The organism is Billgrantia ethanolica, assembly GCF_021404305.1.
Classification (GTDB): Bacteria; Pseudomonadota; Gammaproteobacteria; order Pseudomonadales; family Halomonadaceae; genus Halomonas; species Halomonas ethanolica.
This window is the reverse complement of sequence record NZ_JABFTX010000002.1, coordinates 621266-733941: the sequence shown is the minus strand read 5'-3', so window position 1 is coordinate 733941 and position 112676 is coordinate 621266. Positions and strand designations below refer to the sequence as shown.

Sequence of the window (112676 nt, the reverse complement as noted above, 5' to 3'; positions counted from 1 at the left end):
CATGCTGGTGGATGGCGCCATCGTGGTCAGCGAGCTGGCCGACCGCCACCTGCGCGAGGGTCAGCCGCCGCGGCAGGCCTGGGTCAACGCCGCCTCACGCATGAGTTGGCCGGTAATCGCCGCCACCGCCACCACCCTGGCGGTGTTCTTCCCGCTGCTGTTCTGGCCCGGCGTGGTGGGCGAGTTCATGAAGTACCTGCCGGCCACGGTGATCCTCTGCCTGCTCGCCTCGCTGGCCATGGCGCTGATCTTCCTGCCCACCCTGGGCGGCGTGTTCAGCGTGCGCGCCAGCCGGACCGTGCACGGCGAGGAGATGATCACCGCCGGCGGGCGCCTGTATCGCACCACCCTGGCGCGACTGCTGGCCTGGCCGGGCATGACGCTGACGATCGCCCTGCTGCTGATGGCGCTGATCTTCGTCGGCTACGGCCGCTTCAACCACGGCGTCGAGTTCTTTCCCGCCGTCGAGCCGGAAAATGCCCAGGTGATGGTACGCGCCCGTGGCGACTTCTCCGCGCTGGAGAAGGACGCCATCGTGCGCCGAGTGGAAGCGCGCCTGGCCGGCATGAGCGAGGTGCAGGCGCTCTATGCCCGCTCCTACGCCATCCCCAACGAGCAGCTCGGTAGCGACGTGATCGGTACGGTGCAGTTCCAATTGATCGACTGGCAGGAACGCCGCCCGGCCCGGGTGATCATGAACGAGATGGCCGAACGCACCGCCGACCTGCCCGGCGTGGTACTGGAGTTCCGCGAGCAGGACATGGGCCCCGGTGCCGGCAAGCCGATCGTGCTGGAGGTGAGCGCCCAGCAGGAGGCCGACAGCGAGGCAGCGGTGGAAGCCATCCGGCGTGAAATGGAGCGTCTGGGCGGTTTCCGCGACATCGAGGACAACCGCAGCCTGCCCGGTATCGAGTGGCGGCTCAACGTGGATCGCGCCGCCGCCGCCAGGCTCGGCGCCGATGTGGCCGCGGTGGGCAGCGCCGTGCAGCTGGTCACCAACGGCCTGCAGGTGGCAAGCTACCGCCCCGCTCACGCCCCCGACGAAGTCGACATCAGCGTGCGCTTCCCCCATGACTGGCGCAGCATCGATCAGTTGGATCGTCTGACTCTCAACACCTCCCGCGGCCAGGTGCCGATCTCCCACTTCGCCAGCCTCGAGCCTGCACCACGGGTCGGCACCCTGCACCGCATCGACGGTCAGCGTGCCATCACCCTGGAGGCGGACGTGGCCGAAGGCTACCAGCCCGACGAGCGGCTGCGCGCCCTGCTGGCGGCGCTGGGCCCACCGCCGGAGGGCGTGCGCGTCAACGTGGCCGGCGAACAGGAGGACCAGGAGGAAGCCAGCCGCTTCCTGATCACCGCCTTCCTCGTTGCGATCGGGTTGATGCTGCTGATCCTCGTTACTCAGTTCAACAGCCTCTATCAGGCCCTGCTGGTGCTCTCGGCCATCGTCTTCTCCACCGCCGGCGTGCTGATGGGCCTGCTGATCAACGGCCAGCCGTTCGGCATCGTCATGGTGGGCATGGGCATCATTGCCCTGGCGGGTATCGTGGTGAACAACAACATCGTGCTGATCGACACCTACAACGAGTTGCGGCGCGCGGGGCTGGCGCCCTACGACGCCGCCCTGGAGGCCGGCGGCCTGCGCCTGCGCCCGGTGCTGCTCACCGCCATCACCACCGTGCTCGGGCTGATGCCGATGGTGCTGGAGATCAACGTCAACCTGTTCGCCCCGAGCCTGGGATTCGGTGCTCCCTCCACCCAATGGTGGACCCAGCTCTCCAGCGCTATCGCCGGCGGCCTGGTGTTCGCCACCGGACTGACGCTACTGCTGACGCCGTGCATGCTGGTACTGTGGCAGCGTCGCTCGAAGCAGGAAGCGGCAGAGCCCGCCAAGGCCTAAACCACATCGTGGCGCATAGAAAGCGCGCACACGAAAACGCCGCCCCGGGTCTGAACCGGGGCGGCGCCGAAATGGAGCGGTCCGCGGGCCTGCTAGAGAGCGGTTCGTAGAACCAGAACCATTCGGTAGCGCTATTCGGTTTCGGTTTCCGCACGCGGCGTATGCGCTGCGTGCAGCCTGGCGATCAACTGGTCTTCCAGGGCGAAGCGTTCGGTCAGCCCCTTGGCCAGACGATCGAGCCAAGCGGGCAGGCGCGGCAGGAAATGCTGACAGCGCACCGGGGTCGAGAAGTCGGCGTCGAAGGCCAGCACCAGCTCGGTGGAGAGCTCGAGGCGCTCCAAAAGCTTGGCGGCGATTTCCAGCGCTTCGTGATCTTCAAAGGCGTTGGCCTCCTCACGCAGCTGCGGATAGATCTCGAAGTGGCCGGCACTGATGTAATCCATCAGTAGTTCGCTGAAGCGATCGATCTGGGGCTTGCACACAGCCTCGAGCTCAGTATCGCAGGCCTCCTTGAGCTCGATGAAGCTGACCAGCAGCTCACGGCGCTCGTCGAGCCAGCGATCGATCAGCTGATGCACACCACCCCAGCGTTCCCTGGCAGTCTTGCACTGTTCCAGCATGGTGAGCCTCCTTCCCCTTCGAAGCCGGTTGCAGCCCGGACCCTGCCGAACCCGAAACCCCAGACTCGCCCTTGCCAGCCTGACTGTCAATCCTTGGCCGAGGGAAAAACGTTCTTCAACGATTTACTTCAAGCATGAAATTTTAAGCTTGAAGTATTTCTTCGGCGAGTCTAGCCTGACATCAACTACAACAACCAAACGGTTCCGCCTCATGAGAATCGCCTGCCTGGGCGGTGGCCCCGCCGGCCTCTACTTCGCCATCAGCATGAAGCTGCACGACCCGGCGCACGAGATCGTGGTGATAGAGCGCAACCGCCCCGACGACACCTTCGGCTGGGGCGTGGTGCTCTCCGACGAGACGCTGGACAATCTGGCCGCCAACGATGCCGTGAGCGCGGCACGCATTCGCGAGCACTTCGCCTACTGGGACGACATCGCCGTGATCCACGACGGCGTCAAGACCGTCTCCACCGGTCACGGCTTCTGCGGTATCGGCCGCCGCCAGCTGCTGTTGCTGCTGCAGGCGCGCGCCCGGGAGCTCGACATCGAGCTGCGCTTCGAGAGCGATATCCCCGAAGCCGCCATCGACGAGCTGCGCCGCGAGTTCGATCTGGTGCTGGCCGCCGACGGCCTCAATTCACGTACCCGGCAGCGCTATGCCGAGCATTTCCAGCCCGACATCGACGTGCGTGCCTGCAAGTTCGTCTGGCTCAGCACTCACCAGACCTTCAACGACGCCTTCACCTTCATCTTCGAGAAGACCGAGCACGGCTGGGTGTGGGCTCACGCCTACCAGTTCGACGCCGATACCGCGACCTTCATCGTCGAGTGCAGCGAAGCCACCTGGCGCGCCTTCGGCTTCGGCGAGATGAGCCAACAGGCGTCGATCGCGGTATGCGAGCGCATCTTCGCCAGGCACCTCGACGGCCACGCGCTGATGAGCAATGCCAACCACATTCGCGGCTCGGCGTGGATCAACTTCCCCCGGGTGCTGTGCGCGCGCTGGAGCTTCGACAACGTGGTGCTGATGGGCGACGCCGCCGCCACCGCGCACTTTTCCATCGGTTCGGGCACCAAGCTGGCGCTGGAGAGCGCCATCGCGCTGGCCGACTACCTGCACAGCGAGCCCGACATGGCCAGCGCCTTCGACCGCTACGAGGAGGAGCGCCGCCTGGAGGTACTGCGCCTGCAGTCGGCGGCGCGCAACTCCACCGAGTGGTTCGAGCAGGTGGAGCGCTACCTGGACCTCGACCCGGTGCAGTTCAACTACTCGCTGCTGACCCGCTCCCAGCGCATCAGCCACGAGAACCTGCGCCTGCGCGACCCGGCCTGGCTCGAGAGCGCTGAGCGCTGGTTCCAGGCCCAGGCCGGCAATGAGGGCAGCGCGCGGGCGCCGATGTTCGCCCCCTACCGGCTACGCGACATGCAGCTGATCAATCGGGTGGTGGTTTCGCCCATGGCCCAGTACAAGGCAGTGGACGGTTGCCCCAGCGACTGGCACTTCGTGCACTACGCCGAGCGCGCCAAGGGCGGCGCCGGGCTGGTCTACACCGAGATGACCTGTGTCTCGCCGGCGGGCCGTATCACCCCCGGCTGCCCCGGCTTCTACGCCCCCGAACACGAGGCGGCATGGCAGCGGTTGTGCGACTTCGTCCACGCCGAGACGCCGGCCAAGCTGTGCGCCCAGATCGGCCACTCCGGACCCAAGGGCTCGACCCAGCTCGGCTGGCAGGAGATGGACGCGCCGCTGCCCGAAGGCAACTGGCCGATCATGGCGGCTTCCGCCGTGCCCTGGTCGGCGCGCAATCAGGTGCCCAGGGCCATGGATCGCGCCGACATGGAGCGGGTGCGCGACGAGTTCGTCGCCGCCGCCCGGATGGCAGAGCGTGCCGGCTTCGACATGCTCGAGGTGCATGCCGCCCACGGTTACCTGCTCTCCTCCTTCATCACGCCGCTAACCAACCGCCGCGACGACGACTACGGCGGTTCGCTCGAGAACCGCATGCGCTATCCGCTGGAGGTGATCCGCGCCGTGCGCGCCGCCTGGCCGGCCCACAAGCCGCTCTCGGTGCGCATCTCGGCCAACGACTGGGTCGGCGACGAGGGCGTCACCCCCGATGAGGCAGTCGAGATCGCCCGCCTGCTCCAGGCCGTCGAGGTCGACATCGTCGACGTCTCCGCCGGGCAGACCTCGACCCAGGCCAAGCCGCAGTACGGGCGCATGTTCCAGACACCCTTCTCGGATCGCATCCGCAACGAGACCGGCATGGCGACCATGGCGGTGGGCAACATCTACCAGGCCGACCACGTCAACTCGATCCTGATGGCCGGTCGCGCCGACCTGGTGTGCCTGGCTCGCCCCCACCTGGCCGACCCCTACTGGACGCTGCACGCCGCCGCCGGCATCCAGGACGGCGAATGCGAGTGGCCGGCCCCCTATCGGGCCGGGCGCGATCAGCTACAGCGCCTGGCCGAGCGCGGCGAGGGGTGGGTGTGACCATGAACACGACCCTGCCTCCCCTCGCAGGCAAACGCGCGGTGATCACCGGCGGCGGCAGCGGCATCGGTGCCGACATGGCGCTGGCCTTCGCCGAGGCCGGCGCCGAGGTCACCATCACCGGACGGCGCATCGCTGCGCTCGACGCCTTGGCCGATCGCCATCCCAACATCGCTACCGCCGTCGCCGACGTAACCCGCGAGGCCGATATGGTCGCCCTGTTCGAGCGCCTGGGCGAGGTCGATATCGTGATCGCCAATGCCGGGGCCGCCGAGAGCGCGCCGCTGGCCAGAACCGGGCTCGACCTGTGGCAGCGCATGCTCGACGTCAACCTGACCGGCGTGTTCCTGACCCTGCGCGAGGGCCTCAAGCACGTGCGCGAGGGCGGCCGGCTGATCGCCGTGGCCTCCACCGCCGGGCTCAAGGGCTACCCCTACGTGGCACCCTACTGCGCCGCCAAGCATGGCGTGGTGGGCCTGGTACGCGCCCTGGCCCAGGAAGTGGCGGGACGCGACATCACCGTCAACGCACTGTGCCCCGGCTTTACCGAGACCCCGCTGCTGGATGAAAGCATCGCCACCATCGTGGCCAAGACCGGGCAGACGGTGGAGCAGGCCCGCGCCCACCTGCAGTCGACCAATCCCAGCGGCAGGCTGATCCAGCCCGCCGAGGTCACCGCCACCGCGCTGTGGCTGTGCGGTCCGCACAGTAGCGCCATCCACGGCCAGGCGATCTCCATTTCGGGAGGCGAGACATGAGCGCACCAACGGCAAAATCCGACGCCCTGAGCAAGGAGCGCCTGCGCCTGTGGCTGCGCATGCTCAGAGTGACCCGCCAGGTGGAAGCGGCGCTGCGCGAGAAGCTGCGCCTGGAGTTCGACTCCACCCTGCCGCGCTTTGACGTCATGGCCGCGCTCTATCGCGACCGCGAGGGGCTGAAGATGAACGAGCTCTCCAAGCGGCTGCGCGTCTCCAACGGCAACGTCACCGGCATCGTCGACCGCCTGGCCGAGGACGGCCTGGTGGAGCGCATCGCCATCGAAGGGGACCGCCGCGCCACCCGGGTACGCCTCACCTCCTCCGGCTGCGACGCCTTCACCGTCATGGCCGAGGCCCACGAGGGTTGGGTCAACGAACTACTGGATGGCGTCGATGCCGAGGATGCCCACCACATCGGCGAGCTGCTGCACCGCTTGCCGGCCGACACGGGAGCACGACCATGAAACTGGCCGACCTGACGCCCAGGCATTTCCTGTGGCGCATGGAGGGCGAAGTGGCGGTGATCCGCCTCGACCGCCCCGAACGCAAGAATCCGCTCACCTTCGACAGCTACGCCGAGCTGCGCGATACCTTTCGCCATCTGGTCTACGCCGAGGACGTGAAAGCCGTGGTGTTCGCCGCCAACGGCGGCAACTTCTGCTCCGGCGGCGACGTCCACGAGATCATCGCCCCGCTGGTGGGTCGCGACATGAAGGGCCTGCTCGAATTCACCCGCATGACCGGTGATCTGGTCAAGGCGATGATCAACTGCGGAAAACCGGTGATCAGCGCGGTGGACGGCGTCTGCGTCGGTGCCGGCGCGATCATCGCCATGGCCTCGGACATCCGCTTCGCCACGCCCCGGGCCAGCACCGCCTTTCTCTTCACCCGGGTGGGCCTGGCCGGCTGCGACATGGGCGCTTGCGCCATGTTGCCGCGCATCATCGGTCAGGGCCGCGCCGCCGACCTGCTCTACAGCGGACGCAGCATGAGCGCGGAAGAGGGCCATCAATGGGGCTTCTACAATCGCCTGGTCGAGCCCGATGCGCTGGAAGCAGAAGCTATCGCCTACGCCACCCGTCTGGCCCAGGGGCCCACCTTCGCCCACGGCATCACCAAGACCCAGCTCAACCAGGAGTGGTCGATGAGCCTGGAGCAGGCCATCGAGGCCGAGGCACAGGCCCAGGCGATCTGCATGCAGACCCGCGACTTCGAGCGCGCCTACCGCGCCTTCGCCGCCAAACAGAAGCCGGTCTTCGAGGGGGATTGATGAGCGATACGAGCTTTCTCGACTGGCCCTTCTTCGAGGCCCGCCATCGCGACCTGGCCAAGCGCCTGGAAGCATGGTGCCAGCGCGAGTTGCCCCGCGACCACGCCGACGTCGACGCCACCTGCATTCAACTGGTGCGCGACCTGGGCCGGGCGGGCTTCCTCGAGGGCACCGCGGGGGACGGCATCGACGTGCGTAGCCTGTGCCTGATCCGTGAGACCCTGGCCCGCCACGACGGCCTGGCCGACTTCGCCTTCGCCATGCAGGGCCTGGGCACCGGCGCGATCAGCCTGTTCGGCAGCGCCGAGCAGAAGCAGTGGCTGGACAGGACCCGCCGCGGCGAGGCGCTGGCCGCCTTCGCCCTGAGCGAGCCGCGCTCCGGCTCCGACGTGGCCCAGCTCGACACCCTGGCCGAACGCGACGGCGACGGTTACCGCATCAACGGCGAGAAGACCTGGATCTCCAACGGCGGCATCGCCGACGTGTATACCCTGTTCGCCCGCACCGGCGAGGGGCCGGGGGCCAAGGGACTCTCCTGCTTCCTGGTACCGGCCGATACGCCGGGGCTCGAGATCCGCGAACGGCTGGAGACGATCTCGCCGCATCCGCTGGCGCGGCTCGGCTTCAGCGACATGCGTCTGCCGGCCAGCGCCATGATCGGCCAGCCCGGCCAGGGCTTTCGCATCGCCATGTCGGTGCTCGACGTGTTCCGCTCCACGGTGGGCGCCGCCGCGCTGGGCTTCGCCCGCCGCGCGCTGGACGAATCGCTCGATCGTGCCAGGAACCGCGAGCTGTTCGGCGCCAGCCTGGCCGACCTGCAGATGGTGCAGGGCCACCTGGCCGAGATGGCGCTGGACGTGGACGCCGCCGCGCTGCTGGTCTATCGCGCCGCCTGGACCAAGGACATGGGCGCCGAGAGGGTCACCCGCGAAGCGGCCATGGCCAAGCTCTACGCCACCGACCGCGCCCAGCAGGTGATCGACAAGGCGGTGCAGCTGCATGGCGGCGACGGCGTGCGCAAGGGCCACATCGTCGAGAGCCTGTATCGCGAGATCCGCGCGCTGCGCATCTACGAGGGCGCCTCGGACGTGCAGAAAGTAGTTATCGCCCGCAGCGCACTGGCGGAGAACCGACCGGGCACGAACTGAGCAACAAGACCAATAACCAAAGCGACGAGACACCAGCCAGACCCGTATCCCCTGTCGACGCTTCCGCGCCGAACAACAACAACGACGTACGGAGAATGGTCATGAACACACCGTCGGCTCATGCCGATACCTTTGCCCGGGACAACCTGCCTCCCGTGCATGAATGGCCCGAGCTCAGGCTCGACGGCTTCGACTATCCCGAGCGGCTCAACGCCGCGGTGGAGCTCTGCGACCGCTGGCTCGAGCGCGGCCACGGCGAGCGCGTGGCGCTGATCGGCAACGGCCGACGACGCAGCTACCGCGAACTTGCCGAGTGGAGCAACCGCCTGGCCCATGCGCTGGTAGAAGAGCTCGGCGTGCGCCCCGGCAACCGGGTGCTGATCCGCTCGGCCAACAACCCGGCCATGGTCGCCTGCTGGCTGGCCGCGACCAAGGCCGGGGCGGTGGTGGTCAACAGCATGCCGATGCTGCGTGCGGGCGAACTGGCCCAGATCGTCGACAAGGCCGAGATCGCTCTGGCCCTGTGCGACACCCGTCTGCTCGAGGAACTCGAGGCCTGCGCCGCCGAGAGTGCCTTCCTCGAACGGGTCGTCGGCTTCGACGGCACCGCCAACCATGACGCCGAACTCGACCGCCTGGCGCTGGACAAGCCCACCGAGTTCGAGGCGGTCGCCACCGCCGCCGACGATGTCGCCCTGCTCGGCTTCACCTCCGGCACCACCGGCCAGCCCAAGGCCACCATGCATTTCCATCGCGACCTGCTGATCATCGCCGACGGCTACGCCCGCGAGGTGCTGCAAGTGAGTGCGGACGACGTCTTCGTCGGCTCGCCGCCGCTGGCCTTCACCTTCGGCCTCGGCGGGCTGGCCATCTTCCCGCTGCGCTTCGGCGCCAGCGCAGTACTGCTGGAGAAGGCCACGCCGCCCAACATGATGGAGATCATCCGCGAGCATCGTGCCACCGTCGTATTTACTGCCCCCACCGCCTATCGCACCATGCTCGCCTCGCTCGAAAGCGGCGAGGAACTCGACAGCCTGCGCCTGGCGGTCTCGGCCGGCGAAACGTTGCCGGCACCGATCTACCATGAATGGATCGAGAAGACCGGCAAGCCGATCCTCGACGGCATCGGGGCCACGGAGATGCTGCACATCTTCATCTCCAACCATCTGGACGACCATCGCCCGGCCTGCACCGGCAAGCCGGTAGCCGGCTACGAGGCCAAGGTCGTCGATGCCGAGATGAACGAGCTGCCCCGCGGGGAGGTGGGACGTCTGGCGGTGCGCGGCCCCACGGGCTGTCGCTATCTGGACGATGCACGTCAACGCAAGTACGTGATCAACGGTTGGAACATCACCGGTGATGCCTTCGTTCAGGACGAGGAGGGCTACTTCCACTTCGCCGCCCGCAACGACGACATGATCGTCTCGGCGGGTTACAACATTGCCGGTCCCGAGGTGGAAGCCGCCCTGCTGGCCCACGAGGCGGTGGCGGAGTGTGCCGTAATCGGCGCACCGAATGGAGAGCGTGGGCAGATCGTCGAGGCCTTCGTGGTACTGTCTCCCGGGGTCGAGCCGGATGCCGAGTGCGTCGAGCGCTTGCAGACGTTCGTCAAGCAGCGCATCGCCCCCTACAAGTATCCGCGTTCGGTGCGCTTCGTCGAGGCGCTGCCGAAGACGGCCACCGGCAAGGTGCAGCGCTTCCGGCTGCGTCAGGAGCACTATCCAGGCAATTGATGACCGAGCCAGGCAATTGATGACCGAGCCAGGCAATTGATGCCGGAGCCAGGCGAGTGATGACCGGGCGTTCGATGGCCGGACATCGGAAGGCCCGGCGGTGGATCAGACTGACGGCGAAATCGGCCCGACAGCCATGGCTGACAGGCCAACCTAACGAGGCGCTGGACACGTTGCGCCAAGGAAACAAAAACGAGAACGAAGAGGGTATCCCCATGAAGAGACTAGCTAGCCTTGGCCTCGGCCTGCTGATGACCGCCAGCATGACGGCGGTTCAGGCCGATGAGGTCAGAATCGGCATGATCACCACGCTCTCCGGCGGCGGTTCGCACCTGGGCGTGGACGTACGCGACGGTTTCATGCTGGCCATGGAGCGCTCGGGACGCAACGATGTGAGGGTGCTGATCCAGGACGATGCCAACCGTCCCGATCTGGCACGCAGCCTCTCCAACGAGTTCATGCAGCGCGACAACGTCGACATCCTCACCGGCATCATCTGGTCCAATCTGGCCATGGCGGTGGTGCCGGCGGCCGTCCGCCAGGGTACCTTCTACATTTCTCCCAACGCCGGGCCCTCCGACCTGGCCGGGCGCATGTGTCACGAGAACTACTTCAACGTCGCCTATCAGAACGACAACCTGCACGGGGCCATGGGCGCCTACATGCGCGAACAGGGCTTCGAGCGGCCCATCCTGCTGGCGCCCAACTACCCCGCCGGCACCGACGCCCTGGCCGGCTTCAAGCATCTCTACGAAGGCGAGGTCGTCGACGAGATCTACACCCAGATGGGGCAGACCGACTACGCCGCCGAGATCGCCCGTATCCGCGCCAGCGACGCCGACAGCCTGTTCTTCTTCCTGCCCGGCGGCATGGGCATCTCGTTCATGAAGCAGTGGGAGAACTCCGGCGTCGACCTGCCGGTGTTCGGTGCCGCCTTCTCCTTCGACGAGACCATCATCAAGGCGGTAGGCAGCGCCGCCATCGGCGCCATGAACACCTCGCTGTGGGCTTACGATCTCGACAACGAGGCCAACCACACCTTCGTCGAGGCGTTCCGCGAGGCCTACGGTCGCATGCCGACGCTGTATGCCGCCCAGGGCTACGACACCGCCAACCTGATCCTGAGTGCGCTGGAGAAGGCCCACCCGAGCGATCAGGACGCCTTCCGCGAAGCCCTGCGCGAAGCCGATTTCGACACGGTGCGCGGCAAGTTCCGGTTCGGCCCCAACCACCATCCGATCCAGGACATCCACGTGCGTGAAGTGGTCGAGGGTGACGACGGCCAGCCCACCAACCGTCTGGTCGGCATCGCCGTGGAGGACATCCAGGACATCTATCACGAGCAGTGCCAGATGTGACGCAACGCCAGTGCCGCCGGGCCAAGGGTTCGGCGGCGCCTTCCTTGCCTTTCACGGTTGACGCTTCATGACATTATTCATCGAACAGCTCATCAACGGCCTACAGCTCGGTACCATGCTGTTCCTGATGGCCAGCGGCCTGACTCTGGTGTTCGGGGTCATGGGCCTGATCAACCTGGCCCATGGCTCCTTCTACATGGTCGGCGCCTACGCCACGGCGCTGGTGACCGCCGCCACCGGCTCCTTCTTCGTCGGCCTGGTCGCGGGCATCGCCGTGGCCGCCGCGGTCGGCGCTCTAGTGGAGCTGATCGTGATCCGCCGGCTCTATCACCGTCCGCACCTGGACCAGGTGCTGGCCACCTTCGCCCTGATCCTGATCTTCTCCGAGGGCACGCGCTGGGTGTTCGGCTCCTCGCCGCTGTGGCTCAACCCGCCGGCCATGCTGTCGGGCTCGGTCACGCTGCCCGGCGGGCTGCGCTACCCCATCTACCGGCTGGTGATCATCGCCGTGGGGGTGGCCGTGGCGGTAGGCATGTATTTCCTGATCACCCGTACCCGACTCGGCATGCGCATCCGTGCTGGCGAGAGCGACCGGGAGATGATCGGTGCGCTGGGCGTCAACATCGCCCGTCTCTACACCCTGGTGTTCGCCATGGGCGCGGCGCTGGCCGGCCTTGCCGGCGCCATGGTCGGTGCGCTGCAGTCGGTGCAAGTGGGCATGGGCGAACCGGTGCTGATCCTGGCCTTCGTGGTGATCGTGATCGGCGGCATCGGCTCGATCAAGGGGGCGCTGTACGGCGCCATCCTGGTCGGCGTGGTGGATACCCTGGGGCGAGTGTTCCTGCCCGCCTTCTTCCGCCAGTTCATGAGCCCCTCGGAGGCCGCCGGCGTCGGTTCGGCCATCGCCGCCATGCTGATCTACATCATGATGGCCGCCATTCTCGCCTTCAAACCCAAGGGACTGTTTGCCGCCAATGAATAAGTCCAACACCTCGACGCTCGCACCCCAGCCGGGGCTGCCGACACCGGCGGCCAGCTGGTACGACCGCAAGGGACTGGTGCAGATCGGCCTGCTGGCCTTCCTGCTGCTGGCACCCCTGGCGCTCTATTTCCTGGGGCACATCTACTACGTCAATCTGGCCTCGCGCATCACCCTGATCGCCATGGCCGCAGTGGGCCTCAACCTGGCCATCGGCTACGGCGGCATGGTCAGCTTCGGCCACGCCGCCTACTTCGGTCTGGGCGGCTACGTGGCCGGCATCAGCGCCTATCACGCCTTCGATTTCACCCCGGTGATCGGCTGGCCAATCGCCATTCCCGGCAGCGACAGCATGCTGGTGATCTGGCTCGCAGCGATCCTGCTGTGCGGCCTGCTGGCGCTGGCCATCGGTGCCATCTCGCTGCGCACCACCGGGGTCTACTTCATCATGATCACCCTGGCCTTCGCCCAGATGATGTACTACTTCGCCAACTCCTGGCCCACCTACGGCGGTGAGGACGGCCTACCGATCTTCCTGCGCAACGGCCTGCCGTGGGTAGACACCAACGACGCCCTGACCTTCTTCCTGATCTGCTTCGGCGGGCTCGTGCTCTCGCTCGCCCTCACCTCGCGGATCATGAAGTCGCGCTTCGGCGCCGCGCTGACCATGGCGCGACTCAACGACACGCGCCTGGCCACCGCCGGCATCTCGCCCTATCCCATTCGCCTGGTCGCCTTCGTCATCTCGGCAATGATCACCGGACTGGCGGGAGCGCTGTATGCCGACCTCAACGGCTTCGTCAGCCCCACCATGCTCAGCTGGCACATGTCCGGCGAACTGATGGTGATCGTGATACTCGGCGGCGTGGGCCGACTCTACGGGCCGCTGGCCGGCGCGCTGCTGTTCGTGATGATGGAGACGCTGCTTGGCGGCATGACCGAGTACTGGCAGCTTTTCCTCGGCCTGGTGCTGCTGTTCGTGGTGCTGTTCGCCAAGCATGGCGTGATGGGCTGGCTGGCCGGGAGGGAGCGTCATGAGTGATACCGTGCTCGAGCTCATCGATCTCAACAAGCGCTTCGGTGCGCTGCAGGCGACCCGCGACGTCTCGCTGAACCTGTACCCCGGCGAGATCCATGCCCTGATCGGCCCCAACGGCGCCGGCAAGTCGACCCTGATCGGCCAGATCGCCGGCAGCCTGAAACCCGACTCCGGCCGTATCGTGCTGGCCGGCCAGGAGATCACCTCACTCAGCGTGGCCCAGCGGGCCCGGCTGGGGCTGGGGCGCAGTTTCCAGGTCTCGTCGCTGGCCGAGCCGCTATCGGTGAAACGCAACGTGATGATCGCCGTACAGGCGCTGCAGGGTCATAGCTTCCGCTTCTGGAAGCCGGTGCAGCGCGACGAAAGCCTGCTGGTCCCGGCGCTGGAGGCGCTGGAACGCATGGCACTCACCCACCGCGCCGACACCCAGGTGGCCGAACTCTCCCACGGCGAACGCCGTCAGGTGGAAGTGGCCTGCGCGCTGGCGCTCAAGCCCCGGGTACTGCTGCTCGACGAACCCATGGCCGGACTGGGTCCGGAGGGCACGGCGCATCTCACCGAGCTGCTCGAGGCGCTCAAGCACGAGGTACCAATCCTGCTGATCGAACACGATATGGACGCCGTGTTTCGCCTGGCCGACCGCATTTCGGTGCTGGTGGCCGGCGGCGTGATCGCCCAGGGCGACAGCGCCGCGATCCGTGCCAACCCGCAAGTCCGCGAAGCCTACCTGGGAGAGGCGACATGCTGAACGTCACCGCGATCGAGACCTTCTACGGCCCCTCCCAGGCGCTGTTCGGCGTCGACCTGAGCGTCCAGGCCGGCGAGATGGTGGCGCTGATGGGGCGCAACGGCATGGGCAAGACCACCACCATCCGCTCCATCTTCGGCCTCACCCCGGCGCGCAGCGGCAGCATCACATTCGAATCCCACGATCTGCGCCGCCTGCCGTCGTACCGCATCGCCCAGGCCGGCCTCGGCCTGGTGCCCGAGGGGCGGCGCTGCTTCCCCAACCTCTCGGTGCGCGAGAACCTGGTGGTCACGGCGCGCCCCGGCTACTGGAGCCAGGCACGGGTGGAGAAGCTCTTTCCGCGTCTGGCCGAGCGGCGTACCCAGATGGCGCGCACCCTCTCCGGCGGCGAGCAGCAGATGCTCGCCATCGGTCGCGCGCTGATGACCAACCCCAGGCTGCTGGTCCTCGACGAGGCTACCGAGGGGCTCGCCCCGGTGATCCGTCACGAGATCTGGGCCGCCATTCGCGAGCTCAAGACTCAGGGCCAGTCGACCCTGATCGTCGACAAGTCGCTGGCCGAGCTGCTGCCGGTGGCCGACCGCTGCACCATTCTGGAGAAAGGGCGCACGGTATGGACGGGGCAGCCAGCGGCACTCGACGACGGTCTGCGCGACCGCTACCTGGGCGTTTGAGAGGAAGCCGCCATGCCATTCGTCACCCAGCGCAAGGTGCGCTTCCAGCACTGCGACCCGGCGGGCATCGTGTTCTACCCGCGCTACTACGAGATGCTCAACTCGGTGGTGGAAGACTATTTCGCCGAACGGGTAGGCCACGACTTCAACCGGCTCCACGTGGAGAGCCGCACCGGCGTGCCCACGGCGCACATCGAGACCGACTTCCATGCCCCCAGCCGGCTGGGCGAGACGCTCACCTTCGAACTCACGCTGCGTGACGTCGGACGTACCAGCCTGACCCTGTGCACCCTGGCCCACTGCAACGGCGAACCGCGCCTGACCTGCCATTCCACCCTGGTGTTCGTCGGTCTGGACAGTGGCCGCCCCCTGCCCTGGCCCGACGATATGCGCCGGCACTTCGCCCAGGACTGCCAACAAGGATATCAAGATGAATGACGCCATCTCCCACCAGCTGCTTCACCCTTCTCACTGGAAGGCCGCCGTGGGCTATGCCAACGGCGTGCTCGCCAGCGGCCGCACGATCTTCGTCGGCGGCCAGATCGGCTGGAACGGCGATCAGGTCTTCGAAAGCGACGATTTCGTCGCCCAGGTACACCAGGCCCTGGCCAATATCGTCGAGGTGCTCCAGGTCGCCGGTGCCGGCCCCGAACACCTGGTGCGGCTGACCTGGTACGTCACCGACAAGCAGGAGTATCTGGCCCGGCTCAAGGAGGTGGGTGCCGCCTATCGCGAGGTGATAGGCAAGCACTTCCCGGCCATGACCATGGTCCAGGTAGCCGATCTGATCGAGGACCGGGCCAAGGTGGAGATCGAAGCGACCGCCGTCGTTCCCGAGGCTTGATCAGCCGCCGTGAAAGGCCGCGATACGCTGAACGAACCGTCCGCCCGATGCGTAGTGGTCGAGAATGGAGAAATGATCGTCGCCGGGTGACAGCTCGGCGCTCACCGCCATGCCCTGGGCCTCGAGATGCTCGGCATGGGCATGCATCTGACGGGCGAACTCCATGGACTCCTCGCCTCCCGCGACCAGATGCACCGGCGCGGCTACCCGACAGGGCAGAAACAGCGGGCTATAGGCCTGCACGTCGCGGCCGGTGAGCTGCAGCTTGGGCTGCAGCCACGACCAGGGGAAGGGCCGCAGGTCATAAAGTCCGCTGATGCACAGGGTACCTTCGAGCAGATCGTCGGGCAGGCCGTACTCACCCTGCCAGTCGGTGGCCAGCAGCATGGCGGTCAGGTGGCCCCCGGCGGAGTGGCCGGAGACGCTGAGCCGTGACGGATCGACACCCAGCGATGCGCCATGTCGATACGCCCAGGCCACCGCGGCGCGCGCTTGCCTCACCACTTCGCCGAACGCCACCGTCGGGCACAGCGCATAGTTGACCACCGCCACGTTGATGCCCGCCTCCACCAACCCCTCGGCCACGAAGCCGAACTCCCGATGGCCCAGCGAGCGCCAGTAGCCACCGTGCAGAAACAGGTGCAGCGGCGCGTTCTCGGTCCCGGCGTGGTAGACGTCCATGCGTTCGGCCAGGGTCGGCCCGAAGGCAACGTTCTCGGTGACGCGACAGCGCTCACGCAGCGCGTCGCTGCGTGCCTGCCAGTCGCCAAGCAGTGCGGCCGGGTCGCGGCCGCGCATGGGATCGTATTCCCGGTCGATGGCTTCCTGAGAGACGAAGTCACGATAGAGCATGTGTTTCCTTATTCTTGTTGTGTCATTTCACTTCGGTCACGCCGGGCGATGGCGACCGTTCAGGCTCGGGCGGCGCTGGCGAAAGGCGCCCAGCAGGATGCCCAGCGGCGCCACGGCCAGGATCACGAAGCCGATCAGCGTCCAGCCCGGCAGCGAGATGCCCAGTAGCAGGAAGTCGATCTCGGCGCACTCGCCGGAGCCGGAGAGCACCATGCTCACCACGTCACGCATGGGCAGGATGTCCATCATGTAGTCGAGACCGGGACCGCAGCTCGGCACCTGGTCCGGCGGCAGCGACTGCAACCACAGGTGGCGCCAGGCCACGCCGATACCGCCCAGCACCGCGGCCAGCGACAGACCGCCGTAGATCGCGGCCCCGACTCGTCCGCGGGGGTTGTGGATGGCGGCCACGAGGAATACCGCAGCCGCCGCCAGCACGGCGACCCGCTGGAAGATGCACAGCGGACAGGGCTCGAGGCCGCCGATGTGCTCCAGGCCCAGAGCGACGCCCATCATCAAGGTGCAGAAGGCCAGTCCGGCCAGGCTCCACTGGCGCACGGAGAGGCGCCGCAATGTTTCGGGCATCATCTGCCTCCCTGACTCGCCATGGCCACCCGCGGCTCACGGGCGTTGGCGAAGTAATCATCGAGAAATGCGTCGAAGTGCAGCGCATCGGCGTCTTCGATATCGCGCTGCTGCTGATGCGAAGTGCCGACCAGCTGTTCGAAGTTGGCCGCTCGTGCCGGACCGATGGGCTCCCGGCGAAACCGCTCGGCATGCTCACCGGCGAGGGCGAGGATGGCCTCGATGAACTCCTCCCCGGTCGACTCCAGCCGCGCCAGCAGCCGGCCGGAGGGCGTCAGCGATGGGTCCTCGAGCCAGGGGACCAGCGAGGCGACGGCGTCCGCGTGGGGCGTGCCTTCTTCCAGCGCATCGAGCAGCTCGGCGGACTGAGCGATCTCGGCGAAAATCTCTCCGCCCCAATCGGCCACGCTGCGCTGCCGCCCGTTCTGCATCAGCCTGAGCTCGGGGTCGCGGCCGCGCTCGACGACCAGACGCCGGTTGTCGTCAAGCCGGTCGCATTCGTCATCCGGAATCCAAGGGCTCTCGGCCAGCAGACACCACACCAGGAAGGCGTCGATGAAGCGCAGCCGCGCCTCGTCGATACCCAGCGGCAGGAAGGGGTCGAGATCGAGACAGCGTACTTCGATGTACTCCACGCCGCGCGCCTCCAGCGCCTGGCTCGGCGTCTCGTCGTGACGGGTGACGCGCTTGGGGCGGATGTCGCTGTAGTACTCGTTCTCGATCTGCAGGATGTTGGCGTTGAGCTGCTGCCAGTCGCTGCCGCGGCGCACGCCCAGCGCCTCGTAGGCGGGCCACGGCGTCTGGATGGCATGGCGCAGGGTACCGACATAGTTGGCCAGCGAGTTGAAGCAGATCTTCAGCTGCGCCTGCACCTTATTCTGGTAGCCGAGATCGGACATGCGCAGGCTGGTGGCATAGGGCGACACCAGGGTATCGCGCCCGTGCGCGTGCAGCTTGTCGGGAATGTTGCCCTCGGGCAGGAAACTGCGGTCGAGCGCCGGCGAGGCACCGAAAAGGTAGAGCAGCAGCCAGCTGTGACGGCGAAAATTGCGGATCAGGCCGAAATAGCGGCTGGAGCGGTAATCGTCGAGATCGACGTCTTGGGCCCCATCGCGCTCGCGCAGCAGCGTCCACAGCTCGTCGGGCAGCGAAACGTTGTAGTGGATACCAGCGATGGCCTGCATGATGCGACCGTAGCGTACGTCGAGCCCCTTGCGGTAGACGTGCTTCATGGTACCCACGTTGGAGCTGCCGTAGTCGGCGATGATCACGCTGTCGTTGCCATCGAGACGAGCCGGCATGCTGGCCGGCCAGATCAGCTCCTCACCCAGATGGCGGTAGCTGAAGCGGTGCAGGTCGGCGAGGAAGTCGACCGCATCGCCGGGGCGGCAGTACACCGGCGTGATGTACTCCAGCAGCGCCTCGGAATAATCCGTGGTGATGTGCGGATGCGTCAGCTTGGAGCCCAGCGCGTAGGGGTGCGGCGTGGCGGCGATACGCCCCGCGCCATCGACCCGCAACCCCTCCTTCTCCAGGCCGCGGCGCAGGCGCCCGAAGCGACCCTGAGCCGCCAGCTCGGTGAGGCGTGTAACGGTAGCAGTGTAATTTTCAGACAAGGCGTGGACCCCGTGTCTAGGAGGCCTTCAACGGGCCTCTCGGTCGAAGCATGCCGGCCGCCTACGACGGCCTAACACGCCAATGATGTCGAGAGTATGGCGACACAGGCGCCAGGATCAAGATTTGCCCTTTCTGGCCTTGAGCAGCGCCGCTCCCAGCGCCCCCATCTGGTTGGACTGAGACTGCTCGCGGGGCGCGTTGTTGCGCGGGGCCTTGCCCTGACCGCCACGCCGTTCGCCCTGGCTGGCGCGCGACGATCTGCCGCCCTCGGTCTCGCCCGGCTGATCGTCGAGCCGCATGGAGAGTCCGATGCGTGCGCGCTCGAGATCCACGCTCATCACCTTGACCTTGACGATGTCGCCGGCCTTGACCACCGAGCGCGGATCCTCGACGAACTTGTCCGACAGCGCCGAGATGTGCACCAGGCCATCCTGATGCACGCCGATGTCGACGAAGGCACCGAAGTGAGTGACGTTGGTCACGCTGCCCTCGAGGATCATGCCCGGCTCCAGGTCCTTGAGCGTCTCCACTCCCTCGCGGAACTCGGCGGCCTTGAACTCGGGGCGCGGGTCGCGGCCCGGCTTGTCGAGCTCCTTGAGAATGTCGCTGATGGTCGGCACACCGAAGCGTTCGTCGGCAAACTCGGCAGGCTTGACCGTCTTCAGCGTGGCGCTGTCGCCGATCAGGCTGGCCACCGGGCGACCGCTGCGGCTGGCGATACGCTCCACCACCGGGTACGCCTCGGGGTGCACGGCACTGGCATCGAGCGGGTTGTCGCCGTTCATGATGCGCAGGAAGCCGGCGCACTGCTCGAAGGTCTTGGGCCCCAGGCGGCTGACGTCGAGCAGCTGCTTGCGGCTGGCGAAGGCGCCCTCGGCATTGCGCCGGGCGACGATGGCCTCGGCCAGCGCCGGGTTGAGACCGGCCACCCTGGAGAGCAGCGCGCTGGAAGCGGTGTTGAGATCGACGCCGACGGCGTTCACGCAGTCCTCGATCACCGCTTCCAGGCTCTTCGACAGCTGCAGCTGCGAAACGTCGTGCTGATACTGACCCACGCCGATGGACTTCGGTTCGATCTTGACCAGCTCGGCTAGCGGATCCTGCAGGCGCCGGGCGATGGAGACCGCGCCGCGGATGGTGACGTCGAGTTCGGGCAGCTCGCGGGAGGCATACTCCGAAGCCGAGTAGACCGAAGCGCCGGCCTCGCTGACCATCACCTTGGAGAGTGACTTTTTTCCAGCGAACAGCTTGAGCAGATCGCCGGCCAGCTTGTCGGTCTCGCGGCTGGCCGTGCCGTTGCCCACGGCGATCAGCGCCACGTCGTGCTTGTCCACCAGCTTGGCCAGCAGTGCCAGGGACTCGTTCCAGGCGTTGCGAGGCGCATGGGGGAAGATCGTGGCGTGCTCGAGGAACTGGCCGGTGGCGTCCACCACCGCCACCTTGCAGCCGGTACGCAGGCCCGGGTCGATGGCCAGCGTCGCCTTCTGCCCCGCCGGAGCGGCCAGCAGCAGGTCCTTGAGGTTGGCGGCGAAGACCTCGATGGCATCGAGCTCGGCGCGTTCGCGCAACCGCCCCATCAGCTCGGTCTCGAGGTGGGTGTAGAGCTTGACCCGCCAGGTCCAGCGCACCACGTCGGCCAGCCACTTATCGGCGGCACGGCCCTCGTCACGGATGTCGAAATGCCTGGCGATGGCCACCTGGGCGGGATGGACCAGCGCCTCGTCCTCGCCGGGCAGGCGGATGGCCAGGGTCAGCACGCCCTCGTTGCGCCCGCGGAACATCGCCAACGCGCGATGCGACGGCGTCTTGGCCAGCGCCTCGTCGTGCTCGAAGTAGTCGGAGAACTTGGCGCCCTCGCGCTCCTTTCCGGCAATCACCCGGGCGCTGAGCTCGCCTTCGTTCCACAGCCGCTCGCGCAGCGCACCGACCAGCTCGGGATCCTCGGCAAAACGCTCCATGAGGATCTGGCGCGCGCCGTCCAGCGCCGCCTTGGCGTCCTCGATAGCCGGAATGTCGCCCTCGGCGGGGCGCAGATAGTTGGCGGCCTCGCTCTCGGGGTCGAGGGTAGGATCGGCCAGCAGCGCATCGGCCAGCGGCTCGAGGCCGGACTCACGGGCGATCTGGGCCTTGGTGCGGCGCTTCTTCTTGTACGGCAGGTAGAGATCTTCCAGACGCTGCTTGGTATCGGCGGCCTGGATCTGCCCCGCCAGCTCCGGTGTCAGCTTGCCCTGTTCGTCGATGGCGGCAAGCACGGCGACCCGGCGCTCCTCCAGCTCACGCAGGTAGCGCAGGCGTTCGTCGAGGTTGCGCAACTGGGTGTCGTCGAGGCCGCCGGTGACCTCCTTGCGGTAGCGGGCGATGAAGGGCACGGTAGCGCCGCTATCAAGCAGTTCCACGGTAGCGGAGACCTGCTGCGGGCGAACGGCGAGTTCCTCGGCGAGGCGCGAAATGATCCGGGTCGTGGCGTCCATGACTTCCTTGATATTGCGACAGCGAAAGATCGCGCCAAGGTACCACAAACGCCACGCCCTCGCCGCCAGGATCAGCGCCGCCAGCCGATGTCGTCCCAGAAGTGACGCCGGGCCTCGCGAGCCGCCTCGTGCCGGGTCAGGCCGATGTCACGCAATTGGTGGTCGCTGAGCTCGAGCAGTTGACTGCGCTGGTGGCGCAGCTGCACCAGGCGATCCATGCGCCGCGCCCAGCGCCAAACCTCGAGAATGGCACGTAAGCGGCTTCGTAAGCTGGGCTCACCGTGGGGCAAGACGTCTTCAGGGTTGATCCTTGCCTTCATATTCATGCGTTGCTTCCTCCTGCCGATGATGCGATGGAGAAAGTCTCGGCGAGGCGCTAAAATCAATCCAACGAATAGTTGTTATGCCCACCATCACATTGCTTGATGGAATAATCTGCCCAACCGCTGGGAAAAACGGCCATGCTCCACACCATCGACCATGAACTGCTGCGCACCTTCGTCGCCATCGTCGACCACGGCGGTTTCACCCGCGCGGCCCAGGCGGTCAACCGCACACAGTCCGCCGTCAGCATGCAGATCAAGCGGCTCGAGGAGGACGTCATCCAGCGGCCGCTGTTCGAGCGCCAGGGGCGCCAGATGCACCTGACCAGCGAAGGCACCACGCTACTCGGCTACGCCCGCCGCATCCTCGCGCTGCAGGGCGAGGCGCTCAACATGCTGCGTGAGCCGGACATGGTGGGACGGGTGCGTATCGGCGTGCCCGACGACTTCGTCATGCGCTTTCTGCCGGGCATTCTGAAATCGTTCTCGCAGACTTGGCCGCTGGTTGACGTCGAGGTGCAGTGCGCCCCCTCCTCGGAGCTGCTCGGGCGCCAGCAGGGCAGTCTGGATCTGAGCATCGTGACCCGCGAGGTGGGTCAGGAGATCGGCACCATCCTACGCCGTGAGGAGACGGTCTGGGTGGTGGCGGAGAGTCATCCGGTGCATCGCCAGTCGCCGCTGCCCCTGGCGCTGTTCGAGGAGCCCTGCTTCTGCCGAAGGCACGCCTGCAACGCCCTGACCCGCGCCGGACGTCAGTATCGCATCGCCTACTCCAGCCCCAGCCTGGCCACGCTGCAGGCGGTGGTGGGCGCCGGGCTTGCCGTCTCCGCCCTGATGAAGAGCCTGGTCACCCCCGGAATGCGCGTGCTCGACGAGGCAGACGGCCTGCCCCCGCTGCCGGACGGCTCCATCGTGCTGCTGCGCTCGCCCGAGGCCAGCTCACCGGCGGTGGATGGGCTGGCGCAGCACATCGTCGAGGGCTTCAGGTAGCCGCCGGCACGAAGGTCAGCGCCAGGCCGTTGTTGCACCAGCGCAGGCCGGTAGGCTCGGGGCCATCGCTGAAGACATGGCCCTGATGGCCACCGCAACGGGCGCAGTGGTATTCGCGCCGCGGCCAGATCAGGCTGAAATCGAGCTGGCTGAGCAGATGCCCCTCGATGTGATCGAAGAAGCTCGGCCAGCCGGTGCCCGAGTCGTACTTCATGGCGCTCTCGAACAGCGGCAGATCGCAGCCGGCACAGCGGTACTCCCCATCGCGCCACTCCTTGTCGAGCGGACTCGAAAACGGCGGCTCGGTGCCGTGATCGCGAAGGATCTCGAACTGCTCGGACGTGAGACGCTCGCGCCATTCGTCTCGTGACAGCTCGATTCGCTCGAGGCCCGGCGCCGGTTCGAGGCTGAGCCTCGGGAACCCCCAGCCGACTCCAGGCAGCAGCCAGGCGGCACTGCCGGCGCCCAGAACTCCAAGAAAGTGACGACGTTTCATCTGATTTGCCCCCCTGCGCCTGCCACAGCATGCCCATGAAACGAAACGGGGAAGAGGCACAAGCCTCTTCCCCGTTCAGACCGCTGCAGGAAGCGCGGGTTCAGGTCAGGCTGGGCCCGGCCTTGACGATGGCTTCGCTGACGCCGTCGAACTTCTTGAAATTGTCGACGAACTTGGCGGCCAGGTCGCGCAGCTTGCGGTCATAGGCGGCCTGGTCTTCCCAGGTATCGCGCGGGTCGAGCAGGCTCGAGTCGACGCCAGGCACCGCAACCGGAACCTCCAGATTGAGACCCTCGATGCGCTTGGTCTCGACTTCGCGCAGCACGCCGGACTGGATGGCGCTGATGATGGCGCGAGTGGTCGGGATGGAGAAGCGCGAACCGCCTTCACCGTACGAACCGCCGGTCCAGCCGGTATTGACCAGGTAGACCTGAGCGTCCTTGGCCTCGACGCGCTTGATCAGCAGGTCGGCGTAGACACGTGCCGGGCGCGGGAAGAACGGCGCCCCGAAGCAGGTGGAGAAGGTCGCCGAGAGGCCTTCGGAAGAGCCCATCTCGGTGGAACCCACCTTGGCGGTGTAGCCGGAGAGGAAGTGGTAGGCCGCCGCCTCTTTAGAGAGCACCGACACCGGCGGCAGCACGCCGGACATGTCGCAGGTCAGGAAGATGATGGCATTGGGCTCGCCGGCACGGTTCTCCGGCACGCGCTTGTCCACGTGCTCCAGCGGATAGGCGGCGCGGGAGTTCTGGGTCAGGCTGTCGTCGGTATAGTCGGGCTCGCGACGGTCGTCGAGCACGACGTTCTCGAGCACGGTGCCGAACTTGATGGCACTCCAGATCACCGGTTCGTTCTTCTCGGAGAGGTCGATGCACTTGGCATAGCAGCCGCCCTCGACGTTGAACACGGTGCCGGGGCCCCAGCCGTGCTCGTCGTCGCCGATCAGGTAACGCGCCGGGTCGGCGGAGAGCGTGGTCTTGCCGGTGCCGGAAAGGCCGAAGAACAGCGCCGTATTGCCGTCCTCGCCGACGTTGGCCGAGCAGTGCATGGGCAGCACGTCGGAGGCCGGCAGCAGGAAGTTCTGTACCGAGAACATGGCCTTCTTCATCTCGCCGGCGTAGCGCATGCCGGCGATCAGCACCTTCTTCTGGGCGAAGTTGATGATCACGGTGCCGTCGGAGTTGGTGCCGTCACGATTCGGGTCGCACTCGAAGTGGGGCGCATTGAGGATGGTCCACTCCTCTTTCGCCGCTGGATTGTAGCCCTCGGGGCGCACGAACATGGTGCGACCGAAGAGGTTGTGCCAGGCCGTCTCGGTGGTCACCCGCACCGGCAGGTAGTGGGTCGGGTCGCTGCCCACGTGGAGTTCGGAAACGAAGCGGTCGGCGCTGTTCAGGTAGTCCTCGACACGCGCCCAGAGAGCATCGAACTTGCCGGCATCGAAGGGACGGTTGACGCTGCCCCAGTCGATGTCGCCGCTGGTAGTGGGCTCGTCGACGATGAAGCGATCCTTGGGCGAACGACCGGTGCGCAGGCCGGTGTTCACCACCAAGGCGCCGTTTGCGGCCAGGTGGCCCTCTCCGCGTGCCACGGCACGCTCGATGAGCTCGGCGCTGCTGAGATTGACGTGTGCTTGAGGAGCGGCTTGGGATGTGGTCATGTCGTTTCCTGGGCCTTGCGGCCGGTTCTCTCTCGTGTGCCAGGCGTCGATACGCCGTTGCGTTGCGTTTCCGATCGTCCCTGTGCGGATGCATGCCGTCTTGTAATGAGGCGATCGGCCATTAAGCGGGCGCCATTATGGCAAAAAGGAAGCCATCGGGAAACGAGAACTTTGACCGAAGTTCTTGTAGTTTTACTACTACATCGAGACATATCGCCGCAGGTTGACAATGCTCGCACTTGTGCATTGCAGCATTGTCCGACGAACGAACGAGACGCCGTTCGACGTCTCGTTCGTGACTGCCTGGCGCCTGTTCAATGCAAGGTGGGGGGAGCGCCGCCCTGATCGCGCAGCAACGCTTCGACTTCGCTCTCGCCGAAGCGATAGTGGGTATGACAGAAGTGGCACTGGGTCTCGATCTCGCCCTGCTCGGCCAGCACGTTGCGCAACTCGTCGCCTCCCAGGGTCAGCAGCGCTTCCGCGATACGTTCCCGCGAGCAGGTGCAGCCGAAACGCAGCGCCTTGGGCTCGAACACCCTCACCGTCTCTTCGTGGTAGAGCCGGTGCAGTAGGTCGTGCTGTTCGAGGCCCAGTAGTTCGTCGGTCTTGAGGGTCTTGGCCAGTTGCACGGTGCGCTCCCAGGCGTCCTCATCCTGGTTCTGCGACTCGTCCGGCAGGCGCTGCAGCAGCAGCCCGGCGGCCCGCTGGCCGTCGGCGCGCAGCCACAGTTGGGTGGGCAGTTGCTCGGACTGCGAGAAATAGGCCTCGAGACAATCGGCCAGGCTGTCGTGGTCGAGCGCCACGATGCCCTGGTAGCGATTGCCCTCACGGGGGTCGAGGGTGATGACGATATGACCTTCACCCACCAGCTCGCGGAAGGCCGCATCCCCCTCCGGCAGGCTGGCGTCTTCGGCCAGCCGGGCAATGGCACGCAGCTCGCCGCCGGGGTTGGACTCCGCCATCAACAACGAAAGCGCCCCCTGCCCGCGCACCTCGATGCTGAGAATACCGTCGAGCTTGACGGTGTCGGTGAGCAGCGCCACTGCCGCCAGCAGCTCCCCCAGCAGGCGGTTGACGGCAGGCGGATAGCCGTGCCGCTCGAGCACTTCGCCGTAGGCCCGCTCCAGCGTGACGATCTCGCCACGGACGTTGGTGCGTTCGAAAAGAAAGCGCTGGATCTGGTCGGTCATCGTCGTTTCCGGAAAAGTCATTCGTCATGCTGGCGCTGGAAGCGCTGGATGTCCCGACGCTGTTTCTTGTCGGGTCGTTTGAGCGGATGCTGCATGGCCTGATTGGTCAGACGCCGACCTTCGGCTTCGCGCGCCCGGCGCTCGACGCTCTCGTCGGTCTCGCGGTAGAGCTCGCGGGCCTCGGGGGCGCCGCGGCGCTGGTCGGAGAGCGCCAGGACTTCCACCTCCCAGACGTCCCAGCCCTGGGGTACGCGAATCAGCGCCCCCACCTCCACGTTCTTGCTGGTCTTGGCGCGGCCGCCATTGTATTGCACCTTGCCACCCTCGATGGCCTTCTTGGCCAGGGCCCGGGTCTTGAAGAAGCGGGCGGCCCACAGCCACTTGTCGAGTCTTACGTTATCCACCGACGCCTCCTGTCTCGTCAGGCTTGCCCATGTCGCCACGTACCTTGCCGCCACGTACCTTGTCGCCACGTACCTTGTCGCTATGTACTTTGGAGGGTAGCGCTTCGGGCAGGATCGTGGCGAAGCGGTCCAGGGCGATGAACTCTTTGAGTTCCTTTTCCGGCTGCGTGCTGTCGGGCTGCTTGATACCCAGGAGATGGCGGATGCCGAACTCACGGGCGCTCTCGAGCACCTCGGGGTTGTCGTCGATGAACAGCGTGCGGGCCGGGTCGAAGGGCTCGACGTCCTGTAGCGCGAACCAGAACTCCTGGGCCTCCTTGGGCACGCCGAGATCCGCCGAAGAGACGATGGCGTCCAGGTACTCTTCGAGGCCGGTGAGAGGCAGCTTGAGCTCGAGGCTCTCGCGATCGGCATTGGTGGCCAGCACCACCCTGGGGTGCGCCTGCTTGAGCCACTTGAGGAAGTCCAGTGCGTCGCCGCGCAGGCCGATAAGGTGCTGTATCTCGCGCTTGAGCGCGACGATGTCCACGCCCAGCTCCCGGCTCCAGTAGGCCAGGCTGTACCAGTTCAGGGTGCCCTTCTCGCGAATGATCCGCGAGCGCAGCTGCTCCTGCGTGGCCTCATCGAGGCGATGCAGCTCGACGTAGCGACGGGGAAGATGCTCCAGCCAGAAGTGGCTGTCGAAGTGAAGGTCGAGCAGTGTGCCGTCCATGTCCAGCAGAACGGTATCGATTGCGCGCCAGTCGATCATGGCGACTCCCGGTAGCATCTGAGCGGTGGAAGGCGTGGTATTGTACCCAAAGGACAATGGCGGCGCATTCCCGTCAGGACGCCATGCCGACGGTCACCCGCACGAAACGGAGTCTTCATGTCAGACAAGCTGCCCCTGCACAAGCCCCAGGTACTCTCCCGCCAGTCGGTGGCACGCAGCCGCCTGTTCCACATCGAGTCGCTGGAGCTGCGTTTCGCCAACGGTGCCGAGCGCACCTTCGAGCGCCTGACCGGCAGCGATCAGGGCGCGGTGATGATCATCGCCATGCCCGACCCCGAGCACGTGCTGCTGATTCGCGAGTATGCCGCCGGCTTCGAGGACTACGTGCTGACGCTGCCCAAGGGACTGGTCGACCCGGGCGAGGACATCATTACTGCCGCCAATCGCGAACTGATGGAAGAGTGCGGCTTCGGTGCCCGACGCATCGAGCCGCTGGTGGAACTGTCGCTGGCCCCCAACTACATGCGTCACCGCATGCAGGTGTTGCTGGCGACCGAGCTCTACCCCAAACGCCTGCCGGGCGACGAGCCGGAGCCGCTGGTGGTCGAAACCCACGCACTGGAGGAGCTACCGGCCCTGCTGCTGCGCGACGACTTCCACGAAGCCAGGGCCATCGCCGCGCTGTACATCGCCCGGGACACTTTGCGCCAGCGCCGCTATGACGAGCCGCGCCTGGGCTGGTAGCGCCTGCTGGCGAATGGGCCGGTGGCGGCGCTGCTCAGCGGCGCACTCAGCCGTGGCGATGCAGGTGAGGTAGCGTGGCGCCGTTCTCCTTGAAGCGTATCCAGCGACTCTGACGGTAGCTGTCGAGCCCTGCCTCCAGCAGAGTCATGACCTCGATCCCCTCTTCCACGCTGACCGGCGGCCTCGCACCGCCGTCGAGCGCGTCGACGATGCCGGTGTAGTAAGCCAGATAATCCCCCGGGAGGCCGCTGTGCTCACGACGCACCATGCCCCCCTCGCCGCTTGCGTCGACCAGCGTGAGCTGGCCCGGGCGGGGGTCCACGCCCCACGCCGGCGTCGGTGTGCGCCCCTCGCGCAGCCAGTTCTCCTGCGGGTCGCGGCCATACTTGACGAAGCTGCCGCGGGTGCCATGCAGCGCCAGCTGAGGGGTCGGCTCCGCCACCAGCGAACTCGCGCGCAGGGTGACCCGTAGCCCGTCGTAATCGAGCAGGGCGTGAAAGTCGTCGTCCACCTCGGCGCCGTCTCGGGCTGCCATCAGATCGAGCAGTATCGCCCGCGGCATACCGAACAGCGTGCGAACCTGATCGAGCAGGTGCGAGCCGAGGTCGTACCAGATACCGCTGCCGGGTTTGTGCTGCTCGCGCCAGCGCTCGGCGACCTGCGGGCGAAAGCGATCGAAGCGCAGCTCCAGCGATACCGGCCGGCCGAGGTCCCCCTCCTTCACCAGCGCCTGCAGCGTACGGAAGTCACTGTCCCAGCGGCGATTGTGAAACACGCTGACCAGCCGCTCGATTTTATCGGCCTCGGCCTTGAGCAGTCGCGCCTCGGAGAGCGACACCGTGAACGGCTTGTCCATCACTACATGTTTGCCGGCTGCAAGCGCCGACTTGCCCAGGGCGAAGTGGGTCTCGTTGGGGCTGGCAATCACCACCAGGTCGATGTCCGGTCGGCTCAGCAACGCCGCCGCCTTGGGCAGCACTTCGACGTCAGGGAGTACGGCATGCACTCGCTCGGGCGCACTGCTGACCACGGCCATCAGCTCGAGGCCCGGCGTGGCCTGGATCAGCGGGGCATGAAAGAAGCGGCCGGCGGTGCCGAAGCCGATCAGGCCGACACCGAAGGTCTGCTTGCGCATCTCGTCGTTCCTTCTTGCTGAGGGAGAGCCCAAAGCCGACGAACCGGGCCTGGGCCCGGTTCGTCGCGTACGTCAGTCGAGCTTGCTGAGGTCGCGCACCGCACCCTTGTCGGCGGAAGTGGCCAGCAGCGCATAGGCCTTGAGCGCGGCCGAGACCTTACGCACGCGCTGAATGCTGGGCTTCCAGGCCTGACTACCGCGCGCCTCTTCCGCCTCGCGCCGCGCCGCCAGCTCGCTGTCGGAGAGCAGCACATCGATACGACGGTTGGGAATGTCGATGCGGATGATGTCGCCACTGCGGACCAGGCCGATGGCGCCGCCGGCGGCCGCCTCAGGCGAGACGTGACCGATGGAGAGCCCCGAGGTACCGCCGGAGAAGCGACCGTCGGTAAGCAGCGCACAGGCCTTGCCCAGCCCCTTCGACTTGAGATACGAGGTGGGATAGAGCATCTCCTGCATGCCCGGACCGCCCTTCGGCCCCTCGTAGCGAATGACGACGACCTCGCCTTCCTTCACCTTGCCGGCCAGGATGTGCTCCACGGCCTGGTCCTGGGACTCGACCACGTGGGCCGGCCCTTCGAACACCAGGATGGAGTCGTCGACGCCGGCGGTCTTCACCACGCAGCCGTCCACGGCGATGTTGCCAGAGAGCACCGCAAGACCGCCCTCCCGGGAGAAGGCATGCTCGAGGTCGCGAATACAGCCGTTGGCACGGTCACCGTCGAGGGTCGGCCAACGCGCGCTCTGGGAGAAGGCCACCTGGGTCGGCACGCCGCCGGGGCCGGCCTTGAAGAACTCCACCACCTCGGGTGACGGATTACGCATGATGTCCCACTCGTCCAGCGCCTGCTTGAGGCTGTCGCCGTAGACGGTGGGTACGCGGGTATCGAGCACCCCGGCACGATCCAACTCGCCGAGGATCGCCATGATGCCGCCGGCGCGGTGCACGTCCTCGATGTGATACTTCTGGGTGTTGGGCGCCACCTTGCACAGCTGCGGCACCTCACGCGACAGCCGGTCGATGTCGGCCATGCCGAAGTCGATCTCTGCTTCTTGGGCAGCAGCTAGCAGGTGCAGGATGGTGTTGGTGGAACCGCCCATGGCGATGTCCAGGGTCATGGCGTTCTTGAAAGCCGCCTTGGAACCGATGGCGCGGGGCAGCAGGTGCGCCTCGTCGCCCTCGTAGTAGCGCTTGGCCAGCTCGACGATGCGGTGACCGGCGGTCTCGAACAGACGGCGGCGGTCGGCATGGGTGGCCAACACCGTGCCGTTGCCCGGCAGCGCCAGGCCCAGCGCCTCGGTCAGACAGTTCATCGAGTTGGCGGTGAACATGCCGGAGCAGCTGCCGCAGGTGGGACAGGCGCTGCGCTCCACCTCGGCCAGGGTCTCGTCGTCCACCGAGTCGTCGGCGGCCATGACCATGGCGTCGACCAGGTCGAGGCCGTGGTCGAGCAGCTTGGTCTTGCCGGCCTCCATGGGGCCGCCGGAGACGAAGATCACCGGAATGTTGAGGCGCATGGCGGCCATCAGCATGCCAGGAGTGATCTTGTCGCAGTTGGAGATGCACACCAGGGCGTCGGCGCAGTGGGCGTTGACCATGTACTCGACGCTGTCGGCGATGATGTCACGGCTCGGCAGCGAATAGAGCATGCCATCGTGGCCCATGGCGATGCCGTCGTCCACGGCGATGGTGTTGAACTCCTTGGCCACTCCACCGGCCTTCTCGATCTCCCGCGCCACCAGCTGGCCCATGTCCTTGAGGTGCACGTGCCCGGGCACGAACTGGGTAAAGGAGTTGGCCACGGCGATGATCGGCTTGTGGAAGTCCTCGTCCTTCATGCCGGTGGCGCGCCACAGGGCGCGGGCACCGGCCATGTTGCGGCCGGCGGTGGTGGTACGGGAGCGATATTCGGGCATGGTGTCCTCTTCGTGCGCATTGCGCTATATGGTTCACGCCGTCTTTGCCACCCATGGGCGACGGTCTAGGTATCGAGCCTGCCCTGATTCTGTCATGCACGAGCCGAGGCGGCTAGACCACGAGGGGATGAGCGTCTGAAAGCGGCTCGGTGCCATACAGCACCCAGACGTCCAGCGCCGGGCCCAGCTCCTCGACCAGGCGCAGCTTGTCCGGGTGGGCTTCCAGGGTCTGGCGGGCGCAGATGCCCGCCTCGTAGCGTCCTTCGAGCAGCCCCTCGGCCACCGCCACGGTGGTGGGTGCGTCGATCTCTTCGGCGAAACCCGATAGGTCGGTGTAGTAACGGGTGGCCGGCTGACGCGCCACCTGACGCGGCGTGGCGATGTCGCGTTGCGCCAGCAGCACCAGCGGGTGGCTGCCGGCAACGAAGACATCCACCGGAAAGACACGGTGCATGTATCGCCCCACACAGTCGGCATGGCTGAAGTGGGCCGTGCACTGCAGTACCCGGTCCACCTCGCCCGCCACCAGCGCCGCGAAGGCCGTCGGGAAATCGTCGTAGAACTTCATCTCGGCCTCGGCCTCGGCCAGGCCGCGAGCCTCGAGGTAGCGGCCCAGCACCAGCACATGGTTGTTCCCCTCGGGCCCCAGCGTGGCAACGATCATCTTGTTTTCCTCCAGGAACCCATCTCAAAAGGCGAAGATCACCAATGCCCCGACAATGACCAGCAGCACCCGCAGCCAGGCCGCGCGCCGTGCGATCACGCCGTAGGAAATCGCCATCAGACCCAGGGCGATCTTCAGCGCATCGAAGATTGCCCACAGCGGGTCGAAGGCCAGGCGTATCACGTCGGGATTGGCAACCATGGCCAGCGGGATAATGTAGAGCCCGATGCCCAGCGCCATGGCCTTCAGCGCCACCTTGAGCCAGTTCTCCCCGACCATGCCGGCGGCGATGAACACCCCGCCGCAGACCGGCGGCGTGATGGTCGAGAGCAGTGCGAACCAGAACACAAACAGGTGGGCCAGCAGCGGCTCGAGGCCCAACGCCGTGAGTGCGGGCCCCGCCACCGAGACGCAGATCACATAGGCCGCCGTGGTCGGCACCTCCATGCCCAGCACCAGGCAGGCCAGTGCCGTGAGCAGCAGCGCCGGCCACAGCATCTCGTTGGACAGCGACAGGATGCCCGAGGTGATCTTGACCCCGAGACCGGTGAGCGACAGCACGCCGATCACCAGCGAAGCGCAGATGATGATGGCGCCGATCACCGCCACCTGACGTCCTGCAGTGACCATGGCCTCGGCCATTCGCGAGGCGAAGCCGCGCAGGGAGAAGGTGAGCGTCACGTCGAAGAACAGCAGTAGCATGCCGGCGAAGATGGCGATGCTAGCGGCGTACTGCGGTGTGTAGCCGCCGAGGAAGATGCGCTCGAGCAGCAGCACGAAGGGCACGGCGAAGAACAGCGAGGTGATTGCCACCTCCTTGCCGCTGGCACGGTCCTCCGCCGCCATGGGGCGCAGGTCGTGGCGGGTGGCGTAGGCGTTGATGCCCATCCATACGGTAGCAAAGTAGAGGATTGCCGGCAGCAGCGCCGCCGCCATGATCTGGGTATAGGGCGTGCCGGTGAGCTCCACCATGACGAAGGCGCCCGCCCCCATCAGCGGCGGCATGATCTGTCCACCCGAGGAGGCAACCGCCTCGACGCCGCCGGCCAGGGTGCGCGGATAGCCCAGGCGCACCATGGAGGGAATGGTGATGGCGCCGGTGGAAGCCACGTTGGCCGAGGCGGAGCCGGAGATGGAGCCCATCAGCGCCGAGGAGATCACCGAGACCTTGGCCGCGCCGCCGGTCAGGCGTCCGGCGAAGGCGCTGGCCATGTTCATGAAGCCGCGCCCTGCCTCGCCGGCGTTGAGCACCGCACCGAAGATGACGAAAATTGCCACCACGCCGACGCTGACCCCGGTGAGTGAGCCCCACAGGCCACTCTCGGCGATGGTCAGCGTGCCGACGAAGCTCTGCATCGGCAGCCCCGGATGGCCGAACTGGCCGGGGATGTGCTCACCGAACACCGCATAGGCCAGTGCCGCCACCGCCACCAGCGGTAGCGGCCAGCCGATCGCCCGACGCGCGGTCTCCAGGGTCAGCACGATCAGGAAGACCCCCAGCGCCATCTGAAAATTGTTGTCGATGAAGCCGTACTGATTGGCCAGCGCTTCCTCGTTGAAGGCGATGTAGCCGCAGGCGGCGATACCGAGTACGGTCAGTAGCCAGCCGCTCCAGCGCTCGAAGGGAGTGCGGGCGGCCAGGATCAGGATCCACGGCAGCGCCAGCGCCAGGTGGATGGGCCGGCTGACCAGGGCCGGCGTCAGGCCGTAGAAGATCAGCCCGAGATGAAAGCAGACCGTGACGGCACCGAGCACCACCCAGGCGGGGTGCAGGCGAGGTACGCCCTCGGCGGCGCTGCCCGGCGTTGAAGAAGAGAGTGTCGATAACATGAAAATGGGGATGCCTTGCGACCGCAACGGGAGCATCCTTGCCCCCGCCGCCAGCCTTGGTTAGCGCAGTTCGTCGGGAATCTCGATGCCGGCTTCGTCGTAGTAGCGCACGGCCCCGGGATGCAGGGTACCGGCAATGTTGCCGATCATGTCGTGGGTGATGCTGCCCCACCAGGCGGTCTCGTCCGCCATGGCGTCACGACGCTCCCAGAAGGTCTTGGTCAGCGTGTAGGCAGTGTCATCGTCCATGCCGGTAGTGGTGTAGGCGATTACCGGCAGCGAGGTAGTTTCCACATCCTGGTCGACGCCGGAGTAGGTGCCGGCCGGGATGGTCTGGCGCGCTGCGCCGGTCTGCTCGATCTGTTCGTCGGTGAGGCTGACCAGGCTGATCGGCATGCTGGCGGCGGTTTCGATCACATTGGGCGTGGGGAAGGAGCTGGCCGTGACGAAGGCATCGATCTGACCGTTCTTCAGTGCATCGGGGCCGCTGCCTATCTCGGCGTTGGCCACACGCACCTTGTCCAGCATGTCGAACAGTTCCAGATAGCGCTCCGCCTCGCGCGCGCCGAAGGTGCCGCGACCGATCAGGACATGCTTGCCTTCCAGGTCCTCGAGACCGATCACGCCTTCATTGCCTGCCGCCACGAAGTGCATGGTAATGGAGGGAATCGGGAACAGACCGCGAATCTCCTGGAAGCGCGGGCTCTGACGTTCGGCGAAGGGCCCCTCGCCGGCCATGGCCTGATCGACCAGACCGGGCGGCGTGGTGAACACGTAGTTGCCCTGGCGCGCCATCACTTCCATGACGTTCTGCACCGAGCCTTGGCTCTCCTCCAGAGTCAGTACGACTTCGCCCCCGGTACCGCGACGAATCGCTTCGGAGAGTTCGACCCCCATCTGATAGTAAGCGGTGCCCGCCGAGGCGGACTTGTAGGTGACCCGGGTTTCGGCCTGGGCGGAAAGCGCAGTGGTACCCAACAGTACGGCCGTGGCCGTGGCCAGCAGGGTGCGGGTGAAGGCGAGCTTGCGGTTTGACATCGGTCTCTCCCTTATGGCGTCCAGCATCGCGGCGCGATGGCTCGTGTGTATTGTTGTAGTGGTCGATTCGTTATAAAGAAATGTCGTGCAAACGTCTATAATGCCGATTTTTTCCAGCGAAGAATACCTAGGACATGTCATGCGAATCACGGCCGTACTGGGCGCCACCGGCGGCATCGGCAGCGCCGTCGTCACGAAGCTGATGGAAGCTGGCGATTTCGTCTTTATGCTCGACCATGAACGGGCAGAAGCCCGGGCCAGAGCTCTACGGGAAAGATGGCCGGAGCAATGCGCCTTCCTAGCCTGCGACCTGACCGAACCGGCCAGCATCGAGGCGGCCTTCTCCCGTATCGCGGCCCATGGCACGGGTCTCGATGCCTGTATCAATGCTGCCGGGGTAATTCGCCGCGGGCGCTTCATCGAAGTGTCGAGGGAAGAGCTCGGGGAGATGCTGCAGGTCAACGTCGGCGGCGCCTATCTGGCGCTGCAGGCCGCCGCCAGGCTGATGATGGAGGGTAACGGCGGACGCCTGGTCATCCTCGCCTCGGCCCATGGCTTGCGCACCACCACCGAGCGCTCGACCTACGCCATGTGCAAGGGCGCCATGCTGGCGCTCGCCCGGGCGCTGGCGGTGGAACTCGGCCCCCACGGCATCCTGGTCAACGCCGTGGCACCCGGCCCGGTGAGCGCCGGCATGCAGGACGCCGAGTCCGAGTCACGCCGGCGATGGCAGGCGGCCACCCCGCTCGGCCGAGTGGCCACCGCCGACGAGGTGGCCGCGGCCGTGGCCTTCCTGGCCTCGGCCGAGAACACCTTCGTCAACGGCGAAACCCTGGTAGTGGACGGCGGCGCCAACGCATCCATGTAAGGCTGCGCTGGCGCCCCACCGTCAGATACCGAAGGCGACCCTGGCCACGTCCTTGTAGCGCTTGGCGAAGTGCACCGTCATGCCCTCCTTGAGGAAGTCGGGCAGTTCATCGTAGTCGCGACGGTTGGCCTCCGGCAGGATCACCTCGAAGATCTTGCTGCGCCGCGCGGCGATGATCTTCTCGCGTATGCCACCTACCGGCAGCACCTGGCCAGTGAGCGTCAGCTCGCCGGTCATCGCCAGCGGCCGGCCGATGGCCTGATGCCGCGCCAGCGACAGCAGCGCCGTGGTCATGGTCACCCCCGCCGAAGGGCCGTCCTTGGGCGTGGCGCCTTCCGGCACGTGCAGGTGCACGAAGGCCGAATCGAAGAAGTCGGCATCGACGCAATACTCGGAGAGATGGCCCAGGGTGTAGCTGTAGGCGATGTTGGCCGACTCCTGCATCACCTCGCCGAGCTTGCCGGTGAGCTTGAAGCCGCGGGTCAGCGAGTGCACTTTGCCCGCCTCGATAGGTAGCGTGGCGCCGCCCATCGAGGTCCAGGCCAGCCCGGTGACCACCCCTTCGCCCTTGAGCATCTGCTCCTGACGGAACAGCGGAGCGCCGAGGAACTCCTCGAGGTTCTTGACCGAGATGCGTACCGAGGCCTGATCGCCTTCCAGCAGCTTGACCGCCGACTTGCGCACGATGCTGTGCAGCTGCTTCTCGAGCTGCCGCACGCCGGCCTCGCGGGCATAACCCTCGATCACCTGGCGCAGGGCGGCATCGGTGAGATTGATACGCTTGCGCGGGATCTTGTCGCGCTCGAGCAGTTTGGGCCATAGATGGTGCTTGGCGATGGCCACCTTCTCCTCGGCGATGTAGCCCGAGAGGCGGATCTGCTCCATGCGGTCGAGCAGCGGCCCCGGGATCGAATCGAGGGTGTTGGCGGTACACACGAACAGCACCTTGGATAGATCCAGGCGCACGTCGAGATAGTGATCGAGGAAGTCGACGTTCTGCTCGGGGTCGAGCACCTCGAGCAGGGCCGAAGCCGGGTCGCCTTGGAACGACTTGCCCAGCTTGTCGATCTCGTCGAGCATGATCACCGGGTTCTCGACCTCGACCTCCTTGAGCGCCTGCACCAGCTTACCGGGCATGGCGCCGATGTAGGTGCGCCGGTGGCCCTTGATCTCGGCCTCGTCGCGCATGCCGCCCACCGAGAAGCGATAGAACTCCCGGCCCAGTGCTTCGGCGATGGAGCGGCCGACGGAGGTCTTGCCTACCCCGGGCGGGCCGACCAGCAGCAGGATGGAGCCACCCACGTCACCCTTGAAGGTGCCCTCGGCGAGAAACTCGATGATGCGCTCCTTGACGTCCTTGAGGCCATCGTGGTCGCGGTCGAGCACCGCCCGGGCATGGGTCAGATCGAGTTGATCCTGGCTGCGCACGCCCCACGGCATCGAGGTGAGCCAATCGAGGTAGTTGCGCGTGGTGCCGTACTCCGGTGAGCCGGTCTCCAGCACCGAGAGCTTGTCGAGCTCCTCTTCGATCCGGGTCAGCACCTTGGGCGGCACTACCAGCCCTTCGAGTCGGTCGCGGAAGGTGTCGACGTCGTTCTCGCGGTCGTCCTTGGAGATGCCCAGCTCGCGCTGTATCACCTTGAGCTGCTCGCGCAGGAAGAACTCGCGCTGACGCTCCTGCATCTGGGCGTTGACCTGCTCGCTGATCTCGGTCTGCAGCTGAGCGACGTCGATCTCCTTGCGCAGCAAAGGCAGCACCTTCTCCATGCGCGCCTGCACCGGCAGCGTCTCCAGCACGGTCTGCAGCTCACGCCCCTTGGCCGAGGTAATGGCAGCGGCGAAATCGGTCAGCGGCCCCGGCTCGTGGGGGCTGAAGCGGTTGAGATAGTGCTTGAGCTCCTCGCCGTAGAGCGGGTTGATCGGCAGCAGCTCCTTGATGCCGTTGATGATCGCCATGGCATAGGCACGGGTCTCGTCCTCGTCGGCCTTGACCGGCTCGCGGGGGTAGCTGACCTCGACCAGATAGGGCGGCTTCTTCGACAGCCAGCGCTGGATACGGAAGCGGCGCAGGCCTTGGGCGATGAACTGCAGCTGCCCCTCCTCGCCGTGCATCTTGTGCACCTTGACGGCGGTGCCGATCTCGGGGAAATGATCGTGGCCGAGCTCGTCGACCGAAGTGTCGCCGACGAAGGCAACGCCCAGGGTGTGGTGAGGCGTGTTGCCCACCCGGCGCATGGTCTCCTCCCAGCGCTCGCGGTTGATCACCAGCGGCTGGACCTGGGCAGGAAAGAACGGGCGGTTGTGGATCGGCAGCAGATAGATGCGCTCGGGCAGGTAGTCGCTCGCCGGCACCACGGCGTGGTTGGCGACCTCATCCACCTCACCGTCCGAGCCCAGCGTCTCGTCGGATTCCCTTCGCGCCTGCCAACTGTGCTCGTCCTGATCGTGTTCGCTCATGAAGACCTCGTCCTGAAGCTGTTGAAGCCGGGTTGTTCACTGCCCTGTGGAATGCGGGCAGCAGCGTCGAACTTCAAGTCGGCTCATGCAACGAGGGAGCGTGAGTCAGCGCCAGAGCGGGGGCAACGGACGGCTGTTGACCCGCACCTGCCCGCGGCCGACGTCGACTTCCAGCGTTCGCGTATCCAGCGGCAAACCGAGCCACAGGGCCACCACGGTAGGCAGCTCGTACCAGGTGAAGTCGCCATCCAGGCGCCGTCTCCAGCGCGCCTTGACGGTGGGCTCGTCGAGACCCAGCAGGCTCAGCTCTTCGAGCCGGCGTCCGTCGAAGAACAGCGAGCCGTCGACCCGAGCCGACAGCCCCAGCATCGGACTGTCCAGCTCCAGGCGCTGCAGATCGAGACGCGGCGAGTCCTGCAGCACCGCCAGCAGATAGGGCTCGAGCTCGCTCAGCAGTGCCTTTTGCTTCATGCCGTGGTGCCCACTGGCTGCCAGCTGGCGCAAGCGCAGCATGCTGCTGCGTATCGCATCGGCGTTGAAGCGCGAGAGCTCAACGTCCACCTGGCCGGTCAACAGCACCTGCTCCGCGGCATGGATCTCGCCTAGGTCCAGCGCGAGTTGCATCCTCAGTTCCTGCTCGTCCAGCGAGGTGCGGTTCGATAGACGGATACCATTCGCATCGAGCCTGAGCTGGGGCTGATGCCAGGTGAGGGATTCGATCTGCAGGCGGTCCTCCTGAGTGAAGGAGTGCGCGTCTTCGGTATAGGCATACTGGCTGTTGAGAATGGCCGGCCCCACCTCCAGGCGAGCCGCGCCGTCACTCAATGACCAGGCGTCGAGATGGGCGCGCATCCGCCAGTTGCCCTGCTCGCCGCTGAAGCGCAGCCTGCCGCCGCCGAACACGAGCTCCCGCTCCTGCTGGGTAATGCGCAGCGGAGCCAGCTGCAGCCCGCCTTCCAGGGTGCCGGTCAGGGAGTGGTAGCTGGCCTCCCAGAGGGGTGGGGAGGTGGACAGGGAATCGCCGAAGAGGTGCACGGCATTGGGGCCATGACGCAGCATGGCCTCGCCGTCCAGGTGAGTGCTGAGCACCCCATGGCGGGCGCGATAGGTCAGCTCCAGCTGCCACAGATGACCGAACAGCGGCGCCAGGTAGATGCGCCCGGAAGAGGACCACCACCCCTGCTCCACCTCTACCCGTTCGATATCGATCTCCCCTCGCGCCTCGAGATCGGCGAGGGTACGCGCCATCTCACGCTCGAACAGCCAGCTCGAAACCGCCTGCGCGCTCAACCAGGCGAGCAGCAGCACGACCAGCAGCGGGACGATGAGACGTTCCTTGCGCATAGTTTCGCCTCCCTGTGGTGATACCTGCGCCAGACCGATTAACCGTGTACTGGATGTAAACTAGTGCAACCAAAGCCACAGGTGCATGGTACTCCAGGCGTAGATACCGGCAAGAACGTCATCGATCATGATGCCGAACCCGCCCGCCACGCGCCTGTCGGCCCAGCGGATCGGCCATGGTTTGAAGACGTCGAAGATACGAAACAGCACGAACCCCCATAGTGCCGCCTCCCAGGAGAACGGCACAGCAGCCATGGTGATCCAGTAGCCGACGAACTCGTCCCATACGATGCCGGAATGGTCGTGAACGCCGAGATCCCGCGAGGTCTTGTCGCACAGCCAGACGCCCACCACGAAGGCGACCGCCACCAGCGTCAGGTACCAGCCCAGCGGCAGTTCGGAGAGCAGCCAGTAGAAGGGAATCGCCGCCAGGGTACCGAAAGTGCCGGGTGCCCAGGGCACGCCGCCGCTGCCCAGGCCGAAGGCAAAGAAGTGAACGGGGCGCCGCCAGACGCTCGGTGGACAGCGGTTCATGGCTCGCCTCCAGGGAAGTGCTGCCAGCCGTGGGCACCGCCGATGTCGACGCCCTTCACGCCCGGCTCGGCGCTGACCGTGCCGATCGGGGTCAGTGCCAGGCCCTGCTCTGCCAGACGTCGGCGTGCCTCGTCGAGTCTCTCGCCGGGCAGGCTGACCAGCAGCTCGTAGTCGTCGCCGCCACACAGCGCGGCGCGATAGGCGGCCTCTTCACCCAGCGCCTCGCGCAATCCGTTCGCCAAGGGCAGCGCCTCGGGCTCGAGTCGCGCTCCGACGCCGGAAGCCGCCAGCACGTGCTCGAGGTCGGCCAGCAAGCCGTCGGAAACGTCGATGGCGGCATGCGCCAGGCCACGCAGCGCCATACCGGCCGCGAGCCGAGGTGTCGGCTTGAGATAGCGGGCCAGCAGCGGGTGGCCGAGGTCGCGTTCGCCGCGCTGCCACAGTGCCAGCCCCCCTGCCCCACCGCCGAGTGAGCCGGTCACGGCCAGAGTGTCGCCGGGGCGCGCACCTGCGCGGGTCAACGCCTCGCCGGCCGCCACTTCGCCCATCACCGTCACGCCAATGGACAGCTGACCCCGCGTCACGTCGCCGCCCACGAGGGCGGTCTTGCTGGCCTCGCATAGCGCATGAAAGCCTCGAGCGAACTGCGCCAGCCAGGCTTCGTCGTTGTGCTCGAGCGCCAGTGCCATGAGACACCAACGCGGCTCCGCCCCCATCGCCGCCAGATCGCTGAGACTGACTGCCAGCGCCCGATAGCCGATTGCATCGGCCGGGGCAGCGGCGGGAAAGTGCACGTTCGCCACCGATGTATCGACGCTGACCGCCAGCTGCCGCCCCGGACGCGGGGCGAGCAGCGCGCAGTCGTCACCCACACCCAGCGGCACGCCGGCATCGGGACCGGGTGCAGCGGGAGTGAAATGGCGGGCGATCAGTTCGAATTCACTGGCCACCGGGGCACCTTCAGCCGCGACGGGCCCTGACCTCGGCGCTACGCAACCGGGCGGCCAGCTTGTCGAGGATGCCATTGACGTACTTATGGCCATCGGTGGCGCCGAAGGACTTGGCCAGCTCGACGCCTTCGTTGATCGCCACGCGATAAGGCACGTCCATCCGACGGCTCAGCTCGTAGGCGCCCAGACGCAGAATGGCCAGCTCGATGGGATCGAGGTCCACCAGACGGCGGTCGAGCAGCGGTGTGATGGCGGCATCCAGGTCCTCGCGGAAGCGCACCACGTTGTGCAGCAGTTCATGGAACAGGGCCAGATCGGCGATCTGCATCACCTTGGCCCAGTTCTCGTGATCCTCGAGATCGTCGTCGGGCTGCTGACTGCGGAACTCGGCTTCGATGGCGGTGGTCGACTTGCCGGTCATGTGCCACTGATAGAGCCCCTGGACGGCCAACTCACGGGCCGCTCGCCGCGCTTGCTGGCCCGCGGATGGGGGGCGTTGCGGGCGCGATCCACTCATGAAGCGTCTCCGTTCTCGCCGCTGTCGCCGAAGCCGCGCAGCAGAGAGACCATTTCCATGGCCGCCATGGCCGCTTCGGCACCCTTGTTGCCGGCCTTGGTGCCGGAGCGTTCGATGGCCTGCTCGATGGAGTTGACCGTCAGCACGCCGTTGGCGATGGGGGTCTCGAACTCGAGCTGCAGATTGCCCAGCGCCGCATTGCAGCCACCCGCCACGTATTCGAAGTGGGGCGTGCCGCCACGAATCACCGCGCCCAGCGCGATCACCGCGTCGGGGCGCGCCACCTGCAGGGCACGCTTGACTGCCAGCGGCAGCTCCCAGGCGCCGGGCACATGGACGATATCGATGTTCTCGGCGTCCACACCATGGCGCACCAGGCTGTCCACGGCGCCCTCGACGAGGCTGTCGACCACATGATGGTTGAAGCGGCCCACCACGATCACGTAGCGACCATCGACGTCGACGAAGTTGCCTTCCAGTTGAGACAGGGTATGCATTGCTAGTTCCTGATGAAAATGGTCCTGCTGGATACGGTATCAATCCCGCTGAAGCCGAGCGAGCCGGTGAAAGCGAACACCCCACCGGCCCTTTGCTCTTTGGCCCGCCGTTCAGCCTTCGGCGTCGATTTCCCGCTCGCCCGGCGCGATCAGCTCGACCACTTCCAGGTCGAAGCCGGAGAGCGCCGAGAACTTCCACGGTGAGCTGAGCAGACGCATGCGCCCCACGCCTAGATGGCGCAGAATCTGCGAGCCGGTGCCAATGGTGAGGTAGTTACCGGCACCATCAGAGTCGCTGGTGCGCGGCAGGCGACGGCGCTCCAGGAAGACGTCGAACTGATCGCGGAAGTCCTGGTGCGGGCGACCATCGTCGAGCAGCACGAACACGCCATGCTCGACTCGGGCGATCTCTTCCAGCGCACTGTGGGTCGTCCAGTTGCGGTTCTCGCTCTTCTGCAGTCCCAGCAGGTCACGCATGGTATCGGCCAGGTGCACCCGCACCGTAGTCAGGGTATCCGGCGTCGGATGGCCCTTCACCAGCGCCACGTGGTGGGCGTTCTGGATGCGGTCGTGAAAGACGTGCAGCGTCAGCTTGCCCACCGCCGTGTCGACCAGCGTGGATTCCACCGGCTCCACGGTCTGTTCGTTGTGTATACGGTAGTGGATCAGATCGGCAATGGTGCCCATCTTGATGCCGTGTTCGGCGGCGAAGCGCTCGAGTTCCGGGCGCCGCGCCATGCTGCCGTCATCACTCATGATCTCGCAGATCACGCCGCTGGGGTCACAGCCGGCCAGGGCGGCGAGGTCGCAGGCCGCCTCGGTATGACCGGCACGGCGCAGCACGCCACCGGGCTCGGCCATCAGCGGGAAGATGTGGCCGGGCTGCACGATATCCTCGGCACGGGCATTGCGCGCGGCGGCCACTTGCACGGTGCGCGCGCGGTCGGCGGCGGAGATGCCGGTGGTGACGCCTTCCGCGGCCTCGATGGAGAGCGTGAACTTGGTGCCGAAACCGGAGCCGTTGTCGCTCACCATCAGCGGCAGCTTGAGCCGCTCGCAGCGCTCGCGGGTCATCGGCATGCAGATCAGGCCGCGCGCATGGCGCGCCATGAAGTTGATATGCTCGGCCTGGACCTTCTCCGCGGCCATGATGATATCGCCTTCATTCTCGCGATCCTCATCATCCATGAGGATCACCATCTTGCCCTGACGGATGTCCTCGATCAGGTCTTCGATGGGAGCCAGGCCCGTATGGGAAGATTGCACGCTGGAATCTCCGAATGTTCGAACGACTTCATGGGCGATAGTGCACTGCAGCAAGGCAATGTCGCCAAATCGCACCACGTTGAATGGGCGTCAGAGTACATTGGCGCGGCTCTGGGCGCCAGTAGTGAGCACATTGGCGCGGCTCTGGGCGCCAGTAGTGAGCACATTGGCGCACCCCCACATGTGGACAGCTCCGGGACGAGACCGTCGGGGAGGCGCTGTGAATCCTTCCCTGGACGCTATTTTTCCATCCCTGGAAAAAAACCTCCCCTGTGCCCTGCCCCAGAGCTCACAAGCAGGAAGTTGCTCCTCACTCCTGCCTGCGCTTCGGTCGCGCGGTGATTCGCCAGTCGCGGCCCACCGCACGCATGTCGAGAATCTCCAGCGGTCGCTGCTGGGCCATGCGCGTCAATCCCGGCAGGGCGAACAGCGGACGCGCCTCACCGCCGAGCAGGGTCGGCGCGACGAACAGCTGCATCTCATCGACCAGGCCGGCGTCCAGCATGGCGCCGGCGAGCGTGGCCCCGGTTTCCAGCAGCAGCTCGTTGACCAGCTCCTGCTCGGACAGGTAGCGCAACAATGCAGCCAGATCGACGCGACCGTCGTCACCGGTCGGCAGCACCAGCACTTCGGCACCGGCCGCCTCGAGCCGCGCGCGACGCTCGGGGTCATATCCCGATACGGTAGCCACCAGGGTGCGTCCCGACTCACGCAGGCAGGCGGCTGCCTGGGGCATCCGCAGTTGGGTATCAACCACCACCCGCAGCGGCTGACGTTCGGCAATGGCGTCCGCATCGTCGAGACCGAGCTGCGCCGCCCGCACCGTGAGCCGCGAATTGTCGAAGATGATCGAGTCGACGCCGGTCATGATCGCGCTGGCGCTGGCCCGCAGCCGCTGCACTTCCGCACGCGCGTGGGGGCCGGTGATCCACTGGGACTCCCCCGACTGCATGGCGGTACGGCCATCCAGGCTCATGGCCATTTTCAGACGCACGAAGGGGCGCCGACGAGTCATGCGCGAGATGAAGCCGGGATTGAGCGCTTGCGCTTCCGCTTCGAGCAGACCCACCGTCACCTCGATGCCCGCCTCGCGCAGCATGGCGATGCCCCGTCCCGCCACTTCCGGATTGGGGTCCTGCATGGCCACCACCACCCGCTTGACGCCGGCCTCGGTCAGCGCCACGGCGCAAGGACCGGTGCGGCCATGATGGGAGCAGGGCTCCAGGGTCACGTAGGCGGTGGCACCGCGAGCGGCCGACTGCGCCATGTTCAGCGCGTGCACCTCGGCATGGGGTTCTCCGGCACGCACGTGCCAACCCTCACCGACCATCTTTCTGTTCTTGACCAACACGCAGCCCACCCGCGGGTTGGGGTGGGTGGTATAGCGGCCGCGGCGGGCGAGTTGCAGCGCTCGTGCCATCCATGCGGCATCGGTCGGCTTGGCCATGCTCTCCTCGTTCAACTGGGCAGGTTGGCTATGCTCGGCGGCGGGCAGCTTGGAGATAAAGCCTATTCTTCGGCGGTACCCGGCGGAAACCCCGGCTCCTGGGCCAGCCGATCGATCTCGGCGCGGAACTCGTCGATATCCTGGAAGCGGCGATAGACCGAGGCGAAACGAATGTAGGCGACCTGATCGAGGCGCTTGAGCGCCTGCATCACGGCCTCGCCGATGTCGCGAGCCTGGATTTCACGCTCGCCGCTCGCTCTCAGCCGATGGCGAATGCGCTCGACGGCGGCCTCGATGGCCTCGGCGCTGACGGGACGCTTCTCCAGCGCCCGCAGCATGCCGGCGCGCAGCTTGTGCTCGTCGAAGGTCTCGCGGGAACCGTCGGATTTCACCACCCGGGGCATGACCAGCTCGGCGGTTTCATAGGTGGTGAAACGCTCACCACAGTCGGTGCACTGGCGGCGACGGCGCACCTGATCACCGTCCGCCACCAGGCGGGAGTCGGTCACGCGGGTATCATGGGCGCCACAGAAAGGGCAATGCATGGTATCGATCCGAACGTGAAGCGGGGCGACACGAGGTCGCGCGTGAGTCACAAATGTGAGCCAATTGACCCGATATTGTACCCACTCCCCCGCTGATCGCCCAGCACACAGGTCAAGCTGGCATGCCGGGCGCTCGCTTCGGCATCAGTGACGGTGCCCTTCGCCATGACCATGATCCTGGCCATGCCCGTGGTCGTGAGCATGTCCGTGGTCGTGAGCATCGGCGTGGCCGTGGTGCCCCTCGGCACTCACCTCGACGCGCTTGACGGGCGCCGTGACCTGCTGGGACTTGCCTGAATCGAAGCGCAGCTCGATCTCGACGGGCTGCCCCTCCTCCAGCGGAGCGGTCAGCCCGATCAGCATCATGTGCAGGCCGCCGGGCGCCAGCGCGACCGACTCACCGGCAGGCACAACGATTTCGGAAATCTTGCGCATCTGCATCACACCATCGACGTCTTCGTGGTTGTGCAGTTCTATGACCTCGGCTGCGGGCGAGTCTGCATCGACCAGGGTCACGTCCTGCTCCCCCGGATTGCGTAGCGTCATGAAGGCCGCCGAGGTCTGCGAGCCAGGCGGCACGGCGCGTACCTGAGCCTCTTCGACGAGCAACGGCTCGGCGAGCGCCGTCGATGCCACCAGCGAAAGCCCCGCAGTGAGCAGGAGTGAGCGGACCAGCACCATGATGAAACTCCTTGTTGTATGGTTGGCATGAGCCAGGGAAACAGGCGAAAAGCTTACTACGATGTCGTGCGTCATGAGACAGGATGCGTCAACCCGACACGTTCGGCCTGCATCGGCAAGCTGAACCTGCGCTCGCCGTGGGAGTCCATCGCTGGGATGACGCTCCCTGGAAGGCAATTTCAATCAAGGAAACCCCACATGGTTCTTCGCTTCACGCTGCTCATGGCCGCCCTGGCCCCTCTCGCTGCCGTTTCGGCGGCGCAGGCCGACGAATGGCCGGGCCCGGTTCAGGCCCTGGTCGAGGAAGGACTCGAGATTCACGGCGAATTCGAGGCGCCCGGCGGGCTGGTCGGTTACGCCGCTAGCCATCAGGGTCGCGAGATGACGGTCTACGTCACGGCCGACGGCCAACATGCCATCGTCGGCACCATGATCGATGCCGAGGGCAACGACCTCTCCGAGGTGCCGCTGGACGAGCTGGTGAGAGCCCCTCAGGAGGAGCAGGTCTGGCAGCAGCTGGAACAGAGCCACTGGATTCAGGACGGCCAGGCCGACGCTCCCCGCGTGCTCTACACCTTCACCGATCCCAACTGCCCCTATTGCCGCCAGTTCTGGGAGCAGGCACGCCCCTGGATCGAGGCCGGCGAGGTGCAACTGCGCCACATCATGGTAGGTATCCTGCAGCCGGACAGCCCAGCCAAGGCCTCCGCCCTGCTGGGTGCCGAGGATCCCGAAGCCGCCCTGCACGATCACAGCGGTGGCGACAGCGTGGCCCCCTCGGCCCAGCCCCGCCACATCGAGGATCAGGTTTACCGCAACAACCAGCTCTTCGACGAGCTCGGCCTCTACGCCACCCCGACCACGGTCTATCGTCATGACGGCCGGCTGCAGCGGGTGGACGGCATGCCGGACGCGACGAGGCTGCACGAGATGATGGGCGGCGAGGCCCCCTGAGTCGCTTCGACGAGCGTGTGGTCCCCTCGCCGACCAGGCGTGGGGCCGCACCGTCGGTCAACCCCGGGCGGGCATCGCCCGGGCCAGGAACCAGCCCGCCACCATGGCCACGAGCATGGCGAACAGCGGCGCACTGAGCCCGGCAATGGAGGCGATTGCCGGTCCGGGACAGTAGCCGGAGAGCCCCCAGCCGATGCCGAACAGGGCGGCGCCGCCGATCAGTCGTGCATCCAGATCCCGGCGGGTGGGCAACTGGAAAGTCTCGCCGAACATCGGCCGCTCCCGGCGGAATACCAGACGGTAGCCGATGAACGTCGTCACCACGGCGCCACCCAGCACGAACATCAGCGTGGGATCCCAGGCACCGAAGATGTCGAGGAAACCGAGCACGCGGGCGGGGTCGGTCATGCCGGCAAGTGCCAGGCCCAAGCCGAACAGCAGGCCGGCGATATAACCCATGACGGTTTTCATGCGCCACCTCCGAGCAGATGCCGTACGACATAGACGGTCATGATGGCGCAGAGCAGGAAGGTCAGGGTGGCCACCAGCGAGCGCGGCGACAGCCGTGCCAGGCCGCACACGCCGTGACCGCTGGTGCAGCCGCTACCCAGACCGGTGCCCACGCCCACCAGCAGCCCCGCCACCAGCATCAGCCCCACCCCGCCAGCGGGCGGGCCGACCACTTCTCCCGGCGCACCGGCCACATTGCCCAGCCCACCGCCCAACAGCATGAGCAGCAGCGGGCCACTGATCAGCCCCAGCACGAAGGCCACGCGCCAGGCGCTATCGCCCTTCGGCAGCGTCGTCACCAGGCTACCGACGATACCGCTGATGCCGGCGATGCGGCCCAGCGTCGCCATCAGCCATACGGCCGATAGGCCGATCAGCACACCCCCTGCCAGCCCCTGCAGGCCTGCCGTCCAATCCATCTCTTGCTCCTTCGTGTGTCAGTCGTTGATCAATGGCTTGAGTTGCCCTGCACCGACCGGCTCACCGGCCCCGCAGGAGCGCCCCTGTCCAGCAGTCTCACCGCGCAGAGAGCGCCAGGCGTCGTAGGTGCTCAGATACACCTGCCCAGTCAGTTCGCGACAGAAACGGGTATGCTGCAATCGATCCATTACCGGCCCTTTGACCTCCGCCAGATGCAGCTTGACCTGTGCATCGCGCAGGCGGGCATTGATCACCTCGAGACTTTCCAGTGCCGAGGCGTCGATGACGTTCACTGCCTGGCAGGCCAGCACGATATGGCGCAGACCAGGATGACGTGCTGCCAGCGCCATGACGGTATCCTCGAGGTAGCGCGAGTTGGCGAAATAGAGGCTCTCGTCGACCCGCAGGATGGCCAGTTCCGGATCGGTTTCGACCTGGTGTCGCTCCACGTTGCGGAAGTGCTCGGTACCCGGAACGCGGCCCACCACGGCACTGTGAGGGCGGCTCGTATAGTAGAGATGCAGTGCGAGCGACAGCCCGACGCCGGCCAGAATGCCCGTCTCCACTCCGACGGCGAGGGTCACGCCGATGGTGACGAACATGGCCATGGCATCGCAGCGGGAGTAAGCCCAGGTCCTGCGAATGGCAGCAACGTCGACCAGCGACAGCACCGCCACGATGATGGTGGCCGCCAGGGTGGCAATGGGCAGATAGGCGATCAGCGGAGTCAACAGCAGCGCCGCTCCGGCAATGCCCAACGCCGTGAAAGCGCCTGCCGCAGGCGTCTGGGCGCCGGCATCGAAGTTCACCACCGAACGGGCGAACCCTCCAGTGACAGGCATGCCACCGGTGAAGGAAGCGGCGATGTTCGACGTTCCCAGCCCGATCAGCTCCTGATCGGGGTCGATGCGCTGCCGTCGCCTTGCGGCAAGGGTCTGGCCCACCGACACCGACTCGACGAAGCCGATGATGCTGATCAACAGCGCCGCCACGAATAGCTGGCTCCACAACCCACTGTCGAAGCCGGGCAGGGTCAGCGGCGGCAGGCCCGCCGGCACTTCACCCACCACGGCGACGCCCTTGGCGTCCAGCCCGAGTCCCCAGGTCACCAGGGTCGTCGCTGCTACAGCCAGGATCGGTGCCGCCTTGGTCAGCATGTCAGCCGGCCGCGACGGCACGCCTGCACGCTCGAGGAGCGGCTTGAGCCAACGCCTGGCGGCATAGAGGAACGCCAGCACGGAGAGCCCAAGGGCCAGGGTGGCCAGATGCGCCCTGCCAAGACCGGCGGCCAGGCTGGCCAACTGGTCGATCAGGTTGTGTCCACTGGCTTCCACCCCCAGTACGTGCTTGAGCTGACTGGTGGCGATGATCAGCCCCGAGGCGGTGATAAAGCCCGAGATCACCGGGTGGCTCAGGAAATTGGCCAGAAAGCCCAGCCTGGCCACGCCCATCAGGGTCAGGATGAGCCCTGACATCAGTGCCAGGACCAGCGCCGCACCGAGATACTCCGGTGTTCCTTGGGGAGCCACCTGCCCCACCGCCGCTGCCGTCATCAGCGACACCACCGCCACCGGCCCCACCGCCAGGGTGCGGCTGGTGCCGAAGAGAGCGTAGATCACCAGCGGAGCGATGCTGGCATAGAGCCCCACCTCCGCCGGCAGTCCGGCCAACATGGCGTAAGCCAGCGACTGCGGTATCAGCATGATGGTCACGATGACCGCCGCCAACAGGTCGCTGGACAAGGTCGCACGACCGTAGCCGGGCAGCCATTGCAGGATAGGAATATAGCGCTTGGGATTCACGGAGCGCGCCTCAGAACTTGTTGATCGGCACCTTGAGGTAAACCTGGCCGTTCTCCTCGGGCGGCGGCATGTGGCCAGCGCGCATGTTGACCTGTACCGACGGCAGGATCAGACGCGGCATGTCGAGGGTCGAGTCGCGCTCGGTACGCATCTTGACGAACTCCTCCTCGCTGACGCCCTCGTGCACGTGGACGTTATGGGCGCGTTGCTCGGCCACGGTGGTCTCGTGCTGGTACTCCTCACGCTCCGGCGCCTTGTAGTCATGGCATAGGAAGAGCCGGGTTTCGCCCGGTAGCGCCAGCACCTTCTGGATCGATTGAAAGAGGGTGCGGGCATCGCCGCCTGGGAAGTCGCAACGGGCGGTGCCGTAGTCGGGCATGAACAGGGTGTCGCCAACGAAGGCGGCATCACCGACGACGTAGGTCAGGCAGGCCGGCGTATGGCCCGGCGTATGCAGCACACCACCTTCCAGGTTGCCAATGTTGAAGGTGTCGCCTTCTTCAAAGAGGCGGTCGAACTGACTGCCGTCGCGGGCGAACTCGGTACCCGCATTGAAGGCCTTGCCGAAGACCTCCTGCACCACGGTGATCCTGGCGCCGATACCGGTCTTGCCGCCCAGCTTTTCATGGAGATAGGGCGCCGCTGAGAGGTGGTCGGCGTGAACGTGGGTCTCGAGGATCCACTCTACGGTCAGCCCCTCACGCCGGATGAAGGCAATGATCTCGTCCGCCGAGCGGGTGTCGGTGCGCCCGGCGGCGTAGTCGAAGTCGAGCACCGAATCGAGGATCGCACAGGACCTGCTGTCAGGATCCTGCACCACGTAGCTGAAGGTGTTGGTGGGCTCGTCGAAGAAATGGGTCACGATGGGACGAGCCGTGGTGGGCTGGGACATGTCAAAACCTCCGTTCACTGTCGCTGCCTGCCAAGATGGAGACAGCATAGCCAAAAACAAGTTCTAAGAATAGATCTTTTTGGAATAAACGGACACCACCCTGATATGTGTGCACCCCGAGACGCGAGAGGCCCAACGCCATGGCGTTGGGCCTCGCTTCGCGCCTGCAGTGGCTGGGCGTTATTTATTCAGCTTGCAGGTATTGATGCCCAGCAGGCTGTAGGCCGGGCAGAAGTTGATCAACCCAGTAGCCAGCGGCAGCACCCCGATCCAGCCCCAGGCGCCGATGACGCCGGTGATGGCCAGACCGATCAATACCGCTCCGACCACGATCCGCAGAATTTTGTCGATACCGCCTACGTTACTCTTCATGGTTTCACCTTGAGGTTGGAGATCAGAAACTCGAGATAGAAAATAACATAACGATCTAAGCTAATAACAAAACCCAATAGCAAGAATAGCCCAGCACCCCGGTGCAAAGAAGAAACCCTATCGAACATTGACCTGCATCAAGTTGTCGCAGCCCCACAGCAGGAGCATGTACCTCCGGGCGCAAAAAGGGCCGCAAAAAGCGGCCCGCGGAGCGTTACAGTGGGTGGAGTGGAGAGGCAGGCTAGAGCTCGATGCGGTCGCCGTAGCCCGGCACCTCCACCTCGATGTCGCTTTCCGCCAGGACCCGCTTGAGTACCTGCTGGGTTTCCGGTTCGCCATGCACCAAGTAAAAGCGCGGCTTGTCGCGGAAAGCACCGGCCCAGCCGATCAATTGGCTCTGCCCGGCATGGGCGGAGAAACCGCCAATGGTGTGCACCTTCGCCTTCACCGCCAGCTCCTGGCCGAGCACGCGCACCTTCTCGGCGCCGTCGACGAGCTGACGGCCCAGCGTGCCGGCCGCCTGGAAACCGACGATCACCAGGCGGGTATTGGGTTTTTCGAGGTTGTAGCGGAAGTGGTGGACGATACGTCCACCGGTGCACATGCCCGCCCCGGCAATGATGATCGCCCCGCCGTGGATGCGATTGATCGCCATGGACTCTTCCACCGTGCGCGTCATGCGCAGTATCGGCAGGTAGCGGCCGGTATCGCCGCTGGCGGCAATGTTGAGAACTTTCAGGTCTTCGGCGTCCAGGCTCTTGCGAGCACGGTGATAAAGCTCGGTGACCTTGATCGCCATGGGACTGTCGAGAAAGACCATCTGCTGTGACAGCCTTCCTTCGTGATAGAGCACGCTCAGGTGATAAAGGATCTCCTGGGTGCGGCCTACAGCGAAGGCGGGAATCAGCACGTTGCCACCGCTGGCGTGCGCTTCCTCCAGCACCTGGGCAAACTCATCCAAGGTCTCGTCCAGCGGACGATGATCACGATCACCGTAGGTGCTCTCCATCAGCACCACGTCGGCTTCGAAGAGCTTTTCCGGCTCCTTCATCAGTACCGAGCTCGGGTTGCCCAGGTCGCCGGAAAAGACGATCCGCTTCGTCTGCCCGCCGGACGGTACCGCCAGTTCGACGATTGCCGAACCGAGGATATGGCCGGCATCGCGGAATACCAGTGTCACGTCCCCGGGAAGCTTGACGGGCTGGCCGTAGCCGTGGGCCTTGCACAGCTTCAATGTGCGCTCCACGTCTGCCATCTCGTACAGTGGCTCGACCAAAGGCTTGTCGTGACGCTTGCGCCACTTGTTCTCCCATTCTACGTCCTTGACCTGAATGAAGGCCGCGTCCTCGAGCATGATCTCGAGCAGATCCCGGGTACCGCGGGTGCAGTGAATCGGGCCGCTGTAGCCCTCCCGCACCAGTTTGGGCAATAGTCCTGCATGATCCAGGTGGCCATGGGAGATGACCACCGCATCGAGCTGCTTGGCCAAGGTGCCGAAAGGTCTGGCGTTGGCTTCATCGGCTCCCTTCCCCCCCTGGTGTAAGCCGCATTCCAGCAACACTCGGTAAGGGCGATCCACTCCCTCCACCTCGATGAGATAACGGGAGCCGGTGACTTCACCGACTGCCCCTTGAAACGTCAACGTCGACATAAGCACATGGTCCGCCAGGTTTCCTCGTTGCTTTCAGCATAATGGAAGGCGAGCCCGATGGCCGAACCGAAATACCGGCACCGGTCAGGTACCACGAACGGCATGCCACTTGACCTCAAGGCATTTCTGGCGCTGGAGCACAAATGGGTTTTCTAGGTATCGCCGCATCGAATCTTTGAGGTGGTCCTTTTCGCAACTAGCTCTCTAAGCTTCTGAAACGGGGCGCGCATATGGCTTCGGGGGGAAGCTGCCATGAACAGTTCGGTACAACCGGAAGAGCAAGCGCTATCCGGACAAGCAGCATTAGGCGATTCGGATGAGCCGAGAGTCGTTCAGTTCCAGCACGGCCTCGATGGCTATGCCGGCGTCGTTGACACCTATCTGCACGAGTCGTTTCCCGACACCGGTCGGGCAACGTCGAAGTCCCTGGTCGTCGATAGCGTGGACAAGAGAGGTGAAGTCCACGCACTGCTACGCTTCGAGCACCTATTCGGCAACGAACTCTGGCAGATCCCCCTCGGCGCTACCATTCTCTCGGCCACGCTGGAGCTCAACACGACCAGCAAGGGCGACGGCGCGATCCTGCATCGCATGGTGATGCCCTGGAACGACAGCGATACCTGGAACAGCCTGGGTAACGGCATCCAGGCCGACGGGCAGGAAGCCGCATTGCAGTACGATCTCATCACCGGCTTCGTGCCGGCCGGAATTACCCAACTGGACGTGACGGCAAGCCTGCAGGCATGGGCCAACGGCCAGCCCAACTACGGCTGGGCTTTTCTGCCGCTGGGTCCCGACGGCTGGAGTTTCACCTCGGCGGAAGGCGGCATACCGCCCAAGCTGATCGTCGAGTACCGTCTCGATGGCGGCGGGGAGCCGCCGGTGAACCGCCCGCCGGTGGCCAACGACGACAGCGCCACGACCATCGCGGGCGTGGCCGTGGAGATCGCCGTGCTGGCCAACGACAGCGACCCGGACGGCGACCCGCTGACGGTCGCCGGCTTCACTCAGCCGGCGAACGGCACCGTCACGCTCAACCCGAACGGGACGCTGACCTATTCACCGGTGCCCGGCTTCGTCGGTGACGATATCTTCACCTACAGCGCCTGGGATGGGGCCTTGGCCAGCGAGCCCGCCACGGTTCATGTCGCCGTCAGCGCAGCCGAGCCGCCACCGCCCGCCACAAGCAGCCTTCACTTCCAGCACGGCGTGGGCGGATACAACGGAGTGGTGGACACCTTTCTGCATCAGGCATCGCCCGACACCAGCCGAGCGACCTCCAAGTCGCTCACCGTCGACAGCGTGGACAAGCGCGGCGAAGTCCAGACGCTACTGCGCTTCGAACACATCTTCGGCAGCGAAGCCGGGCAGATTCCGCTCGGCGCCACCATCCTCTCGGCCACCCTGGAGCTCAACACCACCGGCAAGGGCGACGGCGCCCGCCTGCACCGCATGGTGATGCCCTGGAACGACAGCGATACCTGGAACAGTCTGAGCAACGGCATTCAGGCCGACGGGCAGGAGGCCGCTCTGCAGTATGACCTCGTCACCGGCTTCGTGCCGGTGGGCACCACCCAGTTGGACGTGACGGCGAGCCTGCAAGCCTGGGCCGACGGCCAGCCCAACTATGGCTGGGCCTTTCTGCCGCTGGGCCCCGACGGCTGGGATTTCGCCTCGGCAGAAGGCAGCGTACCGCCCAAGCTGATCGTCGAGTACCGTCTCGATGGCGGCGGGGAGCCGCCGGTGAACCGCCCGCCGGTGGCCAACGACGACAGCGCCACGACCACCGCGGGCGTGGCCGTGGAGATCGCCGTGCTGGCCAACGACAGCGATCCGGACGGCGACCCGCTGTCGGTGGCCAGCTTCACCCAGCCCACCCACGGCACCGTGACGCTCAATCCGACAGGCACCATGACCTACTCGCCGAACGCGGGCTTCATCGGTAGCGACAGCTTCACTTACAGTGCCTCAGACGGCAGCCTGCAGAGCGCAGCCGCTACGGTCATCGTCTCCGTCACCCACGATGTCCCCCCGCCCCTGCCGCTTGAGACCAGCTATATCGCTACGGCTTTCGGCACCAGCGACCGCCGCAACTTCGAGCATAACAACGCCAACAAGAGCTTCTTCCACGACGGTACATGGTGGGCCGTGCTTCCCGAGCAGAGCGGCTGGCACGTCTACCGTTTCGACGGCACCCTGCCCGAGCCCGGCACCCAGGGTGGCTGGAGCATTGCCAGTCCGACCCTGCTCACCAGCGGTCGTCGCGCCGATATCGCCTGGCACGACGACAGCGACACGCTCTACGTGCTCAACTTCGGCCCCAGCGAGACGAGGCCCAGGCTCTATCAGATGAGCTACGACGAGCAGCAGCAAACGTTCACCATCGCGCAGGATGTGCAACTGGCGGGACCCGGCGGCAAGCTGGCAGGAGCTGAGTGGGAGCGGAACACGGAAATGGCGCTCGGGCTGGATCAGAATGGCATACCGGTGGTGGCCATGATCGGCCCTTCGGCATCGGGTGGGCCGGCAGGCCTCAAACTCGCCTACCCCACGTCCTCCAGTCTTGCCAGCTGGGCCACGGTGACCATCGACAACGGTCCCAGCACCGCCGCCGGCAGCAACGGCGACAACAAGGTCGACTTCGTCGCCTTCACGCTCAACGGCATCGACCATGTGGGTCTCGTCTATGGCGACGATGCCACGGGTCTGTGGAAATTCGCCTATCAAGCCACGCCCGCCTCCCCCGCTGGCTACGCCACCGGCTGGGTGATCGAGACGATCACCGACGCCATCGTGCTGGACAACCACCTTGCCGTGCTGTGGGACGGCAGCAGCATCGTCATGACCGTCAAGGACGACAAGAACGCCATCTGGGCGATCAAGGGCTTGCCGGGCGAATGGGAAGCGCCGGTGCTGGTCCATGCCGCCTCCCACAACGGCAGCCGTCCGACGCTGGCCTACGATGAGGATAGCGAACGGATCTTCATCTTCTATCAGGAGAACACCAACCAGCCCTATGGCGACATTTACTTCAAGGCGTCCTCGGCCGCGGAACTGAGCTTCGATGCTTCGGGTCCGGGAACGAAGATCATGACCAGCAGCCGCGAGGGAGAGAACATGAGCGACCCCCAGACCCCGGTGCATGCCGTGGGCGCCTCTACCGACGGCATGTTCTTTCTCTTCGCGCGCAACCAGGAAGCCAAGGAGATCTGGTACAACGACTTTTTGCTCGACGACGATGCGTTCATTGCCTGACGACATCACGCCCGGCAGGGTCACTCCTCCCGCGCCGCTCTGGCGAACATGTCGGAGAGGGGCTTGAGCAGGTAGCTGGCCAAGGTGCGCTCGCCGGTGTGGATCATGACCTCTGCCGGCATTCCCGCCAGCAGCTGCATGTGGCCATCAAGGGCCTGCCGTTCGCCATCCGAGACCCGCAAGCGCACGCGATAGTACCTGGCTCCGGTCACTTCATCATGCTGGCTGTCCGCACTGACATAGACGATCTCGGCCGGACTGGTATGGGTGCGCCGTTGGTTGAAGGCGGAAAAACGTATCTCGGCCATCTGACCAGGATAGAGCCGGTCGATGTCTCGTCCCGCTACGCGCGCCTCGACGAGAAAACCGTCTCCCGCCGGTACCAGATCCAGCAGCGACTCCCCGGGGCGCACCACGTCACCAACCGAATGCACCCGACGTTCCACCACAGTGCCATCCACCGGCGCCTTGATCACGGTACGCAGCAGCTGATCCGAGAGTGTGATCATGCGCTCTTCCGCCTCTGCCCCCCGCGCCTGGGCGTCCCGCAGCTGCTCGGCGATCTCCTTATGGAACTCCTGGACGCGAATCTCACGCTGCAGGCGGTTCTCGCTCAGCAGTGAGCCGAGACGGCCGATCTCGGCACGTCGGGCGGCAACTTCGCCCTCGATCTGCAAGAGGTCGCGTTCGATTTCCCGCAGCCTGAGGTTATTGACCAGCCCCCTGTCGAATAGCCGCCGCAGATCCTGCTCCTCGGCGCGCAGCGACGCAAGATGACGCTCCCCCAGGCGCACCAGCTCCTCCAACCCCTCTACCTGGCGGCGCAGCTGTACCACCTGCTCATCCAGGGCCTGCAGCGAGCCGAGGTGAGACTGGCGTCTGGCGACGAACAGAGCCTGCTGCAAGGCCATGACCTCCTGGGCTCGTGGCAAGTCGCCTTGTGCCAGCTCCTCGGGCATGACCAGCACATCGCTGCCCTGCTGTTCGGCCAGTAGCCTTAGCTCCGTGGCCCGGTGGGCAAGGTAGTGGGAGCGCAGGATCTGCAGTTGGCTGCGGGCCTGGATGTCGTCAATCACGACCAGAGGCTGACCTGCCACGACCAGATCGCCATCCGCCACCAGAATCTCCCTGACGATTCCCCCCTCCAGATGCTGCACCGAACGGCGGAAGGACTCGACCGCCACGTGACCGGGAGCGACGACCGACACGGCGAGATCCGCGAAGGATGCCCAGCCAACGAAGCCGCCCAGGCCCAGCAGCAGTACCAATAGACCGAAGCCGTGGTAGCGACGCTCATCCAGGGGAACCTGGCTCGACGCCAGCTCCGATAGCGTCTCGCCGTCTCTGTGCCCAGGCGACTCCCTGGGATCATGCGCAATGTTCATTACCGCCTCCTACGGGCCTTCCCATCGCCCTTGCCGCGAGTGGACGCGCCTCCGCCGAGGCCGCGGGAACCGGCTTGATGGCCAGGCCCGCCATGACCTCCTCACGCAGACCGAAGCGCTGCACTTCACCGTCGCGCAGCAGCAGTAGCCGGTCCATGTCCTTCAGCACGCTGATGCGATGGCTGATGACACATAGCGTCACCCCCTCCCGTTTCAGCGTCTGCATGGCCTCGCTCAGGGCCTGCTCGCCGCGGTCATCGAGATTGGCGTTCGGCTCGTCCAGCATCACCACCACGGGATCGCCATACAGGGCTCGTGCCAGGGCAATGCGCTGACGCTGACCACCGGAAAGCCCGCTGCCGGAAGCGATGACGGTGTCGTAGCCTTCGGGCAAGGCGAGGATCATCTCGTGTACCCCCGCCTTGCGCGCCGCCGCCACGACCCGCTGCGAGTCGACCTTGCCGAAGCGTGCGATGTTCTCGGCGACGGTGCCGTCGCAGAGTTCGATGTCCTGGGGCAAATAGCCGATAAAAGGCCCTAGCAGGTCACGTTTCCAGGCGGCGATGTCGGCGCCGTCGAGACGCACCGTGCCGCTCGCCACCGGCCAGATACCCAGCATGACTCTGATCAGCGAAGACTTGCCGGCGGCACTGGGACCTATGATGCCAAGATGCTCACCGGCAGCCAGTTCGAAGCTCACGTTGTGCAACACCGGCTGTCGCCCGCCCGGCACACAGGCCGAAACGCTTTCGAGGCGAAGTTCTCCCCTGGGCCGAGGCAGAGCCATGCGCTCAGGCTCTTGCGGCACCCGCTGCAGCAGCTCTTCGAGGCGGCGATAGGCCCCACGGGCGGAGACGAAGCCCCGCCAGCTACCGATCATGCGGTCGATGGGTGCCAGCGCCCGCCCCATGACGATGGAGCCGGCGATCATCATGCCCGCCGTCAGCTCCGCCCTGAGCACCAGCCAGGCGCCGAGCCCCAGAATCAAGGATTGCGCCAGCAATCGCAGCACGCGTGCACTGCTGGCCAGCGCCTCACCCCGGTCACAGGCCAACGACTGCCCACCCAGATAGCCCTGGTGCCGCTGCAACCAGCGAGCCCGAATCCCCGCTTGCATGCCCATGGCATGAAACGCCTCGGCGTTGCGCAGATTGGCCTCCACCAGTTCGTTGGCCTTGATCTGCTCGGCGGCGGCATCGCTCAACAGCGGCTGGGTGATCTTCTCGCCGATCAGGGTAAGCACCACCAGCAGCATGCCGGCGGCGGTAGCGAACAGCCCGAGCCAGGGATGAAAGAGAAAGAGCACCGCCAGGTAGATCGGCACCCAAGGCGCATCGAAGAAGACCAACAGCCCGTTGCCGGAGAGGAACTGCCGTAGCGTGGAGAGATCGGTGAGCGGCTGGGCGGATTGCCGACTGCCCATGAGCAGACTACCGCCGAACATGGCTTGGAAAAGTCGGCCACTGAGGCCTAGATCGAAGCGGTTGCCCATGCGCACCAGGATGCGATGACGCACCAGTTCCAGCAGACTCATGACGAGGAACAGGAACACGACCACCATGGTAAGCATCAGCAGTGTCTCTCCGCTCATCGTGACGAGAACGCGATCGTAGACCTGCAGCATGTAGATGGCCGGCACCAGCATCAGCAGGTTGATGAACAAGCTGAACAACCCCACCGAAACGAAGGCAGCCCGGCAGGCATGCAGCGCATGCCCAAGGTCCGTAGCATCCTGTTTCCTGCCCATCGTGGATCACCTGCGGATCTGGCACTGGCGACGGACTCGCTTACGAAGAGATACATTCCGTTTAAAATACGGTAGCACGAAGTTTATCTTTTTAAGCCAATGACTTAGTAAATTGATCAAGCGCCACCAGCCCCTCTCATTCCTTCTCATCCCAACAACCAAGAACAAAACAACAAAAAACTATTGCAAAATTTTACTTTCAGGCAAGAATTCAGCTTAAGCCTGTCGTCTGTCGGTATTACTTCTCTTCAGAGACTGTGCTTAGCGCCATCAGTACCGCCAAACCTGTAGCGATGCAGGGACGGAAAGCCACGGGTCTCACCTGTTGAGACAGCCGGGCCGCCTGAACCGGGCGCCTTGAGTAGTACGTAACACAAGGCGGGGAAGCAGGCATAACGCCCGGCTGGGCATGCCTGTTCCAATTAGAACCATAATCAGGCATTGAGGGTTCGTACGATGACATCCTTCACCCAATACCTCGGTGGCACTCCGGATAGCCAGAATGTCTTTTCCAAGGAGTACACGGCGTGGCTCAGCAGCGTCGTCCTCGGTGATCCAGGCGTCTCAGCCTGGCTCGAGACCCAACTGGAGGGCGAGCAGCTCGATGCCTTTCTGCAGGGTAACTACAAGGTAGAGCTCAACCAGAACAGCACCGACGGCGCGCCCTACCTGACCTTCGATAATGGCGGCAGCTTCGACCTGGCAGCGCTATTCAGCGGCGAGAAGGATTCCTTCGAGTGGAGCAAGGGCAAGGCCACTCAGGAACGCTGGTTCTTCGATAGCTACTCCGTCCCCGGCGGCGAGGCCGAGAATCAAGCGCCAACCGATATTCGCATCTCGATCAGTCCAGAGTTGGCTAGCGCCGTCCAGGGGGCCACTTCCGGCCCTCAGGACGCCCCAGCCAATACCACTACCGGCTCTGGCACCATTATCGGCACCCTGACGGCGGCAGATCCGGATCAGGACGATACACACGTCTTCGAGATCGTCGCCGATCCCACAGACCGATTCGTGATCGTGGATGACAATATTCTCAAGCTTCAAGATGGCAAGGAAATCAAGGAAGGTGATGGCAGCTTCGATCTAACCCTAAAGGTCACTGATAGTGCAGGAAACGAATTCTACGAAACCTTCACTTTTCATACTGCCCCACCGGGAAACAGCGGTGATGAGGTAAGCGGCACCAACCTCGGCGGAAGCGGTACCGAGGAGGACCCAAGAACAGGCGACGATATCATCTTCGGTTTTCGAGGCGGTGATACGCTCAACTTGCTGGCGGAGGACGACCTCACCCTGTTTGGCACCAGCGGAGATGATGCACTCTTTGGTGGCCGAGGCAATGACACCCTATTCGGTGGCGAGGGAGACGATCAGCTCTTCGGGGGTGCAGGTAGCGATGTGCTGATCGGTGGCTCCGGCGCCGACATCCTCTCCGGGGGTGATGGAAGCGACACCTTCAAATGGCTCGCCGGCGACATGGCAGGCACTACCGACGAGCACTTCGACACCATCCTTGACTGGTCGAATGGCAGTAACGTATTACACATTGGTGAATTGCTCAGTGATTTCGGCTTCGATGCCGGAGTCGACGATATCGCCGACTGGGTTCAGGTTACCAATGACGGCACTGACACCACCGTTGCCGTTGCCACCAGCTCCACCAATGCAGCCGAAGGAAACTATGCCAACCTGGTCATGCTGGCAGGCATAGTCAGTGACTTCGACGGTATTTCAAGCAGCCTGATCGTGGAGTAACGGCGAGTCTGCTGAGGCACTCATACAATGCCCCGCGCCACAGGCGCGAGGCATTGCTGTCACTAGTGCTGGCACCAAGGAAGAAAAAAGCGCTCAGCGATAGACCGGGAAGCGCGCGCAGACGGCCTCGACCTTGCCTTTCACCTCGCCTTCGATGGCGGCGGTATCCTCACCCTTGGCCATGACGTCGAGGATGTCGCAGATCCAGCCGGCCAGCTCGCGGCATTCGTCTTCACCGAAGCCGCGGGTGGTCACGGCCGGGGTGCCGATGCGCAGACCGGAGGTGACGAACGGGCTCTGCGGATCGCCGGGCACGGCGTTCTTGTTGACGGTGATGTGGGCGCGGCCTAGGGCGGCATCCGCGTCCTTGCCGGTCAGGCCCTGCTTGATCAGCGAGAGCAGGAACAGGTGATCCTCGGTGCCGCCGGAAACGATGTCGTAGCCGCGCTCGATGAACACGCCGGCCATGGTCTGGGCGTTCTTGACCACCTGCTGCTGGTAGCTCTTGAAGCCAGGTTCCATGGCCTCCTTGAAGCACACCGCCTTGGCGGCGATGACGTGCTCCAGCGGGCCACCCTGACCGCCGGGGAACACGGCGGACTGCAGCTTCTTCTCGATCTCTTCGTTGCCTTCGGCAGAAAGAATCAGGCCGCCGCGTGGGCCACGCAGGGTCTTGTGGGTGGTGGTGGTCACCACATGGGCATGGGGCAGCGGGCTCGGATAGACCCCGGCCGCCACCAGGCCGGCGATGTGGGCCATGTCGACCAGCAGGTAGGCGCCCACTTCATCGGCGATCTCGCGGAACTTGGCCCAGTCGATGATCTGGGAGTAGGCGGAGAAGCCGGCAATGATCATCTTGGGCTGGTGCTCGCGGGCCAGACGCGCCACTTCCTCATAATCGATGCGGCCGCTGCCGTCGATGCCGTACTGCACGGCGTTGTAGTGCTTGCCGGAGAAGTTCGGCTTGGCACCGTGGGTCAGGTGACCGCCGGCATCGAGGCTCATGCCCAGCACGGTATCGCCCGGCTTGACCAGCGCCTGGAACACGGCGCTGTTGGCCTGGGAGCCGGAGTGGGGCTGAACGTTGGCGTAGCTGGCAGCGAACAGCTGCTTGGCGTAGTCGATGGCCAGTTGCTCGACGATGTCGACGTACTCGCAGCCGCCGTAGTAGCGCTTGCCGGGGTAGCCTTCCGCGTACTTGTTGGTCAGCTGGCTGCCCTGGGCTTCGAGAACGCGCGGGCTGGCGTAGTTCTCGGAGGCGATCAGCTCGATGTGCGCTTCCTGGCGGGCGACCTCCTTCTGCATCGCATCGAACAGGGCATCATCGAAACCGGCAATCGTCATGTCACGGCTGAACATCGGCGGCAAACCTCGCATACGGGGAGAATCGGGATGCGCCATGATACCCCAGCCCATGAAGGCTTTCACTTGAAAGGCCGTCATGGGCGGGTGCAGAAATACTCATGCTGCGTTTAGCGAGAAGAGCTGGATCAACGAGTTTCGACTTTAACGCTGAGCTTCCCCGGCACTCCCAGCGGGTCGCTCATATAGCTGGTCACGGTGCTTTGCGCCGGCAGCGTCACACGCACGTCGAGGTGCTGCGCACTGCCCTCCAACAGGTCGACCAACCCCACCAGGATGGCCTGGATCTCGGGGCCGAACATCATGCCGAAGCCCTGGGCCTGGGTGCGCACCTGCTCGACGTAGAGCGCCTCGGTCACGCCCTCCATGGCCGCCCCCAGCGTGGCCAGACGCGAGAACAACCCCTGGTTGGCCAGGCTCAGGTGAATGTCCCCGCCCAGCAGGGTGGCGTCTTCGAGCCACTGCATGCCGCCGAAGGCATCGCTGGGTGTCACGTCGTGCGGCAGCAGCAGCGGCAGATTGATGTCGAGCAGCAGGCTCAGGGCATCGTGTATGTCGATCTGGCTATCGCTGATCAGCACGCTGTGCTCCCCCTTTTCCTGCCAACTGCCAAGCAAGGCAGCATCGAGGCGCAGCTCGCCGCTGCCGCCGGTCAGCACGTTGCTGACCATGCGCAGCTGGGTGCGCTCCTCCTCGGGGGCGAGCTCGATCATGCGGGCCAGATCCATGTGCAAGCCCTCGAGACGCACTCCCCCCTTGCCGTCGTCGAAGTCGCCATCGAGATCGAGCAGGGCCAGACGAGCGACCAGCTCGGGAGACTCCACGGCCAGATCGCGCAGCACCAGCGAGGCCAACTTCTCCTCGCCCTCCTTATCGATGCCGGTCAACCCCTCCAGGCGCAGCGAACGCAGCGTGAACGACCCGGAGCCGAGTTCGTCCAGCTCAGCGAAAACACCGGCCATGCCGGAGATCTCCAGCATGCCGATCGCCTCATGGGAGAGCGACTCGCCGCGCAGCTTGTCGATGGTCATGCGGCCATGGCTGCTGCTGAGCGGTGTATCGAAGAAGATCTCCTCGGCAAGCTCCGAGGCCAGCTCGATCACGATGCCGTCGATGGCAAGGCTACCCAGGCGCACCTGCTCGGGCGCCAGTTCCTCATGCAGCGGAAACACCGCCTGCGACGGTTCGCCGAGCACGATGCGCTCGATGCTCATCAGGGTCAGCTCGGTAAGACTGTCCTCTATGCGCAGGCCTTCGAGCGTGACGTCGGTGGGGGCGTCGTAGTCGCCGCTGACGATATAACGATCGATCAGCAGCCGCTCGCCCTCCTCGGCCTCGAACACGATATCCTCGGCGGTGAGCCGTGAGCGCAGCATGGCGCTCGAGACATCGCCGATGGAAAGCGTTCCGCCTTCGCTGAACAGCGCACGCAGGTCGGCTTCGAGGCGCTCTGTGTCCGCCATTGCGACACCAGGAGCGCCGACGAGGGCAACGAGGGCAAGGGCCGGCTTCAGGCCGGTCGTTCGGGGTCGGTAAAGCTTCATCGATGCCACCTCCTGTGCACTGCATCGGTCGGATAGGAAGGTGGCAAGGCACACCGCACCACATTCGCGTTTACGTAGTGTAACCGCATTAATGCAGTGCAGCGCTCAAACATCGCCGCGGACGTTTCAACGTCGCGGCGGACGGATCAGGCCTCTCCCAGCAACCCCAGGCTCGCCGCCGGAGCCTGCTTGCGCAGGCCCCGCGACAGGGCATGACCGATGGCACCGATCAGCACCGCTCCACCCAAGGGCAGCACGACCCAAAGCCATGGGTGAAGGCGCGGTGCCAGATCGAACCAGGCGATATAGATGCCGGCGGTAGCCAGCTCGGCCAGCAGCGCGCCCATCAGCCCGCTGGCCAGGCCGAGAATGGCGAACTCGGCTCCCTGCACGCGGGAAATCAGGCTCTGGCCGGCGCCGAATACCCGCAGCAGTCCGCTTTCGTGAGCCCGCGCCGGACGACTGGCCGTCAAGGAGGCGTAGAGCACGCTCACCCCAGCCAACAGCACGAAGGCCAGCACCAGCTCCACCGCCCGGGTCACTTGGGCAACGACGTCACGCACCTGGGCCAGGATGGCGTCGATGTTGAGCAGCGATACCCCGGGGAAGCGCTGCACCAGCTGACGCAGCGTCTCGCCCTGCCCTGCCTCCAGATGGAAGGCGGTAATGAAGCTGTGGCCGAAACGCTCCAGTACCCCGGGCGGGAAGATGACGAAGAAGTTGGGCCGGAAGCTGTCCCAGTCGAGGTTGCGCAGGCTCGCCACCTCACCGACGATCTCCTCGCCGCCAATGGTGAAGGTCAGGCGATCGCCTAGCGACAGGCCCAGGCGCTCGGCCAGCCCATCCTCCAGCGAGATCGGCACCACGCTCTGCACCGGCTCGGCATCCAGCTCTCCCAGCCAGCCATTCGGCGAGGCCTCCGCCAGTGCATCGAACCACTGGCCGGCCACTACCCGGTTGCCCTCGGGCAGCTCGGCCTGCCAGGTGAGGTTGAGCTCACGGCGCAGCGAGCCGTCGCCGCGGGACTCCACCGGCACGGCGTCACGGGCCGACTCGCCGTTGATCTCGGTAAGCCGCCCACGCACCATCGGGTAGAGCGCGGTGCGGTCGTCGGCATTGGCCTCCAGGGCCTCGATGAACGCTTCGCGCTCGGCGGGCTGGATATTGATGGCGAAGTAGTTGGGTGCATCCTCGGGCAACTGGTCCTGCCAGGTGGTGAGCAGGTCGCCCCGCACCATGGCGATCATGGCCATGGCGAAGAAGGTCACCGAGAAGGCGAGCAGCTGCCCCAAGCTGGCGGAGCGCCGCCGCGCCAACTGGCGACCGCCCAGGCGCAGGGCCTGGCTCAGCTCCGCGCCCTTGCCGCCGCCCTGGGGCAGACGCGCAGCAACTCGCAGCACCAGGCCGAGCAACAGGCCACCCAGGCCCCACAGCACCACCAGCATGACCAGCCCACCGACCAGCAGCGAAGCCGCCAGGCCGAAGTCGCCGGAGTAGAGCCACAGCAGGCCGCCGAACACCAGGCTGGCCACCAGCACCACCAACCAGGCCGCGGCCGGCAGCGGGTCGAGCTCGCGGCGCAGCACCTTGAGCGCGCTGACCCGCTTCAAGCGCAACAGCGTGGGGCCGGCAAAACCGACCAGCACTGCCAACGCCGTCAGCACGCCGAGCCACAGCGGCAACCAGCCCGGCGGCGGCAAGGTCAGCGGCAGGAAGGCGGTGAGCAGGGCCAGCAGCGCGGCCTGCCCCGCCAGGCCCAGCAGCGCCCCGAGCAGCGACGCCGCCAGCGCCAGCCATAGAAGTTGCAGGGCGAAGAGCCAGGTGAGATCGCGCTGAGTAGCCCCGAAGCAGCGCAGCAGCGCCGCGGTATCCAGATGCCGCTCGACGTAGCGCCGCGTGGCCATGGCTACCGCCACCCCGGCCAACAGCACCGCGGCAAGACCTGCCAGGCTCAGGTAGCGCTCGGCACGCTCCAGGGCGTTGCCGAGCCCCGGTCGGTCGCGGCGCACGTCGCGCACCTCGACGCCGTCGCGGCGCAGGCGCTCGAGTAGCGGCGCCAGCTGATCCAACGCCTGGGGCGGGCCGGCGGCGAGCAGCTCGAACTCCACCCGTGCTCCCGGCTGCACCAGGTTGGTTGCCTCGAGGTCGTCGAGATGGATCATCAGGCGCGGGTTGAAGTTGCCAAAGCCGGCGGACTGGTCCGGCTCGCGCTCGACCAGGCCGGTCAGCGTCAGTTCGCCCTCGCCCACCTGAATGCGATCGCCCAGCTCCGCCTCCAGCAGCAGCGCCAGACGCGGCGCCACCCAGGCTTCCCCCGGAGCGGGGCCGTGACCGACCGTCTCGATGCCTTCGCCGCGGTCGACGTAGACCTCGCCGTAGTGGGGGTAGACGCTATCCACCGCCTTGAGACTGGCCGGCTGGAAGGCGTCGCCGAAGCTGACCATGGTCACCATGTCGACCTGGTCGCTCAGGGTCATGCCGGCCTCTTCCAGGGTCTGTCGCAGCTCTGGGCTGAAGGGGCGACCCTGCTCGAGCACCAGATCGCCGCCGAGCAGCTGACCGGCCTGACGGGTCAGGCCACGGTCGAGGCGGTCGAGAAAGAAGCCGATCATGGTCGAGGCGGCCACCGCCAGCGCCAGCGCGACGAACAGTGCACGCACGTCGCTGGCGCGCAGATCGCGCAGCAGCCCGCGGGCGGAGAGACGCAGCAGATTGGCCCCCTCGGCCTGGGTAGAGGCTCGGCTCATGCGCCCACCTCATCGTCGCGCACGAGTTCGACCAGCCGCCCCTCCTCCAGGCGCAGGCTGCGGTCGCAGCGCGCCGCCAGCGCATGGTCGTGGGTCACCAGCACCAGGGTGGTGCCGGCTTCGCGGTTGAGCTGGAACAGCAGTTCGATGATGCGCGCCCCGGTGGCTTGATCCAAGTTGCCCGTGGGTTCGTCGGCGAACACCAGCTCGGCGCCGGTGACGAAGGCCCGGGCCAGCGCGACCCGCTGCTGTTCGCCGCCGGAGAGCTGCTTGGGCAGATGTTCCATGCGCTCACCGAGGCCGACTCGAGTGAGCCAGTCGCGGGCCCGAGCCCCGGCATCGGGCAGCGGCGAGAGCTCCAGCGGCAGCAGCACGTTCTCCAGCGCCGTCAGGGTCGGCAGCAGTTGGAAGTTCTGGAACACGAAGCCGACCCGACCGGCACGCAACCGGGCGCGGCCATCTTCATCGAGATTGCCGAGCGTTTCGCCGAACAGTTCGAGCTCACCTCCGCTCGGCTCGTCCAACCCCGCCAGCAGGCCAAGCAGGGTCGACTTGCCTGCGCCACTCTGGCCGAGGATCGCCACGCTCTCGCCGGGGAACACTTCGAGCTCCAGACCACTCAGAATGGTGAGCCGCCGTTCGCCGCTCGTCACCTGCTTGCTCAGCTGACGAGCATGTAGAATCGGTTTGGCGTCACGCCCGGAAGCGGCGGCAAGCGAAACAGCATCTCGAGTCAAGGAGTCGGTCATGGTGAAAGTCTTTCCCTTTGGTCTGGTAGGCGTCTGGCTGGCGCGCTGGCGTTCCTGCAGCGCTGGCCTTGCCGCGAGCGCGCTGTTCGCTCTGGCACTGGTCACCGCTCCGGCTCTGGCAGCCGAGCGTCCGGTACTACTGGTGGTAGGCGACAGTCTGAGCACCGCTTACGGCTTCGAGCAGGAGGCCGGCTGGGTCACCCTGCTCGAGGAGCGGCTCGACGGCAGCGCCCGGGTCGTCAATGCCAGCATCAGCGGAGAGACCAGCGGCGGCGGTGCCAGCCGACTCCCCGAGCTACTCGGACAGCACGACCCGGACATCGTTCTGCTCGAGCTGGGCGGCAACGACGGCCTGCGCGGCCTGCCGCCGACCCAGTTGAAGGCCAATCTGGCCGGCATGATCGAGGCCAGCCAGGCCGTCGGCGCCGAAGTACTGCTGCTCGGCATCGACATTCCGCCCAACTACGGGCAGGCCTACCGCCGCGCCTTCACCGACGTCTTCAGCCGTCTGGCCGAGACCTACGATACCCCACTGGTGCCCTTCCTGCTGGAAGGCGTGGCACTGGAAGAGGGTCTGATGCAAAGCGACGGCATCCACCCCACCGCCGAAGCCCAACCCATCATACTCGACAACGTCTGGCCCGCCCTCGAACCGTTGCTGGAAAGCAACGGCGTGGAGCTGGCGGATATCTCTCATGACTGATCCGTCGCCGGGCTCTTCTGCCACTGCTGCAGCCCCAGGCCACCGAGGATCAGCACCAGCCCGACCAGGGTGGAGAGCAGGATCGGCTCGCCCACCACCAGGTAGAGCAGCAGCAGCGAGACCGGCGGCGACAGGAAGATCAGGTTGGAGACTCGCGCCGTACGCGATACCCGATGCATGGCCAGTTGCCATAGCACGAAGGCGATACCCATCTCGAACAGACCGACGTAGACCCCCGCCCCTAACGCCGCCCAGCCGTGCCAGGTGAAGCCGGGCCCCAGCAGCATCAGCAGCGTGAGCACCGGCAGGCCGACGCTGAAGTTCTGCCACTGGGCCACCAGCGGCGGACGGGCATCGCGCACGTTGAGCAGCCAGTAGAGCGCCCACAGCAGTGTCGAGCCCAGCGCCAGTCCTACGCCCAGCGGATCGGCGAAGGCCACGTCGAGCACCTGCCCTCGCGTGGCGATCACCCATACCCCCGCATAGGCGATCAGTCCTGCCGCCACGTCGGTGCGGGTCAGCCGCTGGCCGAGGATGGGCACGGCGAGAAAGGCCATGGCCAGCGCCCAGGTGTAGTTGAGGGCCATGGCCTCCTGGCCCGGCAGGCGGGCATAGGCGCCGAACAGCACCAGATAGTAGGCCACCGGGTTCATCAACCCGGCCCAGGCGGCGGTGCGCCAGCCGCCGCTCAAGGCCTGGCCGAGCAACCCCTGACGCATCACCAGCACGCCCATCAGCAGCCACGACACGGCAGATGCCAGCCACATCAGCTCCAGCGGCGACATGTAGCCCAGCGCCACCTTGAAGGCGGTGGCCACCGTGGACCACAGCGCCACGGCGCCCAGGCCGAACAGAATCGCCTGGCGGTCCCGATTCGGCATTGCCGCACTGGTCATGGTTTTCATCGATCGATGTGCCCCAGGTCCCGCCCGGGGTCGAGCCTGTCGCGCACCCGCTGCTTGAGCTGCTTGCTGTCGGGGAACCCGCCGTCGCGCTTGCGCTCCCACAGCGACTCGTCGTCGTAGAAGATCTCGAAATAGCCCCCATGGGAGGGCACCAGGGCGACCTCTTCCAGCTCCTCGCCGAAGGTGGAAAGCAGCTCCTGGGCCAGCCAGGCGCTGCGCAACAGCCACTGACACTGGGTGCAGTAATGGATGCGGATACGTGACATGCGGACCACTCTGTCGCAACAATGGAACGGGAATGATAGCAGCCGAGGAACCGGGATGAGCGAGCGCGAGATCAGCCAGTCGCGACTGTACGAGTGGCTGACAGGCGATGAAGACAGCCGCATGTGCAAGGATATCGCCGACGAGGCCTGCGACGAGCAGCCACGCAACTTTTTCCTGCACCTGTTCGCCTCGCTGGGCAACAAGCTGGCTGATGAACTCTCCAGCGCCCGCCTGGTGCTGCCCTGGCTGCTCGGCGTGATCGGCGCCCCGCTGTGGATGGTCGGGCTCTTGGTGCCGATCCGCGAAGCGGGCGCCCTGCTGCCGCAGCTGTTCGTCGCCGGCTTCATTCGTCTCAAGCCGCAGCGCAAGTGGGCCTGGGTCGTCGGCGGCTGCCTCCAGGCCTTGGCGGCGGCGGCACTGGCACTGCTCGCCCTGATCGGCCAGGGTGGGCTAGGCGGCGCCCTGGTGCTGATCACGCTGGTGGCACTTTCGCTGGCCCGCGGACTCTCATCCATCGCCACCAAGGACGTGCTGGGCAAGACCATCGCCAAGCAGCGCCGCGGCAACCTGCTGGGCTGGAGCGGCAGCGTGGCCGGGGCCGTTACCCTGGCGGCCGGCGGCGTGCTGATGCTGTTCGAAGATCGCCCCGGTGAACTGGCCCTGGCGGCGCTGCTCGGCGTCGCCGCACTGGGCTGGGCTGTCAATGCCCTGTGCGCGGCACGCATCGCCGAGGTGCCGGGTGCCGTGGAGGGCGGCGAAAATGCCTGGAACAGCATCAAGCTGGGGCTGCGCCTGCTGCGAGAGGACCGCAACTTCCTGCATTTCAATCTCTCACGTGCACTGCTGCTGGCCAGTGCCCTTGCACTGCCCTATGTGGCGCTGCTCGGCCAGCAGCAGAGCGGCGCCGAGCTTGGTGGACTGGGCCTGTTGATCGTGGTCTCGGGCCTCGCCGGCATGCTGGCAAGCCCGGTATGGGGCAAGCGCTCCGACGCCTCCAGCCGCACCGTGCTGCGCGACACCGGCCTGGGCGCTGCGGTCTGCTGTCTGCTCGGCGCCGGCATTGCCTGGCTGCCGGCTGATTGGACCACCCAGGTATGGCCCTATGCCCTGGTTTATGCTCTGCTGGTCGTCGTCCATGCCGGGGTACGCCTGGGCCGCAAGACCTACCTGGTCGACATGGCGGGTCAGGACAAGCGCGCACTCTATGTCGCGCTTTCCAACACCCTCACAGGCGTATTGATGCTGCTCGTAGGTGGCATGACGGGTGTGCTGGCCCAGTGGCTGGGTACCGACTGGCTGCTGATGGTACTGGCCGCGATGGCACTGGGAGCCGCCGCATCCGCCTCACGCCTGCCGGAGGTCGAGTAAGGGCCGGTCGGCGTTGTCAACCTGGCGCCGGCTGGCCATGATGTAGCATAGTGACATTTGGTAATAGTTACATTGGCAGTAGCCATATTCGGTAACCGCCAAGCCCGAGACAGGAACGCCTGGAATGAAACGAACCCCATTGATCAACCCCGAACTGCTCGAGCGCATCGTCGATGCCTCCGAAGACGGCATCGTGGTCGCCGAGCAGGAAGGTGACGAGAACATTCTCATCTACGTCAACAAGGGCTTCGAGCGGCTCACCGGCTACAGCGCGGACGAGATCCTCTATCAGGATTGCCGCTTCCTGCAGGGCGACGACCGCGACCAGCCGGCGTTGGACAACATCCGCAAGGCGCTGGCCGAGGGGCGGCCGTGCCGGGAGGTGCTGCGCAACTATCGCAAGGACGGCACCCTGTTCTGGAACGAGCTGTCGATCACCCCCGTCTACGATGCCGATGACAACCTCACCTACTACATCGGCGTGCAGAAGGACGTCACCGAACGCGTCGAGGCGCAGCGGGAGTTGGAGCGGCTCAAGGCCGAGCACGGCATTCCCTGACCGGTAGACGCGAAGAAAAAATCACGAATAAGCTTGCTCTCGGCTCCTTCCGGATATATATAGCCGTCAGGTGCCGCCCTTTGGCACCGATGGCGCTTCAGGTCCGTCGCTTCGGACGCGAAGCGGATGTGCGACACGTCGATCGCAACGCGGTCGACACCGGGCCATGGGAGGATTTCGCATGAGCCATGAACCCCTTGTCAACGACACTCACGACGACGACGACTTCCTCGAAGCGGTAAACGACGACGACTACGTGCGTCCTCGCGCCTCCAGCCGTGCCGACACCCTGCGTGCCCGACGCCGCGTCGAGGCCCTGCTGGAAGAGCGCCGCCTCAAGCGCGCCATCGAAGACGACTGGATGCTGCTCGACGAGGAAGAAGAAGAGTAGACACCCCATCGCGGCGACACTGGCCTTTGCCCTGCCCGACCACTATCATCGTGGCCACTGAACCCCTCAACTCCAGTGGAATTCCATGGCGCAATACGTCTTCACCATGAATCGGGTGGGCAAGGTCGTTCCGCCCAAGAAGCAGATCCTCAAGGACATCTCCCTATCCTTCTTTCCGGGCGCCAAGATCGGCGTACTGGGCCTGAACGGTGCCGGCAAATCGACCCTGCTGCGTATCATGGCCGGCGTCGACAAGGAGCATGAAGGCGAGGCGCGCCCCATGCCCGGCATCAACATCGGCTATCTGCCTCAGGAGCCCCAGCTCGACGACGAGAAGAGCGTGCGCGAGACCGTCGAAGAAGCCCTGGGCGAGATCAAGGAGGCGCAGACCAAGCTGGACGCCGTCTACGCCGCCTATGCCGAGCCGGACGCCGACTTCGATGCCCTGGCCGCCGAGCAGGCACGCCTGGAGAACATCATCGAGGCCGCCGATGCGCACAACCTCGAGCGCAAGCTGGAAGTCGCCGCCGAGGCGCTGCGCCTGCCGCCCTGGGATGCCCGTGTCGGTCACCTCTCCGGTGGTGAGCGCCGTCGCGTGGCCCTGTGCCGCCTGCTGCTCTCCAGCCCCGACATGCTGCTGCTCGACGAGCCCACCAACCACCTGGACGCAGAATCGGTGGCCTGGCTGGAGCGTTTCCTGCACGACTATCCCGGTACCGTGGTGGCCATCACCCACGACCGCTACTTCCTCGACAACGTGGCCGGCTGGATTCTCGAGCTCGACCGCGGCCACGGCATCCCCTTCGAGGGCAACTACTCTCAGTGGCTGGAATCGAAGGAGAAGCGACTGGAGCAGGAAGCCAAGCAGGAAGCCTCGCGCCAGAAGGCGATCAAGCACGAGCTGGAGTGGGTGCGCAGCAACGCCAAGGGGCGTCAGGCCAAGAGCAAGGCGCGCCTCAACCGCTTCGAGGAGATGCAGTCGGGCGACTTCCAGAAGCGCAACGAGACCAACGAGATCTACATTCCGCCCGGCCCGCGCCTGGGCGACAAGGTGATTGAGTTCCACGGCGTGTCCAAGCGCTTCGAGGACAAGCTGCTCTACGAGGAACTCTCCTTCACCGTGCCCAAGGGGGCCATCGTCGGCATCATCGGCGGCAACGGCGCCGGCAAGTCGACCCTGTTCAAGCTGATCACCGGCAAGGAGCAGCCCGACAGCGGCGAGGTGGTGATCGGCGACACCGTCGACATCGCCTACGTGGAACAGCTGCGCGACGCCCTCGAAGACAAGCAGACGGTGTGGGAGGCGGTCTCCGACGGCCAGGACATCCTCAACATCAATGGCTACGAGGTCTCCTCACGCGCCTATGTCGGCCGCTTCAACTTCAAGGGCAACGACCAGCAGAAGTTCCTCAAGGACCTCTCCGGCGGCGAACGCGGCCGTCTTCAGCTGGCCCAGACCCTGAAGCAGGGCGCCAACGTGCTGCTGCTCGACGAACCATCCAACGATCTCGACATCGAGACTCTGCGCGCGCTGGAAGAGGCTCTGCTCGCCTTCCCCGGCTGCGCTCTGGTGATCTCGCACGATCGCTGGTTCCTCGACCGCATCGCCACCCACATCCTGGCGTTCGAGGGCGATTCCCACGTGGAGTTCTTCGAGGGCAACTACACCGACTACGAAGCGGATCATCGCAAGCGGGTCGGTAACGACACCCCGCACCGGATGAAGTACAAGCGCATCGACGCCTGACCTCGCTGGATGCCGTAACGCGACGAGGCCCCGCTATGCGGGGCCTCGTCGTTTCGCTCTGTTCGCTGTGTGGGATGAAGAAACGCTATGGCCTCCTTCCGGTGATCAGTGAAACGATGAACAGCACGATGAACAGGAAGAACAGGATCTGAGCGATGGTCGTCGCCGCACCTGCGATGCCGGTGAAACCCAGCACCCCCGCAATGATAGCGATGATCAGAAACAGCATGGCATTGCCGAGCATATGGACCTCCTTGACTCGTTTAGCGCCAATTTCCTTCGGCGCAGTTTCCCTAAACAGGTGTCCTTAAGCCTTGCGTGAACTCACCGAAGCGTCAAGTTACCACCGGTGACGCCTTGTTATAGTTCTGCTACATCACCGTACGGAACTGCCGCTTGCCGGCTCGTACCTGCCCGGCTCAGTAGAGCTCCGGCTCGCCCTCGGGGCGCGTCTTGAAGCGACGATGGAGCCACATGTACTGCTCCGGGTGCTTGCCGATCGCCCGCTCGATGAAGGCGTTGACCTGCGTGGCATCACGCACTTCATCGCCACTGGGGAAATCCTCCAGCGCGGGGTGGCACTCGATGGTATAGGTGCGGTCGTCGGGGTTGCGATGAAACATCAGCGGCACCACCGGCGCCCCGGTCATCCGCGCGATCTTGGCGGTCAGGCGGATGGTCGCCGCCTGGATGCCGAACAGCGGAGCGAAGACACTGACATCGCGACCAAAATCCTGGTCTGGCGAATACCACACGATGTGCCCCGCCTTGATGCGCCGTACCACGCCGCGCAAGTCGTGGCGGTCGATGGCTTCACCGTAGATACGGCTGCGCGCCCGGGTCATGAAGCGGTCGAACAGCGGATTGTTGTGCGGCCGATAAACCACGTCGGAGGGGAAGTAGAGCGAGTGCAGCGCACCGCCCAGATCCAGCGTCGAGAAGTGGATGCCCACCACCAGCACGCCCTTGCCCTGGGCGTAGGCCGACTCCAGATGATGGCGGCCCTTGTAGGTGACGCGATGGCGCAGATGCCTGGGGTCGCGACACCAGCCCGTTGCGGTCTCGAGAATGCCGATGCCATTGGCCTCGAAGGTCTCGCGCACCAGCGCGGCGCGCTCAGCGTCGCCAAGCTCGGGGAAGCACAGCTTCAAATTGGTGTCGACGATATGGCGGCGGCGCGGTACCGCCGCCCAGGCCAGCAGACCGAGGGCCCTGCCGATGGCCAGCTTGAGCCGCCATGGCAGCCAGGCCCCCACCCGCATGGCACCGATGGCCAGCCACGCGGGCCAGAAGCGAGGATGGGCGTAGGAGTCGGGCCAGTTGCGTTTGGACATGCGGGATTCCGTTCAGATCGGGTTCGGGAGCAAGGGCACCGAAGCTCAGTCGAGCCGCGAATAGCGCCGGGGGACACGCGGCAGAATACCGGTCAACAGCGTATAGCTGATGGTATCGCAATAGCGGGCCACCTCATCGACGCTGAGCACCGCGCCATGACGGGAGCGCCCCCACAGTACCACCTCGGTGCCGATGTCGGCCTCGGGGATGTCGGTCACGTCCACCGTCAGCATGTCCATCGACACCTTGCCGGCAATCGTGGTGCGCTGTCCGGCCACCAACACCGGCGTACCGTCGACCGCATGTCGATCGTAACCGTCGCCATAGCCGCAGGCCACCACCGCGATGCGCGACGGTCGCGGCGCCCGCCAACGCCCGGCATAGCCCACCGGCTCCCCCACCGCCAGGTCGCGCACGGCGATGATCTCGGAGCGCAGCGTCATCACCGGCTGCAGCCGGCGGCTGGTCTCGCTGGGGCGTTCCAGCGGATCGCTGCCGTACAGCATGACCCCGGGGCGAACCCAACTGCCATGGGACTTCGGCCAGACTAGAGTGGCCGGGGAGTTGGCCAGACACAGCGGTGCCTTCAAGCGCTGGGCCAGGTCGCGCATGCGCTCCAGTTGGGTCTCGAAGTAGCCGGCATCGACGGCATCGGCGGTGGCGAAATGGCTCATCAGCTGCAGGCCGGTGGCACACTCGAGGGCTGCCGCCAGACGCTGCCACACCGACTCCACCTGCTCTGGAGCAAAGCCCAGCCGGTGCATGCCGGAGTCGACCTTGACCCAGACCGGGATCGGCCGGGCCGGACGATGCTCCAGCAAGGCCCGTAGCTGCCACTCACTGTGCACCGCCATCCACAGCCCGAGCGCCTCGACGCGAGCCAGCTCCGACGCCTCGAAAATGCCTTCCAGCAGCACGATGGGCGACGCGATGCCGCCCAGGCGCAGGGCCTCGGCCTCCTCCAGGCAGGCCACGGCGAAGGCGGGCGGACGCTTGCCTTCGGGCAGCGACTCGAGCGCGCGGGCACAGGCCACGGCGCCATGGCCGTAGGCATCGGCCTTGATCACCGCCAGAGCCCGGCTCTCCCCGGCCAGTTCACGCGCCAGGGCATAATTGTGACGCAAGGCGTCAAGATCGATGTCTGCGACCAGGGGCCTGGCCATGGCAACCTCCGCTGATAGGAAACAGCGCAGTATTATCTTTCATAACTCAAGCCGCTTCACGAAAGAAACCACCGATTACTCGGTGGCTCATGGTGATTATCTATGTTTTTTAGCGGCGATTTCGTCATTTATCACGATGGCGCTTGGGGCCGCTCACCGATGTTCATGACCGGATTGTCGTTGGCTTCATCTGGCAGCTCCAACGAGACGCGCTCCTCGTCGGACAACCAGGCGTTGACTGCCTGGATGGAGTCCGCTCCGAGAATGCCTGCCTGCAGCTGCAGCTGCAGCAGCCCCAGCACGTAGTCGTAGCGCGCCTCGGCATGCTCGGCGATGGCGTTGAACAGATTCTGTTCGGCGTTGAGCACGTCGACGATGTTGCGCGTGCCCACCTCATAGCCCGAACGCGTCGCTTCCAGAGCGCTCTGATTGGAGATGATTGCCTGCCGGCGCGCCTCGACGGTCTCGACGTCGTTGTTCACCCGCGTGAACAGGGAGCGGACCTGCTGGATGGTATCGCGTCGCTGCGCCTCGAAGTCGTACTGCGTGGCCTCGAGCAGAAAGCCACTCTGACGAATCTGTGCCTGGGTCGAGCCGCCGGTGTAGAGCGGCAGGCTGGCACGCAGCCCGACCTGGCTCTCCGACTGATGTGCCGCACCGCTGCGGTCGGTGTCCGCCCAACCGTAGTTGGCGAATGCCGACACCACCGGGCGCTGGCCGGCCCTGGAGACCTCGAGGGTACTTCTGGCCACCTCGATACCCGCTTCGGCCATCAGCACCATGGGGCTATTGGCCATGGCCAGCGCCACCCACTCCTCGCGGTCGGCCGGCTGCGGCGAGGCAATCGGCACCTCCTCGTCCAGGGCATCGATGCTGTCGTAGCGGTGGCCGGTCAGCCGCTCCAGCGCCTCGAAGCTGACCTGCATGGCCCCTTCGGCGGCGATGCGCTGAGCCCGCGCCAAGTCGAAGCGAGCCTGGGCCTCATGCACGTCGGTAATGGCGATCAGGCCGACTTCGAAGCGCTCTCGCGCCTGCTCGAGCTGCCGGCTGATGGCGGTTTCCTGAGCGCGGCGGGCGCTGAGAATATCGTGCGCTCGCAGTATCTCGAAGTAGGCGTTGCCTACGTTGTAGAGCAGCTGCTGCTGGGTCGCCTCCAGCCCCAGTGCGTCACGATCGATCTCTCTCTCGGCGCGCTGCAGCTGGGCACGACGTGACGGGTCGTAGAGCGCCTGCTCGGCATCAAGGCTGATGCCGACACTGTTCACCGTATCGTCCTGATCGAAGGCGGCAGCGGCAGCACCGGCCCCCACCTCCTCGGCGCCCTCCTGAACCCTGCCGGCCGCCCCTTGTGCGGGGCTCGAATAGGTACGAGTGTGGCTGACGCTGCCGCCGATGCCGATCTGCGGAAGCAAGGTGCCGCGCTGCACATCCCGCGCCGCCTCGGTGGCCTGAAAACCGGAGCGGGTCGACGCCAGCTCAGCGTCGTTGGCCAGCGCATCCTGGGCAATGGTCCACAGGTCGGCAGCATATACGTTTCCTGCCATGGCAAGACCCACGATTGCCGCAAGACCACGGCGCTGGAAGCGCTTGGTGAATGGTGAGCGATGCATTGATCGTTTCCTTGTTCATCCCTGCATGATGAGGATGCTAATGATAACGCATCAGCATGCAGAAAATATGCAGCCGACCCGAAGGTCGGCTGCCTCTGCTCGATCTGCCGTTACTCGTTGAAGATGTTGTCCATCGAGAGGCCCTGCTTCTCGAGTACGCGACGCAGCTTCTTGAGCGCTTCGACCTGGATCTGACGTACTCGCTCGCGGGTCAGGCCGATTTCGTCGCCAACCTCCTCCAGGGTCGCCGCCTCGTGGCCGCGCAGGCCGAAACGGCGGATGACCACTTCCATCTGCTTCTCGGTCAGCTCTGCCAGCCACTCATCGACATGCTGCTTGACGTCGATATCGACCAGCGAAGACTCGGGGCCCTGCTCGTTGTCGTCGGCCAGGGTCTCGATCAGCGGCTTGTCGCTCTCGCCGCCCATGGGGTAGTCGACCGAGGATACACGCTCGTTGAGCCCCATCATCTTCTTCACCGACTCGACCGGCTTGTCGAGATAGTCGGCGATCTCCTCCGGCGTGGCTTCGTGATCCAGCTTCTGGGTCAGCTCACGGGCCGCACGCAGGTAGATGTTGAGTTCCTTGACCACGTGGATCGGCAGACGAATGGTGCGGGTCTGGTTCATCAGCGCCCGCTCGATGGTCTGACGAATCCACCAGGTAGCGTAAGTGGAGAAGCGGAAGCCGCGCTCTGGATCGAACTTCTCCACCGCGCGAATCAGCCCGAGGTTGCCCTCCTCGATCAGGTCGAGCAGCGTCAGGCCGCGATTGAGATAGCGACGGGCGATCTTGACCACCAGCCGCAGGTTGGACTCGATCATTCTCGCCCGCCCCGCCGGGTCGCCCTTCTGGGCCAGGCGGCCGTAATAGACCTCCTCTTCCGGTGTCAGCAGGGGCGAGAAGCCGATCTCGTTGAGATAGATCTGGGTGGCATCGAGACTATGGTGGTAGTGCTTGTCTTCGCGACTCAGCGCCTTCTCGAAGGCGGTTTCGTCGTCGCTGTCGCTGGTCGAGCTGTCCGACTCCGTACTGAGCTCTTCATCAGACTCGGTGACGTCGTCGAGATCAACATCCTGAAGGTCCCGTTCAAGCATGCTCATCGGTTGCTACCCCGTGGTTTCGTCCTGAAATGTCGTTATCTCTTGCATGACTCCGCATGCAGAGCTCTATTGTTATTGACTCCTCACGGCACCAAGCGGGTGCCTTCGACCACCTTGCCACCCCGGCGACAGCCACGACTACTGGCCACTGACTCGACTATCGCTGCGGCAGGTACTTCAGAGGGTCCTGAGGCTGCCCATCCTTGCGCACCTCGAAATGCAGCCTGACGCTCTCGGCATCGCTGTCGCCCATGGTGGCGATCACCTGACCGGCTTCGACCACATCGTTCTCCGTCACGCGGAGGCTGTCGTTGTGGGCATAAGCGCTAAGGTACTGGTCGTTGTGCTTGAGCAGGATGAGGTTGCCGTAGCCCCGCACCCCGCTGCCGGCATAGACCACGATACCGGGACCGGCTGCCCTGACAGGTTGCCCCTTTTGCCCGGCAATATCAATGCCGGCCGTTATGCTTCCACCTTCACCGAAACGGCCGACCAGCTCACCGTCTGCGGGCCACTGCCAGGGCACCTCATCTACCGGTGTATAGGTACGACCAGCGCTAGCCGGCTGACGTTCCGGCTCACCCGCCACTTGCGTGCCGGCATCCGGCTCGGGCTGTGCCGCCGGCTGCGGTTCCGGCTGCTGTTGGGGTTCCGGCTGCTGCTGAGGTTCCTGCTGCTGTGTGGCAACGGCCGCTTCGGCATCCACGCGTGGCTCGGGTGGGCGCTCCGGCTCCGCTGAGGGAGCCGGTTCGGCAACCTGCTCCGCACTGGCCACCGCCGTCTCGCTGGGGGCGCTTGCCTCACCGTCCAGAGGCTCGACGGTGAGCCGCCGGTTACGCTCGATGCGCTCTTCGTCGGGTAGCAACCAATCGCTGTCGCCGTCCTGAGCTGCGGCGCCGCTGCCCAGAGCGGTAGCCGTCGCCACCTGGGGGTCGCCCAGCTCACGCGAGGGCTCCTGGCGCGTCGGCGCGCCTGCACCCTCGCCCAGGCGCAACTGCTGGCCGGGCTGGATGCGATATGGCGGTCCGATCTGGTTGAGTCGCGCCAGGTCGCGATAATCCATGTCATGCCGCCAGGCGATGCCGTACAGAGTATCGCCCTGCTCGACCGTGTAATGGCTGGCCGGAGCACGCTCGCGACTTACCGAGAGATCGCGAACCTGGGGAGCGCCATGATCCTGCTGAGCGGCACAGCCGGCCACGGCCAGGGCGATGGCCGAGACGAGAAAAACCTTACGCATTGGAGCCCTCCTTGTCAGGCGAATTGTGAGAGCCGTTTCCCGCCCGGCCGGGTGCGCTGCCACCCGTGCCGCGAGCCACCCCGAGGACCAGAGCTGCCCCGAGCAGCATGGCAATCACCACCGGCAGCATCAGGCCGGATTCTCCGGTCAAAATGGCGTAGTCGCCAGGGGTCAGGTAGCGGTAGTCGAGCGGAATCATCTGCCCCTCGGGACCGAGCTGGTAGCGAACCAGCTCGCGCCAGGGCCAGAGCACGGGCAGCGAGCCGACGATGAAACCGATCAACAGCTGCAGGGTGGCCGTATGATAGCGGCGAAGCAGCCAGGAGAGCAGCCGTGAAAAGCCAAATAGACCGATCAGGCAGCCTACCGCGAAAGTCGAGAGCAGTGCCAGATCGAAGCTGCGTATGCCCTGCATCACGGTGCCATAGAGCCCCATGGTCAACAGCAGGAAGCTGCCGGAGACGCCGGGCAGCAGCAGTGCGCTGATGGCGATGGCCCCGCCCACGATCAATACCAGCGACGGAACGCCCAGTTGGGTGACCAGCGGCATCAGCGACGGCAGCCCGTGGGCCAGCAGCAGACCGACGATCAACGGCACAAGATGCCACAGCTTCCAATCGGAAGGATGCCGGCTGACCACGATGGCAGACGCCGCCACCAGGCCGAAGAAGAAGCCGTTGAGCAGTAACGGATGATCGTCCATGAGCCACACCACCAGATGCGCCACGCTGACCAGACTGACGCCGATGCCCAGCAGCAGCGGCAAGGCGAAGGCCAGGTTGAGATGATGGTAGAGCCCGGCCAGCCCGCCGCGACGCCAGGCCGGATAGGCGCTGGGGCCGAACTGCTTGATGGTGTGGATGAGCTCCTCGTAGATGCCGGTGACGAAGGCGATGGTGCCGCCGGAAACCCCGGGCACGGCATCGGCCGCTCCCATGCCGGCCCCCTTGAGGAAGACACTGAGTTGTCGCTTCAACGAATCACTCCTTGCAGCAGCGGCACGAAGCGTACGCGCTCGAGCCGCTGTACTTCTGTTTGATGGCCCACGCGGCGCACCCGAGTCAGCCACTGGTCGCCGCCCGGATCGGCCAATGGCAGTATCATCACGCCGCCTTCGGCGAGCTGGTCGATCAGCACCTGAGGCAGCTCATGGGCGCAGGCGGTGAGCAATACCACGTCGAACGGCGCCGCCTCCTGCCAGCCGTGGCCGCCATCCGCCAGGCGCAGGCGAGCGTTGTGCGCCCGCAGCAGGCGCAGCCGCTTCGCTGCCCGGTGATGCAAGGCATTGATTCGCTCCACCGACCAGAGTTCCGGAACCAGGCGCGAGAGAATCAACGTTTGATAGCCGGAACCGGTGCCGATCTCCAGTACGCGCTGGGGCGCCTCCTGCATCACCAGCTCGGTCATGCGCGCGACCATCCACGGCTGCGACAGGGTCTGGCCGTGGCCGATGGGCAGCGAGGTGTCCTCGTAGGCACGATGGGCCAGCGCCTCGTCGAGGAAGAAATGACGCGGCTCTTCGGCCATCACCCGCAGCACCCGCTCATCGACGATGCCCTGTGCGGCCAGGCGTGCCGCCATGCGGTCTCGGGTACGCTGCGACGTCATGCCGACGCCGCGAAGCAGTTCCGGCAATCGTTCAGGTGAATGCATCCAACCAGCCTTGCACATCGTCGAGCGCTGCATGCCGGGTGAGGTCGGTCTGCAGCGGCGTTATCGATACGTATCCCGCCTCGATGGCGGCAAAATCGGTGTCATCGCCATCATCGGCGCTCAGCCCCACGGCCGCAATCCAGTAGCGTAAACGGCCGCGGGGGTCACGCACCTCCATCGGCCGCTCAGCCGGCCCACGATAGCCCATGCGGGTCACGCGGAAGCCCTGGATCTCTTCCCAGGGCAGGTCCGGCACGTTGACGTTGAGCAGGCTGCGGGGCGGCAGCGAGAGCCGATCGGCGGCACCGATCAGGCTCGCCGCGACCCGGCCGGCGGTGTCGAAGTGGCGCGAGCCCACCAGCGACATGGCAATGGCCGGCATGCCGAGGTTGCGCCCCTCCATGGCTGCGGCCACGGTGCCCGAATAAAGTACGTCGTCGCCCAGGTTGCCGCCGTGGTTGATGCCGGATATCACCAGATCGGGGCGCTCGTCCCATATGCCGTTCACGCCCAGGTAGACGCAGTCGGCGGGCGTGCCGTCGACACAATGAAAGCCGTTGTCCAGCGCGGTCAAGGCCAGGGGGCGATTGAGGGTCAACGAGTTGCTGGCGCCGCTGCGGTCGCGATCGGGCGCTACCACTCGCAGCCGGGCATGGGGCTCCAGGGCGTCGTAGAGGGCACGCAGGCCCGGCGCATGCACACCATCGTCGTTGGAAAGCAGCAGTCTGCGCATTCGATAAGGCCTCCAGATTCAGCCGGGCTCGTGCCCAGGCGTCGTGCGTTCGGCGAAAGAGGTCAAGGTGGGATGGTCGAGCAGCTCGCGCAGCACCGCCGTGGCAAAGCCACCGCGCGGTAGATGAAAGTCGAGCCGCGCCTCGTCCGCCGCCACCTCGAGTCGGGGCTGGTCCAAGCGCATGCGCAGGGCGCGGCGCGCCATGCGTACGCCGGCACGCTCCAGCCCCTGGCACAGCGCACCATGGCGCTCGCTCAGGGTCTGTTCGTAGCGCAACGTCTCGCCCCCGGAAAGGGAGCTGCCCACTCCCCACAGCACCCCGCTGGGGTGCAGGTCGAGCCGCTCGGCGCGCTCTGCCAGCTCGGCATCGAGGGTTTCCACCACGAACTGACTGGCGCTGCCGTCGAGTATCGCCACGTCGCCCGTCAGCAGCCGCTGCCAGCTGCCATCGGCCAAGCGCATGGCGAGCTGCTCGTTGAACAGGTAGCTGCGCGCAGCGGAGAGCAGCATGCCCTCCTTGTCGTCGCGCTTGCGCCAGCCGCGGTCCAGTACCGCACGGGCACGCGCCAGGTTGCGCCCTTCGGGTCCGAAGCGCTGCGGGCCGAACAGGTTGGGTACGCCATGACGGCAGAGCCAGGCCCAGCGCGCCTCGAGCTGCGCATTCACCGCCACCCCGGTGATGCGCAGGGTAAAGCGATTGGCCCGGTGCACCCCGCGCTTGAGCTTGCGCGGATGGCGCGCCTGCTCGAGCACGCGCACTCCGCAGGCTGCCAGCCGCTCGATCAGGTCGTCCGGCGCCGGCTGCCCCGGCAGTTGCACGGAGAGCCACTGCCGGGTCACGGCGATTCTGTCCTTCATGCCGGAGTAGCCCACCGCCCGCGGCGACACCTGACACTCACGCGCTACGTGCCGCACCGCATCCAGCGTGGTGAGACCGCGCTTCTCGATCCACAGCCAGAGATGCTCGCCGTGGCCCTCGGGCGCAAAGCCGAGCACCTCCTCGACCACGAAGTCCTCCGGCGCGGCACGGTAGTCGCCAGCCAGCGGCGGGCCGAATTCGGCGTCGGTGGCGCGGGGCCAGTCGCCCGGCCGTCGTGTCTCAGACACTCGTCGCTCCCTCGCGGGTAAGCAGCACCACGGCCTCGGCGGCAATGCCTTCACCGCGGCCGGTGAAACCCAAGCGCTCGCTGGTGGTGGCCTTGACGTTCACCGCATCCAGGGCAAGCTCGAGATCCTCGGCGACATGTGCACACATGGCGGCGATATGAGGCGCCAGCTTGGGTGCCTGGGCGATCACCGTGGCATCCACGTTGCCGACCCGGTAGCCGGCCTCGCGAACCAGAGCATGCACGTGGCGCAGCAGGGCACGGCTGTCGGCGCCGGCCCAAGCCGCATCGGTATCGGGAAAATGACGGCCGATGTCGCCCAGCGCACAGGCTCCCAGCAGCGCATCGCTGATGGCGTGCAGCAGGACATCGCCATCGGAATGAGCGACGAAGCCGTGATCGAAAGGAATGGCGACGCCACCGATCATGAGGTGGTCGCCTTCACCGAAGCGGTGGACGTCGAAGCCGTGGCCGATCCGTAGCATTCAGTCAGTCTCCTTTGAAGCAAGGTGGGCATGTTCAGCGAGCCCCTGCCCGGCGTGCGACGCAGCCCCTTCCCGCTGGGCGGCCAGCACATGGGCGGCCAGGGCCAGATCCTCCGGATGGGTAATCTTGAGGTTGTCGCGCCGGCCGGGCACCAGCCGCGGCGAGAGCCCCAGCGCCTCCACCGCCGAGGCCTCGTCGGTGACCCCGACGCCGCCTGCCGCGGCCTGTTCCAGCGCTTGGCGCAGCAGGCCATAGCGGAAACCCTGAGGCGTCTGGGCCTGCCACAGGCCGTCTCTGGGTTCGGTACTGGCAATGCGCCCCTGGCCATCGTCGCGCTTGATGGTGTCGGCTACCGGCGTGGCGAGCAGCGCCCCCACCGGGTCTTCACGCAGCGCGCTCAGCAATGTCGTGAGATCCGCCACGGTGACGCAAGGGCGCGCCACGTCGTGCACCAGCACCAGATCGTCGTCGCCGGCCTCGCCGGCCAGCGCTGCCAGGGCCTGGCGCACCGAATCGGCCCGCTCGTGCCCACCGGGGCTGCGCCGCCACCGGGCAAAGGGCACCCAGGCCGGATCGAAGCGGTCGTCGTCGGGGTCGAGGCACAGGCAGAGCTGTGCCTGAGGAAAGGCCTGGTGCAGTCGCGACAGCGTATGCGCCAGCACCGGACGCCCTTCCAGGGTCAGATACTGCTTGGGTCGATCGGCGCCCATGCGCCGCCCGCGGCCCGCGGCGGGAACCACCAGCCACAGCCGCGCGGATGCATCGGCCTCACTCATCGGTCGCTCCCGCTCGTGGGCTGCCCGCCGTCGGTTCCGGGTTGCCGACAGGGCCGACGCTGGCCTCGATCACCACGCCGGGCACCCAGTAAAACTGCTCGTCGGTGCGCACCATGCCGATGTCGCTGCGGGCACGCTCCTCGATGGCATCGAGGCCGGTCTGAAGATCGATGACCTCGGCAGCGAGGCGCTGGTTGCGGTCGCGCAGCGGCTTGTTGTCGGCATCGAACATGGCCACACGCTCGCGAATCTCGCGCAATTCATGAATACCGCCGTCCCCGAGCCACAGGCGATACTGCAGCAACGCCAGCAACAGCAGCAAGGCGATGGCGAGCCACTTGAGCATCGGTAGTTGACCTCATGGTTCTGAATGGCCGGCATTATGCCACCAACGCCCGCCCGGCTCACGCCCTGAAAAGCTCACCCCTTGAAGGGCAGTGCCTCAATGGCGGCACGACAGTAGGCCTCGACGTGGCGACGCTCCTCGTCGCAGAAGCGCGCCACGGCGGCACGCAGCCCGGGGTCGGCGAGATGATGCAGCGAACGCAGCCGCCTGGGAGCGAACCCCCTCATCAACTTGTGCTCGCCCTGGGTACCGGGGTCGAAGCAGGTCAGCCCGGTGGCCAGGCAGTGTTCGATACCCTGGTAATAGCACGCCTCGAAGTGCAGGCAGTCGGCCAGCACCTCGCTGCCCCAATAGCGGCCGTAGAGCGTGCGACTGCCCTGCAGGCAGAGCGCAGCGGCCACCGGCTGCTCGTCGAGGCGCACCTGAATGAGCAACAGCGCCTCGGGCATGGTACGCCGCAGCCGGCGGAAGAAATCGAGATTGAGATAGCCGTGACGACCGCGCTCGAGATAGGTGATTTCGTAACAGCGGAAGAAGTGCTCGAGCTCCCGCTCGCCGATCGCCTCGCCGCTGAGTCGATGCAGGCTGAGCCCCTGCTCGCTGACGCGACGTCGTTCGCGACGAATCGTCTTGCGTCGCTTCGCCGTCAGGGCCGCCAGGTAGCCTTCGAAGTCGCCGTAGCCCTGGTCGCGCCACTGGAACTGCACGCCGTGGCGCACCAGCAGCTCGGGCCTGGCCTCGAGCCAGGCATCGATCTCCTCGTCGGCGGCAAACAGCAGATGCCAGCTCGACAGCCCGCCCTCCTCCCAGACCCCGGCCAACAGGTCCCGCGCCTCGAGCGGGTCGACATCGTCCGCCAAGGCCAGCCGTGGCCCCGGCACGGGAGAAAAGGGAATCGCCGTGAGCCCCTTGGGATAGTAGCGCCCGCCGGCACGCTCCCAGGCATCGGCCCAGTTCCAGTCGAACACGTACTCGCCGTAGGAGTGGAACTTGCGATAGTGGGGCATCACACCGACCAGCGACTCGCCGCGCCACAGCGTAAGGTGGTCCGGCACCCAGCCGGTGGAGCGGCTGGCCGCGCCGCTCGCCTCCAGCGCGTGCAGGAATTCATGGCGCAGAAAGGGGTGATCGTCGCCGATCAGTGCATTCCACTGCGTCGCTGCCACCGCCTCGATGGCGGGCAGTTGCTTGAGAATCAGCTCGGACATGAGGTTCCTGGCAGGGGAAGTGGCCGATGCGCCGGCTGACAACGGACCGACGCCCGCCTACATTGTGCGCAGACCCTTCGCCCTTTTCCATCGCCGTAATAAAACTACATACTTTTGACCAAGCACCTTCAAATTTGCCAAGCGATGGGTGACAATTGTGTAAACTTACATTCCTCTAACGACGCGAGGTGCTTCCATGGCTCGCCCCACCGCACTGAATTCCACCGTCGAGCTGGTGACCGAACGCATTCGCCAGCGTTCACGCGGGCGCCGCAAGCTCTATGAAGCCCACATGGCCGCTCAGCATCAGCAGGGCGTGCATCGCGGCGAACTCTCCTGCGGCAACCTGGCTCACGGCTTCGCCGGCTGTGACCATGCCGGTGACAAGGATCGGCTCAAGCTGACCAACAGCGCCAACCTGGCCATCGTTTCGTCATATAACGACATGCTCTCGGCCCACCGGCCCTTCGAGAGCTACCCCGAGATCATCAAACAGGCCGCCCGCGGCATGGGCAGCACCGCCCAGTTCGCCGGCGGCGTACCGGCGATGTGCGACGGCGTCACCCAGGGCATGCCGGGCATGGAGCTGTCACTGTTCTCTCGCGACGTAATCGCCATGGCCACCGCCGTAGCGCTGTCCCACAACATGTTCGATGCCGCCCTCTACCTGGGCATCTGCGACAAGATCGTGCCGGGGCTGTTCATCGGCGCGGCGCGCTTCGGCCACCTGCCGGCGGTATTCGTGCCCGGCGGGCCCATGCCCAGCGGCCTGCCCAACGACGAGAAAGCCCGTATCCGCCAGCTCTATGCCGAAGGCAAGGTGGGCCGCGAAGAGCTGCTCGAGGCGGAGTCGCGCTCCTACCACAGCCCCGGCACCTGCACCTTCTACGGCACCGCCAACTCCAATCAGCTGATGATGGAGATGATGGGCCTGCACCTGCCGGGCGCCTCCTTCGTCAACCCCGGCACGCCGCTGCGCGAGGCGCTGACCCGCTACGCCACCGAGCAGGCCATCCGCAACACGGAGCAGAGCGGCAACTACCGGCCCTTCTACCGCCAGATCGACGAGCGCGCCATCGTCAACGCCATGGTCGGTCTGCTGGCCTCGGGCGGCTCCACCAACCATACCCTGCACCTGGTGGCGATGGCCGCCGCCGCCGGCATCACCATCGACTGGAACGACTTCAACGACCTCTCGGCGGCGGTACCGAGCCTGACCCGGATCTACCCCAACGGCAGCGCCGACGTGAACCACTTCCAGGCCGCCGGGGGCATGAGCCTGCTGATCCGCGAGCTGCTCGACGCCGGCCTGATCCACGGCGACATTCCCACCGTATTCGGCACCGACCTGAGCGCCTACACCCAGGAGCCATTCCTCGAGCAGGGCAAGCTCATCTGGCGCGAGGGGCCGACGGAAAGTCTCGACAGCGACGTGCTGCGCCCGGTGTCCAACCCCTTCGCCCACACCGGCGGACTGGTGGTGATGGAAGGCAACCTCGGCCGCGGCGTGATCAAGATCTCGGCGGTCAAGCAGGCCAACCGGGTGGTGGAGGCGCCGGTACGCATCTTCGACGACCAGAACCAGGTCAAGGCCGCCTTCGAGTCGGGTGAGCTCGACCGCGACGTGGTGGTGGTGGTGCGCTTCCAGGGGCCCAAGGCCAACGGCATGCCCGAACTGCACAAGCTCACCCCCTTCCTCGGCGTGCTGCAGGACCGCGGCTACAAGGTGGCGCTGGTCACCGACGGGCGCATGTCCGGCGCCTCGGGCAAGGTGCCCGCCGCCATCCACGTCACGCCGGAAGCGGTGGACCGCGGCCCGCTGGCGCGCCTGCGCGACGGCGACGTCGTGCGGGTCGACGCCGAACGCGGCGAGCTGACCGCGCTGGTCGACGCCGCCGAGTTCGCCAGCCGCGGCATCGTCGAGCCCAACCTGGAGCGTTATCACTTCGGCATGGGCCGCGAGCTGTTCGGCGGCTTCCGCCACCTGGCCGCCGGCGCCGAGCAGGGCGCCGGGGTATTCGGCGGCTTCGAGGAGGAAGTGCTCTCCCGCGAACTCGAGAAGATCTCCCAGGAGGACCAATGACGCGACCGGCTCTGATCGGCGACATCGGCGGCACCAATGCCCGCTTCGCCCTGGTCACGCCGGGCGAGCACGCCCCCCGCGAGAGCATCGCCCTGCCCTGCGCCGACTATCCAGGCCTGGTGGAGGCGGTGCGCGACTACCTGAGCCGGGTCGGCCTGGCCGCCGACGACGCCCCGCGGGAAGCCTGCCTGGCCTTCGCCTGCCCCATCGACGGCGATCGGGTGGTCATGACCAATAATCACTGGTCGTTTTCCCGCCGCGAGGCGCTGACCGCTCTCGGTCTGGAACGGCTCAAGGTGATCAACGACTTCACCGCGCAGGCCCTGGGCGTACCGCACCTGGCGCCCGAGGAACTGGTCGAGGTGCAACCGGGCGTGGCGCGCAAGCACGCCACCTGTCTCGTCATCGGCCCCGGCACCGGGCTCGGCGTGGCCGGCATCTTCCCCGGCCGCCATGCCTGGATTCCGCTGCCCACCGAGGGCGGACACGTCACCTATGCGCCTACCGACGAGCGCGAGCAGAACCTGCTGCGGCATTTCCGCAACCGCTATGGCCGGGTCTCCGTGGAACGCATCCTGTGCGGCCAGGGGCTGCTCGATCTCTATCTGGCCCACTGCTCGCTGAAAGGCGCCAATCCCAGCTGCCAGACCCCGCCCGAGGTGACGGCCGCCGCCACGGGCGGTGACGCCATCGCCCGTGATACCCTGCTGCGGTTTCTCAAGATCCTCGGCGACGTCTGCGGCGATGCCGCCCTGACCATGGGCGCCCGCGGCGGGGTCTATCTGTGCGGCGGCATTCTGCCACGGCTGCTGGACTGGCTGCCTCAGAGCCGCTTCGTCGAAGCCTTTACCGCCAAGGGCCGCATGAGCGACTACAACCGCGCCATCCCGGTGCGAGTAGTCACCGCGCCCTGGCCGGGGCTGCTGGGCGCCGCCGAGGCCCTGCACAACGAAGAAGTGGAATGACGTGAAGGAGCGCGAATGATCCCGCAAAGCCTGCGAACCCTGCTCGATGAGACCGACGGCCGGCGTGAGTGCGAGTGGGCCGACCGCCGCGTGTGGCTGGCTCGTGAAGCCTGGGGCGAACTGGCGGTGTGTTTGCAGGGTGCCCAGGTGCTTCACTATTTACCGACGTCCGAAGCCACGCCAACTGAAGGCTCGCTACCTTTCGCGCCCACCCCCGCGCGAGCTGAAGGCTCCCCACCCGCGTCCGAAGCCGCGCGCACTGATCTTCCCGCGTCCGAAGCCACACGTAATGCGCCCGAAGCCACGCGCGACAACAGTGGCGGCGCTTCCAGCACGGACGGAGAAGAGGCGCTGGTGCCCGGCGGCTGGCTGTGGGTCACGCCCACGCCCCAGGCGCTGCCCGGTGCCATTCGCGGCGGCATTCCGCTGTGCTGGCCGTGGTTCGCCGACGAGCGCGGCGCGGATGAATCGCCGGATCGCTCGGGCCCCATGCACGGCCCGGCGCGCAAGGCCCAGTGGCGTCTCGACGCAGTGGACGAACACGAGGGCGGCGTCGAGCTGCACCTCTCCCCCACCGAGCGCCTGCACAGCCAGTTGGTGCCACGCGCGGTGATCCAGGCCAACGCCCGGCGCCTGCACGTGGAGCTGATCACCGAGCACGTCGGCGAAACTCCGGTCAAGCTCAGCGGCGCCCTGCACAGCTACTTAGCCGTGGCTGACAGCTTCACCTGTCGCGTCACAGGGTTGGCCGGCGCCCGCTACCTGGACAAGCTGGCCGGCTTCGCCGAGCGCGAACAGCAGGGCGAGCTCGCCGTACGCGGCGGGCTCGACCGCATCTACCACAGCAACGCCGAGGTGGTGCTCGACGACGGTAACCGGCGCCTGCGCGTCGCCCGGCAGGGCAGCGACTCGGCGGTGGTGTGGCACCCCGGCGAGGCACCGCCCGACGATACCTCACCCGCCGCCGCGCGACGCTTCCTCTGCGTGGAGTCGGCCAATACCCGCCTCGACCCGGTGTGGCTGGTGCCCGGCGCTCAGCACCTGCTCGGCACCACCCTATCCTGCGAGGCAGACTCGTGAAGCACGCCGCCGGCGCGCTGGAGACCCCTTTCCTGCTGGGCATGATGCGCCTGCACGAGGTGGCCGATCTGCACCCGCCGGCGCGCCTGGCCGACTGGATCGAAGCCCGCCTCGACGAGGGGCTCGAATGGTTCGACCATGCCGATATCTACGGCGATACCCAGGGCGAGGCCCTGTTCGGTGCCGCCCTGCGCGCGCGTCCCGGGCTCGCGGCACGCGTCAGAGTCGTGACCAAGGCCAGCATCGTCACGCCGGAGCGCGACACCTCGCCGTTTCGCGTCAAGCACTACGACAGCTCGCCGGAATACCTGAGAGGCGCCATCGACGACTCGCTGGCTCGTCTCGGCGTCGAGCGACTCGACCATTTTCTGCTCCATCGCCCCAGCCCGCTGATGGACGCCGAGGCCACCGGCCGCGCGCTGGACGACGCCATCGATACCGGCAAGATCGGCGCCGTCGGCGTCTCGAACTTCCTGCCTGATCAATGGCGCCGCCTGCAGGCGGCGATGCACCACGAGCTGGCCACACATCAGCTGCAGCTCTCGCTGGACCACACCCAGCCACTCTTCGATGGTACCTACGATGCGCTGGTCGGCGACGGCCAGATACCACTGGTGTGGTCGCCCCTGGGCGGCGGCCGGGTCTTCAAAGGGCCGGCCGAGCGGCTGCTGATCCGGCTCGCCGAGGAGCGCGGCATCACGCCGGCCGGGCTGGCATTGGCCTGGCTGCGCGCCTTGCCGGGCCGCCCGCGACCGGTGATCGGCAGCCTGCGCGAAGAGCGCATCGCCGCCCTGCATGCCGATGCCCAAACGCAGATGGATCGTCCCACCTGGTATGCCCTGCTGGAGTCCGCCCGGGGTCACGAGGTGGCCTGAGATTCGCCACTCACAAGGACAACACGAGGAATTCAGATGCTAACCGTCATCGCCTTCGGCGAAGCCCTGGTCGACATGCTCTCCAGCCGCCTCGGCGATCTCGCCGGCGACACCCCGGAAACCTTCACGCCCTATGCTGGCGGCGCCCCGGCCAACGTGGCGGTGGCCTGCGCGCGCCTGGGCGTACCCAGCCGTTTCCTCGGCATGCTGGGAGAGGACCACTTCGGCGACTTCCTGGCCGCGGAGCTGGCCGCCCACGGCGTCGACACCAGCGGCGTGGAGCGCACCCGCGAGGCGCGCACGGCGCTGGCCTTCGTCTCCCGTGACGCCCATGGCGAGCGTACCTTCGACTTCTATCGCCCGCCGGCCGCGGATCTGCTCTATCGTCTGGAGCACCTGCCGCCCGGCGTGTTCGCCGAACCGGCCATCGTGCACTTCTGCAGCAACAGCCTGACCGAGCCGGAAATCGCCGACACCACCCTGGCCATGGCCGACATGGCCAGCCGCGCCGGCTGTCTGGTCAGCGTCGACGCCAACCTGCGCCACAACCTCTGGGCCGGCGGCAGCGCCGACATCGCCCTGGTCACTCAACTGATCGATCGCGCCGGCTTGGTCAAGCTCTCGACGGACGAGCTCGACTACCTGCGCGCCGATCATCCCACCGAGGCCTGGCTGGCCGAGCGGCTCGCCGCCGGCGTCCGGCTGCTGGTGATCACCGACGGCCCCGGCGAAGTACGCGCCATCGGCGTAGGCAGGGAGCTGCGCCATGCGCCGCCCAGGGTCGAGGCCGTGGACACCACCGCCGGCGGCGATGCCTTCATCGGCGGTCTGCTGGCCGAGCTGGCCGACTATCTGGGCGCCACGGCCGTCGACGGCGACTGGCACAAGGACGACGACCTCCTGCGTCGCGCCCTGCGCACCGCCGCCAACTGCGGTGCTCATGCGGTGACCCGCCCCGGCGCCTATGCCGCCCTGCCCAGCCGGGGCGACCTGGCTCGGCTGCGCAGCGAGAGCTAAGGAAGCGCTGAACAAATCGACGAGCGAGATGAAGCGGCTAGGTTCGTTCCCGACGAACCAACGCACTTCCCACATCCCTGTGGGTCGCAAGGCGCACGGAGCACAGTACCGAGCGAAGCGACAAACAGCCGTAGGCTGGCCCCGAAGGGGCGAGAAGCCGCAGGCTGCGAGTCAACCGGAGCATATGGGGTATATGTGAGGATCCGCCGGTCCGACGCTTCGGCACCGCGCAACGCAGCGATTCACTCGCGCAGGCATTTGTGCAGTGTTTCCCTAAGCGATACCTGCCACTCAGCCATTCCGCCCCGGCCCTGTCATAGCGGCACTCGCGCCGGCAGCCGCCAGCGCAGCGTTCGCGCCACCACCTGCTGCCCCGGGCGATAATCGCCCCGGGCGGCAGCCAGGGCAGCGGCCAGGGCAGCGTCGGCAATCCGCTCGTGATCCTGCACCGCCGAATTGACCGGCAGCGGCAGGAAGTCGAGCAGGCGGTTGTCGCCGAAAGTGGCCAGGCGCAGCGTCTGCGGCAGCCCACCCTGCTCCAGCAGCACGTCGAAGACCCCATCGAGCAGCGTGTAGGAAGCCGTGACCAGGGCATCGGGCAAGCCGTGCTCGGCGAGCAGCTCGCGCATCAGGCGTGCGCCCTCGTCTCGCTCGTAGCGCTCGGCCCCGTACATTAAGACCGCTACGTCGCTGCCGGCCAGCGCCTGCCGGAACCCGCTGCGCCGCTCGTGACTGATGGAGAGTCCCGGCACGGCATCCAGCCACGCCACGCTTTTCACGCCTTCACCCAGCACCGAGCGCGTCAGCCGCTCAGCAGCTTCTCTGTCGTTGCTCACCACGCAGGCGAAATGCCGGGGATCGAAGCCGCGATCCACCGCGATCACCGGCAGGCCATCGGCCATCAGCTCGACATAGAAGGGGTCGTCAAGGGGCAGACAGCTGGCGGTGATCAGCACCTCGCAGCGCTGGGCGCGCAGGGCCAGGGCTAGCTCACGCTCGCTCTCCGGCCGGTCGTCGGAACCGACGATCAGCAGCTGGTAGCCCTGCTCCCGCGCGCCGCGCTCGAGCCGCTTTGCCAGCCGCGCATAGCTGGCGTTCTCCAGATCCGGCACGATCAAGCCGAGAATGCGACTCGAGCCCCGCCGCAGCGCGGCGGCCTGAGCATCCACTCGATAGCGGTGCTGGCGTACCACCGCCATGACCTTGTCGACGGTTTCCTGACTGATGCGCCGCTCGGCGGCCTGACCATTGATCACGTAACTGGCCGTGGTGCGCGAGACACCAGCCAGGCGTGCGATTTCAGCAAGTGTCATCGCTTCTCCCCGTTAGCGGCCTGCCATTCTACGCCAGTGGCTGAGCCCCACCCCCTGCCAAAGTCTAACATCCTGAGCTTGCGAAAGAGGATGAATCGATCCAGCATGAAGAATAGACTTGGTGACACGATTCAGCAAAACGTAAGACCAACCGTGATTTGATCCTCGCTGTCGATTGGGTCACCGCCAACAGGAGATTGCCCATGCTCACGCTTCGCCCCGAGGACATCCTCCTCGACTGTCAGGCGCCTGACTGGCGCGACGCGCTGGAGCAGGCCGCCGAATCGCTGCACCGGGCGGGGCTGACCGCACCCGCTTACCGCGACGGTCTGTTCCAGCGCGAGACCCAGTCCTCCACCTATCTCGGCAACGCCATCGCCATACCCCACGGTACGCCGGAGAGCCGTGAGCACGTGCTCGCCACCGGCGTACGCGTACTGCAGTTTCCCGCCGGGGTCGAGTGGCACGACGGTCAGCGCGTCCACGTGCTGGTCGCCATTGCCGCCCAGAGCGACGAACATCTGGATATCCTGCGCCAGCTCACCCACGTACTCGACGACGACCGCGTCGGCGAGCGGCTGGCCGGTGCCGGTTCGGCGGCGGCCGTGGCCGCCCTGCTGTCGAAGGCGCAGGTGGAAGCGCGTCTCGACGCCGATACCCTGTGCCTCGGCTTTCCTGCCCGCGACACGCGCGAACTGGCCCTGGCCGGCGCCGCCCGGCTGCGTCAGCTCGGCTGCGTGGGCAGCGGTTTCGTCGCCGAAGTCGCCGAATGCGAGCTGGCGCCGCTGGGCCAGGGGCTGTGGCTCAGCCTCGGCGAACGCAGCGTCACGGTGCCGGCGCTGGCCCTGGCCACGCCGGATGAGCGCCTGGAGAGCGGCGGCGAAGCGGTGAAGGGGGTGTTCTGCCTGGCCGCCCAGGGGGACGCCCACCGCGGCCTGCTGGAGAGCGTTCTCACCCTGCTCGACAGCGGTGCCGCCGCCGAGCTGCCCAGTGCCGATGCCGCCACCGTACTGGCCCGCCTGGCCGGCGAATCCGCCGCGGCCCATACCCGGCTGGCACGGGTACTCAACGCCCACGGACTGCATGCCCGCCCGGCCAAGCAGCTGGTGCAGGCGGCCCGGGAACAGGGCCTGCCGATCCAGGTGCGACTGGCCGAGGGCGGTGGCGCCGCGGTGTCCGCTTCCAGCCTGACCAAGGTGATCAACCTCGGGGCCCGCCGCGGCCAGCAACTGCTCTTCTCCGCCGAAGGCGAGGGAGCCCAGCAGGCGCTCGACGCCGTGTCTCGCGCCGTGGCGGACGGCCTGGGCGAGCACGTGCTGCCCTTCGACGAGAGCCGTGAGCGCAGCATGCCGCAGGCGGATGCCGCCCCCGTCGAGCCGCTGCCCGACGACACGCCTCACGCGGGAGTGGCAGCCTCCCCGGGGCTGGCCATTGCACCGGTCTTCGTGCTGCAGACCCCGCGCTTCGACTATCCCGAGCGCGCCGCCGACCCCGCCGAGCAGCAGCGGCGCCTGCGTCAGGCCCTCGCCGAGGGCGCGGCCCAGCTCGAGGCGCTGGTACGGCAGGCCCGCGGCGGCGAAGTGGCACAGATCCTGTCCATGCACGAAGAGATGCTCACCGACCCCGAGCTGTTCGAGGCCGCCCGTGAAGGCATTCAGGAGGGCCGCTCGGCCGAGGCTGCCTGGTGGGAAGCCATCGAGACTGCCGCCCATGCCCAGGAGATGCTCGCCGATCGCCTGCTGGCCGAGCGCGCCGCCGACCTGCGCGACGTCGGTCGCCGCGTACTCGGCGTGCTGTGCGAGGTGCAGCTGCCCGAACCGCCGGATACGCCCTACATCCTGGTGACCGACGACATCGGTCCCTCCGACGTGGCGCGGCTCGACACCCAGCGGGTGCGCGGCCTGCTCACCGCCCGCGGCGGCGCCACTGCGCACAGCGCGATTCTCGCCCGCGCCCTGGGCATTCCCGCCGTGGTGGGCGCCGGCGAACGGGTGCTGACGCTGGCAGGCGGCCAGGAGCTGATTCTCGATGGCGAACGCGGCCGGGTGATTCCGGCGCCCTCCGCCGAACGCCGCGCCAGTGCCGAGCAGCGCCTGGCCGAACGCGAGCGGCGCGAGGCCGAGGCGTGGCAGGCGCGCTTCGACCCGGCCCAAACCCGTGACGGCCATCGCGTGGAGGTGGCCGCCAACCTGGGCAACACCGCCCACGCCGCCGACGCCGTGGAGCGTGGCGCCGAGGGCATCGGCCTGCTGCGCACCGAGTTCCTGTTCATGGCCCACGCCCGGGAGCCGGATCTCGCCACGCAGATCGAGGAGTACCGCGAGGCCCTGGACGCCCTGGAGGGCCGCCCGCTGGTGGCCCGTACCCTCGACGTGGGCGGCGACAAGCCGCTGCCCTACTGGCCGGTGCCCAAGGAGGACAACCCCTTCCTCGGCCTGCGCGGCATCCGCCTCAGCCTGACCCGGCCCGAGGTGCTCGAAACCCAGTTGCGGGCATTGCTGATGGCAGCAGCCCCCGCCACCAGCGAGGCGGCTGACAAGCCGCGGCCGCTGCGTATCATGCTGCCGATGGTCAAGGACGTGGGCGAATTCCGCGCCGCACGCGCCATCTTCGCGCGCCTGCTCGACGAGATTCCCGCCGCCGAGCGCGCCACCGACATGCAGCTCGGCGTCATGATCGAGGTGCCGTCGGCCGCCCTGCTGGCACCCGCCCTGGCCGCCGAGGTCGACTTCTTCTCGGTGGGCACCAACGACCTGACCCAGTACACCCTGGCCATCGACCGCGACCACCCCGAGCTATCGGCCCACGCCGACGGCCTGCACCCGGCGGTGCTGCGCCTGATCGAGATGACCGTGGCGGCGGCCCACGCTCACGGCAAGTGGGTCGGGGTATGCGGCGAGCTGGCCAGCGACACCCTGGCGGTGCCGGTCCTGGTCGGGCTCGGCGTCGATGAGCTCTCGGTGAGCGCGCGTCAGGTACCGCTGGTCAAGGCCAGGCTGCGCGAGTTCGATCTGGCCGAGGCCCGCGCCCAGGCACAACTGGCCTTGGCCCAGGCCACCAGCGAGGCGGTACGCGACGCCCTGGAGGTACGCTAATGGCCCGCCTGCTCACCCTCACCCTGAATCCGGCGCTGGATCTCTCCGTGAGCCTGGAGCGGCTGGAGCCGGGCACGGTCAATCGCACCCATGAGACCCACCTGACGGCGGCCGGCAAGGGCGTCAACGTGGCGCGGGTACTGGCCGAGCTCGGTCACGACGTGACGGTGTCGGGTTTTCTCGGCGCCGACAACGATGGCCCCTTCCTGCGCGCCTTCGAAGCCATGCAAGTGGAGGACGCCTTCCTGCGCGTGCCCGGCGAGACCCGCATCAATGCCAAACTCGCCGAGGCCGACGGCCGCATCACCGACATCAACGGCCCCGGCGCGGCCATCGACGAAGCGGCCTGGCAGCGCCTGCTAGACGGCCTCGACACGCGCATCGGCGATCCACGGCGGCGCCCCGACGCCGTGGTGGTCGCCGGCAGCCTGCCGCCCGGTGTGACACCGGCCAGTCTGGCCGAACTGGTCACCCGGCTGCGCGAGGCGGGCCTGCCGGTGTGGGTCGATACCAGCGGCACCGCGCTGGATCAAGCCATCGCGGCTCGCCCCACCGCGGTCAAGCCCAACGAACTCGAGCTGGCCTCCTGGGCCGGCAACGCCCTCGACACACCGGAAGCACGCCTGGCCGCGGCGCTGCGGCTGTACGCCGCCGGTATCGAAGAGGCCGTGGTCTCCGCCGGGGCTGCCGGGGTGCTGTGGGTAAGCCATCGCGGCGCCTGGCAGGCCATGCCGCCCCAGGTCAGCGTCGCCAGCACCGTAGGCGCCGGCGACACCCTGCTGGCCGCCCTGCTGCATGGGGTGGTGTGCGGCCATCCGCCCGATCAGGCCCTGCGCCTGGCCACCGCACTCTCCGCTGAATCGGTTCGTCACCTGGGCGTGGGCAACCTCCACGCCGACGATTTCCCGCAACTCCAACAACAGACCCGCGTGCGTCGCCTCAACGACGTAGACGCAGGGGGAGCCCTCGCATGAACGTGATCATCGTCACCGCCTGCCCCAGCGGCATGGCCACCACCTTCCTCGCTGCCCGTCGCCTGGAGCAGGCCGCCCGGCGCCTGGGCTGGCAAGCCAGCGTCGAGATGCACAGCCAGCTCGAGGCCGTCGAGCCCGTCTCGGCCAACGCCATTGCCGCAGCCGAACTGGTCGTGGTCGCCGCCGACCAGATTCCTGCCGCCGAGCGCTTTGCCGGCAAGCGGCTGTTCCGCGCCGCCATCGGCGAAGCCCTGCCCGACCCCGAGGCGTTCCTGCAGCGTGCCCGGCGCGAGGCCGAGAGCTTCACTCCGCCCGCCCAGAGCGCAGCGGCCACCCAGCATAAAGCGCCCGGTGGCAGCAAGATCGTCGCCGTGACCGCCTGTCCCACCGGCGTGGCCCACACCTTCATGGCCGCCGAAGCGCTGAGCGAAGCGGGCAAGAGCCTGGGCCACGCGATTCGCGTCGAGACCCAGGGCTCGGTGGGGGCGCAGAACAAGCTCACCGACGAGGAGATCGCCGCGGCGGACGTGGTGATTCTCGCCTGCGACATCGAGGTCGACCCGACCCGCTTCGCCGGCAAGCGCATCTACCGCACCTCCACCGGCAACGCGCTGAAGAAGCCGCGCCCCACCATCGAGGCGGCCCTCGATCAGGCCGAGGTGGAAGATAGCGGCACCGCTCGCCGCAGCGATGCGAGCCGCAGCATCAAGGAGAAAGGGGTCTACAAGCACCTGCTCACCGGGGTCTCCTTCATGCTGCCCATGGTGGTGGCCGGCGGCCTGCTGATCGCACTCTCCTTCGTCTTCGGCATCGAGGCCTTCCAGGAAGAGGGCACGCTGGCCGCGGCGCTGATGCAGATCGGCGGCGGTACCGCTTTCGCTCTGATGATCCCGGTGCTGGCCGGCTACATCGCCTACTCCATCGCCGACCGGCCGGGCATCGCCCCGGGCATGATCGGCGGCATGCTGGCAGCCAATATCGAGGCCGGTTTCATCGGCGGCATCATCGCCGGTTTCCTGGCCGGCTACGTGGCGCTGGCGGTGGCCCGTCACGTCAAGCTGCCCGCCAGCGTCGAGTCGCTCAAGCCGATCCTGATCATCCCGCTGGTGTCGAGCCTGGTCACCGGCCTGACCATGATCTACATCATCGGCGAACCGGTGGCGGCAATCCTCGCCGGCCTCACCGGTTTCCTCGCCGGCATGGACGCCACCAACGCGGTACTGCTGGGGATCCTGCTCGGCGCCATGATGTGCTTCGACCTGGGCGGGCCGGTCAACAAGGCCGCCTACACCTTCGGCGTCGGCCTGCTGGCCTCGCAGACCTACGCGCCGATGGCGGCGATCATGGCCGCCGGCATGGTGCCGGCCATCGGCATGGGCATCGCCAGCTTCGTCGCCCGCCACAAGTTCTCCGAACCGGAGCGCGAGGCAGGCAAGGCATCGTTCGTGCTGGGACTGTGCTTCATCAGCGAAGGCGCCATTCCCTTCGCCGCCAAGGATCCGCTGCGGGTGATCCCTGCCTGCATCGCCGGCGGCGCGTTGACCGGTGCCCTCTCGATGCTGGTCGGCGCCCAGTTGATGGCACCCCACGGCGGCATCTTCGTGCTGCTGATTCCCAACGCCATCACCCCGGTGCTGCTCTACCTCGGCGCCATCGTCATCGGCTCGCTGGTCACCGGCCTGGGTTACGCCGCGCTCAAGCGCGGCGCCGCCCCGGTAGCCGTCGCCGCCAACGCCTGACACAGCACGCCAACCAAGGAGCCGGTGGCCTGCCCATGGCGGCATGCACCGGCTCTTGCCGATTGGCCCACCGCTCTGGCACGAGCCAAGTCGACCACCTCGCGAGTCTTCACTTCATCGAAGGAATAAAAAAGCCCGGCCAAATGGCCGGGCAAATGACAGCACCTGGCTGCCGAGAGAGCACAACAAAAGGGTTGGTGAGCCGCTCAGTGATGGAAACGCTGGGCGGCTTCCTTGGCGAGCTGGCGAATGCCATTCCAGTCCTCGGCATCGACCAGGGACTTCGGCGTCAGCCACGAGCCGCCTACGCACATCACGTTCTTCAACGCCAGATAGTCTTCGGCATTTTCCAGGGTGATGCCGCCAGTGGGGCAGAAACGCGCCTCGGGGATCGGGCCGGCGAAGGCCTTCAGTGCCTTGACGCCACCGCTGGCCTCGGCGGGGAAGAACTTGAAGCGGCGATAGCCGTACTGCCAGCCGGTCATCAGCTCGGACACCGTGGCCACGCCGGGCAGCATCGGCACCGGGCTGGTGACGCCGTAGCGGTAGAGCGCTTCGGTAGTGCCGGGGGTGACGACGAAGTCGGCGCCCACCTGCTCGCTCTGGCGATACTGAGCCGGCGTGAGCACCGTTCCCACGCCGATGCTGGCCTGTGGCAGCGCCTCCTTGAGGCGCTTCACCGCTTCCAGGGCGCAGTCGGTGCGCAGGGTCACTTCCAGCACCGTGAGTCCGCCTTCGACCAGGGCGCGGCCGAGCGGCACGGCGTCCTCGATGCGCTCGATGGCCAGCACCGGAATGACCTCGGCCTTGAGGCAGATGCTGTCGAGCTCGGTAGTTCGCGTGGACGGCAGCTGTTTGTCGATGGTCATGAGCAAGACTCCAAGTTCAGGGGGCCCAGTAGACGGCCAGCGGGCAAGAAAGGAAGGCACGGATCGGCAGTTCGCGCGAGTCGTCGCCGGACATGGCCCGGGCCAGTACGCTGCGCTTGTCGTCACCGGTGATGTGCAATACGTGGCGTCGCGCCTGATGCAGGCGGTCGGCGCTCAGAGTGATACGCGGCTGGGGCTGGCTGGGTGTACGCGTGGCCAGCACCGGTGCATCGGTGGTCAGCCCCAGCTCCAGTTCGCGGCTGTCGGGGAACAGCGAGGCGGTATGACCGTCGCCGCCCATGCCCAGCACCACCAGACTGGCGGGCCAGGTCAGCGCCTCGATGCGCTGGGTGACGGCCTCGACGCCCTGCTCAGGCGTCTCGTCGTCGGTGGTCAGCACAACGAAGCTGGCCGCGGCGGCCTTGCCCTGCAGCAAGTGGCGACGCACCAGACGCGCATTGCTCGCCTCGTCGCTCTCGTTCACCCAACGCTCGTCGGCCAGGGTCACCTCGACTCGCTCCCAGGGCAGCTCCTGTTTGGCCAGGGCCTGGAAGAACGGCACCGGCGTCGAACCGCCGGAGAGCACCAGCAGCGCACGCTCCTGCTGCGCCAGGTCCCGGCGCAGCGCCTCGGCGGCGGCTTCAGCGAGCTGCTCGGCAAGCTGCTCGCGGGGTGTGGCGTTCATCATCTCAGTAGTCCTCGTACCAGCTGCGCCCGTCCTGGGTGATCATGGCGATGGAGGCAACCGGCCCCCAGGAGCCGGCCGGATAGCGCCGCGGCGGCTCGCCCATCTCCTCCCAGGCGGCAATCAGACTGTCGCACCAGTGCCAGGCGTGCTCCACCTCGTCACGGCGCACGAACAGGTATTGGCGCCCCTTCATCACCTCGAGCAGCAGACGCTCGTAGGCATCGGGAATACGCTCCTGAGGGAAGGCGCTGCCGAAATCCAGGTGCAGCGGGCCACGACGCAGGCGCATGCCGCGGTCGAGGCCACTGTCCTTGGTCAGCACCTCCAGAGCGATGCCTTCATCCGGCTGCAGGCGAATGACCAGCTTGTTGGCGGCCAGATTGCGCTGATCGGGGTCGAAGATGTAGTGCGCCTGCTGGCGGAAGTGGATCACGATCTGCGACAGCTTCTCGGGCATGCGCTTGCCGGTGCGCAGGTAGAACGGCACCCCGGCCCAGCGCCAGTTGGAGACGCCGGTCTTCATGGCAACGAAAGTCTCGGTGCCGCTCTCGCGGTTGGCGCCCTCTTCCTCGAGATAGCCGGGCACGCCCTTGCCGTTGATGGTACCGGCGATGTACTGGCCGCGGACCACATCGCGATTGAGTCTGGCCTCGCTGAAGGGCTGCAGCGCCTTGAGCACCTTGACCTTCTCGTCACGGATGGCGTCGGCATCCAGGTTGGCCGGCGGGTCCATGGCGATCAGACAGACCAGCTGCAGCAGGTGATTCTGCACCATATCGCGCAGCTGGCCGGCACGGTCGAAGTAGCCCCAGCGCCCTTCGATGCCGACCTGCTCGGACACGGTGATCTCCACGTGGGAGATATGGTTCTGATTCCACTGGGTGCCGAACAAGGGGTTGGCAAAGCGCAGCGCGATCAGGTTCTGGACGGTCTCCTTGCCGAGATAGTGATCGATGCGGTAGACCCGGGACTCCGGGAACACCTCACCGATGGCATCGTTGATCTCGCAGGAGGATTCAAAGTCGTAGCCGATCGGTTTCTCGACTACCACCCGGGAGAGTTCGTCGAGACATTCACCGGCCTGCAGGTTGCGGCAGATATCGCCATACAGGCTGGCCGGCACGGCCAGATAGACGACCAGCGGGCAGACCACGGTGTCGTGACGCACGGCCTTGCGCCACTCAGCGATGGCGCCATAGCCCTCGGCGGTGCCGAAATCGAGCTGCAGGAAGTCGAGACGCGCGGTGAAACGCTTGACGGTCGCACGGTCCAGCTCGGCGGGCTTGACGTAGGTCTGCAGGGTTTCGGCCACACGCTTGCGGAAGGCGTCGGTCTGCATCTCCTGGCGCGCCAGCCCGAGGATGCGCGTGTCGTCGTGCAGCAGCCCCTCGCGGTCGAGATGGTACAGCGCGGGGTAGAGCTTGCGCAGCGACAGGTCGCCCAGGGCGCCGAACAGCGCCAGATCGATGACCGGCCGATCCTCGTCCTCAGACCGCCTGGTTGCCTTCATGTTTGCCCCCAATCTGGTTAACTTACATAAAAAATACGTCAGCACTGCCGCTAGCGCAACGAAATCTTTGTAATATTACACTAATTTCCTGGCATCAAGCAGGCCCCATTCGCGGCCGGGACGACACCGCGATAGGATAGCCCATCATTTTGTTGTTAAATCACTACATCATCTGTTTCGGAGAGTCGCAACCGCCATGGCCCATGATCTGCTGCAACGCATTCGACAACGCCTCGATGAGCTCAACCGCTCAGAGCGCAAGGTAGCAGACGTCATCCTGGCCGACCCGTCCCGAGCCACCGGCTTGAGTATTGCCAGCCTGGCCCAGGCGGCCTCGGTCAGCGAGCCCACCGTCAACCGGTTCTGCCGCAGCTTCGATGCCAAGGGCTACCCCGATTTCAAGATCAAGCTGGCCCAGAGTCTGGCCGGCGGCACGCCCTATGTCAGCCAGTCGGTGGAGCCCGGCGACGCGGCGGCGGATTACACGGGCAAGATCTTCGGTGCCACCATTGCCGCTCTAGATGAAGCCAGCCGCACGCTGGACCCGGCCCGCATCGAGCGGGTGGTGGACTACCTGATCCAAGCCAAGCAGATCCACTTCTTCGGCCTGGGCGCCTCCGGCGCGGTGGCCCAGGATGCCCAGCACAAGTTCTTCCGCTTCAACCTGCCGGTCACGGCCTACGTCGACGTACTGATGCAGCGCATGGTGGCATCGGCCTGCCATACCGGCGACGTGGTGGTGGTCATCTCCTGGACCGGGCGCACCCGCGAGCTGGTCGACATCGCCCGCCTGGCGCGGGAGAGCGGCGCCGTGGTACTGGGCATCACCGCCCCCGCCTCGCCGCTGGCCATGGAGTGCACCGAAACCCTGGAGGTCGCCACCCCCGAAGACACCGACGTCTACATGCCAATGACCTCGCGCATGATCCAGCTCACCCTGATCGACGTGCTGGCCACCGGGGTGACTCTGCGTCGCGGCGAGGACTTCCTGCCACACCTGAAGAAGATCAAGGACAGCCTGCAGGAGACCCGCTACCCGGCCACGCGCCAGGATTGAGGAAGGGTTGTCAGGTGGGGTCGGGAGTACAACAATAGCGGCTCCCATTCGCTCGCCTCGAGGCCCCGATGCAACGGATCGCACGTTCAGCCATCTCCCTCTCCGCCCTCGCCTTCGCCCTGTTCGCGCAGGGCGCCGCCGCCGAGACCTTCCGCTTCACCGCCATTCCCGACGAGGATCAGGCGCGCCTGGTCGAGCGCTTCGGCAAGGTGGCCGACTACCTCGAGGAGCGCCTCGGGGTCGAGGTGGAGTACGTGCCGGTGAAGTCCTACAGCGCTGCGGTCACCGCCTTTCGCAACGATCAGGTCCAGCTGGCCTGGTTCGGCGGACTCTCCGGCGTGCAGGCGCGGCGCCTGGTACCGGGCTCCCAGGCACTGGCTCAGGGCAGCGAGGACGATGCCTTCATGAGCTACTTCATCGCTCACGCATCCACCGGTCTCGAGCGTGCCGACGAGCTGCCCGACGAGCTGGAAGGCATGAGTCTGACCTTCGGCTCGCGCACTTCGACCTCCGGGCGCCTGATGCCGGAACACTTCTTCCGTGAGCGCTTCGACGACGTCGACCCGGAGCGCTTCTTCTCTCGCGTCGGCTATTCTGGCGATCATTCGCGCACCATTGCCCTGGTCGAGGCCGGCACCTACGACATCGGTGCGGTCAACTACACGGTGTGGGAAGCCGCCGTCGAGGATGGCCGGGTCGATACCGATCGGGTCCGGGTGATCTGGGCCACGCCGCCCTACCCGGACTACAACTGGACCCTGCGCGGCGACGCCGACGAGCGCTTCGGCGAAGGCTTCACAGAGAAGGTGCGGGCCGCCTTCCTCGAGATGGACGACCCGGAGCTGCTCGCCTCCTTCCCCCGTGAGGCGTTCATTCCCGCCGACAACGACCTCTACGCCCCCATCGAGGAGGTGGCCGAAGCGCTCGGCCTGCTGCGCTGATGGAGAGCGAGCAACGGCACCTGCTGGTTCGCTTCGAGGGCGAGGATCTCGGTCACGGCGCGCATGTCGTGCTGCCGCGCCTGAGCCTTGCCCTGCACCAGGGCGAGCGGGTCGCCCTGCTCGGCCAGAGCGGCGCCGGCAAGTCGACGCTGCTCGCCGAGCTGCGCCGCCGGCTGGGCGAAGAAGCGGCCTGGTGCCCCCAGCACCACGGCCTGGTGCCGCAGCTCGCCGTCTATCACAACGTCTTCATGGGACGCCTGCCGGAGCATTCGGCGCTGGCCAATCTGTGGAACCTGGTGCGCCCGTTGCGCGGGCCATGGCGGGAAGTGGCCGTGCTGTGCGACGAACTGGGACTGACCGGCCTGATGCGCCGCCCGGTGGGCGAGCTTTCCGGCGGCCAGCGCCAGCGGGTGGCCATCGCCCGCGCCCTGTATCAGGCCCGCCCGCTGTTCCTGGGTGACGAGCCGGTGGCCAGCGTCGACCCGCACCAGGCGCTGCGGCTGCTGGACCTGATCGACTCCCGCCACACCACCTCGGTAGTGGCGCTGCACCAGCGCGAGCTGGCGCTCTCCCACTTCGACCGGGTGTGGGGGCTGCGCGACGGCCGCCTGGCGATCGATGCCCGCGCCGACGAGCTCAGCCTGACCGAGCTCGATGCGCTCTATCCCGATGCCGCGGAACCGGCCGGCAGCCCACCGCCCGGCAACGACGACGTGCCGCTGCCCAGCCCCGAGGCGCTGCCCTGCGCCCGAGGGCGGCCATGAGCGACGCCCTGGTCGACAGCCGTCCGCCCTCGGCACGCAGCTGGTGGCGTGGCGGCTCCCCCGGCCTGCGCCTGGCCCGCCATAGCCTGGGCCTGGTGGCGCTTGCCGTGCTGCTGGTGCCCTTCGCCGACCTGGCCATCCACACCCGCGACCCCTGGGGCGAACTCGGGCGCATGGTCGCCGGGCTGGCCTGGCCCGCCTGGGGCGCGCTGGAATCGCCCTTCACGGCCCTGGGCCTGACCGTGGCGGTGGCCTTGTGGGGCACCCTGGCCGGCGTGGTGCTGGGCTTTCCCCTGGCGCTGCTGTTCGCCCACTCGCGCCTGGTGCGCGCCGGCTGCGCCTTCGTGCGCTCCATTCACGAACTGTTCTGGGCGCTGCTGTTCCTGCAGGTGTTCGGCCTCTCGGCGCTCACCGCCCTGGCGGCGCTGGCGATTCCCTATGCCGGTATCTTCGCCAAGGTCTACGCCGAGATCCTCGAGCAGACACCGCGCGCCCCGCGCGACGCCCTGCCACCCGGCAGCGGACGGCTGGCACGCTTCGTCTATGCCGAGCTGCCGCTGGCCTGGGCCCAGCTCGCCGCCTATACCCGCTACCGCTTCGAGTGCGGCCTGCGCGCCAGCGTGCTGCTCGGCTTCGTCGGCCTGCCGACCCTGGGCTTCCATCTCGAGACGGCGTTTCGCGAGGGACGCTACCATGAGGCGGGTGCACTGCTGTGGCTGTTCTATCTGCTGATCGCCAGCCTGCCGTGGTGGGGCCACAAGCGGTTGATCCCGCTGCTGCTGGTGGGCGGCGTCTGGCTGCTGGGGCCGTGGCCCAACGTGGACGGCGCGCTGCTGTGGCGCTTCGTCTCCGAGGATATCTGGCCGGCGGCGCTGCTGGCCGGCGACTGGGCGGGAGTACTCGAGTGGCTGGTGCGGATACCGGCGCTGGGACCGGCCATCGGCAACACCCTGCTGCTGGGTCTGCTCGGCAGCGTGGGGGCGCTACTGGTAGCGCTCGTGCTATGGCCGCTGGCCAGCCGCCATTTCGGCAACCGTGCCACCCGCCTGGCCGGGCACGGCGTGCTGATCTTCCTGCGCTCGACGCCGGAGCTGATGCTGGCGTTCGTCTTCCTGCTGCTGCTCGGCCCCTCGCTGCTGCCCGCCTGGCTGGCCCTGGCGCTGCACAACGGCGCCCTGATCGCCTTTCTGGTGGCACGCCACGCCGATGCCATCACCCCCGGCATGCCGGGGCTTACCGCCAGCGGACGCCTGGCCTACGAGCTGCTGCCGCGGGTCTATCCGGGGCTGCTGGCGCTGCTCTACTACCGCGCCGAGGTGATCCTGCGCGAAACGGCGATCCTCGGCATGCTGGGGGTGGCCACGCTGGGCTTCTATATCGAAGAGGGCTTCGACTACCTGATGTTCGACGTGGCCTTCTTCCTGCTGCTGATCACCGCCGCGCTCAACATCGCCGTGGACGCCCTCTCGCGACGGCTGCGGCCGCGAGAGGCGCCATTGGACGATCCCTGCATTCGTTAGGAAACCACCGAAGTTCTGCTGCGCTCGCCAAGAACCTCGACGGCTACCTCAGTAGGAATAGTCGCCGCCGACGACTGCCGCCGTGACGGTGATCTCCACCTTGAGCTCGTCGGCAGGCATCGGCGCACAGACGCAGGTACGTGCCGGGGCATGGCCGGTGGGTACCCAAGCGTCCCACACCGCGTTCATGGCGGCGAAGTCATGACCGTCCTTGAGGTAGATGGTGGCCGTCAGCAGGTGCTCGCGGTCGGAACCGATCTCGGCCAGCAGCGCATCCACCCGCGCCAGCATGCTTTCGGTCTGCTCGGTGATGTCGCCGTGGCTCGCCTCGGGGCCGGCCACCTGGCCGCACAGGTAGGCGATACCGCCGTGGATCACGGCGCGGCTCATGCGGGCCTTGGTGTCGTGACGGACGATGGTCATGTCTTTCTCCTCGGAAGTAAAAAGCCCGTCGATTCTACCGCATCCCCAGCGCTCAGCGTCGATGCCTTCGCCGGTATCCGCAGGGATACCTCCTGTGCGGTATATCCAGGTAACGTTATGCATGGCAGTATACGACGGATCGTTATATCCGCCGGGATATGACGATGACTCGCCCTCGCCGGACGAACACAGAAGAACCCAACGGGGAAACCATCGATGAGCCGTGTTTTTCGTCTGCTGGCCGGCGTGGCCGCCCTCGGCCTGAGCCTCACCATCGCCACGGCCATGGCCGACCCGCAGCCGACCCGGATCGCCGCCGCTTCGGACCTGCGCTTCGCCATGGACGAGATCCTGGAGAACTTCGCCAGCGACCATCCGGAACACCCCATCGAGGTGCTCTACGGCTCCTCGGGGCGTTTTCGCAGCCAGATCGAGCACGGCGCCCCCTTCGATCTGTTCTTCTCGGCGGACATCGCCTACCCTCGGGCACTGGAACAGGCCGGCCATGCCGCCGGCGAGGTGATCCCCTACGCCGAAGGGCGCATCGTGATCTGGAGCGACGGACTCGACGCCTCGGCGCTGACACTGAGTGACCTCGCCGACGAGCGCTTCCGCCGCATCGCCATCGCCAACCCCCGCCACGCACCCTATGGCGACCGGGCCCGGGAGGCCCTGCGCGCCAGCGGCCTGTGGGAGACGCTGGAGCGACGCCTGGTGTTCGGCGAGAACATCGCCCACACCCTGCAGCTGGTGCAGAGCGGTGCCGCCGAGGTGGGCATCATCGCCCTGTCGCTGGTCCGCCACCCGTCGATACTCGACCAGGGCGGCTACCACTTGATCGACGACGCGCTCCACGCGCCGCTCACCCAGGGCTTCATCATTACCCGCCGCGCCGCCGACAACCCTACCGCGCGGCTGTTCGCCGACTACATGAGCGCAGCGGAAACCCGCAGCATCATGCGCGCCTATGGCTTCCAGCTACCCGATGAGTAAGGCGAGATGACCTGGCTCGGGATCGGCGAGGCCGACTGGATCGCCCTGCAGCTCACCTTCCGTCTGGCGCTGATCAGCACCGCCCTGCTGCTGGTGCTGTGCCTGCCGCTGGCCTGGTGGCTGGCCCATACCCAGCGCCGTATCAAGGTGGTGATCGAGGCGCTGGTCGCGCTGCCGCTGGTGCTGCCGCCCACGGTGATCGGCTTCTACCTGTTGATCCTGCTCGGCCCCCGCGGCGCCGTGGGCGGCACCCTGGAGCGCCTGGGCGCGAGCCACCTGGCCTTCACCTTCACCGGGCTGGTGATCGGCTCGATGATCTATTCGCTGCCCTTCGTGGTGCAGCCGCTGCAGAACGCCTTCCAGGCCATGGGGCGCCGCCCGCTGGAAGTGGCCGCCACCCTGCGCGCGGGCCCTTGGGACCGCCTGGTGTCGGTGGTGCTGCCGCTGTCGCGCCAGGGGCTGCTCACCGCGGCGGTGCTCTCCTTCGCCCACACCCTGGGCGAGTTCGGCGTGCTGCTGATGATCGGCGGCGGCATCCCCGGCCAGACCCAGGTCGCCTCCATCGCCATCTACAGCCACGTCGAGGGCATGGACTACGCCTCCGCCCACCGCCTGTCGCTGTTCCTGATCGTGACGGCCTTCGTGATGCTGGTGTGCATCTATGCGCTCAACAAGCGCTTCAAGATCGTGGGAGTGGCGCCATGAGCCTGGCGTGCGAGTTTCGGCTGGCGCGCGGCGACTTCGCGCTGGACGCCCGGATGACCCTGCCCGAGCGCGGCGTCACCGCGCTGTTCGGCCGCTCCGGCTCGGGCAAGACCACGCTGCTGCGCTGCCTGGCCGGCCTCGAGAGAGCCGAGGGATGGCTGACGGTGAACGGCTGCCGCTGGCAGGACGACGAACGCTTCCTGCCGGTGCATCGCCGCCCGCTGGGCTACGTGTTTCAGGAAGCGAGCCTGTTTCCCCACCTGCGGGTACGCGACAACCTGCGCTACGGCTACCGGCGGGTGCCGGTGGCGCGGCGCCGGGTGGACTTCGACGAGACGGTGCGACTGCTCGGCGTCGAGGCGCTGCTCGAGCGCTACCCACAAGCGCTCTCCGGCGGCCAGCGCCAGCGGGTGGCCATCGCCCGGGCGCTGCTGGCCAGCCCCCGGCTGCTGCTGATGGACGAACCCATGGCATCGCTGGACGCCACCAGCAAGGCGGAGATCCTGCCCTACCTGGAGCGGCTGCACGACCATCTGGAGATTCCGGTGGTCTATGTCAGTCATGCCCTGGACGAAGTGGCCCGACTGGCAGATCACATGGTGCTGCTGGAAGCGGGCCGGGTGCTGGCCACCGGACCCTTGCACGAGTTGCTGACCCGCAGCGACCTGCCGCTGGCCCATGCCGACAATGCCGCCGCGGTGCTGGAGGCGCAGGTGCTGGATTACGACGCCGGGCGGCAGCTGGTCACGCTCGGCTGCGGCGACGTGCGACTGCGGGTCTCGCGGGAGCAGGCACCGTCGAGCCAACGCCTCAGACTCAGCATCAGGGCCAGTGACGTGGCGATCAGCCTGAGCCAAGCGCGGGATTCCAGCGTGCTCAACTGCCTGCCGGTGCGGATTGCCGAGATCGACGACGACCCCCATCCCGGCCATCGGCTGGTGCGTCTGGCCCTCGGCGATCAGGCCCTGCTCGCGCGCATTCCCCGCGAGGCCGTGGAGCGCCTGGCTCTCGTCCCCGGCATGGCCGTGCATGCCCAGGTGCGGGCACGGGCGCTGACATGAGACTTGAGATCGGCAAGGCGATCAGTTGGATGGCGGCGAATCGGCAAACAGCGCAGTGAAGGCTTCCATCTCCTCGGCCACCGCCTCGCTGGCGATGCGCTGCATGCGCCGGTAGCGCTCCAGCACCTCCTCGCCGAAGGGCGTGACTTGCGCACCGCCGCCTCGTTTGCCGCCGGTGGCGGTGGTCACCAGCGGCTCCCTGAAGCACTGGTTCATGGTGTCCACCAGCATCCAGGCGCGCCGATAGCTCATGCCCATGTCGCGTGCGGCGGCACTGATCGACCCGGTGGCGGCAATCGCCTCGAGCAGTTGCGCCTTGCCCGGCCCGATGGCGATGGCAGGGCCCAGCTGAATGCGCAGGCGGGGAATGGTCGGATCATGGGCGGCCACGCTGTGCCTCCTTGGACAAGTCAGCAGGATGCTACCACTCCTCATCTAGTCTGACATGTCGCCAAGGGAAGCCCTCTCAGCGAAGCAGCAGTACCGGCACCCTGGCCCGCCGCAACATGGCGGTGGTGGTGCTGCCCACCAGCAGGTGGCGAATGCGCGAGTGGCCGTAGGCGCCCATCACCAGCAGATCGATGGCGTTCTGCTCCTGGTAGACGCGCAGGGTCTCCTCCACCTCGCCGGCACGGATCGCCCCTTCGGCCTCGTGGCCGGCCTCGCGCAGCGTGGCCAACGCCCACTCCAACTGCGAGCGGTTGTCGCCGGTCTCGGCCCCGACGATCACCACGTGCACCGGAATGCCGTTGAACAGCGGGCTCTTGGCCAGCATCTCGACGCCCTTGCGGGTGGTCTTGCTGCCGTCGAAGGCGAGCATCACCCGCCGGGGCTGGGTGAAGCTCTCCGGCACCATCAGGATCGGCCGGTGCAGCGTACGCACCACCCGCTCCAGGTTGGAGCCCAGATGCTCGCTGGCCTGATGGGCGGTCTCGCCGCGCTTGCCCAGCACCAGCAGGCGGATCTCGCCCTGCAGCTCGTCGAGGGTTTCCACCAAGGTGCCGTTGCGCTGGCGGGTGGCGGGCTCGGCCACGCCATCCTCGATGGCACGCTCCTTGGCCGCCTTGAGCATCAGTCGGCCCTGCTCCTGTGCCACCTTGGCGCGCTGCTCGTCGAGCTGAGCGAGTTCCTCGAGCAGATGCTCGCGGGAACCCAATCCAATATGGCCGGAGAGGTCCGCTTCGGCGGTCTGAGGATGGTTGTCCACCACGTGCAGGAAGGTCAGCGGCGCGCCGAGCGCCTGGCTGGCCCAGGCGGCGTAGTCGCAAACCCCGGTGGAGAACTGCGAGCCGTCGATAGCGGCCATTACCTGTTCGGTCATGTCTTGCTCCTCGTTTCCTTAGTGTCCGCCCATCAACTTTTCCACGGCCGCCGGGTCATCGTGGATGGCATGGCGGTCGACGATGGTGGCACTGGCCTCGTTGAGCCCGATCAGCTCCACCTCAGTGCCCTCACGACGAAACTTGATCACCACCCTGTCCAATGCCTGCACCGCCGTGATGTCCCAGAAGTGAGCGCGAGAGAGGTCGATGGTGACCTTCTCCACTGTCTCCTTGAAGTCGAAGGCACTGCCGAAGCGCTCGGAGGAGGCGAAGAACACCTGGCCCACTACATGATAGATTCGACGGCTGCCGGCGTCGGCCTCTTCGGAGCCGATGTAGAGAATGTTGCCCACCTTGTTGGCAAAGAACATCGCCGCCAGCAGCACGCCGACGAACACGCCGATGGCCAGATTGTGGGTTCCCACGGTAACCGCCACGGTGGTCAGCATGACGACGTTGGTGCTCAGCGGATGCTTTTTCAGATCGCGAATCGAGGCCCAACTGAAGGTACCGATGGAGACCATGATCATCACCGCCACCAGCGCGGCCATGGGGATCAACGACACCCAGTCGGAAAGGAACACCACCAGGATCAGCAGGAGCACACCGGCCACCAGGGTGGAGAGCCGCCCGCGTCCGCCCGACTTCACGTTGATCACCGACTGGCCGATCATCGCGCAGCCGGCCATGCCGCCCAGCAGGCCGGAGCCGATATTGGCGATACCCTGTCCCTTGCACTCACGGTTCTTGTCGCTCGGGGTGTCGGTCAGATCGTCGACGATGGTGGCGGTCATCATCGACTCCAGCAGACCCACCACGGCGAGCATCACCGAGTAAGGCAGAATGATCCACAGCGTGTCGAGAGTCAGCGGCACGTCGGGCCACAGGAACACCGGCAGGGTATCGGGAAGCTCGCCCATGTCGCCAACGGTACGAATCTCCATGCCGGAGAGCAGGTAAACGGCGGTCAGCACCACGATGCACACCAGCGGCGAAGGAATCGACTTGCCCACCCTGGGCAGGTAGGGAAAGAGGTAGATGATCGCCAGGCCGGCCATGGTCATGGCGTAGACGTGCCAGGTCACCCCGGTCAGCTCAGGCAGCTGCGCCATGAAGATCAGGATGGCCAGGGCGTTGACGAAGCCGGTAACCACCGAGCGCGAGACGAAGCGCATCAACTCGGCCAGTTTCAGGTAGCCGGCCACGATCTGCAGCACCCCGGTGAGCAGGGTCGCGGCCAGCAGGTATTCGAGACCGTGTTCGCGCACCAGCGTGACCATCAGCAGCGCCATGGCGCCGGTGGCCGCGGAGATCATTCCCGGCCGGCCGCCGGTGAAGGCGATGATCACGGCGATACAGAAGGAGGCATAGAGGCCGACCTTGGGGTCGACACCGGCGATGATGGAGAAGGCGATGGCCTCGGGAATCAGGGCCAATGCGACCACGATGCCGGCGAGGGTATCGCCCTTGATGTTGGAGAACCATTCTTGCTTGGTGGATCGGAACATGCTTCGGTCCAGTCTGTGAGTCGTCATGCCAACCGGCACATATCGGATGGCGTCAGGTGCGATGACACATGTTTCCCACGGCGCGTCGGGTAGCGACCTGAAGGAGCACTGCGAATCGATGAGGTATGGGCAAGCGGCCCGGGACATCGGCAGATGTCGAGCGATGGCGTGCCGATGGCGGCATCACCGAGAGAAGGGAAGCGCTAGGGCGGCGTGACCAGCCCTGTCGAAGGTTTCAGCACGTTGCGTTGCGTCCGTGGTCGGTTGAGCGGGCAAAGACGACATGCCCCGAAACGAGCGGCGCATTCTATCAGTTCCGCTGCAATGCCGCACCCTGAGCCCTTAGTCGCCGCTCGATGCGGCGCTCGTAGAGCCCTTTGGCCACTAGCGTGCCCAGCACCAGGCCGCCGCCCAGCAGGGCAATGGGCGCCGGTCGTTCGGCCAGCAGCCACCATACCCATAGCGTGCCCACCACCACTTCCATCAGCATCAGCAGCCCCACCTCGGCGGCGGGCAGGTAGAGCGGCCCCCGCTGAATCAGGGTGAAGCCCAGCGGCAGCAGCACCAGGCACAGCAGTATCAGCAACAGCAGGCTATCGGCCGGCGGCAACGCGATGCCGCCGCCGGCCAGCCCGAGCAGCCCCGCGGTGGCGGCCACGATCAGCCCCGACAGTGTGAGCATCGGGCTCATGTCGACCCCGGGGCGGGTACGGCACAGGGTGAAGTTGGCCGCCAGCGCCGTGGCCGCCAGCAGGGCGAAGGCGTTGCCGATCCACGACCCCGCCCCGGCATCGTCGAGCACGATCAGCGAGGTGCCGAACAGACAGATCCAGATGGCGAGCCAGGTGCGCCGGGGCAGCCGCTCGCCGAGGAACAAGCGTGACAGCAGTGCCGCAATCAGCGGCGCCCCGGCCAGGATCATCAGCACATTGCCGCCCTTGGTGTACTGATTGCCGAGCACGAAGCCGTAGGTGGAAAGGCTGAACAGCACGGCCACGCCGATGCCGGTCCAGCCGCAGCGGCGATAG

Annotated in this window: 103 protein-coding genes and 1 riboswitch (2 of these 104 running past the window's edge); of the genes, 40 read left to right on the top strand and 63 right to left on the bottom strand. The window is 66.3% G+C overall.

Translation table 11 applies throughout. From position 1 onward, the window contains the following. A protein-coding gene (locus HOP53_RS12165) for an efflux RND transporter permease subunit (protein WP_234270285.1) crosses the window boundary here: on the top strand, nucleotides 1–1903 show its 3' portion. The gene continues 1181 nt to the left of window position 1, outside the view; 1903 of the gene's 3084 nt are visible here — the last part of the coding sequence; its start codon lies off the left edge, out of view; its stop codon occupies nucleotides 1901–1903. A 131-nt stretch (nucleotides 1904–2034) separates the two neighbouring features. Here the strand turns inward: HOP53_RS12165 and rsd are convergent, their stop codons facing one another. Further along, on the bottom strand, nucleotides 2035–2523 hold the full coding sequence (gene rsd / locus HOP53_RS12160; protein ID WP_234270284.1) for a sigma D regulator: 489 nt from the start codon (nucleotides 2521–2523) through the stop codon (nucleotides 2035–2037). A 211-nt stretch (nucleotides 2524–2734) separates the two neighbouring features. On the opposite strand from rsd, the gene HOP53_RS12155 reads away from it, so the two are divergent. From HOP53_RS12155 to HOP53_RS12095, 13 genes are all read left to right on the top strand, one after another. Continuing rightward, entirely contained in the window at nucleotides 2735–5020 is a 2286-nt protein-coding gene (locus HOP53_RS12155; protein WP_234270283.1) for a bifunctional salicylyl-CoA 5-hydroxylase/oxidoreductase, read from the top strand. Nucleotides 5021–5022: 2 nt separating this feature from the next. Then, nucleotides 5023–5778 (top strand): SDR family NAD(P)-dependent oxidoreductase, encoded by a 756-nt coding sequence (locus HOP53_RS12150; protein WP_234270282.1) that lies wholly within the window; start codon nucleotides 5023–5025, stop codon nucleotides 5776–5778. After that, nucleotides 5775–6242, top strand: coding sequence for a MarR family winged helix-turn-helix transcriptional regulator (locus HOP53_RS12145; protein WP_234270281.1), 468 nt, complete (start codon nucleotides 5775–5777; stop codon nucleotides 6240–6242). The genes HOP53_RS12150 and HOP53_RS12145 overlap by 4 nt, the downstream gene beginning before the upstream one ends. Then, entirely contained in the window at nucleotides 6239–7048 is an 810-nt protein-coding gene (locus tag HOP53_RS12140; RefSeq protein ID WP_234270280.1) for an enoyl-CoA hydratase family protein, read from the top strand. Before HOP53_RS12145 ends, HOP53_RS12140 begins: the two co-directional genes overlap by 4 nt. Beyond that, nucleotides 7048–8196, top strand: coding sequence for an acyl-CoA dehydrogenase family protein (locus tag HOP53_RS12135; protein ID WP_234270279.1), 1149 nt, complete (start codon nucleotides 7048–7050; stop codon nucleotides 8194–8196). Before HOP53_RS12140 ends, HOP53_RS12135 begins: the two co-directional genes overlap by 1 nt. Before the next feature lie 101 nt (nucleotides 8197–8297). Further along, complete coding sequence (locus HOP53_RS12130) at nucleotides 8298–9929, top strand: benzoate-CoA ligase family protein (protein ID WP_234270278.1); 1632 nt, start codon at nucleotides 8298–8300, stop codon at nucleotides 9927–9929. Nucleotides 9930–10144: 215 nt separating this feature from the next. Further along, nucleotides 10145–11287 carry an ABC transporter substrate-binding protein gene (locus HOP53_RS12125; protein WP_234270277.1) on the top strand — a complete coding sequence of 381 codons (1143 nt, stop codon included), beginning with the start codon at nucleotides 10145–10147 and terminating at the stop codon, nucleotides 11285–11287. Nucleotides 11288–11354: 67 nt separating this feature from the next. Next, nucleotides 11355–12269, top strand: coding sequence for a branched-chain amino acid ABC transporter permease (locus tag HOP53_RS12120; RefSeq protein WP_010627204.1), 915 nt, complete (start codon nucleotides 11355–11357; stop codon nucleotides 12267–12269). Further along, nucleotides 12262–13308: a branched-chain amino acid ABC transporter permease gene (locus HOP53_RS12115; protein ID WP_234270276.1), complete on the top strand. Its 1047-nt coding sequence runs from the start codon at nucleotides 12262–12264 to the stop codon at nucleotides 13306–13308. The genes HOP53_RS12120 and HOP53_RS12115 overlap by 8 nt, the downstream gene beginning before the upstream one ends. Further along, the gene (locus tag HOP53_RS12110; RefSeq protein WP_234270275.1) at nucleotides 13301–14053 is read left to right on the top strand and encodes an ABC transporter ATP-binding protein; all 753 of its coding nucleotides are present in this window, start codon (nucleotides 13301–13303) and stop codon (nucleotides 14051–14053) included. The genes HOP53_RS12115 and HOP53_RS12110 overlap by 8 nt, the downstream gene beginning before the upstream one ends. Beyond that, nucleotides 14047–14727 (top strand): ABC transporter ATP-binding protein, encoded by a 681-nt coding sequence (locus HOP53_RS12105; RefSeq protein ID WP_234270274.1) that lies wholly within the window; start codon nucleotides 14047–14049, stop codon nucleotides 14725–14727. The genes HOP53_RS12110 and HOP53_RS12105 overlap by 7 nt, the downstream gene beginning before the upstream one ends. Before the next feature lie 12 nt (nucleotides 14728–14739). Continuing rightward, entirely contained in the window at nucleotides 14740–15165 is a 426-nt protein-coding gene (locus HOP53_RS12100) for an acyl-CoA thioesterase (protein WP_234270273.1), read from the top strand. After that, a complete protein-coding gene (locus HOP53_RS12095) occupies nucleotides 15158–15571 on the top strand; it encodes a RidA family protein (RefSeq protein ID WP_234270272.1) in 414 nt (137 codons plus the stop codon). The genes HOP53_RS12100 and HOP53_RS12095 overlap by 8 nt, the downstream gene beginning before the upstream one ends. Here HOP53_RS12095 and HOP53_RS12090 read toward each other — a convergent pair whose 3' ends face one another. The 5 genes from HOP53_RS12090 to HOP53_RS12070 all read right to left on the bottom strand — a co-directional run bounded on the left by HOP53_RS12090 (nucleotide 15572) and on the right by HOP53_RS12070 (nucleotide 21422). Then, a complete protein-coding gene (locus tag HOP53_RS12090) occupies nucleotides 15572–16423 on the bottom strand; it encodes an alpha/beta hydrolase (RefSeq protein ID WP_234270271.1) in 852 nt (283 codons plus the stop codon). 36 nt (nucleotides 16424–16459) lie between these two features. Further along, the gene (locus HOP53_RS12085) at nucleotides 16460–17008 is read right to left on the bottom strand and encodes a disulfide bond formation protein B (RefSeq protein WP_234270270.1); all 549 of its coding nucleotides are present in this window, start codon (nucleotides 17006–17008) and stop codon (nucleotides 16460–16462) included. Continuing rightward, on the bottom strand, nucleotides 17008–18624 hold the full coding sequence (gene gshA / locus HOP53_RS12080; protein ID WP_234270269.1) for a glutamate--cysteine ligase: 1617 nt from the start codon (nucleotides 18622–18624) through the stop codon (nucleotides 17008–17010). Before gshA ends, HOP53_RS12085 begins: the two co-directional genes overlap by 1 nt. A 117-nt stretch (nucleotides 18625–18741) precedes the next feature. Further along, entirely contained in the window at nucleotides 18742–21096 is a 2355-nt protein-coding gene (locus HOP53_RS12075; RefSeq protein WP_234270268.1) for a Tex family protein, read from the bottom strand. A gap of 71 nt (nucleotides 21097–21167) precedes the next feature. Beyond that, nucleotides 21168–21422: a DUF1127 domain-containing protein gene (locus HOP53_RS12070; RefSeq protein ID WP_234270267.1), complete on the bottom strand. Its 255-nt coding sequence runs from the start codon at nucleotides 21420–21422 to the stop codon at nucleotides 21168–21170. A gap of 135 nt (nucleotides 21423–21557) precedes the next feature. Here HOP53_RS12070 and HOP53_RS12065 point away from each other — a divergent pair, with 135 nt between their 5' ends. Further along, nucleotides 21558–22409 (top strand): LysR substrate-binding domain-containing protein, encoded by an 852-nt coding sequence (locus tag HOP53_RS12065; protein ID WP_010627193.1) that lies wholly within the window; start codon nucleotides 21558–21560, stop codon nucleotides 22407–22409. Here HOP53_RS12065 and msrB read toward each other — a convergent pair. From msrB to yrfG, 5 genes are all read right to left on the bottom strand, one after another. After that, nucleotides 22402–22905 carry a peptide-methionine (R)-S-oxide reductase MsrB gene (msrB, locus tag HOP53_RS12060; RefSeq protein ID WP_234270266.1) on the bottom strand — a complete coding sequence of 168 codons (504 nt, stop codon included), beginning with the start codon at nucleotides 22903–22905 and terminating at the stop codon, nucleotides 22402–22404. The two genes, HOP53_RS12065 and msrB, sit on opposite strands and share 8 nt — an antisense overlap. A gap of 100 nt (nucleotides 22906–23005) precedes the next feature. Continuing rightward, on the bottom strand, nucleotides 23006–24562 hold the full coding sequence (locus HOP53_RS12055; RefSeq protein ID WP_234270265.1) for a phosphoenolpyruvate carboxykinase: 1557 nt from the start codon (nucleotides 24560–24562) through the stop codon (nucleotides 23006–23008). Between the two features lie 314 nt (nucleotides 24563–24876). Then, nucleotides 24877–25752 carry an Hsp33 family molecular chaperone HslO gene (hslO, locus tag HOP53_RS12050; RefSeq protein ID WP_234270264.1) on the bottom strand — a complete coding sequence of 292 codons (876 nt, stop codon included), beginning with the start codon at nucleotides 25750–25752 and terminating at the stop codon, nucleotides 24877–24879. 17 nt (nucleotides 25753–25769) lie between these two features. Beyond that, the gene (gene hslR / locus HOP53_RS12045) at nucleotides 25770–26156 is read right to left on the bottom strand and encodes a ribosome-associated heat shock protein Hsp15 (RefSeq protein ID WP_234270263.1); all 387 of its coding nucleotides are present in this window, start codon (nucleotides 26154–26156) and stop codon (nucleotides 25770–25772) included. Continuing rightward, nucleotides 26149–26907, bottom strand: a complete 759-nt coding sequence (gene yrfG / locus HOP53_RS12040) for a GMP/IMP nucleotidase (protein WP_234270262.1) — start codon at nucleotides 26905–26907, stop codon at nucleotides 26149–26151. Before yrfG ends, hslR begins: the two co-directional genes overlap by 8 nt. 117 nt (nucleotides 26908–27024) lie before the next feature. On the opposite strand from yrfG, the gene nudE reads away from it, so the two are divergent. Continuing rightward, the gene (gene nudE / locus HOP53_RS12035; protein ID WP_234270261.1) at nucleotides 27025–27612 is read left to right on the top strand and encodes an ADP compounds hydrolase NudE; all 588 of its coding nucleotides are present in this window, start codon (nucleotides 27025–27027) and stop codon (nucleotides 27610–27612) included. 46 nt (nucleotides 27613–27658) lie between these two features. On the opposite strand, the gene HOP53_RS12030 is transcribed toward nudE, so the two are convergent. From HOP53_RS12030 to HOP53_RS12010, 5 genes are all read right to left on the bottom strand, one after another. Continuing rightward, nucleotides 27659–28747, bottom strand: coding sequence for an oxidoreductase (locus HOP53_RS12030; RefSeq protein WP_234270260.1), 1089 nt, complete (start codon nucleotides 28745–28747; stop codon nucleotides 27659–27661). Nucleotides 28748–28819: 72 nt separating this feature from the next. Further along, on the bottom strand, nucleotides 28820–30664 hold the full coding sequence (gene ilvD, locus HOP53_RS12025) for a dihydroxy-acid dehydratase (RefSeq protein ID WP_234270259.1): 1845 nt from the start codon (nucleotides 30662–30664) through the stop codon (nucleotides 28820–28822). Nucleotides 30665–30776: 112 nt separating this feature from the next. Continuing rightward, nucleotides 30777–31328 carry a hypothetical protein gene (locus tag HOP53_RS12020; protein WP_234270258.1) on the bottom strand — a complete coding sequence of 184 codons (552 nt, stop codon included), beginning with the start codon at nucleotides 31326–31328 and terminating at the stop codon, nucleotides 30777–30779. Between the two features lie 24 nt (nucleotides 31329–31352). Continuing rightward, the gene (locus HOP53_RS12015; protein ID WP_234270257.1) at nucleotides 31353–33158 is read right to left on the bottom strand and encodes a TRAP transporter permease; all 1806 of its coding nucleotides are present in this window, start codon (nucleotides 33156–33158) and stop codon (nucleotides 31353–31355) included. Nucleotides 33159–33218: 60 nt separating this feature from the next. Next, complete coding sequence (locus tag HOP53_RS12010; RefSeq protein ID WP_234270256.1) at nucleotides 33219–34196, bottom strand: TAXI family TRAP transporter solute-binding subunit; 978 nt, start codon at nucleotides 34194–34196, stop codon at nucleotides 33219–33221. Between the two features lie 139 nt (nucleotides 34197–34335). Here HOP53_RS12010 and HOP53_RS12005 point away from each other — a divergent pair, with 139 nt between their 5' ends. Next, on the top strand, nucleotides 34336–35064 hold the full coding sequence (locus HOP53_RS12005) for an SDR family NAD(P)-dependent oxidoreductase (protein ID WP_234270255.1): 729 nt from the start codon (nucleotides 34336–34338) through the stop codon (nucleotides 35062–35064). Nucleotides 35065–35085: 21 nt separating this feature from the next. Here the strand turns inward: HOP53_RS12005 and lon are convergent, their stop codons facing one another. The 10 genes from lon to HOP53_RS11955 form a co-directional block, all read right to left on the bottom strand. Next, on the bottom strand, nucleotides 35086–37521 hold the full coding sequence (lon, locus tag HOP53_RS12000; RefSeq protein ID WP_234270254.1) for an endopeptidase La: 2436 nt from the start codon (nucleotides 37519–37521) through the stop codon (nucleotides 35086–35088). Nucleotides 37522–37626: 105 nt separating this feature from the next. After that, on the bottom strand, nucleotides 37627–38865 hold the full coding sequence (locus HOP53_RS11995; protein ID WP_234270253.1) for a DUF945 family protein: 1239 nt from the start codon (nucleotides 38863–38865) through the stop codon (nucleotides 37627–37629). Between the two features lie 60 nt (nucleotides 38866–38925). Next, the gene (locus HOP53_RS11990; protein WP_010627176.1) at nucleotides 38926–39399 is read right to left on the bottom strand and encodes a phosphatidylglycerophosphatase A family protein; all 474 of its coding nucleotides are present in this window, start codon (nucleotides 39397–39399) and stop codon (nucleotides 38926–38928) included. Continuing rightward, nucleotides 39396–40349, bottom strand: a complete 954-nt coding sequence (thiL, locus tag HOP53_RS11985; protein WP_234270252.1) for a thiamine-phosphate kinase — start codon at nucleotides 40347–40349, stop codon at nucleotides 39396–39398. Before thiL ends, HOP53_RS11990 begins: the two co-directional genes overlap by 4 nt. Before the next feature lie 10 nt (nucleotides 40350–40359). Next, the gene (gene nusB / locus HOP53_RS11980; RefSeq protein ID WP_234270251.1) at nucleotides 40360–40866 is read right to left on the bottom strand and encodes a transcription antitermination factor NusB; all 507 of its coding nucleotides are present in this window, start codon (nucleotides 40864–40866) and stop codon (nucleotides 40360–40362) included. After that, nucleotides 40863–41363, bottom strand: coding sequence for a 6,7-dimethyl-8-ribityllumazine synthase (gene ribH / locus HOP53_RS11975; protein ID WP_234270250.1), 501 nt, complete (start codon nucleotides 41361–41363; stop codon nucleotides 40863–40865). The genes nusB and ribH overlap by 4 nt, the downstream gene beginning before the upstream one ends. A 111-nt stretch (nucleotides 41364–41474) precedes the next feature. Beyond that, on the bottom strand, nucleotides 41475–42629 hold the full coding sequence (gene ribBA / locus HOP53_RS11970) for a bifunctional 3,4-dihydroxy-2-butanone-4-phosphate synthase/GTP cyclohydrolase II (protein ID WP_234270249.1): 1155 nt from the start codon (nucleotides 42627–42629) through the stop codon (nucleotides 41475–41477). Nucleotides 42630–42939: 310 nt separating this feature from the next. Beyond that, nucleotides 42940–44076 (bottom strand): bifunctional diaminohydroxyphosphoribosylaminopyrimidine deaminase/5-amino-6-(5-phosphoribosylamino)uracil reductase RibD, encoded by a 1137-nt coding sequence (gene ribD, locus HOP53_RS11965; protein ID WP_234270248.1) that lies wholly within the window; start codon nucleotides 44074–44076, stop codon nucleotides 42940–42942. Between the two features lie 62 nt (nucleotides 44077–44138). Then, nucleotides 44139–44621, bottom strand: coding sequence for a transcriptional regulator NrdR (gene nrdR, locus HOP53_RS11960; protein ID WP_010627169.1), 483 nt, complete (start codon nucleotides 44619–44621; stop codon nucleotides 44139–44141). Between the two features lie 144 nt (nucleotides 44622–44765). Then, entirely contained in the window at nucleotides 44766–45302 is a 537-nt protein-coding gene (locus tag HOP53_RS11955; protein WP_234270247.1) for a copper chaperone PCu(A)C, read from the bottom strand. 198 nt (nucleotides 45303–45500) lie between these two features. On the opposite strand from HOP53_RS11955, the gene dsbG reads away from it, so the two are divergent. Beyond that, nucleotides 45501–46256 (top strand): thiol:disulfide interchange protein DsbG, encoded by a 756-nt coding sequence (gene dsbG / locus HOP53_RS11950; protein WP_103968300.1) that lies wholly within the window; start codon nucleotides 45501–45503, stop codon nucleotides 46254–46256. A 57-nt stretch (nucleotides 46257–46313) separates the two neighbouring features. On the opposite strand, the gene HOP53_RS11945 is transcribed toward dsbG, so the two are convergent. From HOP53_RS11945 to HOP53_RS11920, 6 genes are all read right to left on the bottom strand, one after another. After that, nucleotides 46314–46727, bottom strand: coding sequence for a DUF6691 family protein (locus tag HOP53_RS11945; RefSeq protein ID WP_234270246.1), 414 nt, complete (start codon nucleotides 46725–46727; stop codon nucleotides 46314–46316). Continuing rightward, a complete protein-coding gene (locus tag HOP53_RS11940; protein ID WP_234270245.1) occupies nucleotides 46724–47185 on the bottom strand; it encodes a YeeE/YedE family protein in 462 nt (153 codons plus the stop codon). Before HOP53_RS11940 ends, HOP53_RS11945 begins: the two co-directional genes overlap by 4 nt. An 18-nt stretch (nucleotides 47186–47203) precedes the next feature. Further along, nucleotides 47204–48988, bottom strand: coding sequence for a SulP family inorganic anion transporter (locus HOP53_RS11935; protein WP_234270244.1), 1785 nt, complete (start codon nucleotides 48986–48988; stop codon nucleotides 47204–47206). Nucleotides 48989–48998: 10 nt separating this feature from the next. Then, nucleotides 48999–49880: an MBL fold metallo-hydrolase gene (locus HOP53_RS11930; RefSeq protein ID WP_234270243.1), complete on the bottom strand. Its 882-nt coding sequence runs from the start codon at nucleotides 49878–49880 to the stop codon at nucleotides 48999–49001. 180 nt (nucleotides 49881–50060) lie between these two features. Continuing rightward, entirely contained in the window at nucleotides 50061–50252 is a 192-nt protein-coding gene (locus HOP53_RS11925) for a YgaP family membrane protein (RefSeq protein WP_234270242.1), read from the bottom strand. Between the two features lie 241 nt (nucleotides 50253–50493). Next, nucleotides 50494–51903 (bottom strand): MBL fold metallo-hydrolase RNA specificity domain-containing protein, encoded by a 1410-nt coding sequence (locus tag HOP53_RS11920; RefSeq protein ID WP_234270241.1) that lies wholly within the window; start codon nucleotides 51901–51903, stop codon nucleotides 50494–50496. Nucleotides 51904–52155: 252 nt separating this feature from the next. On the opposite strand from HOP53_RS11920, the gene HOP53_RS11915 reads away from it, so the two are divergent. Further along, nucleotides 52156–55158: an Ig-like domain-containing protein gene (locus HOP53_RS11915; RefSeq protein WP_234270240.1), complete on the top strand. Its 3003-nt coding sequence runs from the start codon at nucleotides 52156–52158 to the stop codon at nucleotides 55156–55158. A gap of 20 nt (nucleotides 55159–55178) precedes the next feature. Here HOP53_RS11915 and HOP53_RS11910 read toward each other — a convergent pair whose 3' ends face one another. Together HOP53_RS11910 and HOP53_RS11905 are read right to left on the bottom strand one after the other, a co-directional pair. Continuing rightward, entirely contained in the window at nucleotides 55179–56543 is a 1365-nt protein-coding gene (locus HOP53_RS11910; protein WP_234270239.1) for an HlyD family type I secretion periplasmic adaptor subunit, read from the bottom strand. Then, the gene (locus HOP53_RS11905; protein ID WP_234270238.1) at nucleotides 56527–58290 is read right to left on the bottom strand and encodes a type I secretion system permease/ATPase; all 1764 of its coding nucleotides are present in this window, start codon (nucleotides 58288–58290) and stop codon (nucleotides 56527–56529) included. Before HOP53_RS11905 ends, HOP53_RS11910 begins: the two co-directional genes overlap by 17 nt. Before the next feature lie 268 nt (nucleotides 58291–58558). Then, nucleotides 58559–58637, top strand: a riboswitch (cyclic di-GMP riboswitch). A gap of 109 nt (nucleotides 58638–58746) precedes the next feature. Between HOP53_RS11905 and HOP53_RS11900 the strand changes: the two genes are divergently transcribed. Beyond that, on the top strand, nucleotides 58747–60045 hold the full coding sequence (locus HOP53_RS11900) for a calcium-binding protein (RefSeq protein ID WP_234270444.1): 1299 nt from the start codon (nucleotides 58747–58749) through the stop codon (nucleotides 60043–60045). Between the two features lie 93 nt (nucleotides 60046–60138). Here the strand turns inward: HOP53_RS11900 and glyA are convergent, their stop codons facing one another. From glyA to HOP53_RS11880, 4 genes are all read right to left on the bottom strand, one after another. Then, nucleotides 60139–61404, bottom strand: a complete 1266-nt coding sequence (gene glyA, locus HOP53_RS11895; protein WP_234270433.1) for a serine hydroxymethyltransferase — start codon at nucleotides 61402–61404, stop codon at nucleotides 60139–60141. Between the two features lie 131 nt (nucleotides 61405–61535). Beyond that, nucleotides 61536–62870: a hypothetical protein gene (locus tag HOP53_RS11890; protein WP_234270237.1), complete on the bottom strand. Its 1335-nt coding sequence runs from the start codon at nucleotides 62868–62870 to the stop codon at nucleotides 61536–61538. 227 nt (nucleotides 62871–63097) lie between these two features. Then, complete coding sequence (locus HOP53_RS11885; protein ID WP_234270236.1) at nucleotides 63098–65698, bottom strand: ABC transporter permease; 2601 nt, start codon at nucleotides 65696–65698, stop codon at nucleotides 63098–63100. Continuing rightward, nucleotides 65695–66447 (bottom strand): ABC transporter ATP-binding protein, encoded by a 753-nt coding sequence (locus HOP53_RS11880; protein ID WP_234270235.1) that lies wholly within the window; start codon nucleotides 66445–66447, stop codon nucleotides 65695–65697. The genes HOP53_RS11885 and HOP53_RS11880 overlap by 4 nt, the downstream gene beginning before the upstream one ends. On the opposite strand from HOP53_RS11880, the gene HOP53_RS11875 reads away from it, so the two are divergent. Then, nucleotides 66446–67150, top strand: a complete 705-nt coding sequence (locus HOP53_RS11875) for an arylesterase (protein WP_234270234.1) — start codon at nucleotides 66446–66448, stop codon at nucleotides 67148–67150. The two genes, HOP53_RS11880 and HOP53_RS11875, sit on opposite strands and share 2 nt — an antisense overlap. Here HOP53_RS11875 and HOP53_RS11870 read toward each other — a convergent pair. Both HOP53_RS11870 and HOP53_RS11865 read right to left on the bottom strand, forming a co-directional pair. Further along, complete coding sequence (locus HOP53_RS11870; RefSeq protein WP_234270233.1) at nucleotides 67141–68046, bottom strand: DMT family transporter; 906 nt, start codon at nucleotides 68044–68046, stop codon at nucleotides 67141–67143. The two genes, HOP53_RS11875 and HOP53_RS11870, sit on opposite strands and share 10 nt — an antisense overlap. Nucleotides 68047–68051: 5 nt before the next feature. Beyond that, on the bottom strand, nucleotides 68052–68321 hold the full coding sequence (locus HOP53_RS11865; protein ID WP_086509404.1) for an Rdx family protein: 270 nt from the start codon (nucleotides 68319–68321) through the stop codon (nucleotides 68052–68054). A gap of 55 nt (nucleotides 68322–68376) precedes the next feature. Between HOP53_RS11865 and HOP53_RS11860 the strand changes: the two genes are divergently transcribed. From HOP53_RS11860 to ettA, 4 genes are all read left to right on the top strand, one after another. Beyond that, nucleotides 68377–69690 carry an MFS transporter gene (locus HOP53_RS11860; RefSeq protein WP_234244344.1) on the top strand — a complete coding sequence of 438 codons (1314 nt, stop codon included), beginning with the start codon at nucleotides 68377–68379 and terminating at the stop codon, nucleotides 69688–69690. Nucleotides 69691–69814: 124 nt separating this feature from the next. Next, nucleotides 69815–70249: a PAS domain S-box protein gene (locus HOP53_RS11855; RefSeq protein ID WP_234244343.1), complete on the top strand. Its 435-nt coding sequence runs from the start codon at nucleotides 69815–69817 to the stop codon at nucleotides 70247–70249. Between the two features lie 181 nt (nucleotides 70250–70430). Beyond that, nucleotides 70431–70640 (top strand): PA3496 family putative envelope integrity protein, encoded by a 210-nt coding sequence (locus tag HOP53_RS11850; RefSeq protein WP_234244342.1) that lies wholly within the window; start codon nucleotides 70431–70433, stop codon nucleotides 70638–70640. An 85-nt stretch (nucleotides 70641–70725) separates the two neighbouring features. Further along, the gene (ettA, locus tag HOP53_RS11845) at nucleotides 70726–72387 is read left to right on the top strand and encodes an energy-dependent translational throttle protein EttA (protein ID WP_234270232.1); all 1662 of its coding nucleotides are present in this window, start codon (nucleotides 70726–70728) and stop codon (nucleotides 72385–72387) included. 85 nt (nucleotides 72388–72472) lie between these two features. On the opposite strand, the gene HOP53_RS11840 is transcribed toward ettA, so the two are convergent. The 14 genes from HOP53_RS11840 to HOP53_RS11775 form a co-directional block, all read right to left on the bottom strand. Next, on the bottom strand, nucleotides 72473–72631 hold the full coding sequence (locus HOP53_RS11840) for a DUF1328 domain-containing protein (RefSeq protein ID WP_159553797.1): 159 nt from the start codon (nucleotides 72629–72631) through the stop codon (nucleotides 72473–72475). Nucleotides 72632–72806: 175 nt separating this feature from the next. Continuing rightward, on the bottom strand, nucleotides 72807–73721 hold the full coding sequence (lpxL, locus tag HOP53_RS11835; RefSeq protein WP_234270231.1) for an LpxL/LpxP family Kdo(2)-lipid IV(A) lauroyl/palmitoleoyl acyltransferase: 915 nt from the start codon (nucleotides 73719–73721) through the stop codon (nucleotides 72807–72809). Between the two features lie 45 nt (nucleotides 73722–73766). Then, entirely contained in the window at nucleotides 73767–74885 is a 1119-nt protein-coding gene (gene alr / locus HOP53_RS11830; protein WP_234270230.1) for an alanine racemase, read from the bottom strand. Nucleotides 74886–75016: 131 nt separating this feature from the next. After that, entirely contained in the window at nucleotides 75017–76495 is a 1479-nt protein-coding gene (locus HOP53_RS11825; protein ID WP_234270229.1) for a TolC family outer membrane protein, read from the bottom strand. Nucleotides 76496–76605: 110 nt separating this feature from the next. Further along, nucleotides 76606–77598 (bottom strand): RNA polymerase sigma factor RpoS, encoded by a 993-nt coding sequence (gene rpoS / locus HOP53_RS11820; RefSeq protein ID WP_234270228.1) that lies wholly within the window; start codon nucleotides 77596–77598, stop codon nucleotides 76606–76608. A 157-nt stretch (nucleotides 77599–77755) separates the two neighbouring features. Continuing rightward, nucleotides 77756–78838, bottom strand: a complete 1083-nt coding sequence (locus tag HOP53_RS11815; RefSeq protein WP_234270227.1) for a peptidoglycan DD-metalloendopeptidase family protein — start codon at nucleotides 78836–78838, stop codon at nucleotides 77756–77758. Continuing rightward, nucleotides 78831–79814 carry a DUF368 domain-containing protein gene (locus HOP53_RS11810; protein ID WP_234270226.1) on the bottom strand — a complete coding sequence of 328 codons (984 nt, stop codon included), beginning with the start codon at nucleotides 79812–79814 and terminating at the stop codon, nucleotides 78831–78833. The genes HOP53_RS11815 and HOP53_RS11810 overlap by 8 nt, the downstream gene beginning before the upstream one ends. Further along, nucleotides 79811–80491, bottom strand: a complete 681-nt coding sequence (locus tag HOP53_RS11805) for a protein-L-isoaspartate(D-aspartate) O-methyltransferase (protein WP_234270225.1) — start codon at nucleotides 80489–80491, stop codon at nucleotides 79811–79813. The genes HOP53_RS11810 and HOP53_RS11805 overlap by 4 nt, the downstream gene beginning before the upstream one ends. Continuing rightward, complete coding sequence (surE, locus tag HOP53_RS11800) at nucleotides 80478–81224, bottom strand: 5'/3'-nucleotidase SurE (protein ID WP_234270224.1); 747 nt, start codon at nucleotides 81222–81224, stop codon at nucleotides 80478–80480. The genes HOP53_RS11805 and surE overlap by 14 nt, the downstream gene beginning before the upstream one ends. An 18-nt stretch (nucleotides 81225–81242) precedes the next feature. Further along, nucleotides 81243–82331: a tRNA pseudouridine(13) synthase TruD gene (truD, locus tag HOP53_RS11795; protein WP_234270223.1), complete on the bottom strand. Its 1089-nt coding sequence runs from the start codon at nucleotides 82329–82331 to the stop codon at nucleotides 81243–81245. Further along, the gene (gene ispF, locus HOP53_RS11790; RefSeq protein ID WP_234270222.1) at nucleotides 82324–82815 is read right to left on the bottom strand and encodes a 2-C-methyl-D-erythritol 2,4-cyclodiphosphate synthase; all 492 of its coding nucleotides are present in this window, start codon (nucleotides 82813–82815) and stop codon (nucleotides 82324–82326) included. The genes truD and ispF overlap by 8 nt, the downstream gene beginning before the upstream one ends. Next, complete coding sequence (ispD, locus tag HOP53_RS11785; protein ID WP_234270221.1) at nucleotides 82816–83592, bottom strand: 2-C-methyl-D-erythritol 4-phosphate cytidylyltransferase; 777 nt, start codon at nucleotides 83590–83592, stop codon at nucleotides 82816–82818. It lies immediately after the preceding gene. Next, a complete protein-coding gene (gene ftsB, locus HOP53_RS11780) occupies nucleotides 83585–83938 on the bottom strand; it encodes a cell division protein FtsB (protein ID WP_086509387.1) in 354 nt (117 codons plus the stop codon). The genes ispD and ftsB overlap by 8 nt, the downstream gene beginning before the upstream one ends. Nucleotides 83939–84012: 74 nt before the next feature. Continuing rightward, on the bottom strand, nucleotides 84013–85146 hold the full coding sequence (locus tag HOP53_RS11775) for a GNAT family N-acetyltransferase (protein ID WP_234270220.1): 1134 nt from the start codon (nucleotides 85144–85146) through the stop codon (nucleotides 84013–84015). 196 nt (nucleotides 85147–85342) lie between these two features. On the opposite strand from HOP53_RS11775, the gene edd reads away from it, so the two are divergent. Genes edd through HOP53_RS11750 form a run of 5 tightly spaced genes read left to right on the top strand, consistent with a single transcriptional unit; the run spans nucleotide 85343 to nucleotide 91166 of the window. After that, nucleotides 85343–87229, top strand: coding sequence for a phosphogluconate dehydratase (gene edd, locus HOP53_RS11770; protein ID WP_234270219.1), 1887 nt, complete (start codon nucleotides 85343–85345; stop codon nucleotides 87227–87229). Then, nucleotides 87226–88194, top strand: coding sequence for a glucokinase (glk, locus tag HOP53_RS11765; protein WP_234270218.1), 969 nt, complete (start codon nucleotides 87226–87228; stop codon nucleotides 88192–88194). Before edd ends, glk begins: the two co-directional genes overlap by 4 nt. Nucleotides 88195–88209: 15 nt before the next feature. Beyond that, complete coding sequence (locus tag HOP53_RS11760; protein WP_234270217.1) at nucleotides 88210–89274, top strand: aldose epimerase family protein; 1065 nt, start codon at nucleotides 88210–88212, stop codon at nucleotides 89272–89274. A 41-nt stretch (nucleotides 89275–89315) separates the two neighbouring features. Further along, on the top strand, nucleotides 89316–90149 hold the full coding sequence (locus HOP53_RS11755) for an aldo/keto reductase (protein ID WP_234270432.1): 834 nt from the start codon (nucleotides 89316–89318) through the stop codon (nucleotides 90147–90149). 36 nt (nucleotides 90150–90185) lie between these two features. Then, nucleotides 90186–91166: a carbohydrate kinase family protein gene (locus tag HOP53_RS11750; RefSeq protein WP_234270216.1), complete on the top strand. Its 981-nt coding sequence runs from the start codon at nucleotides 90186–90188 to the stop codon at nucleotides 91164–91166. A 314-nt stretch (nucleotides 91167–91480) separates the two neighbouring features. Here the strand turns inward: HOP53_RS11750 and cra are convergent, their stop codons facing one another. After that, nucleotides 91481–92479 (bottom strand): catabolite repressor/activator, encoded by a 999-nt coding sequence (gene cra, locus HOP53_RS11745; RefSeq protein WP_234270215.1) that lies wholly within the window; start codon nucleotides 92477–92479, stop codon nucleotides 91481–91483. Nucleotides 92480–92682: 203 nt separating this feature from the next. On the opposite strand from cra, the gene ptsP reads away from it, so the two are divergent. Genes ptsP through HOP53_RS11730 form a run of 3 tightly spaced genes read left to right on the top strand, consistent with a single transcriptional unit; the run spans nucleotide 92683 to nucleotide 98287 of the window. Then, on the top strand, nucleotides 92683–95574 hold the full coding sequence (ptsP, locus tag HOP53_RS11740) for a phosphoenolpyruvate--protein phosphotransferase (protein WP_234270214.1): 2892 nt from the start codon (nucleotides 92683–92685) through the stop codon (nucleotides 95572–95574). Beyond that, nucleotides 95574–96548 (top strand): 1-phosphofructokinase, encoded by a 975-nt coding sequence (gene pfkB, locus HOP53_RS11735; RefSeq protein WP_234270213.1) that lies wholly within the window; start codon nucleotides 95574–95576, stop codon nucleotides 96546–96548. The genes ptsP and pfkB overlap by 1 nt, the downstream gene beginning before the upstream one ends. Next, nucleotides 96545–98287 carry a PTS fructose-like transporter subunit IIB gene (locus HOP53_RS11730; RefSeq protein WP_234270212.1) on the top strand — a complete coding sequence of 581 codons (1743 nt, stop codon included), beginning with the start codon at nucleotides 96545–96547 and terminating at the stop codon, nucleotides 98285–98287. Before pfkB ends, HOP53_RS11730 begins: the two co-directional genes overlap by 4 nt. A 206-nt stretch (nucleotides 98288–98493) precedes the next feature. On the opposite strand, the gene HOP53_RS11725 is transcribed toward HOP53_RS11730, so the two are convergent. The 3 genes from HOP53_RS11725 to zwf are packed head-to-tail and all read right to left on the bottom strand — an operon-like array spanning nucleotide 98494 to nucleotide 101354. Continuing rightward, nucleotides 98494–99156 (bottom strand): bifunctional 4-hydroxy-2-oxoglutarate aldolase/2-dehydro-3-deoxy-phosphogluconate aldolase, encoded by a 663-nt coding sequence (locus HOP53_RS11725; RefSeq protein WP_234270211.1) that lies wholly within the window; start codon nucleotides 99154–99156, stop codon nucleotides 98494–98496. A 16-nt stretch (nucleotides 99157–99172) separates the two neighbouring features. Then, nucleotides 99173–99844, bottom strand: a complete 672-nt coding sequence (gene pgl, locus HOP53_RS11720) for a 6-phosphogluconolactonase (RefSeq protein WP_234270210.1) — start codon at nucleotides 99842–99844, stop codon at nucleotides 99173–99175. 1 nt (nucleotide 99845) lies between these two features. Beyond that, nucleotides 99846–101354 (bottom strand): glucose-6-phosphate dehydrogenase, encoded by a 1509-nt coding sequence (gene zwf / locus HOP53_RS11715; RefSeq protein ID WP_234270209.1) that lies wholly within the window; start codon nucleotides 101352–101354, stop codon nucleotides 99846–99848. 196 nt (nucleotides 101355–101550) lie between these two features. On the opposite strand from zwf, the gene HOP53_RS11710 reads away from it, so the two are divergent. The 4 genes from HOP53_RS11710 to HOP53_RS11695 all read left to right on the top strand — a co-directional run bounded on the left by HOP53_RS11710 (nucleotide 101551) and on the right by HOP53_RS11695 (nucleotide 105636). After that, the gene (locus HOP53_RS11710) at nucleotides 101551–102411 is read left to right on the top strand and encodes a MurR/RpiR family transcriptional regulator (protein WP_234270208.1); all 861 of its coding nucleotides are present in this window, start codon (nucleotides 101551–101553) and stop codon (nucleotides 102409–102411) included. Nucleotides 102412–102479: 68 nt separating this feature from the next. Further along, nucleotides 102480–103352, top strand: coding sequence for a putative selenate ABC transporter substrate-binding protein (locus HOP53_RS11705; protein ID WP_234270207.1), 873 nt, complete (start codon nucleotides 102480–102482; stop codon nucleotides 103350–103352). Further along, nucleotides 103352–104116: an ATP-binding cassette domain-containing protein gene (locus tag HOP53_RS11700; RefSeq protein WP_234270206.1), complete on the top strand. Its 765-nt coding sequence runs from the start codon at nucleotides 103352–103354 to the stop codon at nucleotides 104114–104116. Before HOP53_RS11705 ends, HOP53_RS11700 begins: the two co-directional genes overlap by 1 nt. Next, a complete protein-coding gene (locus tag HOP53_RS11695; protein WP_234270205.1) occupies nucleotides 104113–105636 on the top strand; it encodes a PhnE/PtxC family ABC transporter permease in 1524 nt (507 codons plus the stop codon). The genes HOP53_RS11700 and HOP53_RS11695 overlap by 4 nt, the downstream gene beginning before the upstream one ends. A gap of 48 nt (nucleotides 105637–105684) precedes the next feature. On the opposite strand, the gene HOP53_RS11690 is transcribed toward HOP53_RS11695, so the two are convergent. Further along, entirely contained in the window at nucleotides 105685–106059 is a 375-nt protein-coding gene (locus HOP53_RS11690; RefSeq protein ID WP_234270204.1) for a RidA family protein, read from the bottom strand. A gap of 216 nt (nucleotides 106060–106275) precedes the next feature. Here HOP53_RS11690 and modA point away from each other — a divergent pair, with 216 nt between their 5' ends. From modA to modC, 3 genes are read left to right on the top strand one after another with little or no spacing between them, the layout of a single operon-like run. Continuing rightward, entirely contained in the window at nucleotides 106276–107052 is a 777-nt protein-coding gene (gene modA / locus HOP53_RS11685) for a molybdate ABC transporter substrate-binding protein (RefSeq protein WP_234270203.1), read from the top strand. Between the two features lie 6 nt (nucleotides 107053–107058). Further along, a complete protein-coding gene (gene modB, locus HOP53_RS11680) occupies nucleotides 107059–107757 on the top strand; it encodes a molybdate ABC transporter permease subunit (protein WP_191223324.1) in 699 nt (232 codons plus the stop codon). Beyond that, nucleotides 107754–108818 (top strand): molybdenum ABC transporter ATP-binding protein, encoded by a 1065-nt coding sequence (gene modC, locus HOP53_RS11675; protein ID WP_234270202.1) that lies wholly within the window; start codon nucleotides 107754–107756, stop codon nucleotides 108816–108818. The genes modB and modC overlap by 4 nt, the downstream gene beginning before the upstream one ends. A 21-nt stretch (nucleotides 108819–108839) precedes the next feature. On the opposite strand, the gene HOP53_RS11670 is transcribed toward modC, so the two are convergent. From HOP53_RS11670 to HOP53_RS11655, 4 genes are all read right to left on the bottom strand, one after another. Continuing rightward, complete coding sequence (locus HOP53_RS11670; RefSeq protein WP_234270201.1) at nucleotides 108840–109208, bottom strand: winged helix-turn-helix domain-containing protein; 369 nt, start codon at nucleotides 109206–109208, stop codon at nucleotides 108840–108842. Nucleotides 109209–109284: 76 nt separating this feature from the next. Then, nucleotides 109285–110139, bottom strand: a complete 855-nt coding sequence (locus HOP53_RS11665) for a universal stress protein (protein ID WP_234270200.1) — start codon at nucleotides 110137–110139, stop codon at nucleotides 109285–109287. Between the two features lie 18 nt (nucleotides 110140–110157). Further along, the gene (locus tag HOP53_RS11660; RefSeq protein ID WP_234270199.1) at nucleotides 110158–111648 is read right to left on the bottom strand and encodes a SulP family inorganic anion transporter; all 1491 of its coding nucleotides are present in this window, start codon (nucleotides 111646–111648) and stop codon (nucleotides 110158–110160) included. A 310-nt stretch (nucleotides 111649–111958) separates the two neighbouring features. Continuing rightward, on the bottom strand, nucleotides 111959–112676 hold the 3' portion of the coding sequence (locus tag HOP53_RS11655; RefSeq protein ID WP_234270198.1) for a DMT family transporter. It continues 197 nt past the right edge of the window; 718 of the gene's 915 nt are visible here — the last part of the coding sequence; the start codon falls outside the window, past its right edge — the gene reads right to left on this strand; its stop codon occupies nucleotides 111959–111961.

What these genes read in the sequence shown, in the direction of transcription:
- HOP53_RS11705 (WP_234270207.1), top strand. Translation starts at nt 102,480, where the DNA reads ATGCAACGGATCGCACGTTCAGCCATCTCCCTCTCCGCCCTCGCCTTC.
- HOP53_RS12055 (WP_234270265.1), bottom strand. Translation starts at nt 24,562, where the DNA reads ATGACCACATCCCAAGCCGCTCCTCAAGCACACGTCAATCTCAGCAGC.
- HOP53_RS11760 (WP_234270217.1), top strand. Translation starts at nt 88,210, where the DNA reads ATGATCCCGCAAAGCCTGCGAACCCTGCTCGATGAGACCGACGGCCGG.
- HOP53_RS12020 (WP_234270258.1), bottom strand. Translation starts at nt 31,328, where the DNA reads ATGATCGTTGCCACGCTGGGGCCCGAGGGGAACAACCATGTGCTGGTG.
- edd (WP_234270219.1), top strand. Translation starts at nt 85,343, where the DNA reads ATGGCTCGCCCCACCGCACTGAATTCCACCGTCGAGCTGGTGACCGAA.
- HOP53_RS11940 (WP_234270245.1), bottom strand. Translation starts at nt 47,185, where the DNA reads ATGGATTGGACGGCAGGCCTGCAGGGGCTGGCAGGGGGTGTGCTGATC.
- HOP53_RS12085 (WP_234270270.1), bottom strand. Translation starts at nt 17,008, where the DNA reads ATGCCCGAAACATTGCGGCGCCTCTCCGTGCGCCAGTGGAGCCTGGCC.
- HOP53_RS11855 (WP_234244343.1), top strand. Translation starts at nt 69,815, where the DNA reads ATGAAACGAACCCCATTGATCAACCCCGAACTGCTCGAGCGCATCGTC.
- HOP53_RS11710 (WP_234270208.1), top strand. Translation starts at nt 101,551, where the DNA reads ATGGCCCATGATCTGCTGCAACGCATTCGACAACGCCTCGATGAGCTC.
- HOP53_RS11815 (WP_234270227.1), bottom strand. Translation starts at nt 78,838, where the DNA reads ATGCGTAAGGTTTTTCTCGTCTCGGCCATCGCCCTGGCCGTGGCCGGC.
- HOP53_RS12140 (WP_234270280.1), top strand. Translation starts at nt 6,239, where the DNA reads ATGAAACTGGCCGACCTGACGCCCAGGCATTTCCTGTGGCGCATGGAG.
- HOP53_RS11930 (WP_234270243.1), bottom strand. Translation starts at nt 49,880, where the DNA reads ATGTCCCAGCCCACCACGGCTCGTCCCATCGTGACCCATTTCTTCGAC.
- HOP53_RS12015 (WP_234270257.1), bottom strand. Translation starts at nt 33,158, where the DNA reads ATGTTATCGACACTCTCTTCTTCAACGCCGGGCAGCGCCGCCGAGGGC.
- HOP53_RS12065 (WP_010627193.1), top strand. Translation starts at nt 21,558, where the DNA reads ATGCTCCACACCATCGACCATGAACTGCTGCGCACCTTCGTCGCCATC.
- HOP53_RS12125 (WP_234270277.1), top strand. Translation starts at nt 10,145, where the DNA reads ATGAAGAGACTAGCTAGCCTTGGCCTCGGCCTGCTGATGACCGCCAGC.
- HOP53_RS11755 (WP_234270432.1), top strand. Translation starts at nt 89,316, where the DNA reads ATGATGCGCCTGCACGAGGTGGCCGATCTGCACCCGCCGGCGCGCCTG.
- HOP53_RS11805 (WP_234270225.1), bottom strand. Translation starts at nt 80,491, where the DNA reads ATGCATTCACCTGAACGATTGCCGGAACTGCTTCGCGGCGTCGGCATG.
- HOP53_RS11825 (WP_234270229.1), bottom strand. Translation starts at nt 76,495, where the DNA reads ATGCATCGCTCACCATTCACCAAGCGCTTCCAGCGCCGTGGTCTTGCG.
- ispF (WP_234270222.1), bottom strand. Translation starts at nt 82,815, where the DNA reads ATGCTACGGATCGGCCACGGCTTCGACGTCCACCGCTTCGGTGAAGGC.
- HOP53_RS11860 (WP_234244344.1), top strand. Translation starts at nt 68,377, where the DNA reads ATGAGCGAGCGCGAGATCAGCCAGTCGCGACTGTACGAGTGGCTGACA.
- HOP53_RS12090 (WP_234270271.1), bottom strand. Translation starts at nt 16,423, where the DNA reads ATGCTCTATCGTGACTTCGTCTCTCAGGAAGCCATCGACCGGGAATAC.
- HOP53_RS11850 (WP_234244342.1), top strand. Translation starts at nt 70,431, where the DNA reads ATGAGCCATGAACCCCTTGTCAACGACACTCACGACGACGACGACTTC.
- HOP53_RS11700 (WP_234270206.1), top strand. Translation starts at nt 103,352, where the DNA reads ATGGAGAGCGAGCAACGGCACCTGCTGGTTCGCTTCGAGGGCGAGGAT.
- HOP53_RS12110 (WP_234270275.1), top strand. Translation starts at nt 13,301, where the DNA reads ATGAGTGATACCGTGCTCGAGCTCATCGATCTCAACAAGCGCTTCGGT.
- HOP53_RS11730 (WP_234270212.1), top strand. Translation starts at nt 96,545, where the DNA reads ATGAACGTGATCATCGTCACCGCCTGCCCCAGCGGCATGGCCACCACC.
- ettA (WP_234270232.1), top strand. Translation starts at nt 70,726, where the DNA reads ATGGCGCAATACGTCTTCACCATGAATCGGGTGGGCAAGGTCGTTCCG.
- HOP53_RS11665 (WP_234270200.1), bottom strand. Translation starts at nt 110,139, where the DNA reads ATGACCGAACAGGTAATGGCCGCTATCGACGGCTCGCAGTTCTCCACC.
- zwf (WP_234270209.1), bottom strand. Translation starts at nt 101,354, where the DNA reads ATGAAGGCAACCAGGCGGTCTGAGGACGAGGATCGGCCGGTCATCGAT.
- HOP53_RS12145 (WP_234270281.1), top strand. Translation starts at nt 5,775, where the DNA reads ATGAGCGCACCAACGGCAAAATCCGACGCCCTGAGCAAGGAGCGCCTG.
- modB (WP_191223324.1), top strand. Translation starts at nt 107,059, where the DNA reads ATGACCTGGCTCGGGATCGGCGAGGCCGACTGGATCGCCCTGCAGCTC.
- HOP53_RS12105 (WP_234270274.1), top strand. Translation starts at nt 14,047, where the DNA reads ATGCTGAACGTCACCGCGATCGAGACCTTCTACGGCCCCTCCCAGGCG.
- HOP53_RS11750 (WP_234270216.1), top strand. Translation starts at nt 90,186, where the DNA reads ATGCTAACCGTCATCGCCTTCGGCGAAGCCCTGGTCGACATGCTCTCC.
- HOP53_RS11870 (WP_234270233.1), bottom strand. Translation starts at nt 68,046, where the DNA reads ATGACCAGTGCGGCAATGCCGAATCGGGACCGCCAGGCGATTCTGTTC.
- HOP53_RS11660 (WP_234270199.1), bottom strand. Translation starts at nt 111,648, where the DNA reads ATGTTCCGATCCACCAAGCAAGAATGGTTCTCCAACATCAAGGGCGAT.
- HOP53_RS11945 (WP_234270246.1), bottom strand. Translation starts at nt 46,727, where the DNA reads ATGAAAACCGTCATGGGTTATATCGCCGGCCTGCTGTTCGGCTTGGGC.
- HOP53_RS12010 (WP_234270256.1), bottom strand. Translation starts at nt 34,196, where the DNA reads ATGTCAAACCGCAAGCTCGCCTTCACCCGCACCCTGCTGGCCACGGCC.
- HOP53_RS12070 (WP_234270267.1), bottom strand. Translation starts at nt 21,422, where the DNA reads ATGAATATGAAGGCAAGGATCAACCCTGAAGACGTCTTGCCCCACGGT.
- HOP53_RS12150 (WP_234270282.1), top strand. Translation starts at nt 5,023, where the DNA reads ATGAACACGACCCTGCCTCCCCTCGCAGGCAAACGCGCGGTGATCACC.
- ispD (WP_234270221.1), bottom strand. Translation starts at nt 83,592, where the DNA reads ATGAGTGAGGCCGATGCATCCGCGCGGCTGTGGCTGGTGGTTCCCGCC.
- alr (WP_234270230.1), bottom strand. Translation starts at nt 74,885, where the DNA reads ATGGCCAGGCCCCTGGTCGCAGACATCGATCTTGACGCCTTGCGTCAC.
- HOP53_RS12100 (WP_234270273.1), top strand. Translation starts at nt 14,740, where the DNA reads ATGCCATTCGTCACCCAGCGCAAGGTGCGCTTCCAGCACTGCGACCCG.
- cra (WP_234270215.1), bottom strand. Translation starts at nt 92,479, where the DNA reads ATGACACTTGCTGAAATCGCACGCCTGGCTGGTGTCTCGCGCACCACG.
- glyA (WP_234270433.1), bottom strand. Translation starts at nt 61,404, where the DNA reads ATGTTCAGCCGTGACATGACGATTGCCGGTTTCGATGATGCCCTGTTC.
- msrB (WP_234270266.1), bottom strand. Translation starts at nt 22,905, where the DNA reads ATGAAACGTCGTCACTTTCTTGGAGTTCTGGGCGCCGGCAGTGCCGCC.
- nrdR (WP_010627169.1), bottom strand. Translation starts at nt 44,621, where the DNA reads ATGCATTGCCCTTTCTGTGGCGCCCATGATACCCGCGTGACCGACTCC.
- HOP53_RS11910 (WP_234270239.1), bottom strand. Translation starts at nt 56,543, where the DNA reads ATGAACATTGCGCATGATCCCAGGGAGTCGCCTGGGCACAGAGACGGC.
- HOP53_RS11900 (WP_234270444.1), top strand. Translation starts at nt 58,747, where the DNA reads ATGACATCCTTCACCCAATACCTCGGTGGCACTCCGGATAGCCAGAAT.
- HOP53_RS11865 (WP_086509404.1), bottom strand. Translation starts at nt 68,321, where the DNA reads ATGTCACGTATCCGCATCCATTACTGCACCCAGTGTCAGTGGCTGTTG.
- HOP53_RS12030 (WP_234270260.1), bottom strand. Translation starts at nt 28,747, where the DNA reads ATGCGCAAGCAGACCTTCGGTGTCGGCCTGATCGGCTTCGGCACCGCC.
- HOP53_RS11695 (WP_234270205.1), top strand. Translation starts at nt 104,113, where the DNA reads ATGAGCGACGCCCTGGTCGACAGCCGTCCGCCCTCGGCACGCAGCTGG.
- dsbG (WP_103968300.1), top strand. Translation starts at nt 45,501, where the DNA reads ATGGTTCTTCGCTTCACGCTGCTCATGGCCGCCCTGGCCCCTCTCGCT.
- modC (WP_234270202.1), top strand. Translation starts at nt 107,754, where the DNA reads ATGAGCCTGGCGTGCGAGTTTCGGCTGGCGCGCGGCGACTTCGCGCTG.
- pgl (WP_234270210.1), bottom strand. Translation starts at nt 99,844, where the DNA reads ATGATGAACGCCACACCCCGCGAGCAGCTTGCCGAGCAGCTCGCTGAA.
- HOP53_RS11955 (WP_234270247.1), bottom strand. Translation starts at nt 45,302, where the DNA reads ATGGTGCTGGTCCGCTCACTCCTGCTCACTGCGGGGCTTTCGCTGGTG.
- ptsP (WP_234270214.1), top strand. Translation starts at nt 92,683, where the DNA reads ATGCTCACGCTTCGCCCCGAGGACATCCTCCTCGACTGTCAGGCGCCT.
- hslO (WP_234270264.1), bottom strand. Translation starts at nt 25,752, where the DNA reads ATGACCGACCAGATCCAGCGCTTTCTTTTCGAACGCACCAACGTCCGT.
- modA (WP_234270203.1), top strand. Translation starts at nt 106,276, where the DNA reads ATGAGCCGTGTTTTTCGTCTGCTGGCCGGCGTGGCCGCCCTCGGCCTG.
- glk (WP_234270218.1), top strand. Translation starts at nt 87,226, where the DNA reads ATGACGCGACCGGCTCTGATCGGCGACATCGGCGGCACCAATGCCCGC.
- HOP53_RS11915 (WP_234270240.1), top strand. Translation starts at nt 52,156, where the DNA reads ATGAACAGTTCGGTACAACCGGAAGAGCAAGCGCTATCCGGACAAGCA.
- yrfG (WP_234270262.1), bottom strand. Translation starts at nt 26,907, where the DNA reads ATGATCGACTGGCGCGCAATCGATACCGTTCTGCTGGACATGGACGGC.
- lon (WP_234270254.1), bottom strand. Translation starts at nt 37,521, where the DNA reads ATGAGCGAACACGATCAGGACGAGCACAGTTGGCAGGCGCGAAGGGAA.
- HOP53_RS12115 (WP_234270276.1), top strand. Translation starts at nt 12,262, where the DNA reads ATGAATAAGTCCAACACCTCGACGCTCGCACCCCAGCCGGGGCTGCCG.
- ftsB (WP_086509387.1), bottom strand. Translation starts at nt 83,938, where the DNA reads ATGCTCAAGTGGCTCGCCATCGCCTTGCTGCTGTTGCTGGCGTTGCTG.
- HOP53_RS11875 (WP_234270234.1), top strand. Translation starts at nt 66,446, where the DNA reads ATGGTGAAAGTCTTTCCCTTTGGTCTGGTAGGCGTCTGGCTGGCGCGC.
- ribD (WP_234270248.1), bottom strand. Translation starts at nt 44,076, where the DNA reads ATGGCCAAGCCGACCGATGCCGCATGGATGGCACGAGCGCTGCAACTC.
- HOP53_RS11920 (WP_234270241.1), bottom strand. Translation starts at nt 51,903, where the DNA reads ATGTCGACGTTGACGTTTCAAGGGGCAGTCGGTGAAGTCACCGGCTCC.
- ribH (WP_234270250.1), bottom strand. Translation starts at nt 41,363, where the DNA reads ATGCATACCCTGTCTCAACTGGAAGGCAACTTCGTCGACGTCGATGGT.
- surE (WP_234270224.1), bottom strand. Translation starts at nt 81,224, where the DNA reads ATGCGCAGACTGCTGCTTTCCAACGACGATGGTGTGCATGCGCCGGGC.
- HOP53_RS12005 (WP_234270255.1), top strand. Translation starts at nt 34,336, where the DNA reads ATGCGAATCACGGCCGTACTGGGCGCCACCGGCGGCATCGGCAGCGCC.
- HOP53_RS11840 (WP_159553797.1), bottom strand. Translation starts at nt 72,631, where the DNA reads ATGCTCGGCAATGCCATGCTGTTTCTGATCATCGCTATCATTGCGGGG.
- HOP53_RS11925 (WP_234270242.1), bottom strand. Translation starts at nt 50,252, where the DNA reads ATGAAGAGTAACGTAGGCGGTATCGACAAAATTCTGCGGATCGTGGTC.
- HOP53_RS12075 (WP_234270268.1), bottom strand. Translation starts at nt 21,096, where the DNA reads ATGGACGCCACGACCCGGATCATTTCGCGCCTCGCCGAGGAACTCGCC.
- HOP53_RS11905 (WP_234270238.1), bottom strand. Translation starts at nt 58,290, where the DNA reads ATGGGCAGGAAACAGGATGCTACGGACCTTGGGCATGCGCTGCATGCC.
- HOP53_RS12135 (WP_234270279.1), top strand. Translation starts at nt 7,048, where the DNA reads ATGAGCGATACGAGCTTTCTCGACTGGCCCTTCTTCGAGGCCCGCCAT.
- HOP53_RS12155 (WP_234270283.1), top strand. Translation starts at nt 2,735, where the DNA reads ATGAGAATCGCCTGCCTGGGCGGTGGCCCCGCCGGCCTCTACTTCGCC.
- pfkB (WP_234270213.1), top strand. Translation starts at nt 95,574, where the DNA reads ATGGCCCGCCTGCTCACCCTCACCCTGAATCCGGCGCTGGATCTCTCC.
- HOP53_RS11690 (WP_234270204.1), bottom strand. Translation starts at nt 106,059, where the DNA reads ATGACCATCGTCCGTCACGACACCAAGGCCCGCATGAGCCGCGCCGTG.
- rsd (WP_234270284.1), bottom strand. Translation starts at nt 2,523, where the DNA reads ATGCTGGAACAGTGCAAGACTGCCAGGGAACGCTGGGGTGGTGTGCAT.
- rpoS (WP_234270228.1), bottom strand. Translation starts at nt 77,598, where the DNA reads ATGAGCATGCTTGAACGGGACCTTCAGGATGTTGATCTCGACGACGTC.
- HOP53_RS12095 (WP_234270272.1), top strand. Translation starts at nt 15,158, where the DNA reads ATGAATGACGCCATCTCCCACCAGCTGCTTCACCCTTCTCACTGGAAG.
- HOP53_RS11990 (WP_010627176.1), bottom strand. Translation starts at nt 39,399, where the DNA reads ATGAACCGCTGTCCACCGAGCGTCTGGCGGCGCCCCGTTCACTTCTTT.
- HOP53_RS11995 (WP_234270253.1), bottom strand. Translation starts at nt 38,865, where the DNA reads ATGCGCAAGGAACGTCTCATCGTCCCGCTGCTGGTCGTGCTGCTGCTC.
- HOP53_RS11890 (WP_234270237.1), bottom strand. Translation starts at nt 62,870, where the DNA reads ATGGCGGACACAGAGCGCCTCGAAGCCGACCTGCGTGCGCTGTTCAGC.
- HOP53_RS11885 (WP_234270236.1), bottom strand. Translation starts at nt 65,698, where the DNA reads ATGAGCCGAGCCTCTACCCAGGCCGAGGGGGCCAATCTGCTGCGTCTC.
- nusB (WP_234270251.1), bottom strand. Translation starts at nt 40,866, where the DNA reads ATGAGTGGATCGCGCCCGCAACGCCCCCCATCCGCGGGCCAGCAAGCG.
- HOP53_RS12120 (WP_010627204.1), top strand. Translation starts at nt 11,355, where the DNA reads ATGACATTATTCATCGAACAGCTCATCAACGGCCTACAGCTCGGTACC.
- HOP53_RS12130 (WP_234270278.1), top strand. Translation starts at nt 8,298, where the DNA reads ATGAACACACCGTCGGCTCATGCCGATACCTTTGCCCGGGACAACCTG.
- nudE (WP_234270261.1), top strand. Translation starts at nt 27,025, where the DNA reads ATGTCAGACAAGCTGCCCCTGCACAAGCCCCAGGTACTCTCCCGCCAG.
- lpxL (WP_234270231.1), bottom strand. Translation starts at nt 73,721, where the DNA reads ATGTCCAAACGCAACTGGCCCGACTCCTACGCCCATCCTCGCTTCTGG.
- HOP53_RS11725 (WP_234270211.1), bottom strand. Translation starts at nt 99,156, where the DNA reads ATGACCATCGACAAACAGCTGCCGTCCACGCGAACTACCGAGCTCGAC.
- HOP53_RS11880 (WP_234270235.1), bottom strand. Translation starts at nt 66,447, where the DNA reads ATGACCGACTCCTTGACTCGAGATGCTGTTTCGCTTGCCGCCGCTTCC.
- HOP53_RS11775 (WP_234270220.1), bottom strand. Translation starts at nt 85,146, where the DNA reads ATGTCCGAGCTGATTCTCAAGCAACTGCCCGCCATCGAGGCGGTGGCA.
- ilvD (WP_234270259.1), bottom strand. Translation starts at nt 30,664, where the DNA reads ATGCCCGAATATCGCTCCCGTACCACCACCGCCGGCCGCAACATGGCC.